110 protein-coding genes and 2 tRNA genes (1 of these 112 running past the window's edge) are annotated in these 113,705 nt (G+C 54.6%); 43 read left to right on the top strand and 69 right to left on the bottom strand.

Features of this window, described 5'->3' with window-relative positions:
- From L350_RS10050 to pmbA, 7 genes are all read right to left on the bottom strand, one after another.
- On the bottom strand, positions 1 to 199 hold the 5' end (the start) of the coding sequence (locus tag L350_RS10050; protein WP_003856081.1) for a DUF4310 family protein. Its footprint begins 443 nt before the window's first position; the window shows 199 of its 642 coding nt (coding positions 1-199); its start codon is at positions 197 to 199; the stop codon falls past the left edge of the window.
- Between the two features lie 13 nt (positions 200 to 212).
- A complete protein-coding gene (locus L350_RS10055) occupies positions 213 to 989 on the bottom strand; it encodes a DUF4311 domain-containing protein (RefSeq protein WP_006810337.1) in 777 nt (258 codons plus the stop codon).
- Positions 990 to 1,011: 22 nt separating this feature from the next.
- Positions 1,012 to 1,311 (bottom strand): DUF4312 family protein, encoded by a 300-nt coding sequence (locus L350_RS10060; protein ID WP_006810338.1) that lies wholly within the window; start codon positions 1,309 to 1,311, stop codon positions 1,012 to 1,014.
- Between the two features lie 2 nt (positions 1,312 to 1,313).
- Entirely contained in the window at positions 1,314 to 1,676 is a 363-nt protein-coding gene (locus tag L350_RS10065) for an SFCGS family glycine-rich protein (protein WP_006810339.1), read from the bottom strand.
- 10 nt (positions 1,677 to 1,686) lie between these two features.
- Positions 1,687 to 2,025: a PRD domain-containing protein gene (locus L350_RS10070; protein WP_026080657.1), complete on the bottom strand. Its 339-nt coding sequence runs from the start codon at positions 2,023 to 2,025 to the stop codon at positions 1,687 to 1,689.
- A gap of 310 nt (positions 2,026 to 2,335) precedes the next feature.
- A complete protein-coding gene (gene cybC / locus L350_RS10075; protein WP_022646861.1) occupies positions 2,336 to 2,722 on the bottom strand; it encodes a cytochrome b562 in 387 nt (128 codons plus the stop codon).
- 42 nt (positions 2,723 to 2,764) lie between these two features.
- Entirely contained in the window at positions 2,765 to 4,117 is a 1,353-nt protein-coding gene (gene pmbA, locus L350_RS10080) for a metalloprotease PmbA (RefSeq protein WP_023299182.1), read from the bottom strand.
- Positions 4,118 to 4,212: 95 nt separating this feature from the next.
- On the opposite strand from pmbA, the gene yjgA reads away from it, so the two are divergent.
- A complete protein-coding gene (gene yjgA / locus L350_RS10085; protein ID WP_003856072.1) occupies positions 4,213 to 4,764 on the top strand; it encodes a ribosome biogenesis factor YjgA in 552 nt (183 codons plus the stop codon).
- A 105-nt stretch (positions 4,765 to 4,869) separates the two neighbouring features.
- Here the strand turns inward: yjgA and mpl are convergent, their stop codons facing one another.
- On the bottom strand, positions 4,870 to 6,243 hold the full coding sequence (gene mpl, locus L350_RS10090; RefSeq protein WP_022646859.1) for a UDP-N-acetylmuramate:L-alanyl-gamma-D-glutamyl-meso-diaminopimelate ligase: 1,374 nt from the start codon (positions 6,241 to 6,243) through the stop codon (positions 4,870 to 4,872).
- Between the two features lie 179 nt (positions 6,244 to 6,422).
- On the opposite strand from mpl, the gene fbp reads away from it, so the two are divergent.
- On the top strand, positions 6,423 to 7,421 hold the full coding sequence (fbp, locus tag L350_RS10095) for a class 1 fructose-bisphosphatase (RefSeq protein WP_022646858.1): 999 nt from the start codon (positions 6,423 to 6,425) through the stop codon (positions 7,419 to 7,421).
- Positions 7,422 to 7,460: 39 nt separating this feature from the next.
- Here the strand turns inward: fbp and L350_RS10100 are convergent, their stop codons facing one another.
- The 5 genes from L350_RS10100 to ytfQ form a co-directional block, all read right to left on the bottom strand.
- Entirely contained in the window at positions 7,461 to 9,029 is a 1,569-nt protein-coding gene (locus tag L350_RS10100) for a methyl-accepting chemotaxis protein (RefSeq protein WP_032625222.1), read from the bottom strand.
- Between the two features lie 93 nt (positions 9,030 to 9,122).
- Complete coding sequence (gene yjfF / locus L350_RS10105; RefSeq protein ID WP_022646856.1) at positions 9,123 to 10,124, bottom strand: galactofuranose ABC transporter, permease protein YjfF; 1,002 nt, start codon at positions 10,122 to 10,124, stop codon at positions 9,123 to 9,125.
- Positions 10,111 to 11,136 carry a galactofuranose ABC transporter, ATP-binding protein YtfT gene (gene ytfT, locus L350_RS10110; protein WP_161496795.1) on the bottom strand — a complete coding sequence of 342 codons (1,026 nt, stop codon included), beginning with the start codon at positions 11,134 to 11,136 and terminating at the stop codon, positions 10,111 to 10,113. The genes yjfF and ytfT overlap by 14 nt, the downstream gene beginning before the upstream one ends.
- A 10-nt stretch (positions 11,137 to 11,146) precedes the next feature.
- The gene (gene ytfR, locus L350_RS10115) at positions 11,147 to 12,649 is read right to left on the bottom strand and encodes a galactofuranose ABC transporter, ATP-binding protein YtfR (RefSeq protein WP_022646854.1); all 1,503 of its coding nucleotides are present in this window, start codon (positions 12,647 to 12,649) and stop codon (positions 11,147 to 11,149) included.
- A 131-nt stretch (positions 12,650 to 12,780) separates the two neighbouring features.
- Positions 12,781 to 13,737 (bottom strand): galactofuranose ABC transporter substrate-binding protein YtfQ, encoded by a 957-nt coding sequence (gene ytfQ / locus L350_RS10120; RefSeq protein WP_022646853.1) that lies wholly within the window; start codon positions 13,735 to 13,737, stop codon positions 12,781 to 12,783.
- Positions 13,738 to 14,046: 309 nt separating this feature from the next.
- On the opposite strand from ytfQ, the gene ppa reads away from it, so the two are divergent.
- Positions 14,047 to 14,577 carry an inorganic diphosphatase gene (gene ppa / locus L350_RS10125; protein ID WP_006810347.1) on the top strand — a complete coding sequence of 177 codons (531 nt, stop codon included), beginning with the start codon at positions 14,047 to 14,049 and terminating at the stop codon, positions 14,575 to 14,577.
- A 141-nt stretch (positions 14,578 to 14,718) separates the two neighbouring features.
- Here the strand turns inward: ppa and L350_RS10130 are convergent, their stop codons facing one another.
- From L350_RS10130 to tamA, 3 genes are read right to left on the bottom strand one after another with little or no spacing between them, the layout of a single operon-like run.
- Positions 14,719 to 15,063, bottom strand: coding sequence for a gamma-glutamylcyclotransferase family protein (locus L350_RS10130; RefSeq protein ID WP_022646852.1), 345 nt, complete (start codon positions 15,061 to 15,063; stop codon positions 14,719 to 14,721).
- A 2-nt stretch (positions 15,064 to 15,065) separates the two neighbouring features.
- On the bottom strand, positions 15,066 to 18,842 hold the full coding sequence (tamB, locus tag L350_RS10135) for an autotransporter assembly complex protein TamB (RefSeq protein WP_032625220.1): 3,777 nt from the start codon (positions 18,840 to 18,842) through the stop codon (positions 15,066 to 15,068).
- Positions 18,839 to 20,572, bottom strand: a complete 1,734-nt coding sequence (gene tamA / locus L350_RS10140; protein ID WP_032625217.1) for an autotransporter assembly complex protein TamA — start codon at positions 20,570 to 20,572, stop codon at positions 18,839 to 18,841. Before tamA ends, tamB begins: the two co-directional genes overlap by 4 nt.
- Positions 20,573 to 20,796: 224 nt before the next feature.
- Between tamA and msrA the strand changes: the two genes are divergently transcribed.
- Both msrA and L350_RS10150 read left to right on the top strand, forming a co-directional pair.
- Positions 20,797 to 21,438 carry a peptide-methionine (S)-S-oxide reductase MsrA gene (gene msrA / locus L350_RS10145; RefSeq protein ID WP_003856057.1) on the top strand — a complete coding sequence of 214 codons (642 nt, stop codon included), beginning with the start codon at positions 20,797 to 20,799 and terminating at the stop codon, positions 21,436 to 21,438.
- 250 nt (positions 21,439 to 21,688) lie between these two features.
- Positions 21,689 to 23,026 (top strand): polyamine export protein PaeA, encoded by a 1,338-nt coding sequence (locus tag L350_RS10150; RefSeq protein ID WP_022646849.1) that lies wholly within the window; start codon positions 21,689 to 21,691, stop codon positions 23,024 to 23,026.
- 76 nt (positions 23,027 to 23,102) lie between these two features.
- On the opposite strand, the gene L350_RS10155 is transcribed toward L350_RS10150, so the two are convergent.
- Entirely contained in the window at positions 23,103 to 23,309 is a 207-nt protein-coding gene (locus L350_RS10155; RefSeq protein WP_003856054.1) for a DUF1107 domain-containing protein, read from the bottom strand.
- Positions 23,310 to 23,633: 324 nt separating this feature from the next.
- On the opposite strand from L350_RS10155, the gene L350_RS10160 reads away from it, so the two are divergent.
- A complete protein-coding gene (locus tag L350_RS10160; protein ID WP_032625215.1) occupies positions 23,634 to 24,191 on the top strand; it encodes a YtfJ family protein in 558 nt (185 codons plus the stop codon).
- Here the strand turns inward: L350_RS10160 and cysQ are convergent.
- Positions 24,185 to 24,925 carry a 3'(2'),5'-bisphosphate nucleotidase CysQ gene (gene cysQ, locus L350_RS10165; RefSeq protein WP_022646848.1) on the bottom strand — a complete coding sequence of 247 codons (741 nt, stop codon included), beginning with the start codon at positions 24,923 to 24,925 and terminating at the stop codon, positions 24,185 to 24,187. The genes L350_RS10160 and cysQ overlap by 7 nt on opposite strands.
- A gap of 190 nt (positions 24,926 to 25,115) precedes the next feature.
- Between cysQ and L350_RS10170 the strand changes: the two genes are divergently transcribed.
- Positions 25,116 to 27,059: a bifunctional 2',3'-cyclic-nucleotide 2'-phosphodiesterase/3'-nucleotidase gene (locus L350_RS10170; protein WP_022646847.1), complete on the top strand. Its 1,944-nt coding sequence runs from the start codon at positions 25,116 to 25,118 to the stop codon at positions 27,057 to 27,059.
- A gap of 93 nt (positions 27,060 to 27,152) precedes the next feature.
- Here L350_RS10170 and L350_RS10175 read toward each other — a convergent pair whose 3' ends face one another.
- A complete protein-coding gene (locus tag L350_RS10175; RefSeq protein ID WP_032625213.1) occupies positions 27,153 to 27,539 on the bottom strand; it encodes a winged helix-turn-helix transcriptional regulator in 387 nt (128 codons plus the stop codon).
- Between the two features lie 84 nt (positions 27,540 to 27,623).
- On the opposite strand from L350_RS10175, the gene L350_RS10180 reads away from it, so the two are divergent.
- Together L350_RS10180 and L350_RS10185 are read left to right on the top strand one after the other, a co-directional pair.
- A complete protein-coding gene (locus L350_RS10180) occupies positions 27,624 to 28,472 on the top strand; it encodes an SDR family oxidoreductase (RefSeq protein WP_023299152.1) in 849 nt (282 codons plus the stop codon).
- 81 nt (positions 28,473 to 28,553) lie between these two features.
- On the top strand, positions 28,554 to 29,405 hold the full coding sequence (locus L350_RS10185; protein WP_023305311.1) for an AraC family transcriptional regulator: 852 nt from the start codon (positions 28,554 to 28,556) through the stop codon (positions 29,403 to 29,405).
- A gap of 21 nt (positions 29,406 to 29,426) precedes the next feature.
- On the opposite strand, the gene L350_RS23310 is transcribed toward L350_RS10185, so the two are convergent.
- From L350_RS23310 to L350_RS10190, 3 genes are all read right to left on the bottom strand, one after another.
- A complete protein-coding gene (locus tag L350_RS23310) occupies positions 29,427 to 29,786 on the bottom strand; it encodes a DUF4156 domain-containing protein (RefSeq protein WP_023305310.1) in 360 nt (119 codons plus the stop codon).
- Between the two features lie 416 nt (positions 29,787 to 30,202).
- Positions 30,203 to 30,379 carry a hypothetical protein gene (locus L350_RS24470; RefSeq protein WP_023305308.1) on the bottom strand — a complete coding sequence of 59 codons (177 nt, stop codon included), beginning with the start codon at positions 30,377 to 30,379 and terminating at the stop codon, positions 30,203 to 30,205.
- A gap of 192 nt (positions 30,380 to 30,571) precedes the next feature.
- The gene (locus L350_RS10190; RefSeq protein ID WP_001254932.1) at positions 30,572 to 31,723 is read right to left on the bottom strand and encodes an IS30-like element IS30 family transposase; all 1,152 of its coding nucleotides are present in this window, start codon (positions 31,721 to 31,723) and stop codon (positions 30,572 to 30,574) included.
- 313 nt (positions 31,724 to 32,036) lie between these two features.
- Between L350_RS10190 and L350_RS10195 the strand changes: the two genes are divergently transcribed.
- Positions 32,037 to 32,642, top strand: coding sequence for a response regulator transcription factor (locus L350_RS10195; RefSeq protein ID WP_023305307.1), 606 nt, complete (start codon positions 32,037 to 32,039; stop codon positions 32,640 to 32,642).
- A complete protein-coding gene (locus L350_RS10200; protein WP_032625210.1) occupies positions 32,639 to 36,136 on the top strand; it encodes an ATP-binding protein in 3,498 nt (1,165 codons plus the stop codon). Before L350_RS10195 ends, L350_RS10200 begins: the two co-directional genes overlap by 4 nt.
- 9 nt (positions 36,137 to 36,145) lie before the next feature.
- On the opposite strand, the gene L350_RS10205 is transcribed toward L350_RS10200, so the two are convergent.
- Complete coding sequence (locus tag L350_RS10205) at positions 36,146 to 36,754, bottom strand: hypothetical protein (protein WP_023305305.1); 609 nt, start codon at positions 36,752 to 36,754, stop codon at positions 36,146 to 36,148.
- 309 nt (positions 36,755 to 37,063) lie between these two features.
- Between L350_RS10205 and L350_RS10210 the strand changes: the two genes are divergently transcribed.
- Positions 37,064 to 38,029 (top strand): DMT family transporter, encoded by a 966-nt coding sequence (locus L350_RS10210; protein WP_032625208.1) that lies wholly within the window; start codon positions 37,064 to 37,066, stop codon positions 38,027 to 38,029.
- Between the two features lie 80 nt (positions 38,030 to 38,109).
- Here the strand turns inward: L350_RS10210 and L350_RS10215 are convergent, their stop codons facing one another.
- On the bottom strand, positions 38,110 to 39,756 hold the full coding sequence (locus L350_RS10215; protein WP_032625206.1) for a methyl-accepting chemotaxis protein: 1,647 nt from the start codon (positions 39,754 to 39,756) through the stop codon (positions 38,110 to 38,112).
- Positions 39,757 to 40,001: 245 nt separating this feature from the next.
- Here L350_RS10215 and ytfE point away from each other — a divergent pair, with 245 nt between their 5' ends.
- Positions 40,002 to 40,664 (top strand): iron-sulfur cluster repair protein YtfE, encoded by a 663-nt coding sequence (gene ytfE, locus L350_RS10220; RefSeq protein ID WP_023299148.1) that lies wholly within the window; start codon positions 40,002 to 40,004, stop codon positions 40,662 to 40,664.
- An 86-nt stretch (positions 40,665 to 40,750) separates the two neighbouring features.
- Here ytfE and cycA read toward each other — a convergent pair whose 3' ends face one another.
- Positions 40,751 to 42,160, bottom strand: a complete 1,410-nt coding sequence (gene cycA / locus L350_RS10225) for a D-serine/D-alanine/glycine transporter (protein ID WP_022646840.1) — start codon at positions 42,158 to 42,160, stop codon at positions 40,751 to 40,753.
- Positions 42,161 to 42,474: 314 nt separating this feature from the next.
- Complete coding sequence (fklB, locus tag L350_RS10230; protein WP_022646839.1) at positions 42,475 to 43,095, bottom strand: BamJ family beta-barrel-assembly machinery protein; 621 nt, start codon at positions 43,093 to 43,095, stop codon at positions 42,475 to 42,477.
- Positions 43,096 to 43,326: 231 nt separating this feature from the next.
- Between fklB and L350_RS10235 the strand changes: the two genes are divergently transcribed.
- Positions 43,327 to 43,965, top strand: a complete 639-nt coding sequence (locus tag L350_RS10235) for an OapA family protein (protein ID WP_032625204.1) — start codon at positions 43,327 to 43,329, stop codon at positions 43,963 to 43,965.
- Between the two features lie 46 nt (positions 43,966 to 44,011).
- Here L350_RS10235 and L350_RS10240 read toward each other — a convergent pair whose 3' ends face one another.
- The 5 genes from L350_RS10240 to rpsF all read right to left on the bottom strand — a co-directional run bounded on the left by L350_RS10240 (position 44,012) and on the right by rpsF (position 46,533).
- On the bottom strand, positions 44,012 to 44,941 hold the full coding sequence (locus tag L350_RS10240; RefSeq protein ID WP_032625201.1) for a DMT family transporter: 930 nt from the start codon (positions 44,939 to 44,941) through the stop codon (positions 44,012 to 44,014).
- A 152-nt stretch (positions 44,942 to 45,093) separates the two neighbouring features.
- Entirely contained in the window at positions 45,094 to 45,543 is a 450-nt protein-coding gene (gene rplI / locus L350_RS10245; protein WP_006810372.1) for a 50S ribosomal protein L9, read from the bottom strand.
- Positions 45,544 to 45,584: 41 nt separating this feature from the next.
- Positions 45,585 to 45,812: a 30S ribosomal protein S18 gene (gene rpsR / locus L350_RS10250; protein ID WP_000135199.1), complete on the bottom strand. Its 228-nt coding sequence runs from the start codon at positions 45,810 to 45,812 to the stop codon at positions 45,585 to 45,587.
- Positions 45,813 to 45,816: 4 nt separating this feature from the next.
- Positions 45,817 to 46,131: a primosomal replication protein N gene (gene priB / locus L350_RS10255; RefSeq protein ID WP_022646836.1), complete on the bottom strand. Its 315-nt coding sequence runs from the start codon at positions 46,129 to 46,131 to the stop codon at positions 45,817 to 45,819.
- Between the two features lie 6 nt (positions 46,132 to 46,137).
- Positions 46,138 to 46,533: a 30S ribosomal protein S6 gene (gene rpsF / locus L350_RS10260; protein ID WP_003856034.1), complete on the bottom strand. Its 396-nt coding sequence runs from the start codon at positions 46,531 to 46,533 to the stop codon at positions 46,138 to 46,140.
- Positions 46,534 to 46,873: 340 nt separating this feature from the next.
- Here rpsF and yjfY point away from each other — a divergent pair, with 340 nt between their 5' ends.
- On the top strand, positions 46,874 to 47,149 hold the full coding sequence (gene yjfY / locus L350_RS10265) for a DUF1471 family protein YjfY (RefSeq protein ID WP_023299144.1): 276 nt from the start codon (positions 46,874 to 46,876) through the stop codon (positions 47,147 to 47,149).
- Positions 47,150 to 47,282: 133 nt separating this feature from the next.
- Here the strand turns inward: yjfY and L350_RS10270 are convergent, their stop codons facing one another.
- From L350_RS10270 to ulaA, 6 genes are read right to left on the bottom strand one after another with little or no spacing between them, the layout of a single operon-like run.
- Positions 47,283 to 47,969 (bottom strand): L-ribulose-5-phosphate 4-epimerase, encoded by a 687-nt coding sequence (locus L350_RS10270; RefSeq protein WP_022646834.1) that lies wholly within the window; start codon positions 47,967 to 47,969, stop codon positions 47,283 to 47,285.
- A complete protein-coding gene (locus tag L350_RS10275) occupies positions 47,962 to 48,822 on the bottom strand; it encodes an L-ribulose-5-phosphate 3-epimerase (protein WP_032625199.1) in 861 nt (286 codons plus the stop codon). The genes L350_RS10270 and L350_RS10275 overlap by 8 nt, the downstream gene beginning before the upstream one ends.
- A 9-nt stretch (positions 48,823 to 48,831) precedes the next feature.
- Positions 48,832 to 49,482 (bottom strand): 3-keto-L-gulonate-6-phosphate decarboxylase UlaD, encoded by a 651-nt coding sequence (gene ulaD / locus L350_RS10280; RefSeq protein WP_022646832.1) that lies wholly within the window; start codon positions 49,480 to 49,482, stop codon positions 48,832 to 48,834.
- A gap of 12 nt (positions 49,483 to 49,494) precedes the next feature.
- Positions 49,495 to 49,962 (bottom strand): PTS ascorbate transporter subunit IIA, encoded by a 468-nt coding sequence (gene ulaC / locus L350_RS10285; protein ID WP_003856024.1) that lies wholly within the window; start codon positions 49,960 to 49,962, stop codon positions 49,495 to 49,497.
- A gap of 9 nt (positions 49,963 to 49,971) precedes the next feature.
- Entirely contained in the window at positions 49,972 to 50,277 is a 306-nt protein-coding gene (ulaB, locus tag L350_RS10290; protein WP_003856022.1) for a PTS ascorbate transporter subunit IIB, read from the bottom strand.
- Between the two features lie 12 nt (positions 50,278 to 50,289).
- Positions 50,290 to 51,690: a PTS ascorbate transporter subunit IIC gene (gene ulaA, locus L350_RS10295; protein ID WP_022646831.1), complete on the bottom strand. Its 1,401-nt coding sequence runs from the start codon at positions 51,688 to 51,690 to the stop codon at positions 50,290 to 50,292.
- 359 nt (positions 51,691 to 52,049) lie between these two features.
- On the opposite strand from ulaA, the gene ulaG reads away from it, so the two are divergent.
- Both ulaG and ulaR read left to right on the top strand, forming a co-directional pair.
- Positions 52,050 to 53,114 carry an L-ascorbate 6-phosphate lactonase gene (gene ulaG, locus L350_RS10300; protein ID WP_023299142.1) on the top strand — a complete coding sequence of 355 codons (1,065 nt, stop codon included), beginning with the start codon at positions 52,050 to 52,052 and terminating at the stop codon, positions 53,112 to 53,114.
- Between the two features lie 110 nt (positions 53,115 to 53,224).
- Positions 53,225 to 53,980, top strand: coding sequence for an HTH-type transcriptional regulator UlaR (gene ulaR, locus L350_RS10305; protein WP_003856014.1), 756 nt, complete (start codon positions 53,225 to 53,227; stop codon positions 53,978 to 53,980).
- Here ulaR and yjfP read toward each other — a convergent pair.
- Positions 53,977 to 54,699 carry an esterase gene (gene yjfP, locus L350_RS10310; RefSeq protein ID WP_022646829.1) on the bottom strand — a complete coding sequence of 241 codons (723 nt, stop codon included), beginning with the start codon at positions 54,697 to 54,699 and terminating at the stop codon, positions 53,977 to 53,979. The two genes, ulaR and yjfP, sit on opposite strands and share 4 nt — an antisense overlap.
- A gap of 137 nt (positions 54,700 to 54,836) precedes the next feature.
- Here yjfP and bsmA point away from each other — a divergent pair, with 137 nt between their 5' ends.
- From bsmA to L350_RS10325, 3 genes are all read left to right on the top strand, one after another.
- Positions 54,837 to 55,166 (top strand): biofilm peroxide resistance protein BsmA, encoded by a 330-nt coding sequence (gene bsmA, locus L350_RS10315; protein ID WP_003856011.1) that lies wholly within the window; start codon positions 54,837 to 54,839, stop codon positions 55,164 to 55,166.
- A 148-nt stretch (positions 55,167 to 55,314) separates the two neighbouring features.
- Positions 55,315 to 55,590, top strand: a complete 276-nt coding sequence (gene yjfN / locus L350_RS10320) for a DUF1471 family protease activator YjfN (protein WP_017694671.1) — start codon at positions 55,315 to 55,317, stop codon at positions 55,588 to 55,590.
- Between the two features lie 170 nt (positions 55,591 to 55,760).
- Positions 55,761 to 57,692 (top strand): methyl-accepting chemotaxis protein, encoded by a 1,932-nt coding sequence (locus tag L350_RS10325; RefSeq protein ID WP_023299139.1) that lies wholly within the window; start codon positions 55,761 to 55,763, stop codon positions 57,690 to 57,692.
- Here L350_RS10325 and L350_RS10330 read toward each other — a convergent pair.
- Positions 57,689 to 59,311: an isovaleryl-CoA dehydrogenase gene (locus tag L350_RS10330; protein WP_032625196.1), complete on the bottom strand. Its 1,623-nt coding sequence runs from the start codon at positions 59,309 to 59,311 to the stop codon at positions 57,689 to 57,691. The genes L350_RS10325 and L350_RS10330 overlap by 4 nt on opposite strands.
- 195 nt (positions 59,312 to 59,506) lie before the next feature.
- On the opposite strand from L350_RS10330, the gene L350_RS10335 reads away from it, so the two are divergent.
- Positions 59,507 to 60,781 carry an MFS transporter gene (locus L350_RS10335; RefSeq protein WP_032625194.1) on the top strand — a complete coding sequence of 425 codons (1,275 nt, stop codon included), beginning with the start codon at positions 59,507 to 59,509 and terminating at the stop codon, positions 60,779 to 60,781.
- Between the two features lie 91 nt (positions 60,782 to 60,872).
- On the opposite strand, the gene rlmB is transcribed toward L350_RS10335, so the two are convergent.
- From rlmB to nnr, 14 genes are all read right to left on the bottom strand, one after another.
- Positions 60,873 to 61,604: a 23S rRNA (guanosine(2251)-2'-O)-methyltransferase RlmB gene (rlmB, locus tag L350_RS10340; protein WP_003856001.1), complete on the bottom strand. Its 732-nt coding sequence runs from the start codon at positions 61,602 to 61,604 to the stop codon at positions 60,873 to 60,875.
- Between the two features lie 64 nt (positions 61,605 to 61,668).
- On the bottom strand, positions 61,669 to 64,110 hold the full coding sequence (gene rnr, locus L350_RS10345) for a ribonuclease R (RefSeq protein WP_032625192.1): 2,442 nt from the start codon (positions 64,108 to 64,110) through the stop codon (positions 61,669 to 61,671).
- Between the two features lie 38 nt (positions 64,111 to 64,148).
- Positions 64,149 to 64,574, bottom strand: coding sequence for a nitric oxide-sensing transcriptional repressor NsrR (nsrR, locus tag L350_RS10350; protein WP_003855998.1), 426 nt, complete (start codon positions 64,572 to 64,574; stop codon positions 64,149 to 64,151).
- A 192-nt stretch (positions 64,575 to 64,766) separates the two neighbouring features.
- Positions 64,767 to 66,065, bottom strand: a complete 1,299-nt coding sequence (locus tag L350_RS10355) for an adenylosuccinate synthase (protein WP_032621775.1) — start codon at positions 66,063 to 66,065, stop codon at positions 64,767 to 64,769.
- Positions 66,066 to 66,169: 104 nt separating this feature from the next.
- Complete coding sequence (locus L350_RS10360) at positions 66,170 to 66,367, bottom strand: DUF2065 domain-containing protein (RefSeq protein WP_003855996.1); 198 nt, start codon at positions 66,365 to 66,367, stop codon at positions 66,170 to 66,172.
- Positions 66,368 to 66,438: 71 nt separating this feature from the next.
- Positions 66,439 to 67,443, bottom strand: a complete 1,005-nt coding sequence (hflC, locus tag L350_RS10365; protein WP_022646821.1) for a protease modulator HflC — start codon at positions 67,441 to 67,443, stop codon at positions 66,439 to 66,441.
- A 2-nt stretch (positions 67,444 to 67,445) separates the two neighbouring features.
- A complete protein-coding gene (gene hflK, locus L350_RS10370) occupies positions 67,446 to 68,705 on the bottom strand; it encodes an FtsH protease activity modulator HflK (protein WP_022646820.1) in 1,260 nt (419 codons plus the stop codon).
- Positions 68,706 to 68,761: 56 nt separating this feature from the next.
- A complete protein-coding gene (gene hflX / locus L350_RS10375) occupies positions 68,762 to 70,042 on the bottom strand; it encodes a ribosome rescue GTPase HflX (protein WP_003855991.1) in 1,281 nt (426 codons plus the stop codon).
- Positions 70,043 to 70,116: 74 nt separating this feature from the next.
- The gene (gene hfq / locus L350_RS10380) at positions 70,117 to 70,428 is read right to left on the bottom strand and encodes an RNA chaperone Hfq (protein WP_006810391.1); all 312 of its coding nucleotides are present in this window, start codon (positions 70,426 to 70,428) and stop codon (positions 70,117 to 70,119) included.
- A gap of 85 nt (positions 70,429 to 70,513) precedes the next feature.
- A complete protein-coding gene (gene miaA, locus L350_RS10385) occupies positions 70,514 to 71,464 on the bottom strand; it encodes a tRNA (adenosine(37)-N6)-dimethylallyltransferase MiaA (protein WP_023299133.1) in 951 nt (316 codons plus the stop codon).
- Positions 71,457 to 73,301, bottom strand: coding sequence for a DNA mismatch repair endonuclease MutL (gene mutL, locus L350_RS10390; RefSeq protein WP_032625190.1), 1,845 nt, complete (start codon positions 73,299 to 73,301; stop codon positions 71,457 to 71,459). The genes miaA and mutL overlap by 8 nt, the downstream gene beginning before the upstream one ends.
- A 9-nt stretch (positions 73,302 to 73,310) precedes the next feature.
- Positions 73,311 to 74,651 (bottom strand): N-acetylmuramoyl-L-alanine amidase AmiB, encoded by a 1,341-nt coding sequence (amiB, locus tag L350_RS10395; RefSeq protein WP_022646817.1) that lies wholly within the window; start codon positions 74,649 to 74,651, stop codon positions 73,311 to 73,313.
- A gap of 16 nt (positions 74,652 to 74,667) precedes the next feature.
- On the bottom strand, positions 74,668 to 75,129 hold the full coding sequence (gene tsaE / locus L350_RS10400) for a tRNA (adenosine(37)-N6)-threonylcarbamoyltransferase complex ATPase subunit type 1 TsaE (RefSeq protein ID WP_003855970.1): 462 nt from the start codon (positions 75,127 to 75,129) through the stop codon (positions 74,668 to 74,670).
- On the bottom strand, positions 75,122 to 76,645 hold the full coding sequence (gene nnr / locus L350_RS10405) for a bifunctional ADP-dependent NAD(P)H-hydrate dehydratase/NAD(P)H-hydrate epimerase (RefSeq protein ID WP_032625188.1): 1,524 nt from the start codon (positions 76,643 to 76,645) through the stop codon (positions 75,122 to 75,124). The genes tsaE and nnr overlap by 8 nt, the downstream gene beginning before the upstream one ends.
- Here nnr and queG point away from each other — a divergent pair.
- Positions 76,644 to 77,783 carry a tRNA epoxyqueuosine(34) reductase QueG gene (queG, locus tag L350_RS10410; RefSeq protein WP_015572463.1) on the top strand — a complete coding sequence of 380 codons (1,140 nt, stop codon included), beginning with the start codon at positions 76,644 to 76,646 and terminating at the stop codon, positions 77,781 to 77,783. The genes nnr and queG overlap by 2 nt on opposite strands.
- A 270-nt stretch (positions 77,784 to 78,053) precedes the next feature.
- On the opposite strand, the gene L350_RS10415 is transcribed toward queG, so the two are convergent.
- Together L350_RS10415 and orn are read right to left on the bottom strand one after the other, a co-directional pair.
- Positions 78,054 to 78,129, bottom strand: a tRNA-Gly gene (locus L350_RS10415).
- Positions 78,130 to 78,325: 196 nt separating this feature from the next.
- A complete protein-coding gene (gene orn, locus L350_RS10420) occupies positions 78,326 to 78,871 on the bottom strand; it encodes an oligoribonuclease (RefSeq protein WP_003855965.1) in 546 nt (181 codons plus the stop codon).
- 107 nt (positions 78,872 to 78,978) lie between these two features.
- Between orn and rsgA the strand changes: the two genes are divergently transcribed.
- The 3 genes from rsgA (at position 78,979) to mscM (ending at position 84,440) form a co-directional block, all read left to right on the top strand.
- Positions 78,979 to 80,031: a small ribosomal subunit biogenesis GTPase RsgA gene (rsgA, locus tag L350_RS10425; RefSeq protein WP_072202591.1), complete on the top strand. Its 1,053-nt coding sequence runs from the start codon at positions 78,979 to 78,981 to the stop codon at positions 80,029 to 80,031.
- Between the two features lie 97 nt (positions 80,032 to 80,128).
- Positions 80,129 to 81,097, top strand: a complete 969-nt coding sequence (gene asd, locus L350_RS10430; RefSeq protein WP_032625186.1) for an archaetidylserine decarboxylase — start codon at positions 80,129 to 80,131, stop codon at positions 81,095 to 81,097.
- Between the two features lie 19 nt (positions 81,098 to 81,116).
- Positions 81,117 to 84,440: a miniconductance mechanosensitive channel MscM gene (mscM, locus tag L350_RS10435; protein WP_022646812.1), complete on the top strand. Its 3,324-nt coding sequence runs from the start codon at positions 81,117 to 81,119 to the stop codon at positions 84,438 to 84,440.
- A gap of 40 nt (positions 84,441 to 84,480) precedes the next feature.
- Here mscM and yjeM read toward each other — a convergent pair whose 3' ends face one another.
- Both yjeM and epmA read right to left on the bottom strand, forming a co-directional pair.
- Entirely contained in the window at positions 84,481 to 85,980 is a 1,500-nt protein-coding gene (gene yjeM, locus L350_RS10440) for a glutamate/gamma-aminobutyrate family transporter YjeM (protein WP_032625184.1), read from the bottom strand.
- A gap of 178 nt (positions 85,981 to 86,158) precedes the next feature.
- On the bottom strand, positions 86,159 to 87,136 hold the full coding sequence (gene epmA, locus L350_RS10445; RefSeq protein WP_003855960.1) for an elongation factor P--(R)-beta-lysine ligase: 978 nt from the start codon (positions 87,134 to 87,136) through the stop codon (positions 86,159 to 86,161).
- 310 nt (positions 87,137 to 87,446) lie between these two features.
- On the opposite strand from epmA, the gene frdA reads away from it, so the two are divergent.
- Genes frdA through frdD form a run of 4 tightly spaced genes read left to right on the top strand, consistent with a single transcriptional unit; the run spans position 87,447 to position 90,740 of the window.
- A complete protein-coding gene (gene frdA, locus L350_RS10450; RefSeq protein ID WP_023305293.1) occupies positions 87,447 to 89,237 on the top strand; it encodes a fumarate reductase (quinol) flavoprotein subunit in 1,791 nt (596 codons plus the stop codon).
- Complete coding sequence (locus L350_RS10455; protein WP_022646809.1) at positions 89,230 to 89,964, top strand: succinate dehydrogenase/fumarate reductase iron-sulfur subunit; 735 nt, start codon at positions 89,230 to 89,232, stop codon at positions 89,962 to 89,964. The genes frdA and L350_RS10455 overlap by 8 nt, the downstream gene beginning before the upstream one ends.
- Positions 89,965 to 89,974: 10 nt before the next feature.
- On the top strand, positions 89,975 to 90,370 hold the full coding sequence (gene frdC, locus L350_RS10460; protein WP_032625180.1) for a fumarate reductase subunit FrdC: 396 nt from the start codon (positions 89,975 to 89,977) through the stop codon (positions 90,368 to 90,370).
- A 10-nt stretch (positions 90,371 to 90,380) separates the two neighbouring features.
- The gene (gene frdD, locus L350_RS10465) at positions 90,381 to 90,740 is read left to right on the top strand and encodes a fumarate reductase subunit FrdD (RefSeq protein ID WP_000609653.1); all 360 of its coding nucleotides are present in this window, start codon (positions 90,381 to 90,383) and stop codon (positions 90,738 to 90,740) included.
- Positions 90,741 to 90,769: 29 nt separating this feature from the next.
- Here frdD and ampR read toward each other — a convergent pair whose 3' ends face one another.
- On the bottom strand, positions 90,770 to 91,645 hold the full coding sequence (ampR, locus tag L350_RS10470; protein ID WP_032625178.1) for a LysR family transcriptional regulator AmpR: 876 nt from the start codon (positions 91,643 to 91,645) through the stop codon (positions 90,770 to 90,772).
- A gap of 132 nt (positions 91,646 to 91,777) precedes the next feature.
- Here ampR and L350_RS10475 point away from each other — a divergent pair, with 132 nt between their 5' ends.
- Together L350_RS10475 and L350_RS10480 are read left to right on the top strand one after the other, a co-directional pair.
- Positions 91,778 to 92,923 (top strand): cephalosporin-hydrolyzing class C beta-lactamase ACT-66, encoded by a 1,146-nt coding sequence (locus tag L350_RS10475; RefSeq protein ID WP_032625176.1) that lies wholly within the window; start codon positions 91,778 to 91,780, stop codon positions 92,921 to 92,923.
- Between the two features lie 157 nt (positions 92,924 to 93,080).
- A complete protein-coding gene (locus tag L350_RS10480) occupies positions 93,081 to 93,611 on the top strand; it encodes a lipocalin family protein (RefSeq protein ID WP_032625173.1) in 531 nt (176 codons plus the stop codon).
- Here the strand turns inward: L350_RS10480 and sugE are convergent.
- Entirely contained in the window at positions 93,608 to 93,925 is a 318-nt protein-coding gene (sugE, locus tag L350_RS10485; RefSeq protein WP_015572453.1) for a quaternary ammonium compound efflux SMR transporter SugE, read from the bottom strand. The genes L350_RS10480 and sugE overlap by 4 nt on opposite strands.
- A 262-nt stretch (positions 93,926 to 94,187) precedes the next feature.
- Here sugE and L350_RS10490 point away from each other — a divergent pair, with 262 nt between their 5' ends.
- The gene (locus L350_RS10490) at positions 94,188 to 94,787 is read left to right on the top strand and encodes a helix-turn-helix transcriptional regulator (protein ID WP_032625171.1); all 600 of its coding nucleotides are present in this window, start codon (positions 94,188 to 94,190) and stop codon (positions 94,785 to 94,787) included.
- A gap of 37 nt (positions 94,788 to 94,824) precedes the next feature.
- Here L350_RS10490 and ecnB read toward each other — a convergent pair whose 3' ends face one another.
- From ecnB to efp, 3 genes are all read right to left on the bottom strand, one after another.
- Complete coding sequence (gene ecnB, locus L350_RS10495; protein ID WP_006178941.1) at positions 94,825 to 94,971, bottom strand: lipoprotein toxin entericidin B; 147 nt, start codon at positions 94,969 to 94,971, stop codon at positions 94,825 to 94,827.
- Between the two features lie 108 nt (positions 94,972 to 95,079).
- Positions 95,080 to 95,211, bottom strand: a complete 132-nt coding sequence (locus L350_RS10500) for an entericidin A/B family lipoprotein (RefSeq protein ID WP_006810410.1) — start codon at positions 95,209 to 95,211, stop codon at positions 95,080 to 95,082.
- A 57-nt stretch (positions 95,212 to 95,268) separates the two neighbouring features.
- The gene (efp, locus tag L350_RS10505) at positions 95,269 to 95,835 is read right to left on the bottom strand and encodes an elongation factor P (RefSeq protein ID WP_003855940.1); all 567 of its coding nucleotides are present in this window, start codon (positions 95,833 to 95,835) and stop codon (positions 95,269 to 95,271) included.
- 40 nt (positions 95,836 to 95,875) lie between these two features.
- Here efp and epmB point away from each other — a divergent pair, with 40 nt between their 5' ends.
- Complete coding sequence (epmB, locus tag L350_RS10510) at positions 95,876 to 96,904, top strand: EF-P beta-lysylation protein EpmB (RefSeq protein ID WP_032625168.1); 1,029 nt, start codon at positions 95,876 to 95,878, stop codon at positions 96,902 to 96,904.
- Positions 96,905 to 96,968: 64 nt separating this feature from the next.
- Here the strand turns inward: epmB and L350_RS10515 are convergent, their stop codons facing one another.
- Positions 96,969 to 97,322 (bottom strand): DUF4156 domain-containing protein, encoded by a 354-nt coding sequence (locus L350_RS10515; protein ID WP_022646802.1) that lies wholly within the window; start codon positions 97,320 to 97,322, stop codon positions 96,969 to 96,971.
- A 233-nt stretch (positions 97,323 to 97,555) separates the two neighbouring features.
- Here L350_RS10515 and L350_RS10520 point away from each other — a divergent pair, with 233 nt between their 5' ends.
- Together L350_RS10520 and L350_RS10525 are read left to right on the top strand one after the other, a co-directional pair.
- Entirely contained in the window at positions 97,556 to 98,203 is a 648-nt protein-coding gene (locus tag L350_RS10520) for a nucleoside recognition domain-containing protein (RefSeq protein ID WP_032625166.1), read from the top strand.
- Positions 98,200 to 98,661 (top strand): YjiG family protein, encoded by a 462-nt coding sequence (locus L350_RS10525; RefSeq protein WP_022646800.1) that lies wholly within the window; start codon positions 98,200 to 98,202, stop codon positions 98,659 to 98,661. Before L350_RS10520 ends, L350_RS10525 begins: the two co-directional genes overlap by 4 nt.
- A 141-nt stretch (positions 98,662 to 98,802) precedes the next feature.
- On the opposite strand, the gene groL is transcribed toward L350_RS10525, so the two are convergent.
- Positions 98,803 to 100,449 (bottom strand): chaperonin GroEL, encoded by a 1,647-nt coding sequence (gene groL, locus L350_RS10530; RefSeq protein ID WP_006810416.1) that lies wholly within the window; start codon positions 100,447 to 100,449, stop codon positions 98,803 to 98,805.
- A 39-nt stretch (positions 100,450 to 100,488) separates the two neighbouring features.
- Positions 100,489 to 100,782: a co-chaperone GroES gene (locus L350_RS10535; RefSeq protein WP_003855929.1), complete on the bottom strand. Its 294-nt coding sequence runs from the start codon at positions 100,780 to 100,782 to the stop codon at positions 100,489 to 100,491.
- A 178-nt stretch (positions 100,783 to 100,960) separates the two neighbouring features.
- Here L350_RS10535 and yjeH point away from each other — a divergent pair, with 178 nt between their 5' ends.
- Complete coding sequence (yjeH, locus tag L350_RS10540) at positions 100,961 to 102,208, top strand: L-methionine/branched-chain amino acid transporter (protein ID WP_032625164.1); 1,248 nt, start codon at positions 100,961 to 100,963, stop codon at positions 102,206 to 102,208.
- Positions 102,209 to 102,231: 23 nt separating this feature from the next.
- Here the strand turns inward: yjeH and L350_RS10545 are convergent, their stop codons facing one another.
- Entirely contained in the window at positions 102,232 to 102,696 is a 465-nt protein-coding gene (locus L350_RS10545; protein WP_003855925.1) for an FxsA family protein, read from the bottom strand.
- Between the two features lie 335 nt (positions 102,697 to 103,031).
- Between L350_RS10545 and aspA the strand changes: the two genes are divergently transcribed.
- The 5 genes from aspA (at position 103,032) to L350_RS10570 (ending at position 108,627) form a co-directional block, all read left to right on the top strand.
- Complete coding sequence (gene aspA / locus L350_RS10550) at positions 103,032 to 104,468, top strand: aspartate ammonia-lyase (protein ID WP_003855923.1); 1,437 nt, start codon at positions 103,032 to 103,034, stop codon at positions 104,466 to 104,468.
- A 116-nt stretch (positions 104,469 to 104,584) separates the two neighbouring features.
- Positions 104,585 to 105,886: an anaerobic C4-dicarboxylate transporter gene (locus tag L350_RS10555; protein ID WP_008502949.1), complete on the top strand. Its 1,302-nt coding sequence runs from the start codon at positions 104,585 to 104,587 to the stop codon at positions 105,884 to 105,886.
- A 113-nt stretch (positions 105,887 to 105,999) separates the two neighbouring features.
- Positions 106,000 to 106,323 (top strand): divalent cation tolerance protein CutA, encoded by a 324-nt coding sequence (gene cutA, locus L350_RS10560; RefSeq protein ID WP_003855908.1) that lies wholly within the window; start codon positions 106,000 to 106,002, stop codon positions 106,321 to 106,323.
- A complete protein-coding gene (locus L350_RS10565; protein WP_032625161.1) occupies positions 106,299 to 108,002 on the top strand; it encodes a protein-disulfide reductase DsbD in 1,704 nt (567 codons plus the stop codon). The genes cutA and L350_RS10565 overlap by 25 nt, the downstream gene beginning before the upstream one ends.
- Before the next feature lie 49 nt (positions 108,003 to 108,051).
- The gene (locus L350_RS10570) at positions 108,052 to 108,627 is read left to right on the top strand and encodes a transcriptional regulator (protein ID WP_017383972.1); all 576 of its coding nucleotides are present in this window, start codon (positions 108,052 to 108,054) and stop codon (positions 108,625 to 108,627) included.
- Here the strand turns inward: L350_RS10570 and L350_RS10575 are convergent.
- Together L350_RS10575 and L350_RS10580 are read right to left on the bottom strand one after the other, a co-directional pair.
- Positions 108,624 to 109,214 (bottom strand): LysE family translocator, encoded by a 591-nt coding sequence (locus tag L350_RS10575; protein ID WP_032625159.1) that lies wholly within the window; start codon positions 109,212 to 109,214, stop codon positions 108,624 to 108,626. The genes L350_RS10570 and L350_RS10575 overlap by 4 nt on opposite strands.
- 35 nt (positions 109,215 to 109,249) lie before the next feature.
- Positions 109,250 to 110,095, bottom strand: coding sequence for an AraC family transcriptional regulator (locus tag L350_RS10580; protein WP_032625157.1), 846 nt, complete (start codon positions 110,093 to 110,095; stop codon positions 109,250 to 109,252).
- A 169-nt stretch (positions 110,096 to 110,264) separates the two neighbouring features.
- Here L350_RS10580 and L350_RS10585 point away from each other — a divergent pair.
- Positions 110,265 to 110,340: transfer RNA gene (locus L350_RS10585), tRNA-Phe, on the top strand.
- A 657-nt stretch (positions 110,341 to 110,997) separates the two neighbouring features.
- On the top strand, positions 110,998 to 111,978 hold the full coding sequence (locus tag L350_RS10590) for an IS5-like element IS5 family transposase (protein WP_001575870.1): 981 nt from the start codon (positions 110,998 to 111,000) through the stop codon (positions 111,976 to 111,978).
- Positions 111,979 to 112,283: 305 nt separating this feature from the next.
- Here the strand turns inward: L350_RS10590 and L350_RS23295 are convergent.
- The coding region (locus tag L350_RS23295) for an ArnT family glycosyltransferase (protein ID WP_071994433.1) at positions 112,284 to 113,705 on the bottom strand (1,422 nt) is incomplete at its 5' end.

Below are 113,705 nucleotides of genomic sequence, written 5' to 3'. Positions count from 1 at the left end.
TTGCGCCGAACGCCGCCACCGCGCCGTAAACGCCGGTATCGATTCCCGCTTTCAGCATCGCCACGAAGGCCACTTCGTTAAACGCGCCGATGCCGTAGAGGTAGTACATGTGCGTCCCGGCGAAGACGCCGGAGGAGAGCAGGCCAACGAAGATCGGGAACGACCAGTCGGCATACCAAAAACCTTTATTCTGTTCCATTTAGAGGCTCCTGTTATTTACCGCTGAGCGAGTTGTGGATCATGTCGAGCCAGTTCGGCACGGTCAGATGGAAGGATTCGATCATCTTCATGTCGAAGCCGCGGAAGAAGCCGCTCAGCACGAACAGCAGGACGATCGCCGCCATCATCACTTTGGTGACGTGGTTCCAGCCGCTCTCTTCCACGCCTTTACCGATCAGGATCCCCAGCACCAGACCCGGCACGGCGTTACCCATGATCAGCTGCGCTGCGCCGCCAAAGATGGTGGCCCAGAAGCCCGATTTTTTACCCGCGTCGATGGCTGCCAGCCAGAAGATCACCGGCATCACGGTGTTGACCAGCAGGTTCGCGGCAGGCACCAGCACCTTCACGGCAGTGACCTGAAGCGCAGCCGGAACGGAGGAGGCAGTCAGGTTAAGGAAGGTCACGACAATCATGCCGATAATGCCGCAGGCAATCGCCATTTTGCGCGGGTCATGCAGCGTTTCACCGACGTTACGGTTTTTGATCATCAGTGCAGCAGCACCCCAGTTCGGGATGATACGGTGGTCAACGTCCTGTGTGAAGGCACCTGCGGCCACGGAAGAGGCCCAGGCGTTAAAGAAGAAACCTAACCCAAAGGAGAAGTGGGACGCCGGATCCCCTTCACAGGAGTTCAGTTCCCCCAATGTACGAAACGCGCCCATACCCTGAGTGGTAGGCGCATGAAACATGCGTGCAGCCCCGGCTCCAACACCGACGCCAACCAGGCCGCCAATGATGAGCGATTTTATTAATATAATTAAGAACATCAGTCTGCCCTTTTATGAATAATCAGCGTTGCGTGACGAAATCCACCTGGTCTAGATTGATGGCTGTCACGTTGACGGTCACATCCAGCTCCACGCTGTAGGTGCGTCTTTCCCGGCGCAGAAAGAAGAACAGAAACGCTTCTTTACGCACCGCTTCTTGCGCCTGAACGACCTGCACATCCTGTGGCTCAATACGCAGTAAGATATGCGGTGAGGCTTTCATCACCGCGGCCTGAACGTGGTTGAGCGCGTCGGCAAAGGCGCGCGCTTTGGCATCGCCCTTCCCCTTCACTCTCACCGTGGTTGTGAACTGTTCTTTCATGCTTATGCGCCGTATTTCTTCTGCCACGCCTGTACCAGACGCTCGCCCAGCTCTTCTTTATCCATAAAGCCAAAGCCCAGCACGTTGCAGCCTTCGTTGATAGCGGTCACCCCCTCATCCACGGAGCGCATGCCGTATTTGGCCTTGTAGCCGTATTTGGTCTGGGCGGTGATGGCACCCGCGCCGCCGCTGCCGCAGAACGAGATCCCGAAGGTGGCGTTTTCTGCTTTCATCACGTCACCGAGCTTCATATCCGCTGCCATGCCCGGTACGACAACCGCGCGTCCGCCGGCTTTTTCCACACCCGCAGCCACTTTCTGACCTTTACCCAGGCGATCGCCAATCACGACTGTAATCTGTTCCATGTGTTGCTCCTTAAAGGTTGTCTTTCGCGACTTCGAAGTGAACGGAGAGCAGCCAGGCTTCTTCATCAGGAAGATTGCCAAACTGCGCTACCACTTCACGGGCAAGTTGCATTGAATCTGGTGAAATTTCGTCGAACAGCTCTGCTTCAACCTCCGGCAGCGGCTCGCCGGTCACAGACCGGTGCGCCATTGCGCGAACGTGGGAGGTCAGCATCTGCTCCTGTACCGCGTTGGGGATGATGTTGTGCCGGGCCAGCAGGGCGTAGACCTGCTGAAGCATGGTGTTCGCGAGCTGTTCTGTTTGCACCGCCTGTTCCCCAACGTCGTTCATTACCGCTCCGTTAATCACTCGTCTTACCCCGTTAATGGCTCTGGAATAAAACTAACGTCGAGGGGGCGTTGTTTGTAGCGAGTTGTTTTCCACTTCGAAGTGGAAAGGCGAGCCGCGGCAGTGATCTGTGCCACATAAATGCGGTGAATCTGGATTAATCGCTGGATTTACGTGATGAATATCACGCTATTACGCGGCACTAAACAGGTAAGCGGAGTGGAAAAGATTACGAGCAGGCTCGTAGAAATGTGACGTGGATAAGGTTTTCTTATGGGGATGGAGAAGAGTGTGAGCGGGGATGCTTAACGCGCCCCGCTCATCCAGACTATCAACGATACTTTTTGTGATACGCGTTGCGGGTCGCCGCAAACTGGTCGGCTGCCGCCTGGGCTTCCTTCACTTTGCCTTCGTTCGCCAGCTTCAGCGCGCCGTCGATCTGGCCGACCAGCACGTCAAAACCGTGGCGGTAGTCTTTCATCTCGGCGCTGTCCGCCGCTTTGCTTTCCAGCTTCGGCGGCGTCGCTTTTTGCGCATCCAGCGCCGCTTCACGCATTTTGGTCAGTGCGTCTTTCATCTCCGCCGCATCGTCGGTTTTCTGCACCACCTTCAGGTTTTGACTGAGGATGTCCATGTTGTCTTCAAGATCGGCAGCAAACGCAGATGAGCCAAGAACCAGCGTTGAAGCCGCGACGATCGCTAACAGGTGTTTACGCATTGCTCACTTCCTTTTTTATTATAAATCACGCTTTTACGGGGATTATTGCCCGGCGATTTTCATCTCCGGCAGTAATACAGAACCACACTGAATATTGCTGCGTGTTTCAATATCGTTACCGACCGTAACAATATTGCGCCACATGTCCTTGAGGTTGCCGGCGATGGTGATTTCGCTCACCGGATACTGAATTTCACCGTTTTCCACCCAGAAGCCCGCTGCGCCGCGAGAGTAGTCGCCGGTGATACCGCTCACGCCCTGCCCCATCAGCTCGGTGACCACCAGACCGGTGCCCATCTCTTTCAGCATCTGTTCAAAATTCAGGCCCTGCCCGGCAATGCGCCAGTTATGAATGCCGCCCGCGTGCCCGGTGCTTTTCAGCCCCAGCTTACGCGCGGAGTAGTTGGTCAGCAGCCACTGGGTCAGAATGCCGTCTTTAACGATATCCCGGCGCTCCGTGCGCACGCCTTCGCTGTCGAACGGCGTGGAGGCCAGCCCTTTCAGCAGGTGCGGGTGCTCTTCGATGGTCAGCCATTCCGGCAGGATCTGCTTGCCCAGCGAGTCGAGCAGGAAGGTCGATTTACGGTACACCGAACCACCCGCAATCGCCCCCACCAGATGACCAAACAGACCGGTTGCCACTTCGTTGGCAAAAATGACCGGGGCTTTCATGGTGGAGAGTTTACGCGGCGAGAGGCGTGACAGCGTGCGTTCGGCGCACTCTTTTCCCACCCACTCCGGAGACTGCAAATCCCCCAGCGCGCGGCCAATGGTATACGCGTAATCACGCTCCATATCGCCGTTCTCTTCGGCGATCACGCAGCTGGAAAGCGAGTGGCGGGTTGAGCAGTACCCCTGCAACATGCCATGGGAGTTACCAAACACTTTGATGCCGTAGTGGCTGTTAAAGCTGCCGCCTTCGGTATTGGTGATGCGTTTGTCAGCCTGCAAAGACGCCTGCTCGGCGCGCGAGGCCAGCTCAATGGCTTCATCCGGGGTCACTTCCGCCGGATGGAACAGATCGAGATCCGGCGCGTCAAACGCCAGCAGCTCTTTATCAGCCACGCCAGCGTAAGGATCCGGGGAGGTGTACCGCGCGATATCCAGCGCCGCCTGCACTGTACGGGCGATGGCATCCGGGCTGAGATCGGTAGACGACGCGCTGCCTTTGCGATTCTGGTGATACACCGTGATCCCCAGCGCGCCATCGCTGTTAAATTCTACATTCTCCACTTCGCCATAGCGGGTGCTCACGCTAATGCCGGTGGTTTTGCTGACCGCCACTTCGGCGCCATCTGATTTACCTGAAGCGAGCATCAGCGCGGTGGAGACGGCTTCTTCCAGGATCTTACGCTGCGCTTCAACTTGTGAGGTTACTTTCATCGCAAATGCCATACTGTAAGAGAGAGTTAAGTGAAGTCTAACAGAGAACCGTTTTTCAGTGCGCGTCTTAACTGGTAACATTAGCCTCTTTTTTTAAGGAGCCTGACATGACTAAGCAGCCCGAAGACTGGCTCGACGACGTTCCCGGTGATGACATCGAAGACGAAGATGATGAGATCATCTGGGTCAGTAAAAGTGAAATTAAACGTGACGCCGAAGAGTTAAAACAGCTTGGCGCAGAAATGGTAGAACTGGGTAAGAACGCGCTGGATAAGATCCCGCTCGACCAGGATCTGCGTGATGCCATTGAACTGGCACAGAAAATCAAGAAAGAAGGGCGTCGCCGCCAGCTTCAGCTTATCGGGAAACTGCTGCGTCAGCGCGATGTTGAGCCGATCCGTCAGGCGCTGGATAAACTTAAGAACCGCCACAACCAGCAGGTTGCGCTGTTCCATAAGCTGGAGCAGATCCGCGACCGTCTGATCGAGCAAGGTGATGACGCGGTACCTGAAGTGCTGAACCTGTGGCCGAATGCCGACCGCCAGCAGCTGCGTTCTTTGATCCGTAACGCGAAGAAAGAGAAAGAAGGGAATAAGCCGCCGAAGTCTGCGCGTCTGATTTTCCAGTATCTGCGCGAGCTGTCTGAGAACGAAGAGTAATCTGTGCGGGTTTGCGCCGGATGGCGGCGTAAACGCCTTATCCGGCCTACAAGGTCGTGCGAAAAAATGTAGGCCCGGTAAGCGCTAGCGCCACCGGGCCTTTTTTTACTCTGCGGCCGCGGCTTTCTTCGCCAGACCGTCCAGCAGCTTCTGATGGATCCCACCAAACCCGCCGTTGCTCATCACCAGAATGTGATCGCCAGGCTGTGCGGCTTTCACCACCATATCCGCTAAGACATCCACGTCCGCACTCCAGTGCGCTGGCTGAATGCAGGCGTCGGCCACTTCGGCCACCTGCCACGGAATATGCTGCGGTTGCAGGAGGAAGACCTCGTCGGCACGCCCTAAGGACGGCGCGAGATCGTCTTTGCATATCCCCATTTTCATGGTGTTCGAACGCGGTTCCAGCACGGCCAGAATACGCGCGGTGCCGCCAACTTTGCCACGCAATGCGGCAAGCGTCGCCAGAATGGCGGTTGGGTGGTGCGCGAAATCGTCGTACACCGTCACGCCATTCGCTTCACCACGCAGCTCCAGACGGCGGCGGGCGTTAATGAATGAACCCAGCGCATTGGCGGCATCCGCAGGCAGTACGCCCACGTGACGCGCCGCGGCGATCGCCATCAGGCCGTTGTGCATATTGTGCTCACCCACCAGGCCCCACTTCACTTCGCCCACTTTTTCGCCGTCGAGCAGCACTTCCCATTCGGAAGCATCCGCGTTGAGCTTTTTCGCCTGCCAGTGCCCCTGCTCGCCAACCAGCTCCTGCTCGCTCCAGCACCCCATCGCCATAGTCTGCTTCAGGTTGATGTCGTTCTCCGGCAGGATAATGCGGCCCTGACCCGGAACAATGCGCACCAGATGGTGGAACTGTTTCTGAATCGCTTTCAGGTCGTCAAAGATATCCGCGTGATCGAACTCAAGGTTGTTGAGGATCAGCGTGCGTGGGCAGTAATGCACGAACTTGGAGCGCTTGTCGAAGAACGCGCAGTCGTATTCATCCGCTTCAATCACAAAGAACGGGCTGTCGCCCAGACGCGCGGAGACGTCGAAATTCCCCGGCACGCCGCCGATCACGAACCCCGGCTTGTAGCCGCAGGCTTCGAGGATCCAGGTCGCCATACCGGCGGTGGTGGTTTTGCCGTGCGTCCCGGCAACGGCGACAACCCAGCGGTCGCGCAGGACAAAGTCATGCAGCCACTGCGGGCCAGACATGTACGGGATATTGCGTTCCAGCACCGCTTCAACGCATGGATTCCCACGGGTCATGGCGTTACCAACGATCACCAGATCCGGCTGCGGCTCGAGCTGGCTGGCGTCATATCCCTGAATCAGAGAAATCCCCTGCTTCTCCAGCAGCGTGCTCATCGGCGGATACACATTGGCGTCCGAACCTGTCACTTCATGGCCCAGCGAGCGCGCCAGCATTGCCAGTCCGCCCATGAAAGTGCCACAAATCCCCAATATATGAATGCGCATACGTCACTATCCTTCTTCAATGTGGCGCACATTTTACTCACATGTCAGCGGCTGTGAAACGCATTTCAGGTAAATCCGTATTTTGCTGGCGCGATTCACCTCTGCGCTAATATTTGAATGTTTGTTAAGATTGTTGGACATCAACCGCTTTACTCAACATAAGATGCAGGGAAAGTGTTATGAAAACGTTAGGTGAATTTATTGTCGAAAAGCAGCACGAGTTCTCTCATGCTACGGGTGAGCTCACTGCTTTGCTGTCGGCAATAAAGCTGGGCGCTAAGATCATCCACCGCGATATCAACAAGGCCGGTCTGGTCGATATCCTGGGTGCCAGCGGTGCCGAGAACGTTCAGGGTGAGGTTCAGCAGAAACTCGACCTGTTCGCCAATGAAAAACTGAAAGCAGCACTGCGCGCGCGCGACATCGTTGCGGGTATCGCCTCTGAAGAAGAAGATGAGATCGTCGTATTCGAAGGGTGTGAACACGCAAAATACGTTGTTCTGATGGATCCGCTGGACGGCTCCTCCAACATCGACGTTAACGTTTCTGTCGGTACCATTTTCTCCATCTACCGTCGCGTCACCCCGGTTGGCACACCGGTGACGGAAGAAGACTTCCTGCAGCCGGGCAGCAAGCAGGTTGCTGCCGGTTACGTGGTGTATGGCTCATCCACCATGCTGGTGTACACCACCGGCTGCGGCGTGCACGCCTTTACCTACGATCCGTCGCTGGGCGTTTTCTGTCTGAGCCAGGAGCGCATGCGCTTCCCGGAGAAGGGCAATACCTACTCCATCAACGAAGGCAACTACATCCGATTCCCGAATGGCGTGAAGAAATACATCAAATTCTGCCAGGAAGAGGATAAAGCCACCCAGCGCCCGTACACCTCGCGCTATATCGGCTCGCTGGTGGCGGATTTCCACCGTAACCTGCTGAAGGGTGGTATTTACCTCTACCCAAGCACCGCCAGCCACCCGGACGGAAAACTGCGTCTGCTGTACGAGTGCAACCCGATGGCATTCCTGGCCGAACAGGCAGGCGGCAAAGCGAGTGACGGTAAAGAGCGTATTCTGGATATCGTGCCGGAAAGCCTGCACCAGCGCCGTTCGTTCTTTGTCGGCAACGACCACATGGTGGAAGACGTTGAACGCATGATCCGCGAATTCCCGGACGCGTAACGCGTAAATAGGGGAGCCCGACAGGCTCCCCTATTTTTATCATGCCGTTTGCGCCGTCAGTTTGAAGGATGCCATCGCCTCCATCAGCTCGCGCGATTGTTCCTCCAGGGAACGCGTTGCCGCAGAGGATTGCTGAACCAGCGCCGCGTTTTGTTGCGCCGTTTCATCCATCTGATTGACGGCAATGTTAACCTGCTCAATACCGCGGCTCTGCTCCTGAGACGCCGTCGCAATTTCTCGCATCAGTTTGGTCATACGCAGCACTTCGGTAGCGATCTCGTCCATCGTCTCACCGGCCTGTTGCGCCAGCTCGCTGCCCTCGTTCACGTGGGTTTGCGAATCGCTGATCAGCGAGCGGATCTCTTTCGCCGCATCAGCACTGCGGCTGGCGAGATTACGCACCTCACCCGCCACGACCGCAAAACCCCGTCCCTGCTCGCCCGCGCGCGCCGCTTCCACGGAGGCGTTCAGCGCCAGAATATTAGTCTGGAAGGCAATGCCGTCGATGACGCTCAGGATATCGGCGATGCGCGTCGAGCTGCCGGCGATGTCGCGCATCTTCTCAATGACGTAGCAGACCATTTCGCTGCCATGATCGGCGGTATCGGAGACCGACTGCGCCAGCTGGTGCGCCTGCCCGGCGTTATCGGCGTTAAGTTTCACCGTGGCGGTGATCTCTTCCATGCTGGCGGCCGTCTGCTCCAGCGAGGTGGCGGTGGATTCCGTGCGCTGGGCCAGGTTCAGGTTCCCTGCCGTCAGCTCGCGGCTGCCGGTATCAATCTGCGAGCTGGCGTCACGCACCCGCAGAACGGAATTCATCAGCGACTGGCGCATCTCTTCGATGACCGCGTTGAGGCGATTAAATTCCTGGCTCGCCGGCGCGTTCAGGGTGTGGGTTAAATCCCCGGCCGCTACGTGCTCCAGCTGGGCAATTGAGGCTGAAAGCGGCTTGAGCAGCATATGGCGCAGCACCAGCCAGGCCAGCACGATAATGCCTGCCGTCAGCAGCGCCGCGACGATAATCAGGATCAGCACACGGGTTTTACTCGCCTGCACGGCGCTCACCTCCGCTTTGCCGCGCGCCTCGCTCCACGTCTGGAACGTCTGCATATCGTTATCAAACTGCTTCGCCACCGGGACCAGCTTGCTTTCTAGCAGATCGTAATAGCCGTCCGCACTTTGCTCGTTCAGGGCTTTCAGCATCGGGCTGATACCCTGCTGGTTGTACACCGCCAGGCTCGCGGCGACGTTATCCAGCAGCTTTTGCCCCTGCTCATCCGCCACGCCGCCGCCGATCACGCCCTTGAGCGTTTTCTGTGCCAGCGCCACTTCCTGGTTAATGGTTTTGACCGCCCTGGCCGCATCGTCCAGCAGGCCGACCTCCATCATGCGGACGGCCTGTCCCGCTTCATTACGTGCGCGCAGGATCAGCGTATAGCCGGCATTCAGCTGCACCATCTGTTCACCCTGAAGATGATTGATGCGCTGGAGAGAAGCAGAACTTTGCGTAAGGGCATAAATGCCAATGCCGCTGACAATCAGCAGCAGAAGGGTCATAACGGCCAGTAAAGAGAGCAAGCCGGTACGAATCGATAGCGTTTTAAGCATGATGTTATTTCCGGTAGCGAGATATTTCTGGGCATAAAAAAAGAGTATCGACCGCTACCGGAAAATGTTTAGAGTTTAAGCAATTTCAGCATGTTATCGCCCTGTTAAAGATGTATTCACACGGGTAACAGGCGAGCTCTGGCGGTTCTCCCACAGCACCGTCAGGCCGCGCTGGAGCGCGATAAAAATAAACAGCAGAATACCGATGGCGATTTTGGTCCACCAGGAGCTGAGCGTGCCGTCGAAGTTGATATAGGTCTGAATCAGCCCCTGGATCGCCACGCCAAACAGCGTACCGAGCACCGTCCCTACCCCGCCGCTGAGCAGCGTACCGCCAATCACCACCGAGGCAATGGCGTCAAGCTCAACGCCCACCCCCGCCAGGGCATAGCCTGCCTGGGTGTATACCGAAAACACAATCCCCGCGAGCGTGGCAAGGCCGGTCGAAAGCATATAGATGCGGATGGTGGTGCTGCGCGTGGAAATCCCCATCAGGTTCGCGGACGTGGCGCTGCCGCCAATGGCATAAACCTGGTTACCAAACCGGGTACGGTGAGCGAGGAAGATCCCGATCACCACCACGCCCAGCATCAGCAGCCCCATTGCGCTCAGGCGCCCTCCGCCGGGAATTTTCCACGCAAGGCTGGAGAGCGTGTCGTAGATCGGGTGGTTAATCGGAATTGACTCCTCCGACACCAGATAGCTCACGCCGCGCAGGAAGAACATCCCGGCGAGGGTGATGATAAACGCCGGGATTTTCAGCGCGTCGATCAAAAGCCCCATAAAGGCGCCGAACGCGCAGCCCATGACCAGCACCAGCGGAAACGCCAGCAGCGGCGAAATGCCCCAAAAGCCAATCGCCTTGGCAAGGAACACGCCGGTAAAGGCGATCACCGACCCAACGGAGAGATCGATCCCGCCGGAGAGGATCACAAACGTCATGCCGACGGCGATAATGCCTAAAAAGGCGTTGTCGGTCAGGATGTTGCAAATCACCCGCGTGGAGGCGAAGCCCGGGAACTGGGTCAGGCAGTAAAGGTATCCCAGCACGAACACACCCAGCGTGATCATTAACGGCAAATTACGTTTTATCATGACCGCGGAACCCCTTAATGAGAGTGATAAAGCGCGGCGACTGCACGATAAGTACGATAAGCACCACGACCGCTTTGACGACCTGATTAAGCTCCGGCTGGAACCCGGAGAGCAAAATACCGGTATTCATACCCTGAATAATTAACGCCCCCACCACCGAGAGCAGCAGATTAAAACGTCCGCCCATCAGCGACCCACCGCCGATAACCACCGCGAGGATCGCATCAAGCTCCAGCCAGAGTCCGGCGTTGTTGGCATCCGCCCCGCGAATGTCGGCCGCCACAATCACCCCGGCAATCGCAGCACAGACGCCGCTCAGCACGTAGGTCAGCATCACCATCAGCCGTGTATTTACCCCGGCGTTTTTCGCGGCCCGAATGTTAATCCCCACCGCTTCGATGAACATCCCGAGCGCCGTTTTGCGGGTGAAAAGCCAGAACACTACCAGCGTCACCAGCGCGACGATAACCGGCGTCGGGAAGAACAGAAAATTACCGCTGCCGATCCACGCAAGATTCGGGGAGGTAAAGGTGACGATTTGACCGGAGGTGATAAGCTGCGCCACACCGCGCCCGGCCACCATCAAAATCAACGTCGCGACAAACGGCTGGATCTTGAGCACCGCGACCAGAATGCCGTTCCACAGCCCGGCTAATACACCGGAGCCCAGCGCGGCCAGCAGAACCACCGGCAGGCTGTGCCCGGCAACGGTCATCGAGGCGGCGGTGGCGCCCGCAATTGCCATTACCGCACCGACGGAGAGGTCAATCCCGCCGGTGGCAATCACCAGCGTCATGCCAATCGCCAGCAGCGCCACGGGCGCGGCACGGTTTAAGATGTCGATCGGGCTACCAAACAGGCGGCCATCCTGCACGACGATCTGGAAGAAATGCGGAGCTACCAGGCTATCCACCAGCAGCACCAGCAGCAGCGCCACGATTTGCGGCGTGCCGGTCGGCCAGCTGAAGCGGCGCTTCGCTTCGCCAGTTTGCGAAAGAGAACGGGACATCACATATGACTCCTTACGCCGCGATGGCATTCATGATCGCCGGAACCGACAGTTTATCCAGCGGGATCTCTGCCACCTGCCTGCGATCGCGCATGATGATGACGCGATCGGCATAGCCAACCAGCTCCTCCAGCTCAGACGAGATCACCAGCAGCGCCAGACCGTCGGCGCACAGCGTTTCGATAAGCCGGATGATTTCGGCATGCGCGCCCACGTCGATACCGCGCGTGGGCTCGTCGAGGATCAGGAACTGCGGTTTGGTCAGCAGCCAGCGCGAGAGCAACACCTTCTGCTGATTACCGCCCGAAAGGAACTCGATGGGCTGTTCCGCGCTCGGGGTACGGATACCGAGCTGGCGGATGAAGCGCTCGGCAATCGCGTTCTGCTCGCGCTTAGGGATCGGACGCAGCCAGCCGCGCTGGGCCTGTAGCGCCAGAATGATGTTTTCCCGCACCGAGGCGGCGGCAATAATCCCGTCCGTTTTTCTGTCCTCCGGGCAGAAGCCCACGCCGAGGCACGACGCCTGATGCGGTGAACGTAGCGTTTGCGGTTTGCCTTTGATCAGCGCCGTTCCGCTGTCGGCAGGTTTGATCCCGAAGATCACTTCGGCGGTTTCGGTGCGCCCGGAGCCTAACAGCCCTGCCAGACCCACAATTTCACCGGGGCGTACCTCGAGGTTAAACGGCGCGATGGTCCCTTTTTTGCCGTAATCGTGAAACGCGGCGATCGGTTTTTCGCTCAGCAGCGTGCGGCCCGCGCGCTGGAGTGCGTTGGTCTCCAGCTCGCGGCCCAGCATCATTTTGACCAGCTCAATCTGCGGCAGCTCGCGGGTTTCCCGGCAGCCGACAAAGCCGCCGTTGCGCAGCACCGTAATACGGTCGCTCACCTCGTAAACCTGATCGAGGAAGTGCGTAACAAAGATAAGGCTCACGCCCTGATCGCGCAGCTGGCGCATCAGGGTAAAAAGCATCTCCACTTCCTGGGTATCGAGGCTGGCGGTGGGTTCATCGAGGATCAGCACTTTCGCCGAGAGATCGATAGCGCGACAGATCGCCACGATCTGCTGCATCGCCACGGAAAAACGGTTCAGCGGTTCGCGCACGTCGAGAGAGAAGCCATACGATTCCATCAGCTTCGCGGCGCGCGCTTCCATCTCTTTACGGCGCAGCAGGCCAAAACGTCTGGGCTCGCGGCCAATAAACAGGTTATCCGCTACCGACATGTTTGGCAGCAGGTTCACTTCCTGGTAGACCGTGCCGATCCCCAGTTGCTGCGCATGCGCGGTGTTTTTGGGCGAAATAGCATTACCTTCCAGCCAGATAGCGCCGCGATCGGCGTGATAGACCCCGGTCAGGGTTTTAATCAGCGTCGACTTCCCCGCCCCGTTTTCGCCGAGCAACGCCATGATCTCCCCACGCCGCAGGCTGAAATCAACGTTATCCAGCGCCTTAACGCCAGGGAAAAATTTACTCAGGCCCTCTGTGCGGAGGATTTCCTGGTGTTGTTCGGTGGTCATGGTTTCCCCTCACCCTGACCCTCTCCCCGGAGGGGAGAGGGGATTATTCGTGCCAGTCTTTAATTTTCTGCCCAAACTGCCCTTTTCCCTCTCCCCTCCGGGGAGAGGGCTAGGGTGAGGGTGGGCTGAGCTTAGTAGCCCATATTTTTCTTCTTCTCTAACTCTTCTTTCGCCGTGTCCGGCAGGTAGAGCGTGGATTTGGTGATGGTCAACTTCTCAGGCTGGGTGCCGTCTTTTTTGAATTTCTCCAGCGCATCGAATGCCGGGCCCGCCATGTTCGGCGTCAGCTCCACGCTGGCGTTCGCTTCGCCGTCAATCATCGCTTTGTAGATGTCCGGTACGCCGTCGATCGAGCCGGTGAGAATATCTTTGCCCGGCTTCAGGCCCGCTTCTTTGATGGCCTGGATGGCGCCGATCACCATGTCGTCGTTGTGGGCGTAAACCATGCAGATATTTTTGCCGTTATTTTCTGCCTTGATGAAGCTTTCCATGACCTCTTTACCTTTGCTGCGGGTGAAGTCGCCGGACTGAGAACGGATGATCTTGATGTTTGGTGCTTTGGCGATGGCCTCCGCGAAACCTTTCTTACGGTCGATAGCCACGCTCGCCCCGACGGTGCCCTGCAACTCAACCACGTTACACGGCTTGCCATCCACCTGCTTCACCAGCCAGTCACCAATCAGTTTGCCTTCCAGCACGTTATCGGCGGTGACGGTGGTCATATAGAGAGATTTGTCTTTTACGTCGATGGAACGGTCGAGCAGGAACACAGGAATTTCAGCCTCTTTAGCTTCCTTCAGCACCGGCTCCCAGCCCGTGGCAACAACCGGGGCAATAAAGATGGCATCCACGCCCTGAGCGATAAAAGAGCGCACCGCTTTAATCTGATTCTCTTGCTTTTGCTGACCATCGGCGATTTTCAGGGTAATACCGCGCTTTTCGGCCTCACTTTTCGCCACGTTCGTTTCAGCGGCGCGCCAGCCGGATTCAGATCCGACCTGCGAAAATCCAACGGTTAACGGTGCGGCCATCGCCATAGACGACATGGCTGCCGAAACTGCTGTAACAAGAAGTAAGCGCTTCCACATATGAACGTCCTCGTAGGGTAGGTTATTGTTGGTTAAAAGATGTTCTGCGGATGAACTATAGCCAATGGAATATGTTACGAATTGCGTTACATCACACTTCAGAAAAGTGAATAAAACGTTAATCACAAGTTTGTAATCGCTTTCATTTCCACATTTAAAATGCGGCTGAGTTTATGGATTATCCTGTCATGGAAACGGTCTGAAAAGTGAAAGCGCGAGGGAGATAAGACGAAAACAGGCGAAGACTTTCAGCGCCAGTTGGCTATAATACCTGCCACTTGTTTACCATCCATTTTAAAGGACACCGACATGAGCTTACTCAACGTCCCTGCGGGTAAAGAACTGCCAGAAGACATCTACGTTGTGATCGAAATCCCGGCCAACGCAGATCCAATCAAATACGAAATCGACAAAGACACCGGTGCGCTGTTCGTTGACCGTTTCATGTCTACCGCCATGTTCTATCCGTGCAACTACGGCTACATCAACCACACTCTGTCTCTGGACGGTGATCCGGTTGACGTACTGGTCCCAACGCCATACCCATTGCAGCCAGGCTCCGTCATTCGCTGCCGTCCTGTTGGCGTGCTGAAAATGACTGACGAAGCGGGTGAAGATGCGAAACTGGTTGCCGTACCGCACACCAAGCTGAGCAAAGAGTACGATCACATTAAAGATGTGAACGACCTGCCAGAGCTGCTGAAAGCGCAGATCGCCCACTTCTTCGAGCACTACAAAGATCTCGAAAAAGGCAAATGGGTTAAAGTTGAAGGCTGGGATAACGCAGAAGCGGCGAAAGCAGAAATCATCGCGTCTTTCGAGCGTGCTGCTAAGAAGTAATTCTTACTGCTGATACTAAGCCCCGCGCGTCGGGGCTTTTTTGTGCCTTTCGATGCGCCCGGCGGCGCTACGCTTGCACGGGCCTACAATCAGCAAGAGGCGCAAAACGATAACGCCACCTTACGGTGGCGCTGTCGTTTTTCAGAACTGGTCTCTGTCTAACCAGTTACCGCTTTCAATCAGCGTTAACCCGTTGACCGAACGTTGGTACACATACATCCATGCACTGCCGTAAGGCGTCTGGATCAACTGGCGAGCGTATTCACCGCCCCTGGTGCGCAAGGCATCAAGTTCGGCCAGCGTAGCATTATCAATACGATAAACCTCACCCTGTACCGTTCCGTTCCCCGGAACCGCGCCTGGATAGTGGCCCAGACTGTACAACTGGTAGTTTTCGATTGTGTAATTTCCCAGCAACTGGGCGTTGGTCATCCAGTGGCTGTTGCCTTGCTTGGTTCGTAAACTGCCATAAACAAATATTCGCATTGCTAAAACTCAAACTGATAGAGCAGATCAAGTGCCTGGTCTACGCCGGACACTGCTTCCAGATATAGCTTAGGCATCAGGCGATAACGTAACGTGAGTGTAGCCAGTGAGTCAAAGATCCCCACGCCATATTTTACCTGTAGACCCGGCAGTACATAGCCGCTGACCACTACCTGCGAAGAGTCACCCACGCCCTGAGTGTCCAGCGCCAGATTGCTTACGCTAAACGTCTCGCCGATTTTACCCACAACCTGACCACTTTGTGCAACCCCCAGACCGACTAACATCGATGTCATTGCCGCACCATCGCCCTGTTGGCTATCCAGACCCTGGCCGCGCAGCAGGTAGGAGAGCGCTTCCTGCTGCGACATGGCCGGGTCAGAGAAGATCTCTGCCTTAGGTTCATCGGCGGAGCCCGTCACGCGCACGCCCGCAATCACATCATCTTCGGTGGCTTCCGGGTTACGGATCGCTTCGATATTGAGTACCGGCTGATCCGGTGGGCCGGAGAACAGCAGCTCACCTTTACGCACAATCAAATCCTGACCGTAGGCATGGAAGCGCCCTTCAGGAATATTGATTTGTCCATTGAGGCCAAGCCCCTGTTGATCCTGCGCCACCTTCAGGTCACCCGTGAGTCTCGCCTTCAGCCCAAACGCGTCCAAACGCACGTTATTCCCCACGTGCACAATAAGATTACTATTGATCGGTATGCCAGCGCTCTTCTGTTCAACAGGTTTCAGATTTTCATTGAGCATAACTTCATCACTGGAGACGCCAACCGCGCTTTCCGGCACTTCGTGAACCACGATGCGCGCCCAGGGCACGTCGACGCGGCCGTCCAGGGTGAAGAGACTCGGCGTTGCCTCAAAGACCACGTCTGGCGACACGTCCAGGCGCACCATCGGCGGTACCGTGATACGCACCCTGCTGCCCTTGGCCGCAATACGGGCGCGCCAGTTGTCGAGCTGGCTCCAGTCTGCGTCACCATTCAGGTTGATTTGTCCCTGCTGTGTCAGCACTGAGCCACTGAGGGTTGAGCTTTGGCCGTTAAAGTTCATCGTCAGCTGGCTTGGCTGCATATCGAACGGCATAAAGTTACCGTCAATGTCCACGCCGTTTAACCGCATCTGGCCAAACAGCTGCGGGCCTTGCGCATCCCCCGCCAGACGCAGGTTGGCGCTGAGCATCCCCGCCGCCTTTTCTCCCCGCGAGAAAATCGGATTCACCATCGCCAGGTTGAAGTTGCGAATATTGATGTTGCCGCCGAGATTGCGCCGCCCTTGCGGATCGGTAATTTGCACCTGTCCGTCAAGCTGACCGTTGTTGGTCAGACGAATAAGCCATCCCAGTTCCGCACGATTGTTACGCAGGTCAGCGTTCACATTCAGGGTGTCGAACGCCACCGGCAGCGGCGCGTCATTGACCTCCTGCGTCACCTTCACGTTACGCCCGGAGAGGGTAACGCTGCCCTGCGGCAGTCCCTCTTTGGTGGTGTCCCACGCGACGTCCGCTTTACCGCTGAAGACCCCGCTGGCCTGGGTGGTTTCCGGCATAAACGGTTTCAGCATCGCCAGGTCAAAACGGTTGAGGTTGATCTGCGCGCGTCCTTCCGCGCCCGCATCAATGGTCTGCGGCACGCACAGCTCAGCATTCGGGTTGGTCCAGCAGTGTGGCCCAATGCTGATCTTTTGCTCCGCATTGCGGTAGTCCAGCGCGATGGATCGGGACAGCACCAGCGGGCCGACCGGCGTGCTGAAGCGGGTGTTATCCAGCACGCCCTTCCAGCGCGTTGCCTGGCGGTCAAAACTGCCCGTCAGGTGCAGCTGCCCGGAGACCGGCTCGCCCTGCACGCGCAGCTGGAGATCGTGCTGCTTTTCGTTACCTTTTGCCGCCAGCGTGACCAGACTGATGTTCACGTCCGGCTGGGAGATACGCTCCACGCGCAGGTCCAGGTTTCCGCCGATCTGATCGGTGGATTTCACGTCCCCTTCGACGCGCACGCGGGCAATGGAAAGTTCCTGCCAGCGCAGGTTATTGGCGGTGATGTCCGCCAGCAGCTGCGGCGCCTCCACTGTACCGCGAACCTTCACTAACCCCTTCGCCGTCCCGCCAAGACCCGGCAGGGCGTTATCGAGATTTGGCGCGTCGATGGTGGCATCCAGATCGAGATCTTTCACCCCCAGCTCGCCTTTGATATCTGCCGTGTTGCGGCCCAGCGCCACGTGCAGGCCCGGGATCACCCACTGGAGATAGCTGTTGCCCTTAAGCGAGCCCTCTACGTTGACTTTGTTCTGCTTCACATTACCGGTGAGCTTGAGTTCCGGCACGTCCATCTGCCAGGTGCCGCCGTACAGGCTACCGCGGGTTTTGATCAGACCATTCAGTTTTGACGGCCAGTCCGGGACTTCTTTAGCGGTGTTGATCCCGGTCAGCTTCAGCTCGCCGCGCCAGCTGATCGCCTGCTGCCAGTCGAGCAGCGCGATCAGCTCGGTTTTCCCTTCCAGCGCCGCCACGGTCAGCTTGTCGAGGTTAACCTGCAACTCGTTACCCTTCGCATCCAGAGTAATATCGGCGGGCGGTACTCCCTGCCCCTTCACTGCCGTACGGAACGACAGCGTGTAGTCGGTCATTTTGCCACTCAGCTTCAGCTTTAGATCGTCGGCCTGGAACTGCTTTTCACCGGTGAACGGCCAGTAAAGCTGCTTGCTGACAATCTCAAGGTTGAGCGGTAGACCGGCCTCTGCCAGCTGGGTTTGCCCGCGCAGTACCATATCCACAGGGCCGGAGAGGTTCACGCCGAACTCCAGCTTCTCGCGCAGCGCGCCGCCGACTTTCACCTTCACCTTCTCGCCTTTCAGCGGATCGATGTTCAGGGCGCTGTTAAGGGTAATATCTACCGGCCAGTTATCGCGCAGCAACGCATTGCCTGAGGCGTTTACCGACCCCTGGTTGGTATCGATATCCAGCGCGTCGAGCTTCATGTTGCCGTCGATACTGCTGACTTTAAGCAGCATGTTGAAGACCGTCAGATCGGTATCGCCGGTCAGACGCAACTGCTCGCCTTTAAACTCTTCGATATTGAGGTTCAGCGGCAGATGCACGTCGGTCATCTCCGGCAGAACCGGTTTCGAGAAGAGATCTTTCAGCGTTTCACCCAGCGGTTTTTCTTCCGGCTGCGGGTTCTGGATCTTCGGCTCGACGATCTCTTCCTGCGCCACGTCGGCCACCTTCGGCAGCGCAATCAGCAGCCCTTGTAGGGAGGTTGGGGTCAGGGTGAGGTTTTTCTCCTGCCAGCGCAGACCGGAGGTGAAATCCATCACGGATACCGTCGTGTCGTCGATTTTGATATTGACGTTATCCAGCGCGACCCGGTAGAGCGCAATCGGGTACGGCGTGGAGAGATTCAGCGGGCCGCTGTCCTCTTCCTCGACAGGCTCAGACTTCGGCATTTTTTTGGAGTCTATCGCCACATTCACATCTTTTAGCGACAGATCGTTTACGCACAGCTGGCTATCCCGCAGGCAGCCGAGCTTGACCGCCAGATGAAACTCGCCCGCGTTCACCGCCACGCCGGGCTGTTCATAACGAATATTCTTCAGGCGCAGATCGCGCCAGCCGCCCGTCACCTGGCCGATTTCCAGCCCTGGCACCCAGCGGTTCGCGGCGTTAAACAGCAGATGCAGGCCCGTGGTGGTACCCACCAGAAATGCCACCGTACCGAGCAGTAATACGATAAAAATCAGCACCCCGAGGCTTATCTTCTTCCATAAACTCATAATTCAGGCCCCAGACCGATGTAAAACTGTAAACCGTGTTCTTCTTTGTCGCCCACCGGAACGGCGAAATCGAGCTTGATCGGCCCGACCGGTGACTGCCAGCGCACGCCCACACCCGCGCCGGTTTTGAAATCGCTGCGGCGGATGTCGTTCACCGCCTCGCCGCTGTCGACAAACATGGCGCCCCACCATTTGCCGCTGACGTTGTACTGATACTCCAGCGAGCCGGTCGCCAGTTTAGAGGCCCCGGTCAATTGGCCTTTCTCGTTTTCAGGTGAGATCGATTTGTACTTATATCCGCGAATGCTGCGGTCGCCCCCGGCGAAGAAACGCAGATCTGGCGGAACGCGTTCGAAGTCACCGGTTTCGATCCAGCCCAGGTTGCCGCGAACCACAAAGCGGTGCTTGTCGTAGAGGGTACGGATCCAGACGTTTTGCGCCTGCACGACGGAGAAATCCACGTCTGAGCCCCAGGCGGAGTTGGAATAATCGATGGAGTAGCGCTGTGAATCGCCCCAGGTCGGCATCAGGCCACCGCGCGAGCGGGTACGGCTGATCATCACGCCCGGATAAAGCAGCATGGTGGTGTTGGTGACGTTTGCCTGAGTAAAGTGGTCAAGGCTCCAGCGCAGGTTAATGGCGCGCTGCCAGCCGCTGGAGAGATCCCAGAAGCGTGATACCGCAAGCGTCGTCGAATCCTGTTCGGTATCGTTCAAATCGGTACGCTTAAAGCCGCCCTGCACGAGGTAGTATTGCTCAAGCGGATTTTTCAGCAGCGGCATTTTATAGCTGAAGTCCAGCTGCTGTTCAGGCGCAGACAGGCTGAGGCTGGTGGTCAGGCTGTGACCGTAGGAGTTCATCCACGGTTTTTTCCACGAGGCTTTCACGCGCGGGCCGACGTCCGTGGAGTAGCCGACACCGGTCTCAATGGTGTTCTCGGTGCGCGGTGAGACCACGCCATGCAGCGGTAACACTTTCGTTTTACGGGATTTATCAAATTGCGGTGCCACCACCACGGAGTTAAACCAGCCGGTGGCAGATAAACGACGGTTCAGCTCGCCCAGGTCGCTAGACTGGTAGTAGTCGCCCTTTTTAAACGGCACCAGGTTTTGCAGATACTCATCACGGATTTGCGATCCTTCAAAGGTTACATCGCCAAACCGATAGCGCTCGCCGCTGTCGTAATCGATATCCCAGAATGCCTGACGTCGTTCAAGCGCAACGCCCAGCTGGCTTTTGTTGAACTGGCTGTCAAAGTAGCCTTTGCGCAGCGAAACGCTGGTTAAGGATTTTTTAAAGCGATCGTAATCCCCGTGATTAAGCACGGTACCCACTTTCGGCCGGGTGCTAAGCAGATCCAGGTAGTCACGATCCGTGCGCGCACCGCCGCGCAGCACCACGTTCGTGCCGCCAATCAGGACGGGTTCTCCCGGCGAGACGCGGGCAATCAACACCTGACGTCCTTTAGCCGGCGGCGGGCGTAAATCGAAATCAATGGTGGGTTCGTAGTACCCCAACGCCTTTAAGCCTTCGCGAATGGCGTCATCCACGCGCGCGCGAAAACGCCGATCCGGCGTGACTTCATCGCTCTGGATGGTGGAAAGCTGCGCACGCACGTTTTTTTCCAGCGCCCCGGATAACCCCTCAACCTGCAAACGGACATTCGCCGCGCTGGCAATCCCGCTTGTCAGCATTAAACTGACTAAACATAACTGGCGGATCTTTGTCACGTTTTCTCCTGAATATCCCTGTTTCCACCCTGGAAGCAAATGCAGTGCCGCTCCGCGGCAAAATACGGCCTGAAAGCCAAAAACCCAAATTACGGGTTGAAAAAGGGCCTAACACCCAAATATTTCTTATGATTAAATCTAGACTCATTCATCGCATTTATTGTGTTCAATTAAACGCTTCGTGACAACCTTAACCGAAACAACGCTACCCCGGAGGCCCCACCGTGAGTTTATTTGATAAAAAGCATCTGGTATCACAAGCCGATGCGTTACCGGGACGCAACACCCCTATGCCAGTGGCGACATTACACGCCGTAAACAACCATTCAATGACAAACGTTCCTGATGGAATGGAGATCGCCCTGTTTGCCATGGGCTGCTTCTGGGGCGTAGAACGCCTGTTCTGGCAACTGCCGGGCGTTTACAGCACCGCTGCGGGCTACACCGGAGGATATACGCCTAACCCAACCTACCGCGAAGTCTGTTCCGGTGAGACCGGTCATGCTGAAGCGGTGCGTGTGGTGTATGACCCGAGCGTCATCAGCTATGAACAGCTGCTCCAGGTGTTCTGGGAAAACCATGACCCGGCGCAGGGCATGCGTCAGGGTAACGATCACGGCACCCAATACCGCTCGGCCATCTATCCGCTCACCCCTGAGCAGGAGGCTGCGGCCCACGCCAGCCTGACGCGTTTCCAGGAAGCGATGCAGGCAGCCGGTGATAAACGTCAGGTCACGACGGAAATCGCTACTGCGAAACCGTTCTACTATGCCGAAGACGACCACCAGCAGTACCTGCATAAAAATCCGTACGGCTACTGCGGCATCGGCGGCATCGGCGTCTGTCTGCCTCCACAGCAGGACTGATTACTGCATCAGCGCCACGCGAGCCGCGTGGCGCGCCTGTAAGCAAAAGTGTCAGTTCATTACTTAACCACTCACTGCCTTTTCATCCGGCCACTTTTTGCCGAAAACGTGACCTCTGGCAGATTTACACGCCTTTACGCTATACTACCGCTGAAATAATCGGCTCAACGCTACGAGCTGAGTTCAATGTGTCTTCACACGAATGGTATCAACTCCCCTTCTGAGGATCTGGCGAGAAGCCGGATAAACTATGTTAAACAGTATTTTAGTAATACTTTGTCTTATTGCCGTCAGTGCATTTTTCTCGATATCGGAGATCTCGCTGGCTGCCTCCCGTAAAATCAAACTGAAGCTGCTTGCCGACGAGGGCAACATCAACGCATCACGCATTCTGAAAATGCAGGAAAACCCAGGCATGTTCTTTACCGTGGTGCAGATTGGCCTGAACGCGGTCGCCATTCTTGGCGGTATCGTGGGCGATGCAGCATTTTCTCCGGCGTTTTATAGCCTCTTTGTAAAGTACATGTCCGCAGAGCTGGCCGAGCAGTTGAGCTTCATCCTCTCCTTCTCGCTGGTCACCGGTTTGTTCATTCTATTCGCGGACCTGACCCCGAAACGCATCGGTATGATTGCGCCAGAAGCTGTGGCTTTGCGTATCATCAACCCGATGCGCTTCTGCCTGTATGTCTTCCGTCCGCTGGTGTGGTTCTTCAACGGCCTGGCGAACGTCATTTTCCGCATCTTCAAGCTGCCGATGGTGCGTAAAGACGACATCACCTCCGACGATATTTATGCGGTGGTGGAAGCCGGGGCGCTGGCAGGCGTGCTGCGCAAGCAGGAGCACGAGCTGATCGAGAACGTTTTCGAACTGGAATCCCGTACCGTGCCGTCCTCCATGACCGGCCGTGAGAACATCATCTGGTTCGATCTGCATGAAGACGAGCAGAGCCTGAAGACCAAAGTGGCGCAGCATCCGCACTCCAAGTTCCTGGTCTGTAACGAAGATATCGACCATATCATCGGCTATGTGGACTCCAAAGACCTGCTGAACCGCGTGCTGGCAAACCAGAGCCTGGCGCTGAACAGCGGCGTGCAGATCCGCAACACCCTGATTGTGCCGGACACCCTGACGCTCTCCGAAGCGCTGGAAAGTTTCAAAACCGCCGGTGAAGACTTCGCGGTGATCATGAACGAATATGCGCTGGTGGTGGGCATTATCACCCTCAACGACGTCATGACGACGCTGATGGGCGACCTGGTCGGCCAGGGGCTGGAAGAGCAAATTGTGCAGCGTGATGAGAACTCATGGCTGATCGATGGAGGTACGCCGATTGAAGACGTCATGCGCGTGCTCGACATCGACGAGTTCCCGCAGTCCGGAAACTACGAGACCATCGGCGGCTTTATGATGTTTATGCTGCGTAAGATCCCGAAACGTACCGACTCGGTGAAATTCTCTGGCTTCAAGTTTGAAGTGGTGGATATTGATAACTACCGCATCGACCAGCTGCTGGTAACGCGCATTGATAGTAAACCGACCGTGCTGGTACCGAAGCTGCCAGACGCGGAAGATAAGGTGTCGGCGTAACCCTTTGTATGTCCCACAAACATCAACGGCTCCCATCGGGAGCCGTCTTTTTAACTACTACTGCATAGCACGTTGGTTAAGCCATCTCAGTTTGCAGACGCATAACCTGACGGTTGACTTCGGACATCACAGACAAGTGCTGTTTGTCCTTCACTTTCGGGATAAGGATTTTGCCCTTATCGAACTCAAAAGCGCCAACATCCTTGATATACAACCGTCCACGGAACAGGATCTTCACGTACTTCGCCACCTGAAGCGGGTTGTAGCGTTGGAAAATTTTCATTCTTGTATCTCCTGCGAATCATACGCCCTTGCGGTGCCACAATCGGCCCGACTGTCCTGAGCGCAAATTTTGATGCCCAATGACTATAGACCAGAACCTCGAACTTACCCAGTGTGCATAAGTTTATTTACCGTTTGATTACAATTATTCAGAATAATCTTTGCAAAGCGTGATACAGAGCAGTATATGCCGTCGTTTTTGCGTGGATATGTGCGTTCGCCCGCAAACTGGCATCGGGATTGCGGGAAAAGCCCATTGATCGCACTTATGATTAAAAGCGCATGACCAAGTGGTCGGATCACCTGCTCACAATAAGGAAACACCATGACCCTACGTAACCTCCTGGCAGCAGCTTGCCTGTTGCTGCCGCTGATGGCTTCCGCACACAACATTGAAAAAGGACAACGTGTCCCGCCGGTCGGCATTGCTGACCGGGGAGAATTGATTCTCGACAATGATAAGTTTAGCTATAAAGCCTGGAATAGCGCGCAGCTTGCGGGCAAAGTGAGAGTTGTACAGCATATTGCCGGACGTACATCCGCTAAAGAGAAAAACGCCACCCTCGTGGAAGCGATCAAGGCCGCAAAACTCCCGCACGATCGCTATCAGACCACCACCATCGTGAATACCGACGACGCGATTCCCGGCTCCGGGATGTTTGTGCGCTCAAGCCTTGAGAGCAATAAGAAGCTCTATCCTTGGTCGCAGTTTATTGTCGACAGCAACGGCGTGACGCGTAAGGTGTGGCAGCTGGAAGAAGAGAGTTCAGCGATTGTTGTGCTGGACAAAAACGGTCGCGTACAGTGGGTTAAAGACGGCGCGCTGACGCAGGATGAGGTGCAGCAGGTAGTAGCCCTGCTGCATAAGCTACTAGCTCAGTAAAGTGACACCCTGAAGCCAGGATTGAGGAATGACTCGCGCGGGGTGTAGTCCAGTGGCTTACCCTGCCAGTCATGCACATGCGCGCCTGCGGCCGCAGCCACCGCATGCCCTGCCGCCGTATCCCAGACGTTCGTCGGCCCGAAACGGGGGTACAACTGCGCCTGCCCTTCCGCCACCAGACAGAACTTCAGCGACGAGCCGATCGACGTCGTCTGGTGTTCCCCCAGCTGTTGCAGGTACTCCTCCAGCTCGCTGTCGCTGTGCGAGCGGCTGATCACCACCAGCGGAGGACGGGCATCTCGCACCTGGATCTGCTTACGCACGCCGCACTCTTCCTTCCAGGCTTTACCTTCCGCCGCGCTGTACATCACCTTCATCACCGGGGCATAAACCACGCCAAGCACCGCCTTTCCTTTTTCAATCAGGGCGATATTCACGGTAAATTCACCGTTACGCTTGATGAACTCTTTCGTGCCGTCCAGCGGGTCCACCAGCCAGTAACGCTGCCAGTGCTGACGTTCGTCCCAGCCCTGGGGCGCTTCTTCAGAAAGGACCGGAATATCCGGCGTCAGGGTCTGCAAACCTTTCAGGATCACCGTATGCGCCGCGATATCCGCCGCCGTCACCGGGGAGTCGTCCGCTTTGCTGACAACATCCATCGGTTTCGCACCGTCGTACACCTGCATAATGGCATCACCCGCATCCCGTGCGAGCTGACAAATTTGATCTAACATTCTCCACCTCTTCGTTAACGCAGTGGGCATAACTTATTGTTTTAGTTATATCGTAATGTGAACAATTCCGCTATCTGTGAAGCAATTCTGGTTTCAGCGTTCTTTTTTCTGGCAGCATTCACACTTCTGTAAGCAACAAATACTACATACATACTCTTTTGTGGCTTGGATCGAAAAAAGGACTCCTCAGATGATTAAGTTTAGCGCAACGCTCCTGGCAACGCTGATTGCGGCAAGCGTTCAGGCAGCGACGGTGGATCTCCGCATTCTGGAAACCACCGATCTGCACGGCAACATGATGGACTTCGATTACTACAAAGATACGCCTGTCGAAAAATTCGGACTGGTACGTACGGCAAGTTTGATCAACGCCGCCCGCGGTGAAGTGAAAAACAGCGTGCTGGTCGATAACGGGGACTTAATTCAGGGCAGCCCGCTCAGCGACTACATGGCGGCGAAGGGGCTGAAGAAAGGCGAGATCCATCCTGTTTATAAGGCAATGAATACGCTGGACTATGCCGTCGGCAACCTGGGCAACCACGAATTTAACTACGGCCTGAAATACCTGCACGATGCGCTGGCAGGAGCAAAATTCCCGTACGTTAATGCCAATATCATCGACGTTAAGACGAAAAAGCCGCTCTTTACCCCTTACCTGATTAAAGAGACCGAGGTTGTCGACCAGGATGGTAAAAAACAGACGCTGAAAATCGGCTATATCGGCTTTGTGCCGCCGCAGATCATGACGTGGGATAAAGCCAACCTCGACGGGAAAGTAACCGTCAACGACATTACCGAAACGGCGCGCAAATACGTGCCGGAGATGCGGGCGAAAGGCGCAGATGTGGTGGTCGTTGTGGCCCACTCTGGCCTCTCGGCCGACCCGTATCAGGCGATGGCTGAGAACTCCGTGTATTACCTCAGCCAGGTACCGGGCGTGGATGCGATCCTGTTTGGTCACGCCCACGCCGTCTTCCCGGGCAAAGATTTCGCCAGTATCAAAGGCGCGGACATCGAAAAAGGGACGCTCAACGGTGTGCCATCGGTGATGCCGGGCATGTGGGGCGACCACCTTGGCGTGGTAGATCTGGTGCTGAATAACGACAGCGGGAGCTGGAAAGTCACGCAGTCGAAAGCGGAAGCGCGTCCGATTTATGATGCCGCTGCAAAAAAATCCCTGGCCGAAGAAGATAAAAAGCTGGTCGACGTCCTGAAGCATGACCACGACGCAACGCGTGAATTTGTCAGCAAGCCGATCGGTAAATCGGCTGATAACATGTACAGCTTCCTCGCGCTGGTACAGGATGACCCGACCGTGCAGGTAGTCAACATGGCGCAGAAAGCCTATGCCGAGCACTATATTCAGGGCGATCCGGATCTGGCCAATCTGCCGGTTCTGTCTGCCGCGGCGCCATTCAAAGTGGGCGGGCGTAAGAACGATCCGGCCAGCTACGTTGAGGTGGAAAAAGGCCAGCTGACCTTCCGTAATGCCGCCGATCTCTACCTCTATCCCAACACCCTCGTGGTGGTGAAAGCCACCGGGAAAGAGGTGAAGGAGTGGCTGGAATGCTCTGCCGGACAGTTCAACCAGATCGATCCGCACAGCAGCAAACCGCAGTCGCTGATAAACTGGGACGGTTTCCGCACCTACAACTTCGACGTGATCGACGGCGTGGAATATCAGATTGATGTAACCCAGCCCGCGAAATATGACGGCGAATGTCAGGCCATTAATCCGCAGGCAGAACGCATCAAACACCTGACCTTCAACGGCAAAGCGATTGATCCGAATGCCTCTTTCCTGGTGGTGACCAACAACTACCGCGCCTATGGCGGTAAGTTTGCCGGTACGGGTGACAGCCACATCGCCTTTGCCTCGCCGGATGAGAACCGTTCGGTGCTGGCGGCGTGGATTAGCGCGGAGTCGAAAAAAGCGGGTGAAATTCATCCGGCGGTGGATAACAACTGGCGTCTGGCGCCGATCCACAGCGACACGACGCTGGATATTCGCTTTGAGACATCACCGTCCGATAAAGCAGCCGCGTTTATCAAGGATAAGGCGCAGTATCCGATGAAACAGGTCGCGACGGATGATATTGGGTTCGCGATTTATCAGGTGGATTTGAGCAGGTAGCGATGATTGTGCCGGGTGGCGCTTGCGCTTACCCGGCCTACGGGATCGAGGATTGCGGGTAGGCCGGGTAAGGCGAAGCCGCCACCCGGCATTTCATGCCGCACGATCGTCCCGATTCGCCATCACCTTCGGCGTATTCACCTCAATCCAGTCAGCCAGCGCGGCCACCTTCTCGCTCACCTCCAGCCCCATCGGCGTCAGGCTATATTCCACGTGCGGCGGCACAACCGGATAAGAAACGCGATCGACAAACCCGTCCTGCTCCAGCGCCTGAAGCGACTGGGCCAGCATCTTCTCGCTCACACCGCCCATCTTGCGGCGCAGATCGCTAAAACGATGCGTCCCCTGACGTAACGCCACCAGGATCAGCACGCCCCAGCGGCTGGTAACATGTTTGAGCACTTCCCGTGACGGGCACTGTTCTGCAAAGAGATTGCCATCGCGCATTTGCTCGCTGAGCGTCGGTATCGGTGTTTTCATACTTACCTTTTTGTGCGTACTTACTAAAAGTTAGTTATGGTGATAGTGTGCCACAACACCAGACAAACACGAAGGAGATTCATCATGATCGCGATTACCGGCGCAACCGGCCAGCTTGGCCAACACGTTATTGAAGAACTGCTGAAAACCGTTCCGGCCAGCCAGATCGTGGCTATTGTGCGTAACCCGGCAAAAGCCGACGCCTTAAGCCAGCGGGGAATTGTGGTACGTCAGGCGGACTATACCGACCAGGCCGCGTTCACCACCGCCCTGAACGGCGTGGATAAGCTGCTGCTTATCTCCTCCAGCGAAGTGGGCCAGCGCGCCGTACAGCACCAGAACGTGATAAACGCCGCCAAAGCCGCCGGGGTGAAATTCATCGCCTATACCAGCCTGCTGCATGCGGACAGATCCCCGCTGGGTCTGCACGTTGAGCACGTCGAAACCGAAAATGCACTGGCGGCTTCAGGCGTGCCTTACGCCCTGCTGCGCAACGGCTGGTACACCGAAAACTACCTGGCAAGCGCGCCGCCAGCGCTGGAACACGGCGTATTTATAGGTGCCGCAGGCGAAGGCAAAATTGCCTCTGCGACCCGTGCGGATTACGCGGCGGCTGCGGCAAAAGTGATTTCTGAAGAGGGTCACGCCGGCAAGGTGTATGAACTGGCAGGTGACAATGCCTGGACGCTGAGCGAACTGGCTGCGGAGCTGAGCAAGCAGAGCGGTAAGCCGGTAACGTATCAGAACCTCAGCGAAGCCGATTATGCCGCTGCACTGAAAGGCGTTGGTCTGCCTGCCGGGCTGGCGGAGATGCTGGCGGATTCCGATACCGGTGCGTCCAAAGGCGGCCTGTTTGACGACAGCCGTACCCTGAGCAAACTGATTGGCCGTCCGACCACGCCGCTGGCGGAGAGCATCAAAGCCATTCTGTAATTGTTAAGAATTGGTTATTTTTTGTGGCATCCCTTCGGGTCATCTCGGATAATGAAGCGATGACCCACAAGGAGGCTCACCGTGCAAGGCGTACCGGAACAGTTTACTGATGAGAGAGACAGCGCGCGCTTTCGCCATCTGGCGCAGTTGCCAGGTCTGGAGCTATATCACGCGCATATTGCTGACTACGCCTTTGAGCCTCACACGCATGAAGCCTTCGGTATCGGCACCATCGAAACCGGCGCCGAACGCTTCCGTTACCGCGGAACCCAACACTTAGCCGCTGAAAAATCGGTCGTGACCATGAACCCGGACGAGATCCACACCGGCGAATCCGCCACCGAAGGCGGCTGGCGCTACCGGATGGTCTATATCGAACCCGACCTGCTGGAAGAAGTCACCGGCCTTCGCCACTGGTGGTTTAGCGACGTGACCCGCCACGACCCGCTGCGCTCGCAGCAAATTGGCCAGCTGATTTACGGCCTTTGGCATACGAACGATGCGCTGGCACAAAAAGGGTTGCTGCTGGATCTGATTGAGACGTTCCAGCCGCTGGCCCGTCACGCGCCGGTAGCCCGGGAGGGCGCGCACCGCTTCGAGCGCGTTCGCGACTATCTGCACGACAACTATATGCGCGCGCTCACCCTGGACGAACTGGCGAGCGTCGTGTCGCTCAGCCCGTACCATTTCCAGCGCCAGTTTAAGGCCCATTTTCACGTCACCCCACACCAGATGCTGATGGCCATCCGGCTGTGGCGCGCCAAAGCATTCCTCACCCACGGCATGCCTGCCGCCGAGGTGGCCGCCGCAACGGGGCTGACCGATCAGTCTCACCTGACCCGCGCCTTTACCCGCCGCTACGGCATTACGCCCGTGCGCTACCAGAAGCAGGTTTCGCCGCGCTTAACGGCTCAGGGCTTTATTGCACGTTAAATACTGTGCTTAGATTATTTATCAGTTATTGCAGCGATACACTGTACCGCTTAGCGTGACGTTAGTTTGTTGGCTGGAACCTGAGCCGAAGTAGGCGCTCCCGGTCTGCCCTGCTCGCTGCGTAAGAATAACGACAACGTTACCCCCCATACTGTAAGCCTGGTTTTTTAAATCATTACGTGCGCCAGTCTCAAGATTAGAGTTTGACGTCCATCCACCCGTGAAGAAGTTTCCCTGGCTGCCCGTCACTTCCCCCAGGAATGTACAATTGCCGGTTGGTTCAGTATTAGTAATACGTACCCGTTCAGCGCCCTGGTTCAAGTTATTTGCTGAGCATGCGGTTAACGCCATACTGAATAATACTATCGCTCTTTTTTTCATGTCTTTATTTTATCCCTTTGAAATAAAATGAGTTATCAGGCATTTTTGTTATACACGCGCGATCACTCAAATAGCGTATCAATAATAGAGTAATGTTACATTCAACTCAAGAATTATAATTCCTCATCTAAAGCCGGTCACAAATAAAACCGGTTTTTGCCGGGCTAAATCCTGAGCACGATAATGGTCTTCGCTTTCATTGATTTCTTCATTACTCCTGTTTCCAAAGATCGCGCTTGGGTTTACAAACATTAGTGCAAACACCGCCATTAAGCAGACTAAAAATAGTTTTATCACAATTATTACATTAACGTTCGATCGTAAGACAAACATAATCGCCAGCTCGCTGTGGCTATTAATATGGTGCAGATAAAAAATGAAAAACCATCAAAAACGCTTACCACGCCTGAAATAATCTAGTAGCCTGCTGCCTTATTGGCAGCCTTAATTCTTTTGGATCGCGAGTCTTTCTCATATTTATCTTTCTCCTCTAACACACTTCCAACCGCATCAATCCATGAATTAGCCGTACAGCCGGTAAAAAGCGTTATTGAAAGCAGCAGTAGCGCATTTTTTAAAAAATGTAATTTCATTTGTTTTCCTGTCAACATCGAACTGACTGTATTTTATTTTACCAGCCGAATGGATAACATCAGCGTTGGCGACAATGTACGTAGGAAAAGTCCCACAATCCTGCGTGGAGAGTTGCGTGTTACGGAAATCAGTCAGTGACGATAAAAAGAGGAAAAACCTTACACGTGAAAGCGAAAAGGGACACTGTAGATTCAATCTGTCAATGCAACACCCCTTTCAATTATCTCTTTCGGTGTTTTGAACTTCAGTGTCTTTCTCGGTCTGTTGTTTAGCTGAGCAGCAACCAGATCTAGTTCATGTTGAGTATATTGGGCAAGACATGTCTTTTTAGGAAAGTACTGCCGAATTAGCCCATTTGTGTTCTCATTTGTTCCCCGCTGCCAAGGACTCTGAGGATCGCAGAAGTAAACTTTAACGCCGGTGCTGACAGTAAATTCTAGATGTCTGGCCAGTTCCATTCCTCTGTCCCATGTCAGTGATTTTCTGAGTTCTGACGGTAAACTCAGGAATTTGTCGGTAAGAGCCTGATTTACTGAGACAGAATCTTTGCCCCTGAGTCTAAGGATGATCGTATAACGTGATTTTCGGTCTACAAGTGTGGCTATATGAGAGTTTTTTGTACCTGAGACTAAATCGCCCTCCCAATGCCCCAGAGAGCGTCTGTTATCGATATTTCGGGAACGTTCGTGAATTGGTGTTCCGTTCACTATGTTAATCGTACCTCTTTCGCCTTTGCGGGTATGACGCCTGCCATGGCGAAGGCTATGCGACCGTCGCAGATGCTGTATATTCAGGTGGTGTAGCGCTTCACGGCTACGAAAGTACAGCGTTTTATAAATTGTCTCAGGTGATATTCGCAGCGTTTTTTGACGTGGTTTTGTTCGCCTTAACCATCCTGATATTTGCTCTGGAGACCATTTCATCTCCAGCTTTTCCAGAACAAGCTTTCGCAATGGTAAATTTTGATCCAGTAAGCACGGTTTTGGCCTTTTCGCCATTCTGTTGGCTCGGTTATTAGCATCAACAGCTTTGTAATAGCGTCTGCCCCGATTACGCTGAACTTCACGTGAGATCGTCGAAGGACTGCGATTCAGCGCAGTAGCTATCGCACGAATGCTCATTTTGGCTGACAAACCAGCTCGTATCTCCTCGCGCTCAGACAGTGTCAGGTGAGCTACAGCCCGCTTACGCTCATGGGGTTTTATGCCGCCAGTATCCCTTAACATAGTGAAGATCGTTCCGGGTTTTGAACCCAGGATATTCGCTATTTCACTGAAGCCTGTTCCGTTCTTCCATAGTTCAAAAACAGAGGCTTTTTCCTCTGCTGTAAATGTTCGTCTCATTCAAAAAACCTCCGCAACCCCATGTTTTCACATAACTGTTGCGTTGACCAATTGAATCTACAACCTCGTTCTGTAGTAAAAATGGCTATACTGAGCGTTAAGTAGCAAGTAAACAGAACGATTTAACAACCTATTATTCAACACGTTATATACATTTTACGCATTCAGGTTGTTTTGGTGAAGCCTGATTTGAAATGAACTGACTGCACGGGTTCAACCTACAGCCAGTTTGTCGCCGCACCAGTGGAATGAACCAGGCTAATGCGTTAACATCAGAATAATGCATCGCTTGCCGATTATATTAAGGGTTAGTATGAAAACCGCACTTGTTGTAGACGATCATCCTTCAGTCCGCATGGCATTGAAAATGACATTAGAAAAGATAGGCTTCACTCATGTGGATGAATGTGATAACGGTGCGCAGGCTATAAACCAGATAAAAAAAGGGAAATACAATATCGTCATACTGGATATTGGTATTCCTAACATGGATGGGATGTCGGTTATCGCGGCGGTGCGAAAAGCAGAGATTAATACAAAAATCCTAGTGTTCACCTCACAGTCAGCGGAACTCTATGCCAGCAGATGCATGATGTCCGGCGTGTCTGGATTTTTGACAAAGAATGAGGGTATGGAAGATGTTTCAGCGGCGATCAAAGCCATCAATTCTGGTTTTACATTTTTTCCAAATATAAGCTATGCCAACAATTTTACATCAAGAAAATCATCCTCACTGACAAACCGCGAGCTAGAGGTACTGCGTAAAATCATTGCTGGAATGAAAAATATTGAAATAGCAGACAGCATGTGCCTGAGCAGCAAAACAATCAGTACCTATAAAACCCGGATAATGACAAAAATGGGCGTTACGACACTGGTTGATTTGATCGAGATTGCTAAAAGAGAAAAGATTGAATGAAGCGATGGGTTCACTTTAAGCTGCTGCTTATTTTATTGCCATTGTACGCCTGTGCGGAACCACTGAGCGACAAATCTCTGTCTCTGGAACTTTACCCCGATACAACCATCCAGCGTTTTTATAAGCAATCTCTGAAGGTGGGTGTTTACAGACCCGATTATCCGCCTTTCGATATCGTTATTAATGGCGAATACCTTGATGGGATCAATGCCGACATACTGCGGACAATCCGTAATAATTCGGATATCCATTTCTCTGTCACCCTTTTCGATAACGCTGTCGCTGCTTTTGACGCGCTGGCAGAAGGGTCTATTGATGCGATCACGACCACTGGTCCGGTAACTGAAACGAAAAAATCCAGGTATTCTTATCTCCCGGTTATTCCAACGAATAAAATAGTTGAAATCGCACCCGCGGAAAATAAACTCGATACAAAAGATTACGAGACGATTGCCATCGTTGATCGGTTTATTTCTGATGAGTTTATAAAAGAGCGCTATCCTGAAGCAAAAATAAACCGCTACGATTCCGTACTGAATGCGCTTGCCTCTGTCGCCCTCCATAAAAACGATATCTATGTGGGTGATGCAATAAGTGCTGGTTATTTTTATAACAATAGCGTTTTCAACACCCTTCACGTCAGTCGCCAGCTTAATACCATTGACCAGGCAGAAGGAAAAGTATACTTCGCAATACGTAACTCTGATATAAAAACCAGACAAATCATAGAATCCGGGCTACAAAAGATATCCCAGTCAGATCTGTCAGAATTCATAAGGGGCTGGGATAAATCCAGTGATTTTATCACGCCGGGTTCACCACAATATCTCACCGAAAAGGAAGCCCGGTGGTTACAAGGTAAAAAGCAGTTTTATGTTCAGCTGCCAACAACCGCGCAACCTTTTTCAGAGTATGCTAACGGTACGTTTACTGGCATCATCCCTGATGTATTTAGTCTCATTGGCAAAATGCTTAACGTCACGTTTGCATTTTTGCCAGAAAACCCGTCATCAAAGAACATTAACCCTGATGAGATCGTTGGCTTTGCCAGCTCCGTATACAACACCGATACGCGATATCGGTTTACCCGAAGCTTCATTCAGTTTCCTCTTGTTTTCGTTACTCGTCACGGTGAGAGCCTAAAAAAAGTGCCTACACGCGCTCGCCGGATCGCGACTTTTATGGATGTTAATCATCTCGAGGGTTATGATCTCACTTCGCATACCGTTGTGCCTGTATCTTCGACGGCAGCTGCCTATGATTTATTAGGCAGTAACAAAGTCGATGCCGTACTTGATAATTTTGTCTCCGCTAATTATTACACACACACGCATCAATATTCCCTGGCCATAGACGATATAGTTGATGGAAATTTTGCCAAACTTTCCCTGGGCATTTCCGCGCACAATGAAATTTTGTATGAAATAATCAATAAATCATTAAAGAACCTCGCCGGATCTGAACTCGACGATATCACCACGAAATGGACCGCCGCGCCCTCAAAAACAAGTTTCATCGAAGCAAACAAAACCGCCATTCTCTACACGGTAATAGTCCTTCTCCTGCTGGGCATGATTTCCACCGGCTGGGCGCTTGTCCTTCGAAAGCACGTTCGACATGCACAGCGGACCCAGAGAAAACTGGACGATCAGCTGGCTTTGACAAACGCGCTTATCAACGGCACGCCGAATCCCCTGTATGTTCGTAATAAAGATGCAGAGCTCATATCGTTTAATGAGGCCTATACGGAAGCTTTAAAAGATTTCCATATCGAACAGGAATACGCTTTTAGTCAGGCTGAGTATGAAAATACAACGGCCTCACATCTTTCGTCTCTTGAAACATACCGCCAGGATTTCTTCAGCGTGTTACGGGATAAGGTATCAATATCGAAAGACCGGGCAATTACATTCAGCGATGGGCGCCCTGATGCCGTGATATATCACTGGATGGTGCCATTCCTGGATGCCGAAGGCCGCGTAAATGGCGTTATTGGCGGCTGGATTGACATCACGTCGAGAATCGAAATGGAAGAGAGCCTAAGAGCAGCCAGGAAGGAATCTGAAAGGGCGAATGTAGCAAAATCCACTTTTCTTGCCACCATGAGCCATGAAATTAGAACGCCTCTGAATGCCATTATCGGTATGCTGGAGCTTGGAACAAAAAAACTCCACGATGGAATCATAGACAGTACCGCATTCGACGTCGCCTATTCTTCGTCAAACGTACTACAGGAACTTATTGGTAATATCCTTGATATTTCCATGATTGAATCTGAAAAACTGGTTATTCATTATACAGAAATGGAGCTCAGAAAAACCATTGAACAGATTATCTCCTTATTCAGGCCTGGCGCGTTCAACAACGGTATCGAGCTTGTACTCCTATATCCAGCAAAGCTCGACGACATCATTGTGACAACAGATGAGCTTCGGTTCAGACAGGTTGTCAGCAATATCATCAGTAATGCCATCAAATTCACGAATGAAGGCGAAGTGCGTGTCGCAGTAGAATGCGTTAATTCTCAAGTCACAGACGTCGCCCTGCTGCAAATTGCCATAACGGATACGGGCTGCGGTATATCGCCTGAAGGGCAACAGACATTATTCCGACCTTTTTCCCAGGCTGATATTAACGGCTATTCTCATCAGTCAGGCTCCGGGCTTGGACTCCTCATCTCTCGCCGGCTTTGTGAAGCTTTGGGTGGAGGCATACAACTTCATAGTCAACCGGGCGTGGGAACCAGAGTCGACATTACGTTAAAAGTGGGCGTAAGCCAACAGAAGAGCAAGCGTGCTGCGGCAGAGGTTATAGATATCCAGCGTCAAAACAGCTCAGCCACCGTTCTTGTCGTTGATGATTTTTACCCAAATCTCATGCTGTTAAATAAGCAGCTGTCATACCTTGGCTACGTCGTGATCGAATGTAGCGATCCTCGTGACGCATATGCTCAGTGGAGAAGCACCGGTGCCGAGATTATTATCACTGACTGTAATATGCCGTATATCTCAGGAATTGAGCTGACAAAATTAATCCGTAAGGAAAACAGCGATACTGTAATTATCGGCCTGACGGCTGATGCCCGCGATGAACAAAGAGGAGCCTGTCTTCAGGCCGGGATGACGGAATGCCTCTTTAAACCCGTTTCGCTCAAAACCCTATCCCTCGCATTAAGCAAATTTGCCAGCGCTATCCAGCCCGCCACAAACGCATGCGCAAAAGCGGAAGATCGGGTCGACCAGCATGTATTTAACTCCTGCTTAGCGCATCTCGACGTCACCATCAGCGATTTGCACGACGCTATCAGCGCGGAAGATTTCTTGCAGATCGCCGAACTTGCTCACCTGATGAAAGGCGGTTTTTATCTTCTGAAGAACGATTCGCTGGCTGACTTATGTACTGAACTGGAAGAAGCCGCAGACAGGAAAACCATCAGCCTCTGCCTTCAGCTTGCGCTACGTCTTGAAGATGCGGTAAGCGATCTCTCGTCATGAACCTTGAGCCTAACCAAGCGCTAATGTTTGGCTTTGACTGAGTATCAGACGCGCTTTTAGATATAATTCCTGACGGCTGTGCGTCCCGATCCGGTCCGACAGTAAAGCGCGCTGACAATAAAGCGTTTTTACCGAGCGAAAGAGCCGTCTGGCCTCAAGAGGAAGTGGGATATCTTTTTCCAGCATTTGCATGGTTCGGTTATCACATCGAGTGAGCAGAGGCAGAACGTTGTCCGAAGCGTGCGAGGCGTAACCGGCAATCCAGCGTCTGATTATTTCAGCCACCGCATAAATGCTGGTATCTGGAGTAATGAACAGTGTTCGTTCATATCCGCTGGTCCCTGACAGCATTCGGAAGCAAGAGTCAGTACAGAAAACAATACGAGGGATCTTCCCTTCCATTGCCGCATCCTCCTTCATCCGCCATACGAACACCTGTGGCAGCGTCATTCCGACAAAGACCTGCACCTGGATCTCTGGCATGGTAATAATGTCTGGCGAAATAATATTCCTGAAAAGCACCACCAGCGCGGAACAAAATACATTATTGGCTCCGCTGATAGAAATACGGGAACGCCCTGTCAGCATCACCTGTTCGGACCATATGACTTCCTGCATCTTCTTTCCTGTAAAATAGGCCGATCGTTCTCATCGTCCCACGTCGTTGATTGCAGGATATGAAAACCGACGTTATGCCGTGGTCGTAAAAATCCGTCGACTATAGTAATGACACCGTCCTTCGAAGCCTGTAGGTCTTATAGGTATGTCTTGTAGGATTAAACTGAAACCACGGAAAAAGTATCCTGGCGGCTGACGCTTTGGCCCCATGTCTTTACGTTCCCTGAGCGCTAATGCGCAACCTCATACAATACGCGTGCATCTGTGCCTCCTACACTGGCTACAACATGTATTACTGTGGACGAAAAGATGATTAGCGGCGTGTTGTATGCCCTGCTTGCAGGGTTGATGTGGGGGCTGATTTTCGTCGGCCCGCTGATTGTGCCGGAGTACCCGGCAATATTGCAGTCGACCGGACGCTATCTGGCGCTGGGGCTTATTGCCGTGCCGCTGGCATGGCTGGGGCGTGCGCGTCTGCGCCAGCTGAGTTGCCAGGACTGGCTCACCGCGCTGTGGCTGACCATGATGGGTAATCTTATCTACTACGTCTGCCTGGCGAGCGCCATTCAGCGTACCGGTGCGCCGGTGTCGACCATGATTATCGGCACGCTGCCGGTGGTCATTCCGGTTTTCGCAAACCTGCTTTATAGCCAGCGAGACGGGAAACTGGCGTGGTCAAAGATGGTGCCTGCGCTGGTCTGCATCGCCGTGGGGCTGGTGTGCGTGAATATTGCCGAGCTACGCCACGGCCTCGAAAACTTCAGCTTGTGGCGTTACGGTTCTGGGATCTTTCTGGCGGTTATTTCGGTTGTCTGCTGGGCCTGGTATGCCCTGCGCAACGCACGCTGGCTGCGGGAAAACCCGGATAAGCATCCGATGATGTGGGCGACGGCGCAGGCTCTGGTCACGCTTCCTGTCTCGTTGCTGGGCTATGTGGGTGCATGTATCTGGCTGGGTAGCCAGCATCCGGATTTCGCCCTGCCCTTCGGACCGCGCCCGTGGGTATTCGTCGGGTTAATGGTCGCCATTGCCGTGCTCTGTTCGTGGGTTGGCGCGCTGTGCTGGAACATTGCCAGCCAGAAGCTGCCGACGGTGATACTGGGGCCGCTGATTGTCTTTGAAACGCTGGCCGGGCTGCTCTATACCTTCCTGATGCGCCAGAGCGTGCCGCCGCTGCTAACGGCCTGCGGGATCGCGCTGCTGGTCGTTGGGGTGGTGATTGCGGTGAGAGCGAAGCCGGAAAAACCGATGGTCGTTCCGGCATCGGAGGGGTGAGCTTTTCGACCAGCGGCGCTTAGCTTGCAGGGCCTACAAAACCGTAGGCCGGGTAAGCGTCAGCGCCACCCGGCACAGTATCAGAACGTTTCCCAGTTCGCTTCAGACGCCGCTACGGGCTGCGCTTTAGGTGCATAGGTCTTTACCGGCGCGGCTTTCACCGCCTGGTTACGGGTGATCTTAAACACCGCCACCGCGTCGTTCAGGCGCGCGGCCTGATCTTCCAGCGCCGCCGCCGCCGCCGCAGACTCCTCCACCAGCGAGGCGTTCTGCTGGGTAACGCGATCCATCTCCGCCACCGCCTGGCCCACCTGGTCGATACCGCGGCTCTGTTCGTCGGAGGCCGACGCAATCTCACCCATGATGTCAGTCACGCGCGTAACTGCATTGACGATCTCTGCCATCGTCGCGCCCGCTTCATTTACCAGCTGAGAGCCCGCGTTAACGCGCTCGCCGGAATCATCGATCAGGACTTTGATCTCTTTCGCCGCCTGAGCGCTGCGCTGGGCAAGGGTACGCACCTCACCCGCGACAACCGCGAAGCCACGCCCCTGCTCGCCCGCACGCGCCGCTTCTACCGCCGCGTTCAGCGCCAGAATATTGGTCTGGAAGGCAATGCCATCGATTACGTTGGTAATTTGCGCAATTTTGCTGGAACTGGTGGCGATTTCGTCCATGGTGCGCACCACGCCTTCTACCACGTTTCCGCCCTTCTTCGCGGTGGAGGAGGCGTCCAGCGCCAGACGCGACGCCTGACGCGCGTTATCGGCGTTTTGCTTCACGGTGGCGGTTAACTGTTCCATGCTGGCTGCCGTCTCTTCCAGAGAAGCGGCCTGCTGCTCTGTGCGAGACGAGAGATCGTTGCTGCCCGCCGAGATTTCACCCGCGCCGGTGTAGATGGTATCTGCGCCTTCACGCACTACGCCCACCGTGTTGGCCAGCGCAGTCTGCATCTCCTGAACGTTGCGCGCCAGGATCGCCATTTCATTTTTACCCTCAGCCTGAATCGGCTGGGTTAAATCCCCTGCCGCAATGGCGCGGATATGGCTGATCACCTCTTCCAGCGGCAGCAGCAGCACGCGGCGCATCGCAATCCAGCTGGAAATAATCACCGCGATCACCAGCAGCATCACCGCAGAGAGGATCCACAGAATGCGTTTGTAGTCGCTTTCATTGTCTTTGATGCCTTTGTCGGTGAGCGCGGCCTGCGCCTCGCGCCATTCGCGATAGACCTTTTGCATCGCGGTCTGCTTCTGTTCGGCATTTTGTTTGAACATATCTTCCAGATTGCCCTGCCCCAGCAGAACGTTCATTTGCGTCAGCGTGGCGGAGTAGATGCGGTAGTGCTCTTCCAGCCTGTCGGCCAGGTGCTCGTCCATACCCGGCGTTTCCGGCAGCGCGTAATATTTATCGTAATGTGTCTGGGCATCAGCCAGCAGGTTTTTCGCGGTATTGACCAGCTCGTTCAGCTGCCCGCCATTAATCTGCGACGCCATGCTGCTTTGCAGACGCAGCATGCCGCGGTTAAGGGTGACACGCGCCTGATTCAGGCTGATCCAGGCGTCGGTAAACTCCGCGACGTTCTGGCTGGAAAGCTGAGAAACGGTGAAGTTCTCTTTGTCGTTATTGAGCGCATTAATGTAAATGCCGGCGGAGATCAGTTGCATGATGCCGAGCACAAGCAGCACCGAAATCAAAAGAGTAATGACTTTTATACGTTTAAACATGCGTTGCCTTTTTTATATACAGGTATTGTCTGACCTGTATCTATCGGCACGCGCGGCAGGTTGTTTACTGTTTCTCCACCTTTAAAAACTTTCGAAAGCCCTTTTCTGCATTCAATCAGCAAGTTAAAAGCACGATTTTTTTGTGATCCCCTTCTCATTTTTACCCTTGCCTCTAAAGGGTTATAGTATCCACATAAAGATGCATTTAAAATGCACCTTATATTCCTGATGATGAGGTAACTGCTATGGCCTTCCGCGACCAACCCTTAGGCGAGCTGGCGCTCTCCATCCCTCGCGCTTCAGCGCTGTTCCGTAAATACGATATGGATTACTGCTGCGGCGGTAAGCAAACGCTGGCGCGCGCAGCGTCGCGTAAAGAGCTGGATGTAGAAGCTATCGAAGCGGAGCTGGCTAAGCTGGCAGAACAGCCTGTCGACAAAGACTGGCGCACCGCGCCGCTGGCTGAAATCATCGACCATATCATTGTGCGTTACCACGACCGTCACCGCGAACAGCTGCCGGAGCTGATTTTACAGGCCACCAAAGTTGAGCGCGTTCACGCCGATAAACCTTCCGTACCGCGCGGCCTGGCGAAATACCTGACCATGCTGCACGAAGAACTATCCAGCCACATGATGAAAGAGGAGCAGATCCTCTTCCCGATGATCAAACAGGGCATGGGCAGCCAGGCAATGGGGCCAATCAGCGTGATGGAAAGCGAACATGATGACGCCGGCGAACTGCTGGAAGTGATCAAACACACCACCCACAATGTCACACCGCCGCCAGAGGCGTGCACCACCTGGAAAGCGATGTACAACGGCATCAACGAGATGATCGACGATCTGATGGAACACATCAGTCTTGAGAATAACGTTCTGTTCCCGCGTGCATTATCGGGTAAATAAAAAAGCCCGGTGGCGCTAGCGCTTACCGGGCCTACAACGTCCTCGAACGTAGGCCGGGTAAGCGTCAGCGCCACCCGGCAACATGCTTAACGCATGCCTGCCATCCGTTTCTTACCGATAAACAGCCAGCCCAGCCCCAGCGCGATAAACCACAGCGGCGTGACGATCAGCGCCTGACGGGTATCTTCTTCCAGCGTCAGTAGCACCAGCACGAAGACGAAGAACGCCATGCACACCCAGCACATCAGCTTGCCCAGTGGCATCTTGTAGATCGACTTCTCATGCAGATGTGGACGCTGTTTGCGGTACACCAGGTATGAGCAGAGGATGATGGTCCAGACGAACATAAACAGGATCGCCGACACCGTGGTGATCATGGTGAACGCGCCGATTACGCTCGGGTTAACGTAGAGCATCACCACACCGCCCAGCAGACAGATGCAGGAGAAGGTCAGCCCTTTCGCCGGTACCGCACGTTTAGACAGTTTGGCGAACGCGCTCGGGGCAACGCCCTCCTGCGCCAGACCAAACAGCATACGGCTGGTGGAGAAGACGCCGCTGTTCGCGGAAGAGGCCGCAGAGGTCAGCACCACGAAGTTAATCAGGCTCGCGGCAGCAGGCAGCCCCACCAGAACGAACAGCTCGACGAACGGGCTCTTGGTTGGCACTACTGAGCTCCATGGCGTCACGGACATAATGATGATCAGCGCGAACACGTAGAACATGATGATACGCAGCGGAATGGAGTTGATCGCGCGCGGCAGGGATTTCTCCGGATCTTTAGTTTCCGCCGCCGTGGTTCCCACCAGCTCAATCCCGACAAACGCGAACACCGCAATCTGGAAACCGGCGAAGAAGCCGCTGATGCCTTTCGGGAACCAGCCGCCATCATTCCACAGATGGGCAAACGAGGCCTGAACGCCAGTTGGCGACTGGAAGTGCGTCAGCACCATTACCAGCCCGACGACAATCAGCGCGATGATGGCGACGATTTTGATCATCGCGAACCAGAACTCCATCTCACCGAACATTTTAACGGTCGCGAGGTTGAGGCTCAGCAGCAGGACAATCACCGCCAGCGAGGCCACCCAGTCCGACAGGCCGGGGAACCAGAATTGGGCGTAGGCCGTAATAGCGACAACATCCGCCATGCCGGTAACCACCCAGCAGAACCAGTAGGTCCAGCCGGTAAAATAGCCCGCCCACGGGCCGAGCAGGTCTGACGCGAAGTCGCTGAAGGATTTGTATTCGAGGTTCGAGAGCAGCAATTCACCCATTGCACGCATCACGAAAAAGAGCATAAAACCGATGATCATATAAACGAAGATGATCGACGGGCCTGCAAGACTGATGGTTTTGCCCGAGCCCATAAACAGCCCTGTGCCGATGGCGCCGCCAATGGCAATGAGCTGAATGTGACGGTTCGTGAGATTTCGCCGTAGCGACTGTTCAGACGTCGCCTCTTCTGCGGCGGCGACTTTGACCTGATCTACCATGTGATATTTTCCTGTTTATGCCTGTCTGTGTTGTTAAGGCTCTTCTGGCCTTTAAATACGCCAAAAAAATGACGCTCCCTTTGTAAGGGCTTATCGATAGTAGGTAAGAATCGGCGGGATGAATACTATGATTTGAATATTATGTTAATAATATGTTGAAAGTGAGTGTCATATCACTCATACAGCGCGAAACAGCTCACAAAAATACACGTAACAGTTTCGTTTGCAATACAAAATGTTGATTCCGTCGTAACTCCAGGTTTTATCGCTATTTTCCTCTCCCCGATCGGAGAGAGGAAAATAAGAAAAACCGATTACAGGATTTCCAGCAGCTCGACTTCAAACACCAGGGTGCTGAATGGCGGAATGGACGCGCCAGCGCCACGCTCGCCGTATGCCAGGTTGTGCGGGATAGTCAGTTCCCATTTTGAACCTACTGGCATCAGGGTCAGGGCTTCGATCCAGCCTGCAATCACGCCGTTGACCGGGAATTCAGCCGGTTCGCCACGCGCGACGGAGCTGTCGAACACGGTGCCGTCGATCAGCTTACCGGTGTAGTGTACGCGAACGTGGTCGGTACGCGCCGGGATTGCGCCATCACCCTGATTGATTACGCGGAACTGCAAGCCGGATTCGGTGCTGTTCACGCCTTCACGCTCACGGTTCTCTTCCAGATATTTCACGCCTTCTGCCGCCATCTCTTCGAAACGCGCGCGACGTACAGTGTCAGCACGTTCGTGGATTTCACGCAGCGCACGGTGCACAACGTCAACCGGCACAGCGGGCTGCTTGCCTTCCAGCGCGTCAGCGATACCCGCCACCAGCGCTTCCGGTAACAGACCTTCCAGGCCGGATTCGCTCAGCTGCTGTCCTACCTGCAAGCCGATGCCGTAGCTTGCCTGCGCTTCGATAGTGTCAAAAGTCGGGGTGGTCATGGGTTTTCCTTCCATCACATTTAAAGTAGCGGGCAGCATATCAGCCATGCCCTTATGGGTAAAACTTTGTCTTAAGTAAAGGTGACAAACTGCGACGAAACGGAAACAATAGTAGCCGTCAGGATTTTCCCTAATATATGTCACGAAAGCTGGCTTTGTTACGCCCATCAGGCAGTTAGCAAACTACACTTCTCATGACAGGATAAAAAGACGCGGAGCAGGAGGAGAGCCATGCCCGGGCGATTTGAACTGAAACCTACCCTGGCGAAAATCTGGCATGCGCCGGATAACTTTCGCATCATGGACCCGCTGCCGCCTTTGCACCGCAGAGGCATTATCATCGGCGCGTTGCTGATGGTCATCGGTTTCCTGCTTCCTTCCGGCAGTGACAACGTTGATACCGGGCCGGTAAGCCGCAATGCTGAGCTGGATATCCAGTCGCAAAGCCAGCCGCAGCCTGATTCACAGCCGATGCAGACGCAACTGGTCACACCGTCTAACGATCCGGGCCAGGTTGCGCCGGTTGAACCTGAACCTGTTCAGGAAGATCAGGAGCAGGCCGCCGCCCCTTCAGAGCCACAGGCGCAACAGCCCACCGGCATTGAGCAGCAGTGGCGTTCGTATCGCGTAGAGCCAGGTAAAACCCTTGCTCAGCTGTTCCGCGACCACAATCTGCCGGCAACGGATGTGTATGCCATGGCGCAAGTCGAGGGGGCTGGCAAGCCGCTCAGCAACTTGCAAAATGGTCAGATGGTGCAGATCCGCCAGAATGCCAGTGGGGTGGTGACCGGGTTAACGATCGATACCGGAAACGGGCAGCAGGTACTGTTTACCCGCCAGCCGGACGGCAGTTTTATCAGAGCACGTTAATAGCCCAGGCCGGGTAAGGCGAAGCCGCCCCCCGGCACTTTTGTTCTCAGGCACGACGTTTATTCACCCACCAGATCCCCGAGCAGACCAGCACCAGCGCAATCGCGTATTTGATGTCCAGAATGTCTTCGCCGAGGAATATGGCGGAGAGCACTGTTCCTGCTACAGGTATGACAAAGTTGAACGGGGCAATCATACTCACGCGGTTCACTTTCAGCAGCGCGCTCCACAGGGCGAACGCCACGGATGAGAGCAGCGTCAGATACCCCAGCACGGCGACGGCCTTCATGCTGTGCACCTCCAGCGCCCCGCCCGTGGCATAGCCTCCCGCAACCAGTGCCGCCCCGCCTATCGCCAGCTGCCATCCCGTCATCACCGTCGGGTCAACGGTCTGGGAAATGCGTTTCCCGTAAAGCGTGGCCGCAGAGAGAATAAAGGCCGCCAGCACCACAAATCCGTCACCTTGCCAGACAAACTGGAAATCACTTAACCCGCCGTGGAAGTTCACCAGCATCACGCCGGTAAAGCCCAGAACACAGCCCAGCGTTTTGTTATAGCTGAGTTTGTCGTTGTGGTAGATAAAGTGCGCCAGCAGCACGCTGAAGAAGGTCCCGGTGGCATTCATGATCGAACCGTTCACCCCGGTGGTGTAAGCAAGGCCGATATAAAAGAAGGTGTACTGGATGGTGGTCTGGGTCAGCCCGAGGATCGTGAGCTGACCAAACTGCGTGGGTGTGAGCCTGGCAATCGGTTTACGTTGGGCCAAGGCAAAGAGCAGCAGCAACGCACCGGCAAACAGAAAACGGTATCCAGCAAAGACGACTTTGGACGGAATATCATCGGTCGCGATCTGGAAGAGTTCGTAGCCGCTTTTAATGGCCGGGTATGAGCTTCCCCAAAGCAGACAGCAGAGCGTGGCGCAGGCATAGGCCACATTTCGACGGGCAAAGACGGGCGTGGGCAGAGCGGTATCCATGACAAATCTCATAAATAAAATTGCGTTTCAATTTATTATCAGAGAATGCATCAGGAATAGCGACTTTACAATCGCAAAACATGACGTAGGGTCACGCTAAAAAGCAAAACGCCGGCACAAGGCCGGCGCTTCGACGTGAGCAGAGTAAAAAATTACTCAGCTACTACGTTAACAACCAGTTTAGCGAACACTTCGCTGTGAACCTGGAAGTCAACTTCGTGCTCACCAGTGGTACGCAGAACGCCGTTCGGCATACGAACTTCGCTCTTAGCCACTTTAACGCCTGCCGCAGTAACTGCATCAGCGATATCGCGGGTACCGATGGAACCGAACAGTTTACCTTCGTCGCCAGCTTTAGACGCGATGGTAACGGTGCCCAGTGCGTTGATTGCTTCAGCGCGAGCGTTAGCAGCCGCCAGAACGTCAGCCAGTTTGGCTTCCAGTTCAGCACGACGTGCTTCGAAAAACTCTACGTTTTTCTTAGTAGCTGGAACAGCTTTACCCTGTGGTACCAGGAAGTTACGAGCGTAACCCGCTTTAACGTTTACCTGATCACCCAGGCTGCCCAGGTTTGCTACTTTATCAAGCAGAATAACTTGCATTACCTTATCCTCTTAAAGTCGTATTAATGGACCGTGCCCGATTACTGATGACGATCAGTGTACGGCAGCAGAGACAGGTAGCGAGCGCGTTTGATAGCGCGAGCCAGCTGACGCTGATATTTTGCACGAGTACCGGTGATACGGCTTGGGACAATCTTACCGCTTTCGGTGATGTAGTTTTTCAGCGTTGCGATATCTTTATAGTCGATCTCTTGAACGCCTTCCGCGGTGAAACGGCAGAACTTGCGACGACGGAAATAACGTGCCATTTGGCTAGTCTCCAGTATCTATCAAATCAATCTGCTCGGCATGCAGAACCATTTTGCTCAGGCCGTTCTTTGCCTTGTGGCAAGAGATGAACCCCTGAACGATTACTGCACTACCGACCGTTAAACTGTGAGTAATGGCCTGGTTTTCGTGTCCGCTAATGATAACGGGCATTTGGCACCACGCCTGCCGGTGAAACCCGGCTTCCTCTTGCACAGAACGATGCTCAAGCACGAACTGGCAATGCGGAATTCCTGATGGGCTGACCTTTCGAAGGGGGGTCCTGCACACGGTGCCGGACAACACCAGACGGTTGGTCATCAGAAATTACTCTTCAGAATCCCCAGCATCAGAATCATCTGCGGTTTCGTTTGCGAAATCATCGCGACGCTCACGGCGCTCGTCTTTCGCTTTAACCATCGGAGATGCTTCGGTCACTGCGTGTTTGGTACGCATAACCATGCTGCGGATAACGGCATCGTTGAAGCGGAAGGTAGTTTCCAGCTCATCAATCACTTCCTGCGGCGCTTCAACGTTCATCAGAACGTAGTGAGCTTTGTGCAGTTTGTTGATTGGGTAAGCCAGCTGACGGCGGCCCCAGTCTTCCAGACGGTGGATCGTGCCTTCTGCACCAGTGATGGCAGCAGAGTAACGCTCGATCATACCCGGAACCTGTTCGCTCTGGTCAGGATGGACCATAAAAACGATTTCGTAATGACGCATCGAATTGCTCCTTACGGATTATTCAGCCTCCTGTCTGGGTCAGCCGAGGCCCGGGGAGGCAAGGAACGTGTTAAAGGTCGGCTGAAAAATTGACGCGTCATAATACTTGCGCGCCCCGCTAAACACAAGGTGATTGCACAAATAATTCGCACAAAGGGTAAAGCTGTTCTAAGTGGGTGATTTAAAATCTCACTTATCAGAAACGCTGTTTTTTTGAACAACACCATCAGAAATGGTCACCCATCGCAACCCGAGTAGCGATTACACTTTAATCAGAAGCCTTAAGCAGAGAAGGAGAGCATTACCCCATATCACAGCACGCAGTCGTGGAGCGCATATCATGAAAAGAATCGCATTCGCCATTTTGGCTGCGCTTTTGCTCAGTGCAAACGCGATGGCAGCCATCAAGATAGACAGCCGACAGGCCAGAAACATGGATGATGTGCAGAGCTTAGGCGTTATTTACATCAATCATAACTTCGCCACTGAAAGTGAAGCAGATCAGGCGCTTAATGAAGAAACCGATGCGCAGGGCGCAAAATACTATCACGTCATACTGACACGTGAGCCCGGCAGCAACGGCAATATGCGCGCCAGTGCAGATATTTACCAGTAACGCTTTATCGCCAGCACCAGGAAAGCCAACGAAAATCATAGCTATATATGATTGCCCCCTGCCGGGGGCTTTTTTTATGAATGGCTCCGGAATACCACCGGTTACAACTGTTTCGGTATTCCAGAGCACTTATTCACTTCTGCCCGTAATAAGCATTCGGGCCGTGCTTACGCATGAAATGCTTGTTCATCAGATAATCATCAATGCCCTGAAGCTGTGGGTTAATGCCGCGCGCAATCCACGCCATTCGAGCCACCTCTTCCATCACCACCGCGTTATGCACGGCGTCATGCGCATCTTTACCCCAGGAGAATGGACCATGCTGGTACACCACAATACCCGGCGTATGCAGTGGTTCCGTCTCACCCAGCGTTTCGATAATGACCCTGCCGGTGTTAAGTTCGTACTCGCCTTCGACCTCAGCCTGCGTTAACGCCCGCGTGCAGGGAATATCGCCGAAGAAGTAGTCCGCGTGCGTCGTACCCAAAGCAGGGATCGCCAGCCCGGCCTGTGCCCAGGCGGTGGCGTGCGTGGAATGGGTATGCACAACACCACCCAGGGACGGGTAACGCTGGTACAGCGCCAGATGGGTTGCCGTATCTGAAGAAGGACGCCATTTGCCTTCAACAACGTGTCCTTCCAGGTCAACCACCACCATATCGTCCACTTTCATGGCGTCATAGGCCACGCCGCTCGGCTTAATCACCACCAGCCCCCGATCGCGATCGATGGCGCTTACGTTGCCCCAGGTAAACGTCACCAGTCCATAGCGCGGGAGATCCATATTGGCCTCAAAGACCTGCTGTTTCAGCTTAAGCATGTTCCGCCTCCAGTAAGCCTGCCCGCGCCATGCGCTCGCGCACCCAGTCCCGGGCTTTCGCCACTTCTGCCGCCGGGTCGTCCGCGGTTTCGCTCCACATCTCAATCAGGTAAGGTCCGCAATAACCTGTCTGTTTGAGCGTCTGGAAGCACCGTTCGAAATCCACCACCCCGGTGCCGAACGGTACGTTTTTAAACACGCCGGGACGGGTATCTTTTACGTGCACCGCCACGATATGCCCGATGCCCGCCTGAAGCTCCATCTGTACGTCGTTATCCCATGCCGACAGGTTGCCGATATCCGGATAAAGCTGGAACCACGGATTGTTCAGATAGTGCGCGTAGCCCAGCGCCTTGCTGATGGAGTTCATCAATGGATAATCCATGATCTCCATCGCCAGCGTCACCTGCGCACGGCTTGCCATCTCAACGCTCTCTTTCAGGCCGTCACGGAAACGACGGCGCGTCTCATCGTTGGCTTCCTGATAGTAAACATCGTAACCCGCCAGTTGGATCACGCGGATGCCAACATCCTGTGCAAAGCGAATGGCTTTACGCATGATCTCCAGCCCTTCGGCGCGTACGGCATCATCTTCGCTGCCAAGCGGAAAACGACGGTGAGCGCTCAGGCATATGGACGGCACGCGCACGCCGGTTTCGGCAATGGCGCTCACCAGCGCCAGACGCTGGTCGCGGCGCCAGTCCAGGCGAGAAAGACGCTCGTCCGTCTCATCCACCGACATTTCGACAAAATCGAAACCCAGCTGCTTCGCCAGCTGTAACCGCTCCAGCCAGCACTCCCCCGCAGGGAGTGCCTTTTCATAGATGCCAAGCGGGACCTGTTTTGACAACATACCCGCTCCTTAACCCCAAAGCTGAGCGATTGAGCGTTTAAACTGACGCGCAGCTTCCACCGGAGATTCCGCATCGCGAATGCTACGACCGGCAATAAAGACGTGGATTGGAATACCCTTGAACAGCGGCAGATCTTCCAGCGCCAGACCACCGGTCACGGTCACTTTGAAGCCCATATCGGCCAGGCGTTTGATCGCGTTGATATCAGCTTCGCCCCACGCCACACCTGCGGCCTGCGCATCACGGCTGCGGTGATAAACCACCTGCTGGATACCCGCTTCGCGCCACTCCTGTGCCTGCTCCCAGGTCCAGAAGCCGGTCAGTTCAATCTGCACGTCGCCGTTGAACTCTTTCGCCACGTCCAGCGCGCCTTTCGCAGTGTTGATATCTGCACAGCAGATCACGGTGACCCAGTCGGCGTTGGCTTCAAAGCACATGCGAGAGAGAATTTTGCCCGCATCGGCAATTTTGGCATCCGCCAGCACGATTTTATGCGGATAGAGCGCCTTCAGGTCACGAACCGCACGAACGCCTTCGCCCACGCACAGAATGGTGCCGACTTCGATGATGTCCACCTCTTCCGCAATCAGACGGGTGGTTTCGTAAGCGTGAGACAGCGTCTGGTTATCCAGCGCGACCTGCAACATTGGTAATGACATTTTCAATTCCTCTTAAACGGCCGCCGCAGTGGCGTTATCAATTAAATCCAGCACGTCCTGCGCGGTACGGCAGGCACGTAAACGGTCAAAATTAGCTTCGTCATCAAACAGGTTAACGATCTGCATGATGCCCACCTCCTGGTGGGTGTTGGCATCGACAGCTGCCATGGTGATCAGAATGTCGACCGGGTCGTTATCTTCGTGGTTGAACACCAGCGGGGTTTTCAGCGTCACCAGCGCAAAACCGGTTTTCTTGACACCCTCTTCCGGGCGGCCATGCGGCATTGCCAGTCCTGGGGCAATCACAAAATAGGGGCCGTGCTGCGCCACGCCATCCAGGATGGCCTGGTAATAACGCGGCTCGACAACGTCCGCCTTAACCAGCAGGTCCACGCTCAGCTTCACCGCTTCCTGCCAGGTACTGGCTTCGGCCTGTAAAAGGATGGAGTTATTCTCAGCCAGCGAATCACGTAGTTTCATGTGGCATCCTTACTTCACGTCTTGTGGGAAGTGCTCTTTGATCACTTCCAGCAGTTTTGGCCCAAAATCCGCAGGCGACAGCATGTTGCGCACGCCTACCACGTATTTGTTGCCCGACACGCTAATCTCGCCGGCAATGTGCGTTGAAGCGATGATGATGTCCGCGCCGTTCAGTTCACTTTTGTATTCACCCACTGCGCAGCTGTTCACCGTGTGGTCAATGTTTGACTGGGTTAAAAACTGGTCCACTTTCATTTTCATGATCATGGAGCTTCCTTGCCCATTGCCACACACAGCCAGGATACGTACGGTCATAATCGAAACTCCTTAGTGAGCAGAAACTTCTGCTGTTTGTTTTTCCGCATCTTCTTCAGCTCGCAGCGAACGGCCAGCGAAGAACATATAAGTCAGTGCAATCAGGATGATGACGGCCATAAAGACCAGCCCGACGGACGCAAAGCCCTGCATCATCGGCGGCGCCAAAATTGACCAGTCCGCCATGCCCATCCAGGCGCTCATGCCGGTGAGCTTGACCGCCCACACGCACCCGAAGATTTCAACCATGCCCATCACCAGGCAGATCTTGAGCGCGGCGCGCCATCCGCCGAAGTGGTTAGCAAACACGCCGATAGTGGCGTTGGAGAAGAACATCGGGATAAAGCCAGGAATAATCAGGATTGAGGAGCCACAGCCCACCAGGATGCCGACCGCAATCAGCTGGCCGATGGTGCCCCACATAAAGCCCCAGACGACGGCGTTTGGCGCAAAGCTATAGATAGCCGCACAGTCAATCGCCAGCACCGCGCCAGGGATCAGGCGCTGAGAGATACCGTTGAACGCTTCCGACAGCTCGGCGACGAACATACGCACGCCCTGAGTGATGATGAAAATGGCCACGGCAAAGGAGAAACCGGTTTGCAGGATATAGACCGTCCAGTGGGTTTTACCCGCCATCGCCTGCACCACGTCAATGCCAAAGGAGAGCAGGATGGCACCGAAGAAAAGGGTCATCACAATCGCCGTGGAGACGATGTTGTCGTGGAAGATATTCAACCAGCCAGGCAATTTGAGGTCTTCAACACTCTCCTCTTTTTTACCCAGGTACGGTGCAACTTTGTACGCAATCCAGGAGGCGAACTGCTGCTGGTGACCGATGGAGAAGCCGCAGCCGTCAGTAACGTCCTGCGTTGGCTTATACATCATGTTGGAGGTGATGCCCCAGTAAAGCGAGACCAGCACTGCCGTGCAGATGACCGTGGTCCACATTGGGTAGCCGAAGATATAGAGAGAAACGGCAATCAGCCCCGCCTGCTGGAACATGATGTGCCCGGTGAGCATGATGGTGCGAATACCGGTGATGCGGCGCAGGAGCACGTAAATGATGTTCAGCGCCAGCGCGAGCAGTACCGCATACCCAACCCAGCTGTACGCATCCCCCATGCGATCGATGGTGGCCATCATGGACGCGTAAGTGTCAGAGATGGCGCCGTTAATGCCATATACCTCAGACATTTTGGCAACGACCGGCTTAAACGTGCTGGTCAGAATGCCAGACCCCGCCTGCAACAGCATAAAACCAATGATGGTTTTGATGGTGCCTTTGATAATCACGCTGACGCTTTTGCGCAGCAGGATGTACCCCAGGCACGTCACGATACCCAGCAACAGCGGGGCGTTGGTCATTACCTGATTAAAGAAAACGGTAAAGACGTTGTAGAGGATCTCCATAACTCTCTCCAGAAAATGAGAACACGAGGGGCAATCCCTGTGTGGTTGGTGTCATCACTCTATTAATCACAAATAATCACCACAAGATTGCATTTGATTATTTGTGACGGATCACGCAATTTATTTCCATGGAGTTAGTAATGATTTTCACTACCGATCCAGAAAGATAAATAAATTCTCAATTTTCAATATATTAATTATATGTAGCGGTTATCTTAACAACGCCGAGGTGTATTTTCTGTGATGTGGCGAGGGGAATTTTCCGCAAATCAGCCATTGCAAATCGATTCAAACAGTGCCAGCATTAATCACAACAAGTCACAGTATGATTACTTTTGATTAAAACCAGGAGTCAAACGATGAGTAAAGTGAAAACCATCACCCGTGAATCATGGATTTTGAGTACCTTTCCGGAGTGGGGTAGCTGGCTGAACGAAGAGATCGAGCAGGAACAGGTTGCTCCTGGCACATTTGCGATGTGGTGGCTGGGATGCACCGGGATCTGGCTGAAATCAGAAGGCGGCGCCAACATTTGTGTCGATTTCTGGTGCGGCACCGGCAAACAGAGCCACGGCAATCCACTGATGAAAAAAGGCCACCAGATGCAGCGTATGGCCGGCGTTGAAAAGCTCCAGCCGAACCTGCGCACCACGCCTTTTGTGCTTGATCCTTTCGCCATTCGCCAGATCGACGCCGTTCTCTCTACCCACGATCACAACGATCATATCGACGTGAACGTGGCGGCAGCGGTAATGCAAAACTGCGCGGACGACGTACCCTTTATCGGGCCGCAGACCTGCGTGGATTTGTGGATTGGCTGGGGCGTGCCAAAAGAGCGCTGCATTGTGATGAAGCCGGGCGACGTGGTGAAAATCAAAGACGTTGAAATTCACGCGCTGGATGCCTTTGATCGCACCGCGCTGATCACCCTGCCTGCCGACCAGAAAGCCGCAGGCGTACTGCCAGACGGGATGGACGAGCGCGCAGTGAACTACCTGTTCAAAACGCCTGGCGGTTCCCTGTATCACAGCGGTGACTCTCACTACTCCAACTACTACGCGAAGCACGGTAACGAGCACCAGATTGACGTGGCGCTTGGCTCTTACGGGGAAAACCCGCGAGGGATTACCGACAAAATGACCAGCGCGGACATGCTGCGCATGGCCGAAGCGCTGAACACCAAAGTGGTGATCCCCTTCCACCACGATATCTGGTCAAACTTCCAGGCCGATCCGCAAGAGATCCGCGTCCTGTGGGAGATGAAAAAAGACCGACTCAAGTATGGTTTCAAGCCGTTCATCTGGCAGGTTGGCGGCAAGTTCACCTGGCCGCTGGATAAAGACAATCTCGAGTACCACTACCCGCGTGGTTTTGATGATTGCTTCACCATTGAGCCAGACCTGCCGTTCAAGTCCTTCCTCTGATTGTGCAGCCCAATCGCCAGACACAGTGTCTGGCGATGTCATATTTAATTTAGTAATTTCATGCTATTTCAAATATCATCTTTTCAAATCAATTCTTTTCGGAATAGCTCATGACGGAAGCGCAACGGCATCAAATTTTACTGGAACTCCTGGCGCAAACAGGGTTTATCACCGTCGAGAAAGTGATCGAACGTTTAGGGATCTCCCCTGCTACCGCGCGGCGGGACATTAACAAGCTGGATGAAAGCGGCAAGCTGAAAAAAGTCCGCAACGGCGCAGAGGCCATCAGCCAGCAGCGTCCACGCTGGACGCCGATGAATATTCACCAGGCGCAGAATCACGATGAAAAGGTGCGGATTGCCAGAGCGGCATCACAGCTGGTGAATCCCGGGGAAAGCGTGGTGATTAACTGCGGCTCGACAGCGTTTTTACTGGGCCGAGAGATGTGCGGCAAGCCGGTGCAAATCATTACCAACTATCTGCCGCTGGCCAACTATCTCATTGACCAGGAACATGAAAGCGTGGTGATCATGGGGGGCCAGTATAACAAGAGCCAGTCCATAACCCTGAGCCCGCAGGACAGTGAAAACAGCCTCTACGCCGGGCACTGGATGTTTACCAGCGGCAAAGGCCTGACGGCGGATGGCCTGTATAAAACCGATATGCTCACCGCAATGGCAGAGCAGAACATGCTCAACGTGGTGGGTAAACTGGTGGTGCTGGTCGACAGCAGCAAGGTCGGTGAACGCGCCGGCATGCTTTTCAGCCGCGCCGAGCAAATCAGCATGGTGATCACCGGCAAAAACGCCAACCCCGAGATCCTCAGCAAGCTCGAGGATCAGGGTGTCACGGTGCTGCGCGTTTAAAGGTGCTGACGGAAAAACTCCACGGTGGCTTCCAGCGCAGCCGGAGTAATACGGTGCCGGACACCGGCACCCCACAGGCAGGTCAGATTGCTGTCCAGCCCTTCACGCTGTAGCGCCTGTTGCAGACGGAACGTTTCACCGGGCGGTACGACATCGTCGGCATCCCCATGCCACAGCAGCAGGGGACGCTCGGCCAGCTGCGAAAGCGCATGGCTGACGTCCCATTCAGACAACAGGGCTTCAATCTCCTGAGGTGCCTGCGGCGGGAACAGCGTCTTTGCCAGTGACATAAAGTAGCCCGATCCCATCAGGCAAGCCACGGACGTCACCTCCGGATGCCTGGCCATGATCCCCAGCGCCGTCATTCCGCCCATTGATGCGCCTGCGACCGCCAGCCGTTTCCCCTCCACCAGCCCGGCCTGTAAAAGCGCGTCACGCAGCCCGGCGAACTCGGTCAGATTGCCGTGCAGCGTTTGCCAGAACAGCCCCAGCCGCGCCTGTTCATCGCCCGTAAAGCGTGCCCCATGATTCGGCGCATCAGGCATGACCACCCGGAAACCGGCCTGCGCCAGCGCGACGGCAAAATAGCTGTAGACCAGCTTTGAGGAGAGAAAGCCATGATAGAAAACTACCGTCGGCAGCGGCTGTTCACCTTTACCAGCCGGAAAAGCATGGATGATTTCATGCTCACTAAGCAGGCGAGTTTCAATTTCAATCATTGTCGATCCTGTGCTGATGAATGATTCATAATGTTGAGAGCTGGATTACGGTTTCACGATATTTTCATTCGAAATCTACGTCCCAGATAACACTTCGGGAACATTCCCCCAAAACTAAATTCGCAGACCACTACACTATGGCTATCAGGAAAAGAGACAGGTTTATGCGCAGGCTTACCGCTTTATTGCTGGTCTCACTGCTCAGCGGATGTTCCGTATTGCAGGGTACGCCAGAACCGGCACCGCCGGTTACCGATCATCCTCAGGAAATTCGTCGTAATCAGACGGAAGGATTACAACGCCTGGGAACCGTATCCGCGATGGTTCGCGGTTCACCGGATGATGCAGAAGACGCAATTGAAGCACAGGCCGTTGCCGCAAAAGCAGATTATTACGTCATCACGATGATTGATGAAACCATTATTACGGGACAGTGGTATGCACAAGGCATTTTGTACCGTAAGTGAGCATCATCATTTGAACGACCTTTACACTGCTTTGCGTCCGTAGACATTTTCCTGTCCACAATAAACTCCATGCCAGCAACAATGGAAATGAGTTTATTCGCGAAGGATTGCCCGGCGGATACCGGAGACACGTGAAAAGGAGCTGACGATGAAACGAACCCTTGCTTTAACGACGCTATTGCTTTCAGCGGGCCTGCTGAGCACCACGGCGCAGTCGGCTGAATTTGCCAGCGCGGATTGCGTCACGGGCCTGAATGAGATTGGTCAGATCTCCGTCAATAATATCACGGGGAGTCCGCAAGACGTTGAACGTGTCGTCGCCCTGAAGGCCGATGAACAGGGCGCATCCTGGTATCGCATCGTCCAGATGCAGGAAGATAACCATGTTAATCACTGGCGCGTGCAGGCTATTCTTTATGCATAATCCCCTCCGATAAAAGCCACTTAATTTTAGTGGCTTTTCACTTTTGCAAATTTTTTATCTCTCCCGAAACTCAATAAAAACAAACACGTAACATTCAGTTACATTAAACAGATAAACGTTCTCTCCGCTCTGCCGTTGAACAGCCATCACTTTTCAATAATGAGCAATATATGATCACCTTTTTCCGCCGGGCAGGACTGGGCACGAAGCTATCGCTGCTAACAGGTGTAAGTGTCGCTACGCTTTTTTTGCTGTTCACTTTCCTGTTGAGCCACAACGCCAGCCAGCAGCTTGAAGATCTTGCGGTTGAAGACCTGCATAACCAGTCCACCGGCATGGTGGATATGGTAGAGATGTTCAACACCAGCCTGAGCGAAGAGGTTGAAAGCTATACCCGTCTGTTCACCACCTTTTTGCCACAGCCATTAAACAGCGACAGCAGCCAGAGCCGGACCATAAATGGGCTTACCGTTCCTTTGCTGAAAGGCGGCGAAACGGAGTTGCATGAAAACAATACGCTTTCTGATGACTTCCTGAGCCGAACGGGAGCCATCTCGACGCTGTTTGTCCGCAGCGGTAACGATTTTGTCCGCGTGGCGACGTCGCTGCGCAAAGAGAATGGCGACCGCGCCATCGGAACCGTTCTTGATACCACCAGCCCGGCATTTGCCGCCGTCACTAAAGGGGAGGTCTATCGTGGCCTCGCGCTGCTGTTCGGCAAGCGCTATATCACGCAGTACCAGCCTGTTAAGAATGCGGAAGGCCAGGTTATCGGGATTATCTTTGTCGGCGTGGACATCACCCATTCGTGGAACGTCATGCGCGAGAAAATCCTTAACCGTCGTCTGGGCGAGAGCGGTCACTTCTTTGTACTGGATCGCAGTAGCGGCAAAACGCGCGGACAGTATCTGTTCCATGCCAGCGAAGAGGGCAAACTGCCTAACTGGGACACGGCGACACAGCAGCAGCTTCTGAGTGATAAAGCCGGCACGCTGGAACGCGTGAGCGCGGATGGCCGTACGCTCAAAGTTGCCTACACGCCGCTGCCGGGCTGGAACTGGACCATCGTGGGTGAAGTGGATAAAGCCGTACTGCTTTCAAGCGTCACCACACTGCGCGATCGCTTCCTGATGGCGGGCGTGGTGCTATCCGCTCTCTTCGCGGGCCTGTTCGTTATCCTCATTCGCCGGATGCTAACCCGCCCACTGCGCGAGGTGATCGCGCTTGCCCGGCAGTATGCCGCAGGCGATCTGCGCGCCAGCCTGCCGGTTACCCGCCAGGATGAAGTCGGCCAGCTGATTGACGCCATCAACGGGATCGGGGAAGGCCTGCAAAAAATTGTGTTGCAGGTCCGCGAGGCCGCAAGCGAGATCCATCTGGGGACTAACGCGCTGGCTTCAGACACCGGCGAGATCTCTGAACAGATCAACAAGCAGGCCAGCAGCGTTGAGGAGACCTCCGCCAGCATGGAGCAATTAGCCGCCACCGTGCAGCAAAATGCCGCCAACATGGAGCAAACGCAGCAGCTGGTGGGTGAAACCTCGCGCGCGGTGCATCAGGGTGGAGAGACGGTGACCCACGCAGTCTCCACCATGGATGATATTCGCGATGCATCGAAACGCATTGAAGACATCACCCGCGTGATTGAGTCCATCGCTTTCCAGACCAATATCCTGGCGCTCAATGCGGCGGTTGAAGCGGCGCGGGCGGGCGAGCACGGGAAAGGTTTCGCAGTGGTGGCACAAGAGGTACGCGCCCTGGCCGCACGCAGCGCCAACGCGGTAAAAGAGATTGAACAGCTGATTGGGGATACGCTGAACAAGGTGAGCGAAGGCCATGCGCTGTCTGAGCAGACGCGTCTGGCGATGGATGCCATCATTGTTCATATCGATAACATCAGCCAGCTTGTCACTGAGATCAACCACGCCTCCCGCGAGCAGTCGGCGGGAATTGGCCAGGTGAATCTGGCAATGACGCACATCGGTGAGGCATCGCACATCAATGCCGATCGCATCTCACGCAGCGAGCAGACAGCACAGACGCTGCGCGAGAAGGGTTCACATCTCACCCGGCTGGTGAGCCTGTTCCAGCTGAAGGCTTAACCGACCCGGCCCGTGGCGCGCAGCAGCAGGTCGTTTTGCACCTGCTCGCTCATCAGCGTGCCGCCCCGGGTATCCAGCATCATGCGGCACCACGCCTGCGCCACGGGCGGCGATGCGTGCCGCAGTATTTGACTTCCGGCCCCGAGTAAAAAGAGCTGCTGCGCGATCTCCCTGCCCTGCGCTTCCTGCGGTTTCCGCAGCTTCTGCTGTAGCTGACGCCAGCTGCGATCGAAGTGCCTGTCCTGACCTTTGACCTGCGCGAAATCATCGGCGAGCAGGTCGAGAATGCCCGGCTGCTTCGCCAGCACGCGCAGTACATCCAGGCACATAATATTGCCAGAGCCTTCCCAGATGCTGTTGACGGGCATTTCACGGTACAACCGCGGAAGCTCACTCTCTTCGCAATAGCCTGCACCGCCCAGCACCTCCATTGCCTCTGCCACAAACGGTATACCCGCTTTGCAGACGCTGTATTTTGCCGCCGGAGTGAAAAGCCGCGCCCATGCGGCTTCCTGCGGGTCGTTGCGGTTGTCCCACGCCCGTGCGAGTCGGAACAGCAGTGCCGTGTGTCCCTCCAGCACCAGCGCCATACGGCTTAGCACGTCGCGCATTAACGGCTGGTCGATCAGATTTTTGCCGAAGGTCTGCCGCTGATGGGCATGATAAAGCGCCACCGAGAGCGCACGGCGCATCAGTCCGTGGCTGCCCAGCGCGCAGTCAAAGCGCGTCAGCCCGCCCATCTTCAGAATTTGCCGGACGCCTTCCCCCTCTTCGCCCAGCAGCCAGCCGGAAGCATCAAGAAATTCAGCCTCACTGCTGGCATTTGAGCGGTTGCCGAGCTTGTCCTTCAGACGCTCAAGGCGCACGGCATTACGTTGCCCGTCGGGTAAGAAACGCGGGACAAAAAAGCAGGACAACCCGCCCTTCGCCTGCGCCAGCACCAGATGCGCATCGCTCTGCGGCACGGAGAAAAACCATTTGTGCCCCACCAGTCGGTAACTGCCATCGCTGCATTTCTCTGCTTTGGTAGTATTACTGAGTACGTCCGAACCGCCCTGCTTTTCCGTCATCCCCATGCCGATCAGCAGGCCGCGCTTTTGCGCCCCCGGCGCGAGATGGGGGTCGTAGCGATCGCTCATTAGCGGCGTTAACCACTCATGAAACGGTTTGGGCAGCGACTGTTGCAACAGCGGCGTGGCCGCAAAGGTCATGGTCACCGGGCAAAGCGTTCCCGCCTCCACCTGAGCATGAAGTACGAAACGCGCGGCCCTGGCGACGAACGATCCTTTCCGCACCTCCTCCTCCCACGCCAGGTTGTGCACCCGGTTGGCGCAAAGCCCCTGCATCAGAAGATGCCATGCCGGATGAAAGCGGACGTCATCCAGCCTCGCTCCCGTGGCGTCATAACGCAGCAGCTCCGGCGGATTAACGTTCGCCAGTCTGCCCAGCTCCAGCGACTCTGCCGTACCCAACTGCTGGCCGATGCTGGCAAGAAGATCCACATCCCACTCAGCCCCTTCGCGCGCTACCGCATCGCGCAGGGCGCAATCAGAGAGAAAAAGGTTGCTGTTCGATAGCGGTGCAGGTTGATTAAAAACGGTATGTGTCTGCCAGTGCATGCTGTCTCCCTCCTTTCATTGGCAATAAAGATAAGTATGGACAGAGAGCATGCACGCTGCATGGGAGGGGGGTCACACGATGACGATCGTGTTGATATCATTCGTGAAATAGCTCACAGAACATAAGAATAAACTATTTCATTACTTCACTAATGCTGAATAATTTATTCTTACCCCGTTTTTGTGAGGATCGTTATGCAACAGGATGCGCACAAGCGTGCATTAATTGCAGGCTCCATCGGTAATTTCATCGAGTGGTATGAATTTGCGGTCTATGGTTTTCTGGCAACGGTGATTGCCAGAAACTTCTTCCAGCTTGAGGGGGAAGCGGAGCTCACCAGCCTGATCCTCACCTGGGCCTCATTCGCCATCGCTTTCTTCTTCCGCCCGCTGGGTGCGGTGGTCTTTGGCCGCATTGGCGACAGGATTGGCCGTAAACCGACGCTGATTATTGTGCTGGTATTGATGACGCTCGCCACCGCTGCCATCGGTATTGTGCCGGTCTACGCCAGTATCGGGATTGCCGCGCCGCTGATCGTTACACTCCTGCGTATTCTGCAAGGACTGTTCGCGGGCGGTGAGTATGGCGGCGCGGTCTCGTTGATGACGGAGTTCGCCCCGCGCGGCAAGCGCGGTCTTTACGGGGCATGGCAGTCCTTCACCGTGGCGCTCGGGCTGTTAGCAGGCGCAGGCATTGTCGCGTTGCTCTCTGCCCTTCTCTCCCCTGAAGCCTTGCACGACTGGGGCTGGCGCATTCCGTTCTTCCTGGCGTTGCCGATGGGTGCGGTCGCGCTATGGCTGCGGGTAAGCATGGAAGAGACACCGAGCTTTGTGCAGCAACGGGAAAAACCGGTTGTTACTCAGGCCAGCACCGCCGCCACGTTCAAAACCATTCTGATGGGCATTGGTCGCGTGATGGTCTGGTCTGCGGCGGGTTATACCTATCTGGTGATTATGCCGACCTATCTGCAATCTGCGCTGCACACCGGTTTTAACCAGGCGCTGCTGATTGCGGTGATTTCTAACATTGGGTTTGCGTTCACGATCATTCCGTCGAGCATGCTGAGCGACAGGATCGGGCGGCGGACGGTGATGATTATCGCCACCGTGCTCCTGCTGATCCTCGCCCTGCCGCTGCTGAAAATTTTGCAGGCGGAGTCCAGCACGCTGGCTGTCAAAGCGATTGTGGTGCTGATTGCTGGAGGTCTGGTTGGGATGCTGGCAGGGCCGGGGCCGGCTATGCTGTCTGAGATGTTCCCGACGCGCGTGCGTTATACCGGGCTGGGGCTGGCCTATTCTCTGTCGAATGCGATCTTCTCGGGCTGTGCGGGGCTGATCATTACCGGGCTGATTAAAGAGACGGGCAATCTGGATATTCCGGCCTACTACGTGATGGCAACGGCGGTGGTGAGTATTTTCGCGCTGATGACGTTGAGGAAGGATGACCATTTACGGTCGTTAGAGGAGTGAGATTGTTGCCCGGTGGCGCTGCGCTTACCGGGCCTACGGTACCATGCTTTTGTAGGCCGGGTAAGGCGAAGCCGCCACCCGGCACAACAGGCTACCCGCGCTGACGCACCGCTTCAAACAGGCAGATACCCGTCGCAACAGAAACGTTCAGGGACGATACGCTGCCCGCCATCGGGATGCTGATCAGCTCATCGCAGTGCTCGCGGGTCAGGCGACGCATGCCTTCACCTTCTGCCCCCATCACCAGCGCCATACGGCCGGTCATTTTGCTCTGATACAGGGTGTGATCCGCTTCACCGGCTGTGCCGACGATCCAGATATTCTCTTCCTGCAACAGACGCATGGTGCGCGCCAGGTTAGTCACGCGGATCAGCGGAACGTTTTCCGCTGCGCCACAGGCCACTTTTTTAGCGGTAGCGTTAAGCTGCGCGGAACGATCTCTTGGCACAATCACCGCATGCACGCCTGCTGCATCGGCGCTACGCAGGCACGCGCCCAGGTTGTGCGGGTCGGTTACGCCATCGAGGATCAGGAAGAACGGGTTATCCAGCTCAGCGATCAGATCCGGCAGATCGTTCTCCTGATACTGACGGCCCGGCTTCACGCGCGCGATAATGCCCTGGTGTACAGCACCTTCGCTTTTCTCATCCAGATACTGGCGGTTCGCCAGCTGGATCACGACGCCCTGCGCTTCCAGCGCGTGGATCAGCGGCATCAGACGTTTGTCTTCACGCCCTTTCAGAATAAAAACTTCCTGAAAACGCTCCGGCGCGCGCTCCAGCAGGGCCTGCACCGCGTGGATGCCGTAAATCATTTCACTCATTGATGGTTCTCGTAATAAATATTTTCCCTCTCCCCGTTGGGGAGAGGGTCAGGGTGAGGGGAAATTACTCCGCCTGCTGTTTCTTCGCCGCGCGCTTCGCTTTGGTTGCGGCCGCTATTTTTTGGGTCTTGGTCGACGGTTTTTTCGCTTTACGAGCGTCTTTTTTCGCCGCCTTGGGCTTCTGCTGCTTCTCGCCACGGAAGGCGCTGTCTGGCTCAAAGTTTACTCTTTTACCTGCCTGACGTCGCTTGCCGCCCGCTTTACCGTTGCCGCCTTTTTTCGCTTTCTCACGCTCGGTTTTCCCGACGTTACGCGGAGCCCGTTCGCTGGAGATGAGGCTGAAGTCGATTTTACGGTCGTCCATATTCACGGCTTCAACCTTCACTTCCACCCGATCGCCCAGACGGTAGGTCTGACCGCCGGATTCACCGATCAGACGTTGTCCGACCTGGTCGAAGCGGTAGTAATCGTTATCAAGGCTGGAAACGTGCACCAGACCGTCGATAAACAGCTCATCCAGACGTACGAAGAAGCCAAAGCCGGTGACGCTGGCAATCACGCCTTTAAAGACGTTACCCACCTGATCCAGCATAAAGTCACACTTCAGCCAGTCCGCCACGTCGCGCGTCGCTTCATCCGCACGACGCTCGGTCATGGAACAATGCTGGCCCAGTTGCAGCATCTCGTCCATGGAGTAGTGATACCCTCCGGTTTCGGTCGTGTTGCCTTTATGACCCTGCTCGTGCGCCAGCAGATACTTGATCGCACGGTGCAGGGACAGATCCGGATAACGGCGAATCGGCGAGGTAAAGTGCGCATACGACTGTAACGCCAGACCAAAGTGGCCCCGGTTTTCCGGATCGTAAATCGCCTGCTTCATGGAACGCAGCAGCATGGTTTGCAGCATTTCCGCGTCAGGACGATCGCTGATGGATTCCAGCAGCTCGGCATAATCGCGTGGCTCAGGCTTATTGCCGCCAGGCAGCTCCAGGCCGAGTTCAGCCAGCACGGAGCGGAATGAGGTCACAGCTTCCGTGGTTGGCTTATCGTGAATACGGAACAGCGCAGGCTCTTTGGCTTTCTCAACGAAACGTGCCGCCGAGATGTTCGCCAGGATCATACACTCTTCAATCAGCTTGTGCGCATCGTTACGCTGAGTCTGCTCGATTCGCTCGATACGACGCTCAGCGTTAAAGATGAATTTCGCCTCTTCACTCTCAAACGAAATCCCACCGCGCTCTTCGCGCGCCTGATCCAGCGTTTTGTAGAGGTTGTGCAGCTCTTCGATGTGTTTGACCAGCGGCGCGTACTGTTCGCGAAGATCCTGATCGCCCTGCAACATATGCCAGACCTTGGTATAGGTCAGGCGCGCATGAGAACTCATCACCGCTTCGTAGAACTTATAGCCCGTCAGACGTCCCTTGCTGGAGATGGTCATTTCGCAGACCATACACAGGCGGTCCACCTGCGGGTTGAGGGAACACAGGCCGTTCGAGAGCACTTCTGGCAGCATCGGTACAACCTGCGACGGGAAGTAGACCGACGTACCGCGGCTGCGCGCTTCGTTATCCAGCGGCGTGTGTGGACGTACGTAATAACTCACATCCGCGATAGCCACCCACAGACGCCAGCCGCCACCGCGTTTTTTCTCACAGTACACGGCATCATCGAAGTCACGGGCGTCTTCACCATCAATGGTGACCAGCGGCAGATCGCGCAGATCCACGCGGCCTGCTTTGGACTCTTCCGGCACTTCTTCACGCAGGTTTTCGATCTGGTCTTCAACCGCTTTCGGCCAGACGTAAGGAATTTCATGGGTGCGCAGCGCCATATCAACGGCCATGCCGGTGCCCATGTTATCGCCCAGCACTTCGACGATTTTACCTACCGCTTTGGTACGGCGGGTCGGGCGCTGGGTAAGTTCAACCACTACCACAAAGCCCATGCGTGCGCCCATCACCTCTTCAGGCGGGATGAGAATGTCGAAGCTCAGACGGCTATCGTCCGGCACCACAAAGCCTACGCCCGCATCGGTAAAGTAACGGCCTACAATCTGGCTGGTTTTCGGCACCAGCACGCGGACCACGCGCGCTTCGCGGCGGCCTTTACGATCTGCACCCAGCGGCTGCGCCAGGATCTGGTCGCCGTGAATACACATCTTCATCTGTTCGGATGAGAGGTACAGGTCGTCTTTACGGCCTTCCACGCGCAGGAAGCCGAAGCCATCGCGATGACCAATAACGGTGCCTTTCAGCAGATCGAGGCGTTCTGGCAGCGCGTAGCACTGGCGACGAGTAAAGACCAGCTGGCCGTCGCGCTCCATGGCGCGCAGGCGGCGGCGAAGGGCTTCAATTTGCTCTTCACCCTCAATGTTTAATTCAACGGCAAGTTCTTCACGATTGGCGGGTTTTTCGCGTTTTGTTAAGTGTTCAATGATGAACTCGCGGCTGGGGATAGGATTCGCGTATTTTTCGGCTTCGCGTTCCTGGAAAGGATCTTGTGACATGTCGGTTCCTCCGTTGTCAGCTCCGGTGGAAATTTTCTTCATTCCACCAGCAATAATTTATAAAGCGGTTGATTCTCTTCAACCAAATCGGCCAGCGTGTAGTTATCCAGTTCCTTGAGAAAACTTTGCACGGCCTTTGAAAGCGCCTGTTTCAGGCGGCAAGCGGGCGTAATGTGGCAAAACGCACTGCTACAGTTCACCAGAGATAGCGGCTCCAGTTCACGTACCACATCGCCGATACGGATACTCTGTGCCGGTTTACCGAGACGGATCCCTCCATTCTTCCCGCGGACGGCAGCAACGTATCCGGCACGACTAAGTTGATTGATTATTTTGACCATATGATTACGGGACACACCGTACACCTCTGTGACTTCAGAGATGCTGGTCATCTTCCCATCGGGTAACGACGCCATGTAAATCAGCGCGCGTAAGCCGTAATCGGTGAAACTTGTTAACTGCACATCAACCTCAGGAAAAAGGGAAAATGCGGTCAAACCGCAGAGATATTCATTAATGATGATAAACCAGCCAGATAGTTAGCGGCTAATTTATTTGACAGACGGGGCGAAAAAGCGGAGATCCAGGAGCGGTCGCCGGATGGCGCTGCGCTTATCCGGCCTACGGGTTTCCCCGCAGGCCAGCAGTCACGAAGATTATGCGTCGAACGGGTCGCGCAGGATCATCGTTTCAGTACGATCCGGGCCGGTAGAAATAATATCGATCGGCACTTCGGTCAGTTCTTCAATACGCTTAATGTAGTCCAGCGCAGCTTTTGGCAGGCCACTACGTTCTTTCACACCGAAGGTGGTCTCAGACCAGCCCGGCATGGTTTCGTAGATTGGCTCAATGCCTTCCCAGTCGTCAGCGGCCAGCGGAGTGGTAGTCACTTCGCGACCATCTGGCAGACGGTAGCCCACGCAGATTTTCACTTCTTTCAGGCCGTCCAGTACGTCCAGCTTGGTCAGGCAGAAGCCAGACAGGGAGTTGATCTGCACAGCACGACGCACGGCAACGGCGTCCAGCCAGCCGGTACGACGACGACGACCGGTGGTTGCGCCAAACTCGTTACCCTGCTTGCAGAGGAACTCGCCGGTTTCATCAAACAGCTCGGTCGGGAATGGACCTGCACCCACGCGAGTGGAGTACGCTTTGATGATGCCCAGAACGTAATCCACATAACGTGGGCCCAGGCCGGAGCCGGTTGCCACGCCACCCGCGGTGGTGTTAGAGGACGTTACATACGGATAGGTACCGTGGTCGATGTCCAGCAGGGTACCCTGCGCACCTTCAAACATGACGAAATCGCCACGCTTGCGCGCCTGGTCCAGCAGATCGGACACATCAACAACCATGCCGGTCAGAATGTCAGCAATCGCCATGACGTCATCCAGCACTTTCTGGTAGTCAACGGCTTCGGCTTTATAGAAATTCACCAGCTGGAAGTTGTGATATTCCATCACTTCTTTCAGTTTTTCAGCGAAGGTCGCTTTGTCGAAGAGGTCGCCCACGCGCAGACCGCGACGAGCCACTTTATCTTCGTATGCCGGGCCGATGCCACGACCGGTAGTGCCGATCGCTTTCGCGCCACGCGCTTTTTCACGCGCCACGTCCAGCGCCACATGATAGTCCAGGATCAGCGGGCAGGCTTCGGAGAGCAGCAGACGCTCACGAACAGGGATACCACGGTCTTCCAGACCTTTCATCTCTTTCATCAGCGCAGCTGGAGACAGCACAACGCCGTTACCGATGATGCTGGTGACGTTTTCGCGAAGAATGCCTGATGGAATAAGATGGAGGACGGTTTTTTCACCGTTGATTACGAGAGTATGGCCTGCGTTGTGACCGCCCTGGTAGCGTACAACATATTTAGCCCGTTCAGTCAGAAGATCGACAATCTTCCCTTTACCTTCGTCACCCCATTGGGTGCCCAGTACGACGACGTTGTTACCCATTTTTTTCAAAATCACCGTTTGCTTAAAAATGGATTCTACCATCGCTTTTTCAGATATACAGCACTTTTTGACCCTAAAATATGCCGATTGCGGTTAGTTTTTGATCAGCCAATCGTTTTCCTCAACATGTAGTAGATAACGATACCGGCAACCACAAGACCACCGCCAAAACGACGCAAAATATTGTCCGGAAGTTGGCTCATTGTCGCGATCATCCGTCGCCATGCGCGTGGATAGAGCATCGGGCCGAGGCCTTCCAGCACCAAAACCAAAGCCAGTGCGAGCCAGATCGTTGAATTCATTTTTCATCCTTATAAAAGAAAACCACCGCTCCGTGAAGAGCGGTGGTTTGAATACTCAAACGAGCCTGAGTTTATCGCGTTGCGTTAGTCGGCGTCTTCATATAACGGAAGAAATCGCTGTCCGGGCTGAGTACCATCACATCCTGGTTGCTCTGGAAGCTATTCTCGTAAGCACGCAGGCTACGGATAAAGGCGTAGAAGTCGGGATCCTGGCTGAAGGCATCGGCAAACAGCTTCGCGGCTTCGGCATCGCCTTCACCACGCAGGATACGGCCCTGACGCTCAGATTCCGCCAGCGTCTTGGTCACTTCGTAGTCCGCTGCGGCACGCAGTTTCTCGGCCTCTTCCTGACCCTGTGAACGGTGACGACGGGCTACCGCTTCACGCTCGGCGCGCATACGGTTGTAGATCGCCTCGGACACCTCCGCTGGCAGGTTGATCTGCTTGATACGCACGTCAACCACTTCGATACCCAGTGCAGCCATACTGTTCGGGTTGATCACCGGTACTTTACCGTTGGTTTCAGCCTGAACGCGTTCAGCCGCTTTGGCAATCGCGTCATCCGCTGCCGGTGTTTCCACTTCGTCTTCGGTACCCGCTGTACCTGAGTTCAATGCATCACGCACTTCCAGGGTCAGACGACCACGGGAGTCGGTCACGATGTCTTTTACATCCAGACGACCAATTTCAGAACGCAGACGGTCAGAGAACTTACGTTTCAGCAGCACTTCTGCCTGAGAAACGTCACCACCGCCGGTTGCCAGGAAGTAGCGGCTGAAGTCGCTGATACGCCATTTGATGTAGGAATCAACGATCAGGTCTTTCTTCTCTTTAGTCACGAAACGGTCGGCCTGGTTATCCATGGTCTGGATACGTGCGTCGAGCGTTTTGACTGACTGAATGAAAGGCACCTTGAAGTGCAGACCCGGCTCGTAGATCACCGGACGCTTGTCGCCGTCACGCACGACGCTGCTAAACTGGAACTTGATCCCACGTTCGCCCTCTTTCACCACAAAGATGGAGGTGTAGAGCACGACCAGTGCGATGATGATGATCGCAATAACTGACTTACGCATCCTTATTCCCCCTGACGCTGGTAGTCGTTACGCTGCGCGTTAGCACGGCGTTGGTCCATAATGTCACCATCGTTCGAAGAAGGCGTTGTGTTCGCGCTGGAGCTACCAGACGAGGCTGGCGGCAGACGCAGCAGGTTGTTGGCTCCGCTGTTGTCTTTTGCTGCCGGTGCAGAACCGCCTTTAAGCATCTGATCCAGCGGCAGGACCATCAGGTTTCCGCCTTTGTTGTCGTTAACCAGCACTTTACGCGTATGGCTCAGCACTTTTTCCATGGTCTCGATATAGAGACGCTCACGGGTAATTTCCGGCGCGGCTTTATATTCCGGCAGGATCTTCGCGAAGCGAGCCACTTCACCCTGTGCTTCCAGGATGGTCTGGGTCTTATACGCGCGCGCTTCTTCCAGAATACGCTGCGCCTGACCGTTTGCACGCGGCTGAACTTCGTTGGTGTACGCTTCCGCTTCACGGATGTACTGCTGTTCGTTTTCACGCGCGGCAATCGCATCGTCAAACGCCGCTTTCACCTCTTCCGGCGGACGTGCAGCCTGGAAGTTGACGTCCAGCAGGGTGATACCCATGTTGTACGGACGGATGGTCTCTTCCAGCTCGCGCTGGGTATCGCTACGAATAACGGTACGACCTTCGGTCAGGATACGGTCCATGGTGTATTTACCGATCACGCCACGCAGGGCGCTGTCGGTCGCCTGACGCAGGCTGTCATCCGCGCTGGTCACGCTAAACAGATAACGCTCAGGATCGGTCACGCGGTACTGGACGTTCATCTCAACGCGCACCACGTTTTCGTCAGAGGTCAACATCACGCCAGACGCCGCCAGTTCACGGACGGACTCCACGTTCACTGCGGTCACGTTATCAATGAAGGTCGGTTTCCAGTTCAGGCCCGGCTCAACCAGATGGCTGAACTTACCGAAACGGGTTACCACGCCGCGCTCTGCTTCTTTAATGGTGTAGAACCCGCTGGCTGCCCAGATGATGACTACCGCCGCGGCCACAATGCTTACTACGCGGCCACCCATAGGCGGGCGCGGACTCTGAGTGGAGTTGCCACCCGAGCCAGAACCTTTTCCTCCGCCAAGGCCACCAAGCTTTTTGCTCAGTTTGCGGAAGATATCATCCAGATCCGGCGGCCCCTGCTCGCGACCACCTTTGTTGCCATTTCCCCCAGAGTTGCCGCCTTGATTATTGCTGCTTCCCCACGGGTCGCGGTCTTGTCCGTTATTACCGGGCTGATTCCACGCCATGTATATGCTCCATATTTGTTATGCAAGGGCGAATTTTTCAGGCTTCCCCTTTCTGATCAGACGATATAGTCCGCCAGCGCAGGTTCTTGTTTACAGAGGCGACGCCAGTCAACGATCGGCATACGCACCTGCATCCCCACGCTGCCGTCATCCTCCATCCACTCTTTTTCTATCGCCTGAAGCTGATAAAACCGGCTACGCAGCCTGCCTTCCTGTGGTGGCAGTCGCAGCGTGTGCTGAGCTACCTCACCGGAAAGACGTTCTGTCAAAGCCTGGAAAAGCAGTGGCACACCAATCCCGGCCTGAGCAGATAGCCAGACCCGAATTGGTTTGTTCTCTTCATCTCGGTCGATACGCGGTTCGAAATCGTCCAGCATATCGATCTTGTTCATCACCAACAGGGTGGGAATTTCGTGGGCGTCAATCTCTTCGAGCACCACATTCACCGCGTCGATGTTCTCCTGCACGCGTACGTCAGCCGCATCAATCACGTGCAGCAGCAGGGTCGCCTGACGCGTCTCCTGCAACGTCGCTTTAAACGCCGCCACCAGATCGTGCGGCAGATGGCGGATAAACCCTACGGTATCCGCCAGTACCGTTTCACCGACGTCTGCGACGTCAATACGGCGCAGCGTAGGGTCCAGGGTCGCAAACAGCTGGTCTGCGGCATACACCTGGGCCTCGGTTATCTGGTTAAACAGGGTGGATTTACCGGCGTTGGTATAGCCCACCAGCGACACCGTTGGGATGTCGGCTTTGGTTCGCGCCCGACGCCCCTGTTCGCGCTGTTTCTCGACACGCTCCAGACGAGAAAGGATCTGGGTTATACGGCCACGCAGCAAACGACGGTCGGTTTCGAGCTGGGTTTCACCCGGGCCACGTAAACCAATCCCGCCTTTTTGTCTTTCAAGGTGTGTCCAGCCACGCACCAGACGCGTCGCCAGATGGCGCAACTGCGCCAGCTCAACCTGCAACTTACCCTCGTGGGTACGCGCACGCTGAGCAAAAATATCTAAGATCAACCCCGTGCGATCGATAACACGACATTCGCAGAGAGCTTCCAGGTTACGTTCCTGAGCCGGAGACAGCGCATGATCAAACAGCACGACTGATGCGCCGGTTGCTTTTACGGCATCCGCAATTTCAACTGCTTTACCTTCACCAACAAAGTACTTCGGGTGCGGCGCTTTACGGCTACCGGTAATCACCTGCATTGCTTCGACACCGGCGGAAGAGACCAGAGATTCAAACTCCTGGAGGTCTTCCATATCTTTGTCTTGCGAAAAATAGATGTGTACCAGCACCGCCTGCTCACCGGCGTCATATCGGTCAAACAAGCGTAAACCTCTCTAAAAAGATCAGCGGGGAACGCAGGATCCCTGGCTCCCCGTGTGGAAAACAGCCCAAAACCTTATTCGGTTTCTTCGCTGTCCTGCGCAGGAGCAGATGAACCCTGCGCGTTGCTGCCATGATGGTAGTTACTGCCAGTGCCGCCGCCAGCGTTATTGCTGTGATGAGATACCGGACGGGACGGAACAACAGTAGAAATCGCGTGCTTATAGACCATCTGGCTGACCGTGTTTTTCAACAGGATCACGAACTGATCGAAAGACTCAATCTGACCTTGCAGCTTAATACCATTCACCAAATAAATAGAAACTGGAACACGCTCCCGACGCAATGCGTTCAGGAACGGATCTTGTAAAGATTGCCCCTTAGCCATTCTATCTTTTCCTTATATGCTTGTTTTGTACTTAGAACCTTGCGATTCTGAAAAATTGCGCACGATACGGCTTAATTGTACACATTCAGTCAGCGATATCACCAATAACCTCAATCACTTCGTTTAACGCCTGTTGTGGTTTTTCACTGTCTAACCAGTGAACCCCCTCCCAACCGCGCAACCAGGTGATCTGGCGCTTCGCTAACTGTCTCGTGGCGCAAACACCTCGATAAACCATTTCATCGTATGAAATCTCGCCTTCAAGATACGACCACATCTGGCGGTATCCCACACAACGAATGGAAGGCATGTCCGTATGCAAATCTCCACGGGCAAAAAGCGCCCGCACTTCTGCTTCAAAATCTGAAGCCAACATCTGATGAAAACGCTGCTCAATTCGTTGATGGAGCAGTTCACGGCTCGCCGGGGCGATGGCGAACTGATGCACCTGATACGGCAGAGCGTCTCCTGACGTTTGCGTCAGTTCCGTTAAAGTTTTACCCGAAATGAAAAAAACTTCCAGTGCCCGGGAAAGCCTTTGCGGATCGTTTGGGTGGATCCGCGCTGCGGCAACCGGGTCAATCTCTTCCAGTTGCCTGTGCAAAACGTCCCACCCCTGCTCTGCCGCCTGCCGCTCAATCTTCGCTCTCACTTCCGGATCGGCCGATGGCAGAGGCGATAACCCCTCCAGCAGCGCCTTAAAGTAGAGCATCGTGCCGCCAACTAACAGCGGTATGCGTCCCGCGGCGGTAATCTCGGCCATCTCGGCTAAGGCGTCGCGGCGAAAATCTGCTGCGGAGTAAGCCTGTGCCGGGTCGAGAATATCCAGTAAACGGTGCGGTGCCGCACGCAGTTCGTCTGCGTTGGGCTTCGCCGTGCCGATGTCCATTCCTCGGTAAATGAGGGCTGAATCAACGCTAATCAACTCTACTGGCAAAACTTTACGTAACTCAATGGCTAACGCCGTTTTACCGGAGGCCGTTGGCCCCATTAAAAAAATCGCCTTTGGCAGGCTCGCCTTACTTACATCAGTCATGTTTCAGGGCGGTCATCGCCGTTTTTAAATCAACAGGTTGTAACAAACCACCTGGCGGCGCTTTCACCAGCTGTGGACAGAGGCGTTCCACCTCTGCCAGAACGGTAATCGCCTGCGCCATACTCCACGGCGAATGTTCGCTGGCCAGATGGCGGGCGATCCACTGCGCGGTATCGGCGGCATCAAACGTCGTTTGCTGCGCCAGGTAGCCTATCAGTTCAGGAATCAAGTTTTGTAAATTTTGTTGGCGTAAGGGTAAAGGCACTGCGCGAATTGTCACATGCTGCGCGTCCAGTACGATTTCAATCCCCATTTCGGCAAGAAGCGCCTGGGCACGCTGCAAAACCCCTGTTTCTTCATGGTTTATTTTTAACCGAACCGGGATCAGTAACGGCTGAGCACAGGCGGCGTTTTCCCCTGGCGTCAGTTGCGCCTGTTTAAGCCAGCGTTCCGCTACCGGCAACGCCAGCAGCATCAATTTCCCCTCACGTTCAAGCAGTGCCATGTCCGGGGCGACAATCGTCAATACCCGGCCAAAACTCTGGCTATGTCCGTCAAGGGAAGACGGCGATACCTCAATATGTTCTTTCCGTTCCACGGCTGGGGTGTCCAGCAATTTACGGTATAACGCACCTTGCTGCTTTTGATACCCCGGCTGGGCATTTGGGTAGTTGGCGCCCGTCGGGCGCGGTGCGCTTCCCGCTGACGAAAAACGCGGAGCCACTGGTTCGCGCGCGACTGCGGGTTCAGCGAAATGGTTACGTCCGGCCGCCACGCGATTTTCTGGCAGCGATCGCGGTGCAGGAACGTCGTTTTCCAGCGGCAGCGTTGGCTCAGCCTGCTTCTGCAAAACGCTAACGACGCCCTGATAGATAAAATCATGCACCAGACGCGACTGGTGGAAACGCACCTCGTGCTTGGCGGGGTGCACGTTAACGTCAACCTGATGCGGGTCGATCTCCAGATAAAGCACAAAGGCGGGCTGTTGATCGGTGCCGAGCTTATCTTCACAGGCCTGGCGAATGGCGTGGTTAATCAGACGGTCGCGCATCATGCGACCGTTGACGTAGCAGTACTGAATCTCAGCAAACGCGGCGCTACTGGCGTTCGGATCGGCAACCCAGCCGCGCAGGGCCAAATCGCCATGCTGCCACTCCATGGCCAGCGCTTTTTCCAGGAACGGCGTGCCGCAGATGGCGCCCAGCCGACGCTCCTTTTGCCCGCCTTCCGCCACTGCCCGGTACTGACGCATCACCTTACCGTTATGACTGAGGTTAAGAGTGACATCAAAGCGTGCCAGCGCGATGCGGCGGATGATCTCGTCGATATGTCCGAATTCGGTCTTCTCGGTTCGCATAAACTTGCGCCGGGCGGGCGTGTTATAGAAAAGATCCAGCACTTCAAGCGTGGTGCCTACCGGGTGCGCCGCTGGTTTAACCGTGACGTCCATATCGCGCCCTTCGGCGTAGGCCTGCCAGGCTTCCTGCTGGTCGGCCGTGCGGGAGGTCAACGTTAAGCGGGAAACGGAGCTGATACTGGCCAGCGCTTCGCCGCGAAAACCCAGGCTGATAATCGCTTCCAGATCGTCAAGTGACGCAATTTTACTGGTGGCATGACGCGCCAGCGCCAGCGCCAGCTCGTCCTTTTTGATGCCACAGCCGTTATCACGAATGCGGATAAGCTTTGCGCCCCCGCGTTCAATATCGATATCAATGCGGGTCGCCCCTGCATCGAGGCTGTTTTCCACCAGCTCTTTTACCACCGATGCAGGGCGTTCCACCACCTCACCGGCGGCGATTTGGTTCGCGAGCTGCGGCGGTAGAACCTGAATCGGCATGAACTCTCCTTAATTAGTCGCGGTCATCTCACCCGGCAGCGCGGCGCTTGCCGTCTGGGCTGCCCCGCCCTGCGGCGCAGACTGAAGCGGATGCGCGTCAAAGTATTTACGCAGACCGTTATAAATCGCTTCAGCAATTTGCTGCTGATAGCTGTCGCTTCCCAGTAAACGCTCTTCACCGTGATTACTGATAAAACCCGTCTCTACCAGAATCGACGGAATATCCGGTGAACGCAGGACACCGAGGCTCGCATGTTCCGGACGACGCTTATGCAGCGATCCGACGCTTTGCAGCTGGTTGAGTACGTTAGTGGCGACATCATACCCGACGCGCTGAGAATGACCGAACTGTAAATCCAGCACCGCCTGGCTGAGATACGGATCGGCCTGGCTGTTTGCCAGCACATCGCCTGCCCCGCCTAACAGTTCAGACTGCTTCTCGTGCTCTTCAAGCCAGTTCGCCATTTCACTGTTGGCACGACGGTTCGACAGTACCCATACCGACGCGCCGGTGGCGTTACGGTTCGGCGCAGCATCCGCGTGAATCGACACCAGGAAGTTGGCGTTTTGCTTACGCGCCACATCCGAGCGTCCCATCACTGAAATAAAATAATCTCCGTCGCGGGTCATGACCCCTTTGAACATCGGATCGTCATTCAGAAGCGCACGCAGCTTACGGGCAATGGCGATAGTGACGTTTTTCTCCCGCGTGCCGCCCGGGCCAATCGCGCCAGGATCTTGCCCGCCGTGTCCGGCGTCGATGGCGATAATCACTTTGTCGCCACTGACCGGCGTTCGCCGCGCGCTGACCGCCGGACGCGTCACCGTGTTGCTGCTGGTCACGGCGGTAAGTCGGTCATTTTGTGATTTAAACGGATTACGGGCTGGCTCAGACGGCCTTGGGGTATAAACCGGCGCTTCTACGCGTTTTGCTACCACAGGTGCAGGCGGTGGCGGCGGCGGAACATCAGCATTAATGGTAAAGACCACCGTATAACTGGCGCCGTTTTGCTGCTTAACCGCCTTCGTTTTGCCCTTTTCGGTGAGATCGACCACCAGACGCAGAGACTGCGCATCCTTCGGCGTCCCCGAACGGATGCTTTTCACCAGATTGTTGCCGCTGAACTGGAGCGGCAGCCCCTGGATCACCCCGGACTGTTTAATATCGAGCGCCACGCTGCGGCTGTCGATTTGTGAGAAAGCATATTCAGGATCGCCCATAAAGCTGAAGGTAATGCGGGCCTGGCTATCGCCATTCGACACCTGAATATCCGAGAGGCTGGCCGCACCGGCCTGCGCGCACAGCAGAACCGTGGCTGCCAAAATCCAACCTTTAACGCGATTAATCATCCCGTTATCCCTACGCTCAACCGGCTAAACGCGCCAGTAAGGAACAGCCTGATGAGGAAACCGCACTGATGCGCGCCTCACGCCCTTGTGCCTGATAATCCAAGTGAATTTCGACATCCGGGTCAGGCAGCACACCCGCACCTTGTTGCGGCCACTCCACCAGGCAAATGGCGTCGTTGGCAAAGTAATCGCGAATCCCCATAAATTCCAGCTCCTCAGGATCCGCAAGACGATATAAATCAAAGTGGTACACCATGATATTTTCAAGCGTGTACGGTTCTACTAGCGTATAAGTCGGGCTTTTTACGTTCCCGTTATGGCCTAACGCCTGCAAAAAACCACGGCTGAAGGTTGTTTTACCCGCGCCTAAATCACCATACAGATAAATGACGGTCGCCCCCTGACAGGCCTGCGCCACGCGCTTGCCGAGATCTAAAGTGGCTTGTTCATCAGGTAAAGGAATCGCTCGATTAGTCATTTTCTACGTCAATCACATCCGGGTTAACAACACGCCGCAGCGTGCAAAAAAGATCGGTGGCCAGCATACCGCGCGTTCCGTAACGAGCAGCCAGCCTGTCAGCCGCCGCACCGTGGGCCACGCAGCCAGCACAGGCTGCATCATAAAGGGGAAGTTTCTGTCCGAGCAATGCGCCAATGATGCCAGAGAGCACATCACCCATGCCGCCGCTCGCCATGCCTGCATTACCGGCATCAACGATGCCCATCGCATCATCGCTGGCAATAACGGTCCCCGCCCCTTTCAAAACGACAACACCTCCGTAACGTTTTACCAGACGTTGGGCTGAAAGTAAGCGATCGCTTTCAATTTCTGCCACGCTACAGTTAAGCAGCCGTGCGGCTTCGCCGGGGTGTGGCGTCAGAATGCGATTGTGACGCGTATCCGGGTTTATTGCCAGAAGGTTAAGCGCGTCGGCATCCCAGAGCATCGGCTTACGAAAATTCTCGGCCTTTTGCAGGGCCCGTTTACCCCACTCCTGCTGACCCAGGCCCGGACCAATGACTACCACGTCCGCCCACTCAAGACCCTCTTCAATCGCCTGTGGGGCAAGCTCGTGGACCATCAGCTCCGGCCGCGCGGTAATAATCGGCGGAATGTTTTCGCTGCGGGTCAGCACGCGTACTAATCCGGCACCGCTGCGCAACGCGGCCTCTCCTGTCATGCGAATCGCACCTGCCGTGCCATGATCGCCACCGATAATCAGCAGCCGGCCATGATCACCCTTATGGGATGTGGGGCGGCGCGGAGGCAGCCACTGAGCAAGCAGGGAGGCATCAAAGCGGGTGATGTGGGTATCCTGTCCAGCCAGCCAGTTTTCCAGCCCCAGTGCGTTGTGATGTAACGTCCCCACGACATCCCGCGCTTTACCGGTAAGCAAACCCGGCTTCAGGGCGATAAAGGTCACGGTGTGCGCAGCCTCAATCGACACGCCCGGCGTCGCGCCGGTTTGCGCCATCAGGCCGGAGGGAATATCCAGCGCCACCACCGGGGCGGGGTGCGCATTAGCGTGGGTAATCAGCGCGGCGACGTCATCGCGAGGCGCGCGCATCAGCCCCGTCCCCAGCAGACCATCAACAATCACGTCGACATCCTCGGGCCAGACGATATCAGGCGCATGAATAATGCCCCCCGCATTCAGCCAGGCCTCTCTCGCCATGCCAGCCTCTTCCGGTAGCGGCTTGTCGCTCTCCAGCGCCAGCAGGGTAACGCGCAGCCCCGCCGCCACCGCAAGACGAGCCACCACATAGCCATCGCCACCGTTATTGCCGTGCCCGCACAGAATCAGGTAGTGCGAGGCATCCGGATAAGCCGTGCGCGCTACGTTAAACGCCGCCTCGCCCGCGCGCTGCATCAGTTCATAAAGGGTAACGCCCAGGCTATCTGCGGCCTCTTTTTCGGCCCGACGGAGGTCATCCGCATGCCAGATGGAATGTGGTATACTTGCGGGGTTTTTCTTCACAGTATGGTCCGTCATGTCACAGCCCCTCGATCTCAATGAATTAGCGCAAAAAATAAAACAGTGGGGTGCTGAACTGGGCTTCCAGAAGGTCGGTATTACCGATACCGACCTCTCTGCCAGCGAGCCTAAGCTACAGGCATGGCTGGATAAACAATACCACGGCGAGATGGAGTGGATGGCGCGTCACGGTATGATGCGTGCCCGCCCCCACGAGCTGTTGCCGGGTACGCTGCGCGTCATTAGCGTACGCATGAACTATCTGCCCGCTAACGCGGCCTTTGCGCGCACGCTAAAAAATCCTTCGCTGGGTTACGTCAGCCGATACGCGCTGGGACGTGATTACCATAAACTTCTGCGCAACCGTCTAAAAAAGCTCGGGGAAACCATTCAGCAGCACTGTGTTTCGCTGAATTTTAGACCCTTTGTCGATTCTGCGCCTATTCTTGAGCGCCCTATCGCCGAAAAAGCCGGGCTTGGCTGGACAGGTAAGCACTCACTTATCTTAAGCCGCGACGCGGGCTCATTCTTTTTCCTGGGTGAACTGTTGATTGATTTACCCCTGCCGGTAGACGGTCCGGTGGAAGAAGGGTGTGGCCGCTGCGTGGCCTGTATGACCATCTGCCCAACGGGCGCTATCGTTGAACCCTATACCGTTGATGCGCGCCGCTGTATCTCTTATCTCACCATCGAGCTGGAAGGTGCTATTCCAGAGGAATTTCGTCCGCTTATTGGCAACCGCATCTACGGCTGTGATGACTGCCAGCTGATTTGTCCGTGGAACCGTTATTCACAGTTGACGGACGAAGAAGACTTCAGTCCCCGCAAGGCGTTACATGCCCCGCAGCTGATCGAACTTTTCGCCTGGAGCGAAGCCTGGTTCCTGAAGGTGACGGAAGGTTCCGCCATACGTCGTATCGGCCACCTGCGCTGGCTGCGTAATGTGGCCGTTGCGCTGGGTAATGCCCCATGGGATGAAGCCAATCTTCAGGCGCTCGAAAGCCGCAGAGGTGAGCACCCACTTCTTGATGAGCACATAGAATGGGCGATTGCGCAGCAAATTGAGAAGCGAAATGCCGGCGTGGTTGAAGTGCAGTTACCGAAGAAACAGCGCCTGGTCAGGGTGATTGAAAAAGGGCTGCCACGGGATGTGTGATATATTCACAGGCTGTGAATAAAAATAAGAATTCAGGCGCAATAAGGTTTAGCAAACAGGTCAAGTGATCTCAATAACATTTTGAAATCAAATTTTCTTCATAGATTACAGTTAATTACGAAGATATTATTCACCCTGCTAACATTTTGCACAACTGGGATTTATTACAGTTTCTGTGGATAACTCTGTTTACAAGAGTATTTCAGACATAATAGAAAACGTCCCCAACGAAGCATTTCGCTGTGGATAATTTAGGAAAGAAGAAGAATTTGGAGCGGGAAACGAGACTCGAACTCGCGACCCCGACCTTGGCAAGGTCGTGCTCTACCAACTGAGCTATTCCCGCAAATCTGTACTGCTTTTGTTGCTGTCGTAACGTGTAATTCTCTGTCGTTACGGGAGGCGCATTATACGAGAAATCCGTTTAGCTGCAACCCCCCTCAAAGCGATTTTTTTGAAATTCAGTTCAAGTGCTTATTTAATCGGCAAGCTGAACAATTTAGCGACAAAAACCCGGCCACGCAAGGCGCCGGATCGCAAAATTAAAGCTTAATAAAGTTTTCGCGATAGTACGCCAGCTCCGCAACAGACTCACGGATGTCGTCCATTGCCTGGTGCGTCCCCTGCTTTGTGAAGCCGTCGAGAATTTCCGGTTTCCAGCGGCGGGCCAGCTCTTTTAAGGTGCTCACATCCAGATAGCGGTAGTGGAAGTAGGACTCCAGCTCCGGCATGTACTTAAACAGGAAGCGACGATCCTGACCAATGCTGTTGCCACAGATAGGCGATTTTCCTGCCGGCACCCACTGCTTCAGAAACTCAAGCGTCGCCAGCTCCGCTTCGCGGTCGCCCAGAGTGCTGGCCTTCACGCGTTCCACCAGCCCGCTGCCAGTATGGGTACGCACGTTCCACTCATCCATCAGCGCAAGCTGGTCATCGGACTGGTGCACGGCAATCGTTGGGCCTTCCGCCAGAATATTGAGGTTAGCATCGGTGACCAGTGTGGCGATCTCAATAATGCGATCGCGCTCGGGATCCAGGCCGGTCATCTCCAGATCGATCCAAATCAGGTTGTTTTCGTCCGCGCTCATGTTATTTTCCACCCTTCTCGCTTAACCGGCAGTAGCAGGTTAACTAGTATTAATTAGAGTGTATCATAGAGGTTTTGCCCGCTATGGGCGACCAGGAGCCAGCGCGATTGAGTAAAAATAAACTCTCCAAAGGGCAGCAGCGCCGCGTGAATGCAAATCACCAGCGCCGTCTTAAAACCACTACGGAGAAGCCCGATTACGACGACAACCTGTTTGGCGAAGCGACGGAAGGCGTGGTGATTAGCCGCTTCGGTATGCATGCCGATGTCGAGTCTGCCGACGGGGACATCCACCGTTGCAATATCCGTCGCACCATCCGTTCCCTGGTGACCGGTGACCGCGTGGTCTGGCGTCCAGGCAAAGCGGCTGCGGAAGGGGTAACGGTTAAAGGTATCGTTGAAGCCGTGCATGAACGCACGTCGGTTCTGACCCGTCCTGATTTCTACGACGGCGTAAAGCCCATTGCCGCCAATATCAACCAGATCGTGATCGTTTCAGCGATTTTACCCGAACTTTCGCTCAACATTATTGACCGTTACCTGGTGGCCTGCGAAACGCTACAGGTTGAGCCGCTCATCGTGCTGAATAAAATCGATCTGCTGGATGACGAGGCCATGGCCTTTGTGAATGAGCAGATGGATATCTATCGCAATATTGGTTATCGCGTTTTGATGGTTTCCAGCCGCACCAAAGATGGCCTGAAGCCGTTAGAAGATGCGCTGACCGACCGCATCAGTATCTTTGCAGGGCAGTCTGGCGTGGGTAAATCGAGCCTGCTTAACAACCTGCTCGGCCTTCAGCAAGAAATCCTGACCAACGATGTGTCGGACGTCTCCGGGCTGGGCCAGCACACCACCACCGCCTCACGTCTCTATCACTTCCCGCACGGCGGCGATGTGATTGACTCCCCGGGTGTGCGTGAATTTGGTCTCTGGCATCTTGAGCCGGAACAAATCTTTAACGGATTTGTCGAATTCCATGACTATATAGGCGCTTGCAAATACCGCGACTGTAAACATGACAACGATCCGGGCTGCGCCATCCGCGAAGCGGTGGAGAACGGTGAAATAGCGGAAACCCGTTTCGAAAATTACCATCGTATTCTCGAAAGCATGGACCAGGTAAAAACGCGTAAAAACTTTTCTGATTCTGATAACTGACAACTAAGCTAAGCGTCGCTAAAATCGTCCCCTTTTTTCAGGTTCCGGCAGCGTACTGCCGGATCAGGAACGACAAAACAATGGCCTGGAGGCTACCTTGTTAAACTCATTTAAACTTTCGCTTCAATACATTCTGCCTAAACTGTGGCTCACTCGCCTGGCGGGCTGGGGCGCGAGCAAACGAGCGGGCTGGCTGACCAAAATGGTCATCGACCTGTTCGTGAAATACTACAAGGTCGACATGAAAGAAGCGCAGAAACCGGATACGGCAAGCTACCGCACCTTCAACGAATTTTTTGTGCGTCCGCTGCGCGACGAAGTGCGCCCGCTGAATACCGACCCGAACGTGCTGGTGATGCCTGCTGACGGCGTGATCAGCCAGCTGGGTAAAATTGAAGACGACAAAATTTTGCAGGCGAAAGGCCATAACTACAGCCTGGAAGCGCTGCTGGCCGGTAACTACATAATGGCGGATCTGTTCCGCAACGGGACTTTCGCGACCACCTATCTCTCCCCACGCGACTACCACCGCGTTCATATGCCGTGTAACGGCATCCTGCGCGAGATGATCTACGTGCCGGGGGATCTGTTCTCTGTAAACCACCTGACGGCGCAAAACGTCCCTAACCTGTTTGCCCGTAACGAGCGCGTCATCTGCCTGTTTGATACTGAATTTGGCCCAATGGCGCAGATTCTGGTAGGTGCTACCATTGTGGGCAGCATCGAAACCGTCTGGGCGGGCACCATTACGCCGCCACGCGAAGGCGTGATCAAGCGCTGGACCTGGCCTGCCGGGGAAGAAGAAGGTTCTGTGGCCCTGCTGAAAGGTCAGGAGATGGGCCGCTTCAAGCTGGGCTCAACGGTAATCAACCTGTTCGCACCGGGCAAAGTTAACCTTGTCGACGAGCTGGAAAGCCTGTCCGTGACCAAACTCGGCCAGCCTCTGGCAGTATCGACGGAGGTCTTTGCAACGCCAGACGTTGCGCCAGCCCCGTTGCCGGAAGAAGAGATCAAAGCCGAGCACGATGCCAGCCCGCTGGTTGACGGCAAAAAAGACGAAGGTTAACAACAGAAGGATCGCTGACGTGCGCCCGATTATCGTATTACTGATGGCCTGGTGCCTCAGCATGGGGGCGTACGCAGCGACGGCCCCCGACGCCAAACAGATAACCCAGGAGCTGGAGCAGGCAAAAGCGGCGAAACCCGCTCAGCCGGAGGCCGTTGAGTCGCTCCAGTCTGCACTGAACGCACTTGAGGAACGAAAGGGTTCTCTTGAGCGCGCCCAGCAATATCAGCAGGTTATCGACAACTTCCCCAAACTCTCTCAGACCCTGCGCTCGCAGTTAAACAGCCTGCGTGATGAACCACGCCAGGTACCCGCAGGGATGACGTCCGAGGCGCTGAATCAGGAGATCCTGCAAGTCAGCAGCCAGCTGCTGGAAAAAAGCCGTCTGGCACAGCAGGAGCAGGAACGGGCGCGTGAAATTGCCGACTCTCTCAGTCAGCTTCCACAGCAGCAAACCGATGCCCGCCGTCAGTTAAATGAGGTGGAACGCCGCATTGGGACGCAGACCGGCAACACCCCGCAGAATCAGGCCCAAAATCTTGGGCTACAGGCGGAATCCGCCAGACTAAAAGCGCTGGTTGATGAACTGGAGCTGGCACAGCTTTCTGCTAACAACCGCCAGGAGCTGTCGCGGATGCGTTCGGAACTGGCGCAGAAGCAGAGCGAACAGCTGGATGCGTATCTCCAGGCGCTGAGAAATCAACTCAACAGCCAGCGTCAGCGTGAAGCTGAACGTGCGCTGGAAAGCACCGAGTTGTTGGCCGAAAACAGCGCTAACCTGCCCGACAGCATCGTCGCCCAGTTTAAGGTTAACCGCGAGCTTTCTGCCGCGCTGAATCAGCAGGCGCAGCGCATGGATTTGGTGGCCTCGCAGCAGCGTCAGGCCACTAATCAAACCCTCCAGGTTCGTCAGGCTCTCAACACGCTGCGTGAACAGTCCCAGTGGCTTGGCTCATCTAACCTGTTGGGCGAAGCGTTACGCGCACAGGTGGCTCGTCTGCCAGAGATGCCAAAACCGCAGCAGCTTGATACGGAGATGGCGCAGCTGCGCGTTCAGCGTCTTCATTATGAAGACCTTCTTAATAAGCAGCCGCAAATCCGCCAGATCCGTCAGGCTGACGGACAGCCGCTCACCGGCGAGCAAAGCCGTATTCTGGAAGCGCAGCTGCGCACCCAACGCGAACTGCTCAATTCCCTGTTGCAGGGGGGCGATACGCTGATCCTCGAACTCACCAAGCTGAAAGTCTCAAACAGCCAGCTGGAGGACGCGCTGAAAGAGGTCAACGAAGCCACGCACCGTTACCTGTTCTGGACATCCGACGTGCGGCCGATGACCTTCGCCTGGCCGATTGAGATCGTGCAGGATCTGCGCCGCCTCATTTCGCTGGACACCTTCAGCCAGCTGGGTCTCGCCAGCGTGATGATGCTCACCAGTAAGGAGACCATCTTCCCGCTGCTGGGGGCACTGATTCTGGTGGGTTTCAGTATTTATTCCCGTCGCCACTTCACCCGTTTCCTTGAGCGCTCCAGCGCCCGGGTGGGGAAAGTGACACAGGATCACTTCTGGCTGACGCTGCGTACAGTGTTCTGGTCAATTCTGGTCGCGTCTCCGCTGCCGGTGCTGTGGATGACGCTCGGATACGGCCTGCGTGAAGCCTGGCCCTATCCGCTTGCCGTCGCAATTGGCGATGGCGTGACCGCCACCGTTCCGCTGCTGTGGGTGGTGATGATTTGCGCCACGTTTGCGCGGCCAAATGGTCTGTTCATCGCTCACTTTGGCTGGCCGCGTAATCGCGTGGCGCGGGCGATGCGCTATTACCTGATGAGCATCGGGCTGATTGTGCCGCTAATTATGGCGCTGATCATGTTCGATAATCTCAATGACCGGGAGTTCTCCGGCTCGCTGGGACGGCTGTGCTTTATGCTGATCTGCGGGGCATTAGCGGTAGTGACGCTCAGCCTGAAGCGCGCCGGGATCCCGCTTTATCTCGACAAGTCCGGCAGTGGCGATAACATGTTTAACCGTCTGCTGTGGAACCTGCTGCTTAGCGCGCCGCTGGCGGCGATGCTGGCGGCGGCTGTCGGTTATCTCGCCACATCGCAAGCGCTGCTCGCACGACTGGAAACGTCAGTAGCTATCTGGTTCCTGCTGCTGGTGGTCTACCATGTTATTCGCCGCGGCATGCTGATCCAGCGTCGTCGTCTGGCGTTTGACCGTGCCAAACATCGTCGCGCAGAAATACTGGCCCAGCGCGCGCGGGGTGAGGAAGAGCCGAACCACGTCAACAGCACCGAAGGGACTTCAGACGCCGATGACGTCGAACTGGATCTCGATGCGATCAGTACCCAGTCCCTGCGGCTGGTACGCTCAATTCTGATGCTGGTTGCCCTGCTGTCGGTGATCTTCCTGTGGTCGGAAATCCACTCTGCGTTTGGCTTCCTGGAGAACATCTCTTTGTGGGATGTGACGTCGACGGTGCAGGGGGTCGAAAGCCTGGAGCCAATCACCTTAGGGGCCGTGCTGATTGCGATTCTGGTACTCATTATCACCACGCAGCTGATCCGTAACTTCCCTGCCCTGCTGGAGCTGGCGCTGTTGCAGCATCTGGATTTAACCCCCGGCACAGGCTATGCGATCACCACCATTACCAAGTATTTAATCATGCTGTTTGGTGGGCTGGTTGGCTTCTCGATGATTGGTATCGAATGGTCAAAACTGCAATGGCTGGTTGCCGCCCTGACCGTAGGCCTGGGCTTTGGTTTACAGGAGATCTTTGCCAACTTCGTCTCGGGTCTGATCATTCTGTTTGAAAAGCCGATTCGAATTGGCGATACGGTGACCATCCGCGATCTGACCGGCAGCGTCACCAGGATCAACACCCGCGCCACCACCATCAGCGACTGGGACCGTAAAGAGATCATCGTCCCGAACAAAGCGTTTATCACCGAGCAGTTTATCAACTGGTCGCTGTCTGACTCCGTCACGCGTGTGGTGCTGACCGTACCCGCTCCGTCGGATGCCAACAGCGAAGAGGTGACGCAGATCCTGTATACGGCTGCTGAACGCTGTTCGCTGGTAATCGACAACCCGCCGCCGGAAGTCTTCCTGGTTGATTTGCAGCAGGGGATCCAGATTTTCGAGCTGCGTATCTACGCCGCCGAGATGGGACACCGTATGCCGCTGCGCCATGAGATCCACCAGCTGATCCTGGCTGGCTTCCGCGAGCACGGAATTGATATGCCGTTCCCACCTTTCCAGATGCGTCTGGAAACGCTGGACGGACGTAAGACGGGAAGAACGTTGACGTCTGCGGCGCGTTCGCGCCCGGCGGGAAGTTTATAATCCATTTCCCCCTCCCTTCCGGGAGGGGTTTTTTCATCCGCTATGCCACTTCTGCCACGCAGGTCATCATGCGGCGGCGGTAGTTCTCATAAATCCCCATTGCCAGCAGCGAGAAGAAGATCGGTCCGCCAACCATCCACAGCGTGCTGCTCCAGTCATTTGCCTCAACCACGGGCTGAATGACGGTAAAGATGTTGGCGAACGCGACGACCAGCACCACAACAGTGGTCGCCAGCAGCGTCGCCACGCGGGTTTTGAAGATCACAAACGGTCGCTCCAGATCTCGCTTCGCCTTAAAGAACGGGAACGCCAGCGCCAGGAATAGGTACGGAAGCGTCATCGATACGTTTGCCATCAGGGTCAGCTTGTTATAGAACGCCGACGCGGTATCGCCGCCAAAGGACACCAGCAGAATGAACACGCACACCAGCAGGCACTGCATCCACATCGCGTTGGCAGGCATACCGGCAGCATTCAGCTGCGTCATACGTGCGGGCCACAGCGCCTTTGGCGTCCCCTGAATAATCGCTTTCAGCGGCGAGTAGATCAGCGTGAAGAACGCGCCAGTATAGGCGAGGAACATCGACAAACCGGTAATCCGCGCAAACCAGATCCCCAGGGTGGCCGACGTTTCCGGCGCGAGATCCATGGCGTTGCCCAGCGTCACCCCCAGGCTTTTCATCAACACGTAGGTAATGTTGCCGAGGTTGGTGGTGTTATTGCTCAGTACCTGCTGCCAGTTGGTGCTGACGCCCCAGAGGAAAATCGCCAGCGAGTAGCCAATGGAAATGACGATGGCGGCAAAGATAATGCCTTTGGCGAAGTTCTTTTCCGGGTTTTCGGTTTTATCGACCAGCCCGCCCACGGCTTCAATTCCACCGTAAGCAAAGATGGCAAACACCACGAAGGAGAGCATGGCCAGCCCGGACTGGTAACCCGGATTAGGCGATGAAACGAAGTTGACTTCCTGTGCGAAATGCCCGCCGTTCAGGCACAGAATAGCGATACTGACCAGCAGCAGCACCAGGTTCAGGCACATCACGGAAATTCCGCCAACGGCAGTGATACGGGCAATTTTGTTGATGCCTTTCGAGGCCACCCGCGTGACAACCACCATCCAGCACACCGCCAGAATACCGACCACCTGTGTGGAACTCAGCCCCGCCAGAGACCAGACCTGCGTTTTATCCGCACCGAAGAGAAACGTTGAGAACGGCACCCAGACCTTGGCCGCCGTGCTGACCATCCAGACGACATAGGATGAAAACCACATGAACGTACCGATAAACGCATAACGCGGACCGACGCTGTTGTTCATCCACGAATAGATGCCGCCTTCTTCTTTCCTGTACGCCGACCCCATCTCCGCCATCATTAGCGCAAACGGAATAAAGAAGAACAGCGCGGAAACGATATAAAACGGCGTCGCGCTGTAGCCCATCAGATAAAACGCGGACGGGCTATTGGCAAAGCCAAAAACTGACGTAAAAATCATCAGGATGAGCCCGGTAAGGGTCATTTTTTTGAGTGAGTGAGACATATAACCATCCGAAACGGAATTAAACTGCGCGGATGGTAGCAGATGACCAGACAAATATTGTGTCTATCCGAGTCAAATTAAGAAAAAGACCCGTGCATAGAGAAGATAGTAGTTTTTAATGTGGCAGAGTTAAATGACCAAGTAGGCCGGGTAAGCGACAGCGCCACCCGGCAATCCTTTATGCGCGATCGACCGTAAAGGCAATCACATCGCCCAGTTGTTCTGCGCCCAGCGCCAGCATGACCAGGCGATCCACACCCAGCGCCACGCCGGAGCAGTCCGGCAGACCGGCTTTAAGCGCTTCCAGCAGGTTGGTGTCAATCGGCTGCTGCGGCAGACCGCGCGCGTTGCGCTTGCGGTTATCCTGCTCGAAACGCTGTTGCTGTTCGCGCGCGTCGGTCAGCTCATGGAAACCGTTCGCCAGCTCGATGCCTTTAAAGTACACCTCAAAGCGCTCCGCCACGCGGTGATCTTCGGTGCTGATCTGCGCCAGTGAAGCCTGGCTGGCCGGGAAGTGATAGACAAACGTCGGACGATCTTTGCCAATCTGCGGTTCAACACCAAAGGTGAACAGCAGTTGCAGCAGCGTGTCGCGATCCTCTTCGTTATCCGCCACGTTGCTCAGATCCAGTTTTGCCGCCACTTCACGCAGCTGTGTTTTATCAGCCGACAGCGGATCAATTTCCAGATGACGCTGGAAGGCCTGCTGATAGGAGAGCGTTTCAGCTTCCGCGCAATCCAGCACCTGTTGGAGCAGATCGTCGACTTCGTTCATCAGACGATACATGTCGTAGTGCGGGCGGTACCACTCCAGCATAGTGAATTCCGGATTATGGTGTCGGCCCATCTCTTCATTACGGAAGCTACGGCACAGCTGATAGACCGGACCACACCCGGCCGCCAGCAGACGCTTCATATGGTATTCCGGGCTGGTCATCAGATACAGATTCATGCCCTGAGAGTGGCCTGGGCCAACAAAACGGGTTTCAAACGGGACCAGATGAATATCCGTGACCGTCGCCTGACTCATGCACGGCGTTTCCACCTCCAGGACGCCGCGATCCGCAAAGAAGCGGCGGATCTCCGCCATAATTGCTGCGCGCTTTAGCAGGTTTGGAATGGATGCGCTCGGCTGCCAGGTGGCCGTTTCGCTCATGAGTTATTTCTCCGTTTTCAGACAAGGGCACGAAGTCTACTCGCAAGCCGGGGCAGAGACAAATTTTGCACAGTAAAAGCCCCTTTTCATTGCACAGAGAAATACTGTGACGCCATTCATTAATCACGATGATAAATCACCGCACAGAACAGCAAAAAAATCGAACACGTCAAATTTCCCTCACTTCTACGCGGTTATACTGTTTTACCCATAAAGGAGCAGTGGAATCGCTTCCGCAATCGTCCGTTCGGGCAGGTGAACGTCCTTTAGCTCATCACGTTGCGGGAAAACCAAAATCTGGAGGAATGTCGTGCAAACTTTTCAAGCCGATCTTGCCGTAATAGGCGCTGGCGGGGCTGGATTACGCGCTGCAATTGCTGCGGCACAAGCCAATCCGAACGCCAAAATCGCATTGATTTCAAAAGTCTATCCGATGCGCAGCCACACGGTAGCCGCAGAAGGAGGATCCGCCGCCGTCGCGCAGGATCATGACAGCTTCGAATACCATTTCCACGACACGGTTGCAGGGGGCGACTGGCTTTGCGAACAGGATGTCGTTGATTACTTCGTACACCATTGCCCAACGGAAATGACCCAACTGGAACAGTGGGGATGTCCTTGGAGCCGCCGTCCGGACGGGAGCGTCAACGTCCGCCGCTTCGGTGGCATGAAGATCGAACGCACCTGGTTTGCCGCCGATAAGACCGGCTTCCACATGCTGCACACCCTGTTCCAGACCTCCCTCCAGTTCCCACAAATCCAGCGCTTTGACGAACATTTCGTTCTCGACATTCTGGTCGACGACGGTCATGCGCACGGACTGGTAGCAATGAACATGATGGAAGGCACGCTCGTCCAGATCCGCGCTAAGGCGGTGGTGATGGCAACGGGCGGTGCGGGCCGCGTATACCGCTACAACACCAACGGCGGCATCGTCACCGGTGACGGTATGGGCATGGCGCTCAGCCACGGCGTCCCGCTGCGTGATATGGAGTTCGTCCAGTATCACCCAACCGGCCTGCCGGGCTCCGGTATTCTGATGACGGAAGGCTGCCGCGGCGAAGGCGGTATTCTGGTCAACAAAAACGGCTATCGCTATTTGCAGGATTACGGCATGGGTCCGGAAACCCCGCTTGGCGAGCCGAAAAACAAATACATGGAACTCGGCCCACGCGACAAAGTCTCTCAGGCTTTCTGGCACGAATGGCGCAAAGGCAACACCATCTCAACGCCGCGCGGCGACGTGGTACATCTCGACCTGCGTCATCTCGGCGAGAAGAAACTGCTGGAGCGTCTGCCGTTTATCTGCGAGCTGGCGAAAGCCTATGTGGGCGTCGACCCGGTGAAAGAGCCGATCCCGGTGCGTCCAACCGCGCACTACACCATGGGCGGTATCGAAACCGACCAGCAGTGCGAAACCCGCATCAAAGGGCTGTTTGCGGTGGGTGAGTGTTCCTCCGTCGGTCTGCACGGCGCAAACCGTCTGGGCTCGAACTCGCTGGCTGAGCTGGTGGTCTTTGGTCGCATGGCGGGCGAACGCGCGATGGAGCGTGCCGCAACGGCAGGTGAAGCTAACAGCGCGGCGCTGGATGCGCAGGTTGCAGACATCGAAAAACGCCTGAAAGGCCTGGTGAACCAGGAAGGTAACGAAAACTGGTCGAAGATCCGCGACGAAATGGGGCTGTCGATGGAAGAAGGCTGCGGGATCTACCGTACGCCAGAGCTGATGCAGAAAACCGTCGACAAGCTGGCGGAACTCCAGGAACGCTTCAAGCGCGTGCGCATCACCGACACCTCCAGCGTCTTCAATACCGACCTGCTCTATACCATTGAACTGGGCCACGGCCTGAACGTCGCAGAGTGTATGGCCCATTCCGCCCTGGCGCGTAAAGAGTCCCGCGGCGCACACCAGCGCCTGGATGAGGGCTGCACCGAACGTGACGACGTCAATTTCCTTAAACATACTCTCGCCTGGCGCGATGCGGATGGTACCACCCGGCTGGACTACAGCGACGTGAAAATCACTACGCTGCCACCGGCGAAACGCGTGTACGGTGCAGAAGCAGAAGCCGCCGATAAGAAGGAGAAGGCGAATGGCTGAGATGCAAAAACTGAAAGTTGAAGTGGTGCGCTACAACCCGGAAGTGGACGCCGCGCCGCACAGCGCTTTCTATGAAGTCCCTTACGACGAGCAAACCTCCCTGCTGGATGCGCTCGGCTATATCAAAGATAACCTGGCCCCGGACCTGAGCTACCGCTGGTCCTGCCGCATGGCAATCTGCGGCTCCTGCGGCATGATGGTCAACAAAGTGCCGAAGCTGGCGTGTAAAACTTTCCTGCGTGATTACACTAAGGGCATCAAGGTTGAAGCGCTGGGCAACTTCCCGATTGAGCGCGATCTGGTGGTCGACATGACCCACTTTATCGAAAGCCTCGAAGCGATTAAGCCGTACATCATCGGCAACCCGCGCACGCCGGATCAGGGGCCAAACACCCAAACGCCCGCGCAGATGGCGAAATACCATCAGTTTTCCGGCTGCATCAACTGCGGCCTGTGCTACGCCGCCTGTCCACAGTTTGGCCTGAACCCTGAGTTTATCGGCCCGGCCGCCATTACCCTGGCGCACCGCTATAACGAGGACAGCCGCGACCACGGCAAAAAAGAACGTATGGCACAGCTTAACGGCCAGAACGGGGTCTGGACCTGCACGTTTGTCGGTTACTGCTCCGAAGTCTGTCCGAAGCATGTCGACCCGGCCGCCGCTATTCAGCAGGGAAAAGTGGAAAGTTCGAAAGACTTTCTTATCGCTACCCTGAAACCACGCTAAGGAGTGCATGATGACGACTAAACGCAAAGCCTACGTGCGACCAATGCCGTCCACCTGGTGGAAAAAACTGCCGTTTTATCGCTTCTATATGCTGCGTGAAGGCACGGCTGTTCCCGCGGTCTGGTTCAGCCTCGAACTGATGTACGGGGTGTATGCCCTCAAGCACGGCCCGGAAGCCTGGTCCAGTTTTGTGGGTTTCCTGCAAAACCCAATCATCGTAGTTCTGAATCTGATTGTGCTCGCAGCCGCGCTACTGCATACCAAAACCTGGTTTGAACTGGCGCCAAAAGCAGCGAACATCATTGTAAAAGGCGAAAAAATGGGGCCAGAGCCGGTTATTAAAGGGCTCTGGGCAGTGACGGCAGTTGTCTCTGTGGTCATTCTGTTTGTCGCACTGTTCTGGTAAGGAGACTACTGTGATCAATCCAAATCCAAAACGTTCAGATGAGCCGGTCTTCTGGGGGCTGTTTGGCGCAGGCGGCATGTGGAGCGCCATTATTGCCCCGGTAATTATCCTGCTGGTCGGTATTATGCTGCCGCTGGGGCTGTTTCCGGGCGATGCGCTGAGCTATGAGCGCGTACTGGCCTTTGCGAGCAGCTTTATTGGCCGGGTGTTCATCTTCCTGATGATCGTCCTGCCGCTGTGGTGTGGTCTGCACCGTATCCACCATGCGATGCACGATCTGAAAATCCATGTGCCAAGCGGTAAATGGGTCTTCTACGGCCTGGCAACCATTCTGACGGTCGTCACGTTGATTGCCGTGGTTACCATCTGACTGAACAGGCCCGCCATCCGGCGGGCTTTTTACTTTTTCATCTTCTCCACCAGCCACCGGGAAAATTCGCGCATGGCAGGCGTTTCTGTCCGGGATTGCAATCGGGTAAGCCAGTAACTGCCGAGCTCAATCTGCGTTGCAAAGGGCTGCACAATGCGCTCGCTGGCTAACAGATGGGTAAACATATCGACAGGTGCAATGGCAATACCTACCCCTGCCTGAGCGGCCTCCAGCATGGTCACGGACGAATCAAATACCATCACACGGTGCGTTGGCGAAGGGGGGTGCTCGCCGGCCGCCTGCATCCACGCGGTCCACTCGTCGCGTCGGTAGGAGCGCAGCAGCGTAAACCTGAGGATGTCGGCCGGACAGTGCAGACTGGTGGCGATATCGGGCGTACATAGCGGCGCGAGCGGCGCATGACAAAGAAATTCAGCCTCGGTGCCATGCCACGCCCCGCCACCGTAGCGGATCGTATAGTCAAGCCCTTCGGCAGCCGGATCAACGCGGTTGTTATGGGTGGAAAGCTGAAGATCGATGTGCGGATAGCCACGGCGAAAATCGTCCAGCTGTGAGAATAAAACCCCGATGGCAAACGTACCCACCACGCCGATTTTCAGCTTCTCCTGCGCACGATGGTTAGCGAAGCGATCCAGCATTCCGGCTATACGATCGAACGAATCATTCAGTACCGGCAGTAAGTTCTCTCCCTCGGTAGTCAACATCAGCCCGCGCGACACGCGAACGAACAGCTGACAGTTCAGGTGCTGCTCCAGCGCTTTCACATGCTGGCTAATGGCTGAATGGGTCACGTTCAGCTCAATGGCCGCATGCGTAAAGCTGAGATGTCTCGCGGCGGCTTCAAAGGCTCGAAGCGAATTGAGGGGGAGATAGCTTCGCGTCATGGTCTCTTCCGTTAGAAAAATTAACAGCTAATGCTAAATTTAACCGTTTGTCAGGCACAGTCAAATCCAACAGACTACGCCTGTCTGACGGGCCCGGACATCCCCTTGACTCGCTATTACGGAAGATTACTGATGATGAAAAAATCTCTTTGCTGCGCCCTGCTGCTCGGCATCTCTTGCTCTGCTCTCGCCGCGCCAGTGTCAGAAAAACAGCTGGCGGAGGTGGTCGCGAATACGATTACCCCGCTGATGAAAGCCCAGTCGATTCCAGGCATGGCGGTGGCCGTTATTTATCAGGGTAAACCGCACTATTACACGTTTGGCAAAGCCGATATCGCGGCCAGCAAACCCGTTACGCCTCAGACTCTGTTCGAGCTGGGTTCTATAAGTAAAACCTTCACCGGGGTTTTAGGAGGGGATGCCATTGCTCGCGGTGAAATTTCGCTGGACGATCCGGTGACCAGATACTGGCCACAGCTAACGGGCAAGCAGTGGCAGGGGATTCGTATGCTGGATCTCGCAACCTACACCGCTGGCGGCCTGCCGCTACAGGTACCGGATGAGGTCACGGATAATGCCGCCCTGCTGCACTTTTATCAAAACTGGCAGCCGCAGTGGAAGCCTGGCACAACGCGTCTTTACGCCAACGCCAGTATCGGTCTTTTTGGCGCGCTGGCGGTCAAACCTTCCGGCATGGGCTATGAGCAGGCCATGACGACGCGGGTCCTTAAGCCGCTCAAGCTGGACCATACCTGGATTAACGTTCCGAAAGCGGAAGAGGCGCATTACGCCTGGGGCTATCGTGACGGTAAAGCGGTGCGCGTTTCGCCGGGAATGCTGGATGCACAAGCCTATGGCGTGAAAACCAACGTGCAGGATATGGCGAACTGGGTCATGGCAAACATGGCGCCGGAGAAGGTTGCTGATGCCTCACTTAAGCAGGGCATCGCGCTGGCGCAGTCGCGCTACTGGCGTATCGGGTCAATGTATCAGGGTCTGGGCTGGGAGATGCTCAACTGGCCCGTGGAGGCCAACACGGTGATCGAGGGCAGCGACAGTAAGGTGGCGCTGGCACCGCTTCCCGTGGCAGAAGTGAATCCACCGGCTCCCCCGGTCAAAGCGTCCTGGGTCCATAAAACGGGCTCTACTGGCGGGTTTGGCAGTTACGTGGCCTTTATTCCTGAAAAGCAGTTCGGTATTGTGATGCTCGCGAATAAAAGCTATCCGAACCCGGCACGCGTTGAGGCGGCATACCATATCCTCGACGCGCTACAGTAAAACATTGCGGGTGGCGCTGCGCTTACCCGGCCTACACAACGCATGAACTTTGTAGGCCGGGTAAGGCGAAGCCGCCACCCGGCAAAACACCCTGCACAATCTCCCGCATTTTCCCTGCTGTCATCTACACTTAACAAAAAACAGTAAGGAAACTCCTATGCGCATTCTGCCTGTTATTGCCGCAGTAACAGCCGCGTTTTTAGTGGTTGCTTGCAGTTCCCCTACTCCTCCGCCTGGCGTCACGGTAGTCAGTAATTTCGACGCACAGCGCTTCCTCGGCACCTGGTATGAAATCGCCCGACTGGACCATCAGTTCGAACGGGGCTTAGAAAAAGTCACGGTCAGCTACAGCGCGATGGATGACGGCGGGATCCGGGTCATTAACCGCGGCTATAACCCGGATCGCCAGATGTGGCAGCAGTCAGTTGGTCAGGCCTATTTCACCGGCGCATCTAACCGCGCGGCCATGAAAGCCTCTTTCATCGGCCCATACTACGGCGGGTATAACGTCATTGCGCTGGACAGAGAGTACCGCCACGCGCTGGTCTGTGGGCCGGATCGCAACTATCTGTGGCTCCTCTCACGCACGCCAACGATCTCGGCGGAAATGAAACAGCAGATGCTGGACATAGCGACCCGGCAAGGGTTTGATGTGACGAAGTTAATCTGGGTAAAACAGCCGCATTAGTGCGTACTGAGTTTTAACCCGATGATACCCGCGACAATCAACGCGAGGCTGGCGATGCGCGCCAGACTCGCAGACTCCCCCAGCAGCAGAATGCCGGTAATGGCAGCCCCTACCGCGCCAATTCCCGTCCAGACAGCGTAAGCTGTGCCGACGGGTAAGGTTCGCATCGCCCATGACAGCATGACGATACTGACAATCATTGCGGCGATAGTGATGACGCTGGGCGTCAGGCGGGTAAAACCGTGGGTGTATTTCAGACCAATTGCCCATACCACTTCGAGCAAACCAGCAATAACAAGAACGATCCAGGACATTTCAGGCTCCTTAACTTAAAGACAAGTTGGGGCCGTCCCCGATGAGTGAAGCGCTTACGGGTCGTCCCGCAAGGCAGAAGTTGCGCCTTATATTTTGGTTAGCGTGGAATTTTTTTTCAAACTTTTTCTGCTGAACACCTTAAAGCAAGAAATAGCCTCAGTAAGGCACGTAGTTCAGGCATTTATGACTCATCCGACTTCTCTATGATGATAGGCTTTCTTATGGCAGGAAGCCAAACCACTAGCCGACTGCGAAAATTTTATGTTCAAAATTCTTTTGATTGACCGTTGTCACTTCACCCGCGCGGGATTTGAAGCCTGGGTCAATCATTCAGACCTGTTTTCGGGTCATTTCGTCATAACCGGGGTAAATAATCTTTTCCTCGCCAGAGAGCATATCCTGCAATGGAAACCTGCGCTGGTCATCGCTGATTTATCTGGCTTCCGGCAGGATTTACACCATTTTCAGCAGCTTTCCTCCCTGCTAATTGCCAGCGAAACACTGCCTTTTATTATGCTGCAATCAGGGCAGGAGCAGGAGATGACTGATTATCTGGCGCAGTTCCCGATATGGTCTTCGCTCTCCAAAAATACCGATCTGGAAGCACTGGCGGCGGTGATAAACGATGCGCTAACGTCATGCGCGAGTGCGGAGCTACCGAAAATGGCGGCACCGTTGCTGACGCGTCAGGAAGAAAGAGTTCTGACCTTGTGGATGGATGGTGCGAGCAACCAGAAAATTGCCAGCAATCTTCGCATTAACGGAAAAACGGTATACACGTACAAACGCAATATCCGCATGAAGCTGCATATGGATACGCGCTACTCGCCGTTTTTATCGCTACAGGAAGTGGAGAATTGACGGTACGGTGTAATAACTTGCCGTACCGTCGCTTACATTAGTTCTGAGCTTTAGTTGCTGCGCCAGAAATCGCGCTACCACCGTCGGAGATATCTTCCCCTACGCCACGGGTGGTGTTACATGCAGTCAGTACCGAAGAAAGCACCAGAACAGAAAAGATCGCTGCAATTGTTTTCTTAACCATAATATCTTCCTTTTATAGCCAAAGTTATTTTGTGTATAGCAACTTAAGAATAGACAAAATCTTGCCGTTTGACGGAAAAGGAAGAATTTTTAGGAAAATTAGACGGAATTAGCTGGCCGCATGGGAAATGATATGGCCGAGATCCTGGATATCTTCACCCACGCCACGCGCGGTGTTGCAGCCGGAGAGAATTGCGCTGGAGAGCGCTAACAGAAGCAGAATTTTAACGGTACGTTTCATCTTCCCTGCCTGCAAAATCAGGCGCAGCGGGCGCTGCGCCTTTAATCATGACGTAAATTACTTCACGCGGGATACGTATTCGCCGGAGCGGGTATCCACTTTGATCACTTCACCGATCTGTACGAACAGTGGCACTTTCACCACAGCGCCGGTAGACAGGGTGGCAGGCTTGCCGCCAGTACCTGCGGTATCACCTTTCAGACCTGGATCGGTTTCAACGATTTCCAGCTCAACGAAGTTCGGCGGCGTAACCGCGATAGGCTGACCGTTCCACAGGGTCACGATGCACTCAGCCTGATCCAGCAGCCACTTGGCGTTGTCGCCAATCGCTTTCGCGTCCGCAGACAGCTGCTCGAAGGTTTCGTTGTTCATGAAGTGCCAGAACTCACCGTCGTTGTACAGGTAAGTCAGGTTCATATCGACAACATCAGCGCCTTCAGCGGAGTCAGTAGATTTGAAGGTTTTCTCAACACGGGTACCGGTCAGCAGGCGGCGCAGCTTAACGCGCGCAAATGCCTGGCCTTTACCTGGTTTAACGAATTCGCTGGCTTCAACCGCGTACGGTTCGCCGTCCATCATGATTTTAAGACCAGCACGAAAATCGTTGCTATAGTACGTTGCCATAAGGCCCTCTAAATTTGTTAACTGGTAGCTAAGCCACAAAATGGCGCATATTGTAACCCTAAACACCCCGTCCAGAGAAGATTGGTTATCGCAACTTGCCGATGTAATCACCAGTCCTGATGAATTGCTGCGTCTTTTAGACCTCGAACAGCACGAAGCGTTGCGTGCAGGCCGTGAGGCGAAGCGCCTTTTCGCCCTGCGCGTTCCCCGCGCGTTTGTTGCCCGAATGGAAAAGGGTAACCCTGATGATCCATTATTAAAACAAACGCTGACCTCTCAGGATGAATTTATTACCGCCCCCGGATACAGCACCGATCCGCTGGAAGAGCAGAACAGTGTTGTACCGGGTTTACTGCATAAATACCGCAATCGTGCCCTGCTGCTGGTTAAGGGCGGGTGCGCGGTAAATTGCCGCTATTGCTTCCGTCGCCACTTCCCGTACGCCGAAAATCAGGGTAATAAGCGCAACTGGCAGGTGGCGCTGGACTACATCGCAGCGCATCCGGAACTGGATGAAATCATCTTTTCCGGCGGCGACCCGCTGATGGCAAAAGATCATGAGCTGGACTGGCTGCTGACTCAACTTGAGACCATCCCGCACATTAAGCGTCTGCGCATTCACAGCCGTTTACCGATCGTCATCCCGGCGCGTATCACCGACGCCCTGGTCACGCGCCTGGAGCAGTCCCGTTTACAGGTGCTGCTGGTAAACCATATCAACCATGCAAATGAAATTGACGCGGACTTTCGTGCGGCGATGACGCGTATGCGAATGGCAGGCGTGACGCTGCTCAACCAGAGCGTATTACTGCGCGGCGTGAACGACAGCGCCCACGTGTTGGCCGATCTCAGCAATGCCTTATTTGATGCGGGCGTAATGCCCTATTACCTGCATGTTCTGGATCGCGTCCAGGGCGCGGCGCACTTCATGGTGACGGATGAAGAGGCACGGAAGATTATGCGCGAGCTGTTAACGCTGGTTTCAGGTTATATGGTGCCGAAGCTGGCACGTGAGATTGGCGGAGTGCCGAGTAAGACGCCGCTGGATTTGCAGCTGCGGCAGCAGTAAAAAAGGAGGTGGCGCTACGCTTACCTGCCTACAGGTAAAGCGGCAGCGCCATCAAAATGTTATATCAGTTCGGGCACTTATAGACCTGGCCGTTCATCTGGCTGGCGGTTGGCACAAAGCTGGACAGCATACCCTGCGTCGGGCTGCTCACCCCGTAAATCACGTTGCCGCCCATTGCTGCAGCCTGATTACGCAGGGCATTGGCCGCACCGCGCATAGAGCCGCCCTCCTCGCCGTGCTGCCCTGACATCCAGTTGCTTTGCTCGCCAGAGGCGGTGCCTAACAGCTGGCATTCGCTGCCCGGCTTATCTTCCACAAAGCGAACGCTCTGGCCCGCTGCCGTCAGCTCATTGCTGGTGCTACAACCCGCCAGCAGCAATGCTGCACCTACAATCCCTGCACAGACTTTTATGCGCATGTTATTCCTCGTTTTCAATAAGCTGGACAGTAGTTGTCCGCGTGTAAACCTTATACTAAAAAGATGACCAAAAGAAAAATGCTGAGCATTTCTGCGAGCCAGATTCCGCTGGCACTCCTCCGACATCTTAAATGAATTCTGATAATAACCTTTGGGATATCGTGTTTTAGCCCCCGATCGTTTTTAGTGATGCGACGTACAACTTTTGTACGGGACTAAAAAAAGGGGGTTTCATGAGTGCATCATCCTCAGGAGAGGAAAAAGTAACCTGGGTGGGCTATCTGGCGTTCGTGCTCACCATCGTATTTTTCTCAGGTTTTTTCGCCAAAAGTACTGAATGGTGGCGCATGCTGGATTTTACCGTCCTGAACGGCAGCTTTGGACCGGTGAACGGCGCCCTAACGTTTCGCGGCGAGGGTGGCACAGGAGCGAAAGACGGTTTTTTGTTTGCCCTTGAACTGGCGCCCTCGGTCATTTTATCGCTCGGGATCATTGCCGTTACCGAGGGGCTGGGCGGGCTGCGCGCCGCACAACAGCTCATGACGCCCATTCTGCGCCCGCTGCTCGGCGTGCCGGGCATCTGCTCTCTGGCGCTTATCGCCAACCTGCAAAATACCGATGCAGCCGCAGGGATGACCAAAGAGTTGACCGACGAAGGGGCGATTACTGACCATGAACGCGCCATTTTCGCCACCTTCCAGACCAGCGGTAGCGCCATTATTACCAACTATTTTTCTTCCGGTGCCGCACTTTTTACCTTTATTACCGTCCCGGTGATCGCGCCGCTGGCGGTCATTCTGGTATTTAAATTTGTTGGCGCCAACTTCCTGCGGCTGTGGATCGCCCACATGGAAGTTCGTCGCGTTCAGGAGGAAAAATGATCGCCCAGACGCGTAAAAATATCATGGACTTGTTTATCGATGGCGCCCGCCGCGGCTTTACCATCGCCACCACCAGCCTGCTGCCGAACGTGGTCATGGCGTTTGTCATCATTCAGGCGCTTAAGGTGACCGGCCTGCTGGATATTGTCGGCAGGGTATGCGAGCCCATCATGGCCCTGTGGGGGCTTCCGGGTGCGGCGGCAACGGTACTTCTGGCCTCGGTGATGAGTATGGGCGGCGGCGTGGGGGTTTGCGCCAGCCTGGTCGTCGCCGGCACGCTCAGCGGCCATGATGCCACCATCCTGCTGCCCGCCATCTACCTGATGGGCAATCCGGTGCAAAACACGGGCCGCTGCCTCGGCACCGCAGGCGTGAACCCGAAATATTACCCGCACATCATCGCTGTCTGCGTCATCAACGCCCTGCTCTCGATGTGGGTGATGCAGCTACTCTTCTGAGGAGATAAAAATGGATTTTTCAGTGCTGGAACCGCATCTCTTCCGCCATGCACATCTTGTTTGAGTAACGGCTCGACGGGCAATAAAAAACCCCGGGCATCGCTGCCCGGGGTTCATTCTGAGAGGTTCAGAACAACATGATTACATCATGCCGCCCATGCCACCCATGCCGCCCATACCACCAGCAGCACCTAAGTCAGGCGCGTCGCCTTTAGGCATGTCGGTTACCATGCATTCGGTCGTGATCATCAGGCCAGCTACAGATGCCGCGTACTGCAGAGCAGAACGGGTAACTTTAGTTGGGTCCAGGATACCGAAGTCGATCATGTTGCCGTATTCTTCAGTTGCTGCGTTGTAACCGTAGTTACCTTCGCCCGCTTTCACGTTGTTCGCAACTACTGATGGCTCTTCACCGGCGTTGGACACGATCTGACGCAGAGGGGCTTCCATTGCGCGAAGCGCAACTTTGATACCTACGTTCTGGTCTTCGTTCTGAGCGGTCAGGCCAGCCAGTTTAGCGGCTACACGCACCAGCGCGACACCACCACCAGCAACTACGCCTTCTTCTACCGCAGCACGGGTCGCATGCAGGGCATCGTCAACGCGTGCTTTCTTCTCTTTCATTTCAACTTCGGTCGCAGCACCAACTTTGATTACCGCAACGCCGCCTGCCAGTTTCGCTACGCGCTCCTGCAGTTTTTCACGGTCGTAATCGGAAGTTGCTTCTTCGATCTGCTTACGGATCTGACCAACACGGCCCTGAATAGCGGCTTCTTCCCCCACACCGTCGATGATGGTGGTAGTGTCTTTGTTGATCACAACGCGTTTCGCCTGGCCCAGGTCTTCCAGGGTCGCTTTTTCCAGCTCCATACCAATCTCTTCAGAGATCACGGTACCGCCGGTCAGGGTAGCGATATCCTGCAGCATCGCCTTACGACGATCGCCGAAGCCAGGTGCTTTAACCGCTGCCACTTTCACGATGCCACGCATGGTGTTAACCACCAGAGTCGCCAGCGCTTCGCCTTCAACGTCTTCAGCAATGATTACCAGCGGCTTGCCTGCTTTCGCAACGGCTTCCAGCACTGGCAGCATTTCGCGGATGTTGGAGATTTTCTTGTCAGCCAGCAGGATGAACGGGCTTTCCAGCTCAACAGCGCCAGTTTCTGGCTTGTTGATGAAGTATGGGGACAGGTAACCGCGGTCGAACTGCATACCTTCAACCACATCCAGTTCGTCTTCCAGACCAGTACCGTCTTCAACGGTGATCACGCCTTCTTTACCGACTTTATCCATCGCTTCAGCGATCAGTTTACCTACGGTTTCGTCGGAGTTAGCGGAGATAGTACCAACCTGAGCAATGGCTTTAGAGTCAGAGCACGGTACGGACAGCGCTTTCAGCTCTTCAACAGCAGAGGCGACAGCTTTGTCGATACCACGTTTCAGATCCATTGGGTTCATGCCCGCAGCAACGGCTTTCAGGCCTTCGGTGATGATCGCCTGCGCCAGTACGGTCGCGGTGGTGGTACCGTCACCAGCAGCGTCGTTCGCTTTAGAGGCAACTTCTTTCACCATCTGTGCGCCCATGTTTTCGAACTTGTCTTCCAGCTCGATTTCACGTGCAACAGAAACACCATCTTTAGTGATGGTTGGCGCGCCGAAGGATTTGTCCAGCACGACGTTACGGCCTTTCGGGCCCAGAGTGACTTTCACTGCGTCTGCCAGTACGTTTACGCCGCGGAGCATTTTTACACGAGCGTCGTTACCGAATTTTACGTCTTTAGCTGCCATGTTCTTATTTCCTCAAATTCGTACAGTTTCGTGCGTTAATTACGCTTCAACAATTGCCAGAATGTCGCTCTCGGACATGATCAACACTTCTTCATTGTCGATCTTCTCGGATTTCACGCCGTAGCCATCGTTGAAAATGACGATGTCACCAACTTTAACGTCCAGTGGCTGCACAGTTCCGTTTTCCAGGATGCGGCCCTTACCGACAGCGATGATTTCGCCACGCGTTGATTTTGCTGCTGCTGAACCGGTCAGAACGATGCCGCCAGCAGACTTGGTTTCAACTTCTTTACGTTTGACGATCACACGATCATGTAACGGACGAATACTCATTGATAGCTCTCCTTTGAGAAAGTCATTATCAGTTATGGATGACGCCGGTCCGCATGCGGTTTTCCGGCTAGTGCCCTGAGAGATGGGGATAGCTTTTTACCCCTTCAAGGGGTAATCGAAAAAAAATTTGCGAAAGTGTTACCATCCACTCTCTTTTGATGGTGGCGGGACGAGGTAAATGAGTGGACTCAGGCAGGAGTTGGGGCTGGCGCAGGGCATTGGCTTACTCTCAACGTCTTTGTTAGGCACGGGCGTTTTTGCGGTTCCCGCGCTGGCGGCGTTGGTTGCCGGCAATAACAGTCTTTGGGCATGGCCGGTGCTGATCGTGCTGGTGTTTCCGGTGGCGATTGTCTTTGCCATACTCGGGCGGCACTTCCCGAGCGCAGGCGGCGTAGCGCATTTTGTCGGCATGGCGTTTGGGCCGCGAATGGAACGCGTCACCGGCTGGCTATTTTTGTCGGTGATACCCGTTGGCCTTCCGGCAGCCCTGCATATCGCAACCGGCTTCGGACAGGCGCTGTTTGGCTGGCACGATGAACAGCTGCTGCTGGCTGAACTCGGTACGCTGGCGATTATCTGGTGGGTTGGCTCACGCGGGGCCAGTTCCAGCGCCAACCTGCAAACGCTGGTCGCCGTGTTAATCGTCGCGCTGATCGTCGCCATCTGGTTTGCGGGTGACATTACGGTGGCGGATATTCCTTTCCCCGCGATTAATGACATCGACCACACACAGCTTTTCGCTGCACTATCCGTCATGTTCTGGTGTTTCGTCGGTCTGGAGGCGTTCGCTCATCTGGCATCCGAGTTTAAACAGCCCGAGCGTGATTTTCCCCGCGCCCTGATGATTGGCCTGCTGCTGGCGGGCACCGTGTACTGGGCCTGTACCGTACTGGTGCTGCACTTCAACGCGTTCGGTGAAGAGAAAGCCGCCGCCGCGTCGCTGCCGGGCATCGTGGTGCAGCTGTTTGGCGTTAAAGCCCTGTGGGTAGCCTGCATGATTGGCTATCTCGCCTGCTTTGCCAGCCTCAACATCTATATTCAGAGCTTCGCCCGGCTGGTGTGGTCTCAGGCACTTTATAAACCGGATAGCCCCCTCTCACGCCTGTCAAAGCGTCAGCTTCCGGTGAATGCGCTGAATACCGTACTGGGCTGCTGCGTGGTGAGTTCCCTGGCCATTTATCTCCTCGACATCAACCTTGACGCGCTGATTATCTACGCCAACGGTATTTTCATCATGATCTATCTGTTGTGCATGCTGGCGGGCTGTCGGCTACTGAAAGGACGCTTTAAGGCGCTGGCGGCTATCGGGTGTGTCCTGTGCCTGCTGCTGCTGGCGATGGTGGGATGGAAGAGTGTGTACGCCATCGTCATGCTGGCGGGGCTGTGGGTGTTTTTACCGAAGCGGCAAAATCCGCAGGCCCGGTGAGCGAGCGCCACCGGGCAAGAAACTTACCGATCGTCTTTATGATCTAACCGGTCGCGCTGCTCATCCTTACGCTGATATTCCCCTTCAAAGGTATCCCCCGGGCCGGTGCTGAAACCACCGCCTGGCATACGGCTGAAACGCAGATGCGGCAGCAGCTTCATGGTCAGATGCTTCTGCACCGGCGGCAACAGCAACAGCAGGCCGAGGAAGTCTGTAAAGAAGCCCGGCAGGATCAGCAGCAGGCCAGCAATAATCAGCGACACGCTTTTGATCATCTCGGCGGCCGGGCTTTCGCCTGCGGCCATCTTCTGCTGCATTAACAGGAAATTTTTGAAACCCTGATTGCGCACCAGCGACATGCCGATGACGGAGGTGAAGATCACCAGAATCAGCGTCAGCAGGACGCCCAGCACATGGGCAACCTGGATGAAAATCGAAATCTCAATGTAAACATAAAGAAAGAAAGCAATAAATGGTATCCAGCGCACTGGCATCTCCTGTGTGGCAGGTGCCTTCTGGCCCCTGACTGAATGTGTTCGCGAAGCGTGTAGATAAGAAATGGTGACGGTTAGCCAAAATTCAATCGGTTTGCACGGATATTTTTTCTGGAAATATTAAAGCGGTGACATATTTCACAGATTAATAATTATCATGAAATCGGGTCGATAATAAGTGATCCAGCTTACGGCAATTCGCTATCATCAGCATATGATCTCGAACATCTGGCCGATTGAGGGAATAATCGTCGGTCATAAAATATTCAAAACCACATATCTACTGTGTGTTTAGTACAATCCATCGGCAGCTTGAAAAGAAGGTTCACATGTTAAACAACATTCGTATCGAAGAAGATTTGTTGGGTACCAGGGAAGTTCCAGCGGATGCCTACTATGGTGTTCACACTCTGAGAGCGATTGAAAACTTCTACATCAGCAACAGCAAAATCAGCGACATCCCTGAATTTGTGCGTGGCATGGTGATGGTAAAAAAAGCCGCGGCTCTGGCAAACAAAGAGCTGCAAACCATTCCTAAAAGCGCTGCAAATGCGATTATCGCCGCGTGCGATGAAGTGCTGAACAACGGCAAATGCATGGATCAGTTCCCGGTTGACGTCTATCAGGGCGGCGCAGGCACCTCCGTCAACATGAACACCAACGAAGTGCTGGCAAACATCGGCCTGGAGCTGATGGGTCATCAGAAAGGTGAATACCAGTACCTGAACCCGAACGACCACGTTAACAAATGTCAGTCCACCAACGACGCCTACCCAACCGGCTTCCGCATCGCGGTGTATGCCTCTGTCGTCAAACTGGTCGACGCGATTAATCAGCTGGGTGATGGCTTCCAGCGTAAAGCCGTTGAGTTCCAGGACATCCTGAAAATGGGTCGTACCCAGCTGCAGGACGCAGTGCCAATGACCCTCGGCCAGGAGTTCCACGCGTTTAACGTGCTGTTGAACGAAGAGACCAAAAACCTGCTGCGCACGTCCGAACTGCTGCTGGAAGTGAACCTGGGCGCTACCGCCATCGGTACACGCCTGAACACCCCGGATGGCTATCAGCAGCTGGCGGTACAGAAGCTGGCTGAAGTGTCCAACCTGCCGGTTGTGCCTGCAGAAGACCTGATTGAAGCCACCTCAGACTGCGGCGCCTACGTGATGGTGCACAGCGCATTGAAACGTCTGGCGGTGAAACTGTCCAAAATCTGTAACGACCTGCGCCTGCTCTCCTCCGGTCCGCGCGCTGGCCTGAATGAAATCAACCTGCCAGAGTTGCAGGCGGGTTCATCCATCATGCCAGCTAAAGTGAACCCGGTAGTGCCAGAAGTGGTGAACCAGGTTTGCTTCAAGGTTATCGGTAACGATACGACCGTCACCATGGCCTCCGAAGCCGGTCAGCTCCAGCTGAACGTAATGGAGCCGGTGATTGGCCAGGCGATGTTTGAATCTATCCACATTCTGACCAACGCCTGCTACAACCTGCTGGAAAAATGCATTAACGGCATCACCGCGAATAAAGAAGTGTGTGAAGGCTACGTCTATAACTCCATCGGCATCGTCACCTACCTCAACCCGTTCATCGGCCACCACAACGGCGATATCGTCGGGAAGATTTGTGCCGAAACCGGTAAGAGCGTGCGTGAGGTGGTTCTCGAGCGAGGATTGTTGACCGAAGCCGAACTGGACGATATCTTCTCCGCCCAGAACCTGATGCACCCGGCATATAAAGCGAAACGATATACCGATGAAAGCGAACAGTAACCGTTCAGGCTAAGCTTCCGAAAGGCACGTCACTTGTGACGTGCCTTTTTTCTTTATGGCCGTTACCAAAACACAACAATTCAATATCAACTTGTTAATAAGCAAGGCAGGTCTTTATGTTTGGAGCAGAACTCGTCATCGTCCTGTTGGCGATTTATTTGGGCGCACGACTCGGGGGTATCGGCATCGGCTTTGCCGGCGGTCTCGGCGTGCTCGTACTTACCCTGATCTTTCAGATTAAACCCGGCGCAATCCCTTTTGACGTTATCGAAATCATCATGGCGGTTATCGCTGCCATTGCGGCCATGCAGGTCGCTGGCGGTATGGACTACCTGGTGAGCCTGGCGGAGCGTATGCTGCGTCGTCATCCAAAATACATCACCTTCCTTGCCCCACTGGTGACCTGGTTTATGACCATTCTCGCCGGTACTGGCCATACCGCTTTCTCCACGCTGCCGGTCATCACCGAAGTGGCGAAAGAGCAGGGTATTCGCCCGTCTCGCCCTCTTTCTATTGCCGTAGTCGCCTCCCAGATTGCGATCACCGCCTCGCCCATTTCCGCGGCGGTGGTCTTTTTCGCGGGTATTCTCGAGCCGATGGGCGTAAGTTATCTGACGCTGCTGGCGATCTGTATTCCGGTCACGCTGATTGCGGTAATGATCACTGCCGTGCTGTGTAACTTCCTCGGCGCCGAGCTGAAAGACGATCCGGTTTACCAGGAGCGTCTGGCAAAAGGTGAAGTGAGCCTGCGCGGTAGCCAGGTCTTTGAGCTGAAGCCGCATGCAAAACGCTCCGTGCTGCTGTTCCTGATTGGTATCGTCGCCGTGATGTTCTACGCGACCGCCATCAGCGATACGGTAGGTCTGATCCAGAACCCGGTTCTGCCGCGTAACGAAGCGATTGTGGTATTCATGCTGACCATCGCGACGCTGATCAGTATCACCTGTAAAATCGACACCAGCGAAGTGCTGAACGCCAGCACCTTCAAATCCGGTATGAGCGCCTGCGTGTGCGTGCTGGGTGTGGCGTGGCTCGGTGACACCTTCGTGAAAGCGCACATCAGCGATATCCAGACAGTTGCAGGCGACCTGCTGCACAACTATCCGTGGCTACTGGCGGTGGTGCTGTTCTTTGCCGCAACGCTGCTGTACTCCCAGGCTGCGACCACCAAAGCGCTAATGCCTGCGGCACTGATGCTGGGCGTGACGCCGCTGACGGCGATTGCCTCTTTCGCGGCGGTTTCCGCCCTGTTCGTGCTGCCAACCTACCCAACCCTGCTGGCTGCGGTTGAGATGGATGACACCGGCTCGACCCGTATCGGTAAATACGTGTTTAACCACGCGTTCCTCATCCCGGGCGTGGTGGCGATTACGCTCTGCGTGGTCCTCGGCTTTATCATCGGCGGCATTGTGCTGTAAACGGTTAGCCGTTGTAAAAATAGTTAAAAACGGGCCGCGCTGCGGCCCGTTTCATTAATGACCAATCACATGGCGTGATATAGTGAAGACTTTCGTGATGAGGAGGTCGACTCGTGAACACGCCTGATGCTGTTGTTGTACTGTGTACCGCCCCTGATGAAGCTTCTGCCCAGGATCTCGCCGCCAAAGTGCTGGCCGAAAAACTGGCTGCCTGCGTCACGCTACTTCCCGGCGCCACCTCCCTTTATTACTGGGAAGGCAAGCTGGAGCAAGAGTACGAAGTCCAGATGTTGCTCAAAACCAATTTGACCAACCAGCAGGCGCTCCTCGACTGCCTCAAGTCTCATCATCCTTACCAAACCCCGGAGCTGCTGGTGCTGCCAGTGGTCCACGGCGATAACGATTATCTCTCATGGCTCAACGCTTCTTTACGCTGATCCTGCTGCTGTGCAGCACGTCAGTTTTTGCCGGGTTGTTTGACGCGCCCGGCCGTTCGAACTTTATTCCTGCCGACCAGGCATTCGTTTTCGACTTTCAGCAAAACCAGCACGATCTCAGTCTCACCTGGCAGGTGAAAGAGGGTTATTACCTCTATCGCAAGCAGGTCAGCATCACGCCGGCAAAGGCCGACGTCGGCGCATTGCAGATGCCCGCTGGCGAATGGCACGAGGACGAGTTCTACGGTAAAAGTGAAATTTATCGCCAGCGCTTAAGCGTGCCCGTCACGGTGAATCAGGCGGATAAAGGCGCTACCCTGACGGTGAAGTATCAGGGTTGCGCCGATGCGGGCTTCTGCTATCCCCCTGAAACAAAGGTCGTTCCGCTTAGCGAAGTGAAAGCGGCGGCCTCCCCTCACCCCTCAGGGGAAATGGCCAGTGTGAGGGGTGAAGGCGAAGCCGCTTCAGACCTTCCGTTCTCAGCGCTTTGGGCGTTATTGATTGGTATCGGCATCGCCTTTACGCCCTGCGTACTGCCTATGTACCCGCTTATCTCTGGCATCGTGCTGGGTGGTAAGCAACGCCTTTCCACCGCCCGCGCGCTGTTGCTGGCCTTTATCTATGTGCAGGGCATGGCGTTAACCTATACGGCGCTCGGCCTCGTGGTCGCCGCTGCCGGGTTGCAGTTCCAGGCCGCCCTTCAGCACCCCTATGTGCTTATCGGACTGTCAGCAGTGTTTATTCTGCTGGCGCTGTCGATGTTTGGCCTGTTCACTCTGCAACTGCCCTCTTCCCTGCAAACCCGTCTGACGTTAATGAGCAACCGTCAGCAGGGGGGCTCTGCGGGCGGCGTGTTCGCCATGGGTGCCATCGCCGGGCTGATTTGCTCCCCTTGCACCACCGCGCCGCTGAGCGCCATCCTGTTATACATTGCCCAGAGCGGCAACCTTTGGCTCGGCGGCGGCACACTGTACCTTTACGCGCTCGGCATGGGTCTGCCGCTGATCCTTGTGACGGTATTTGGCAATCGTCTGCTGCCGAAGAGCGGCCCGTGGATGGAGACAGTGAAAACCGCGTTTGGTTTTGTCATTCTGGCGCTACCGGTATTCCTGCTGGAACGCATCATCGGTGATGTGTGGGGTACGCGTCTGTGGGCTATGCTCGGCGTGGCCTTCTTCAGCTGGGCATTTATCGTGAGTCTGGGTGCGAAGAAACCGTGGATGCGCCTGCTACAGATCCTTCTGCTGGCGGCCGCGCTGGTGAGCGTCCGTCCGCTACAGGACTGGGAGTTTGGCACCCCGACAGGTCAAACGCAGGCTCATCTGAATTTTATACAGATTAAGAACGTGGACGATCTCAACCGCGCCCTGGCGCAGGCGAAAGGAAAACCGGTCATGCTCGATCTCTATGCCGACTGGTGCGTGGCCTGCAAAGAGTTTGAAAAATACACCTTCAGCGATCCGCAGGTACAACATGCGCTGAGCGATACCGTTCTGCTCCAGGCGAACGTTACCGCCAACAGCGCGCAGGATAAGGCTCTGCTGAAGCAACTTAACGTGCTCGGGCTGCCTACCATCCTGTTCTTCAATGAACAGGGGGTAGAACAGCTGACGCAGCGTGTAACCGGGTTTATGGACGCGACGGCATTCAACGCGCATTTGCGCAATCGCCAACCGTAAACAACACTTTAGACGGGACAAACCGTTGGGAATAGCGGAGGAGATAACCGTGCAACGCGAAGACGTACTGGGACAAGCCCTGCAATTACTTGAGATTCAAGGGATCGCCAGCACCACGCTTGAGATGGTAGCCGACCGTATCGATTACCCTCTGGATGAACTTAAGCGCTTCTGGCCGGATAAAGAGGCGCTGCTGTATGATGCCCTGCGCTATCTCAGCCAGCAGGTGGATATCTGGCGCAGGCAACTGATGCTGAATGAAGAGCTGACCACCGAGCAAAAGCTGCTGGCACGCTATACCGCACTGACGGAGTGTGTCACCAACAACCGTTACCCAGGCTGTCTGTTTATCGCCGCCTGCACCTACTATCCGGATCCCGGACATCCCATCCATCAACTGGCAGATCAGCAAAAACGAGCCGCGCACGAGTTCACACACGAGCTGCTGACCACACTTGAAGTGGATGATCCGGCAATGGTCGCGAAGCAGATGGAGCTGGTGCTGGAAGGTTGCCTGAGCCGCATGCTGGTGAACCGTAGCCAGGCGGATGTGGATACGGCGCACCGTCTGGCGGAAGATATTTTGCGGTTTGCGCAGTGTCGTATGGGTGGTGCACTGACCTAAGCCAGCATTCCCGTCCAGGCGGAAATAAACAAACACAGCGCCATTGCACGTTGAAATCGCACCATCGCCACGGTGGTGCGGAAAATCCGGTTCACCGCCTTCCCCAGCCACGCCCAGCACAACAAACAGACCACTGAGATCGCCAGAAACCATAGCGCCATCAGCGAAATATCCCGTAATGCATGGTCGCTTGCCGGAGCAAACAGGCTGACGACGGCCAGCGCCATCATCCAGGTTTTTGGGTTTACAACCTGTAATAACGCCGCTGCCCGCGCGGTAAATCGGACATGACGCCTGGAGGAGAGATTCGCGGCCGGGGCGCTAAACAGCTGCCAGCTCATCCAGGAAAGCCACAGCACACCCGCCCAGCTCATCACCTGACGTATCAGCGGATACTGGCGTAACACATCTCCTGCCCCAGCGCCTGAAACCAGAACAATAGCGCTGGCGGCAATACACCCACCCAGGATCGCAGGAATCGTATTTTTTACGCCAAAGTGCTGACTGTTAGCCAGTACCAAAATATTGGTTGGCCCCGGCGTAATCGAGGCGACAAATGCAAACAGCAGGAAGGGTATTAAATTCACAGGTGGCTCCTTTTAGTAGAGCCATGAATGTGCCGTTATTTTCTGGAAACGTCTGGAAGGTTTGTGCACAACCGACGGTAGTATGCCGGAGAAATACGGTACGCCCGCTGGAACCAGCGACCAAGATGGCTTTGATCGGCAAAACCTACTGCCGTCGCCACATCAACAGGCAGTTCCCCATACGCCAGCATCTGTCGGGCCTTTGCCAGGCGCAGCTGGATAAGCCAGGCGTGCGGCGCAAGGTGAAATTCGCGCTTAAAGCAGCGGGTGAGCGTAAAGCGATCCGTCCCCGTCTCCCGCGCAAGGTCTGACAGCCCCACGTTCTCGCCGATATGCGCATAGAGATAGTCGCGGGCACGCTGCGCCACAGCGGAGCTTTGTAACTGCGACGGGAGTTTCTTCCGCCAGTGGCAGTGGGCTGTAATCTTAGTGAGCAGGTTATCCATTGTGCTCTGTTGTACGATCTTCATCTCATCGTTATGCAGCGAGGCAAATGTATCACCGATAGCGCGCACCAGCTGAGGCTCTCGCGTCAGCGTTTGGGCAAAGTGGAGGGTGTAACTCCCGGGAGTAGAGTCATACAGCCCTTGAAGCGTACGGGTGAGCCAGTGTTCATCCAGATAAAAGGTCAGATAAGTAAAGCCACCCTCTACCGGTGCATCACCGTCATGAATTTCACCAGGCTCAAGTAAAAAAGCATCGCCCGGCTGGCTACGGTGGCGTTCACGGCGACAGTGGAACTGCTGCGTACCGGAAAGGGTTATTCCGACCAGATAGCTATCATGCCAGTGGGGATCAAAGGCGTGTCCTTCGAAATGCGCCTTAATTGTCTCAATACCTGTTTCTGCATGCTGACGCAGCTCAAGCCAGTCGTTTGCCATACTGCCCTCCTCTTACCGTCAGCATTGCCACCTCTTGCCTGAACTGTCTGGAAGATTTGTGCACTTTCAGCGCACAAACGGACAGATTGCCGCAAACTTAAGCAGTTGAACAGCTTTTCCCGAAATAATGTTGACGATCGCGCGCGATTGCGGTTTAATGCGCTCCGTTGCCCGGATAGCTCAGTCGGTAGAGCAGGGGATTGAAAATCCCCGTGTCCTTGGTTCGATTCCGAGTCCGGGCACCAATATTCATAAGGCCTCGCTGAAAAGCGGGGCTTTTTCCTTTCTTAGCTACGGTAGATTTCTGGTCGTTGCAACACGTTATTTTCTTGCTGGATTTTTCACCATTTTTGCAGATGTTCGTTACATTTAGACACCTCAACATCCTCTGATATACCTTTTTCTAACCACACAGCTACGGTCTTTCTACGGTCCTCTACGGTTCCTTTCTCTCAAATCATTCATAGTGAAGTAGAAAACACGGGGGAAACGGGGGAATTATCATTTCGCCTTAATCCGCTGGTCTTAACGTGATTTTGTCGCGGGGAATAAGATGGGAAAATCCCCAATAGCAAGCGGGGATACCTGGCGGCAACCCTCTCCACATGGGGATCTTCACCAGTCCGTCCACCTGGAACAAGCTCTTCTTGCCCTTTCACTTCTTACCGTTACTAGAATCCCCCGTCCTCCACGCCATCATAAAATGGTTTATCCGTAGTAATTAAACATATTGGACTACTAAACCTAAGTGTCGGACCTGAACTGTGAGTTCAACAAGCAAATTCAACGCTGCCCTTAATCAACGGAGGGCAGGTCAAAACCTCTAACTATTAGGGAAGGTGCGAACAAGTTCCTGATATGAGATCATCATATTCATCCGGAGCGCATCCCAGAGGGACATCATGAGTCATCAACTCACCTTCGCCGATAGTGAATTCAGCACTAAGCGCCGTCAGACCCGAAAAGAGATTTTCCTCTCCCGCATGGAGCAGATTCTGCCATGGCAGAATATGACCGCTGTCATCAAGCCGTTTTATCCCAAGGCGGGCAATGGCCGACGGCCCTATCCGCTGGAGACCATGCTGCGTATTCACTGCATGCAGCATTGGTACAACCTGAGCGACGGTGCCATGGAAGATGCCCTGTACGAAATCGCCTCCATGCGTCTGTTTGCCCGGTTATCCCTGGATAGCGCCTTGCCGGACCGCACCACCATCATGAATTTCCGCCACCTGCTGGAGCAGCATCAACTGGCCCGCCAATTGTTCAAGACCATCAATCGCTGGCTGGCCGAAGCAGGCGTCATGATGACTCAAGGCACCTTGGTCGATGCCACCATCATTGAGGCACCCAGCTCGACCAAGAACAAAGAGCAGCAACGCGATCCGGAGATGCATCAGACCAAGAAAGGCAATCAGTGGCACTTTGGCATGAAGGCCCACATTGGTGTCGATGCCAAGAGTGGCCTGACCCACAGCCTAGTCACCACCGCGGCCAACGAGCATGACCTCAATCAGCTGGGTAATCTGCTGCATGGAGAGGAGCAATTTGTCTCAGCCGATGCCGGCTACCAAGGGGCGCCACAGCGCGAGGAGCTGGCCGAGGTGGATGTGGACTGGCTGATCGCCGAGCGCCCCGGCAAGGTAAGAACCTTGAAACAGCATCCACGCAAGAACAAAACGGCCATCAACATCGAATACATGAAAGCCAGCATCCGGGCCAAGGTGGAGCACCCATTTCGCATCATCAAGCGACAGTTCGGCTTCGTGAAAGCCAGATACAAGGGGTTGCTGAAAAACGATAACCAACTGGCGATGTTATTCACGCTGGCCAACCTGTTTCGGGCGGACCAAATGATACGTCAGTGGGAGAGATCTCACTAAAAACTGGGGATAACGCCTTAAATGGCGAAGAAACGGTCTAAATAGGCTGATTCAAGGCATTTACGGGAGAAAAAATCGGCTCAAACATGAAGAAATGAAATGACTGAGTCAGCCGAGAAGAATTTCCCCGCTTATTCGCACCTTCCTTAACTCAATGTTAAAAACGCAACATCGGTTTCTTATTTTTTATCTAAATGGAATGGAGTGTTTAATTTATAATAAATTATATATTTATTACTGTGTGATTTTCGATGTTATTTGGTTGATATTCCGCTCACATGTTAACATGGAGCGGAATATTATGATTAATCTTTGCAAGTGTGAATATTAAATTCATTCCCACGCGAAATTAACATGCATTTATCTTTGGGGCCGTCAAAAGTATCATTGCTTCGCTTGAGTAAATAATAACCACTATCATGCCCTGATATTTTTATCTGTTCTTGGCTAAATCCACCATAAACCATTAATGCAGCTCTTTCAGATTGTGATATATTTTGGGGGGTGTAAATCGCCCCTTTTCCATCTTTATTAATCATAGATAGTTGATAATACATATCAGGTAGACGGTAAGTAGATATTTCTCTATATATAGAGTTTAATTGGATGATTGAACCTGGAAGAATGACAAGCACCACAAGAACCCATGAATGTTTGGATTTTCCGATAAGTATAGCTGTTGCATAACACATTAACAAAGTATGTGGATAGCCATACCATGGAAGCCTCGTTTGTGCCAGAGTGAAGAATGCAAATAAGGTTAAGATCGAAATAAGAATAATATTTACATCATAACTGAATGTGCTTTTTACTCCATTAGATAAAATTGAAATTGCAAGTGATGATACAAATGCGATCAGCAATAAAAAGTGATTTTCATAAAGGATATCAAGATAATACCATTTGGAGGTTATGTGACCTTCTATTTGAACAGAAGAACGATGAAGTAAATCATAATCAATCATCTTTATGATAAAATCGAATTTATCATATTGATATCTTGCAATAAGCCAAAGAATAACTGGAATTGACACACAAATGATTGGAAAGATAAAAGATTTAAAGTTCAGATTTCTATCTTTAACCTGATAAAAGTATGCTGTAATAAAAGCAAAACCAATTGACAAAGCATGCCAGCTTTTAGTTAAAAATGCTAAAGATACTAAAAATGCGGCAAATGCTATATTTCTAGTTTTGCAATTAAAAGATAAAATAACTACTGATAATACAATGAATAGCAAATAAATCGCATCAGGATCAGCAGAGCGAAATGAGTGGAATGTTATTAGCTTAGAGCAAGATATAAACAACAGCATGAAACACAAGGATGCTATAAAATTATATCTTTTATTTAAAGAATATGCGCAAATGGCAAACAATAACATTCCTGATAAAATAGATGGAATTCTCATTGTAATAAGTGAAATGCCAAAAATTTTTGACGTAATTACTAGAGACCAAAAACTGACAGGAGGCTTGAGATTCCACATATCTACTGCAGCACCCCACTTGTTAACTATATAATTACCGCTTTGTAACATTTGCAAGGCGCTAACTATGTGTCTACTTTCATCCCAATCAGTAAATCTAGAGTTGTTAATATTATATGTTAATAATGATAAAAGAACCATGCCAAGCACAGCAAAGAAAAAAGGGAAAGGTCTGAATTTAGATGTCATTTTTTTAACCTTACTGATGTGTTGATTTTTCGATGAAAAACTTAGGTC

The organism is Enterobacter sp. MGH 4 (genome assembly GCF_000534735.1).
In the GTDB taxonomy this organism is placed as follows: Bacteria; Pseudomonadota; Gammaproteobacteria; order Enterobacterales; family Enterobacteriaceae; genus Enterobacter; species Enterobacter intestinihominis.
This window is presented reverse-complemented; position numbering and strand designations above follow the sequence as displayed.

Excerpts from the sequence above, each read along its gene's own strand:
- L350_RS10055 (WP_006810337.1), bottom strand. The coding sequence starts at position 989 with ATGTTCTTAATTATATTAATAAAATCGCTCATCATTGGCGGCCTGGTT.
- L350_RS10060 (WP_006810338.1), bottom strand. The coding sequence starts at position 1,311 with ATGAAAGAACAGTTCACAACCACGGTGAGAGTGAAGGGGAAGGGCGAT.
- L350_RS10065 (WP_006810339.1), bottom strand. The coding sequence starts at position 1,676 with ATGGAACAGATTACAGTCGTGATTGGCGATCGCCTGGGTAAAGGTCAG.
- cybC (WP_022646861.1), bottom strand. The coding sequence starts at position 2,722 with ATGCGTAAACACCTGTTAGCGATCGTCGCGGCTTCAACGCTGGTTCTT.
- pmbA (WP_023299182.1), bottom strand. The coding sequence starts at position 4,117 with ATGGCATTTGCGATGAAAGTAACCTCACAAGTTGAAGCGCAGCGTAAG.
- yjgA (WP_003856072.1), top strand. The coding sequence starts at position 4,213 with ATGACTAAGCAGCCCGAAGACTGGCTCGACGACGTTCCCGGTGATGAC.
- mpl (WP_022646859.1), bottom strand. The coding sequence starts at position 6,243 with ATGCGCATTCATATATTGGGGATTTGTGGCACTTTCATGGGCGGACTG.
- fbp (WP_022646858.1), top strand. The coding sequence starts at position 6,423 with ATGAAAACGTTAGGTGAATTTATTGTCGAAAAGCAGCACGAGTTCTCT.
- L350_RS10100 (WP_032625222.1), bottom strand. The coding sequence starts at position 9,029 with ATGCTTAAAACGCTATCGATTCGTACCGGCTTGCTCTCTTTACTGGCC.
- yjfF (WP_022646856.1), bottom strand. The coding sequence starts at position 10,124 with ATGATAAAACGTAATTTGCCGTTAATGATCACGCTGGGTGTGTTCGTG.
- ytfR (WP_022646854.1), bottom strand. The coding sequence starts at position 12,649 with ATGACCACCGAACAACACCAGGAAATCCTCCGCACAGAGGGCCTGAGT.
- ytfQ (WP_022646853.1), bottom strand. The coding sequence starts at position 13,737 with ATGTGGAAGCGCTTACTTCTTGTTACAGCAGTTTCGGCAGCCATGTCG.
- ppa (WP_006810347.1), top strand. The coding sequence starts at position 14,047 with ATGAGCTTACTCAACGTCCCTGCGGGTAAAGAACTGCCAGAAGACATC.
- L350_RS10130 (WP_022646852.1), bottom strand. The coding sequence starts at position 15,063 with ATGCGAATATTTGTTTATGGCAGTTTACGAACCAAGCAAGGCAACAGC.
- tamB (WP_032625220.1), bottom strand. The coding sequence starts at position 18,842 with ATGAGTTTATGGAAGAAGATAAGCCTCGGGGTGCTGATTTTTATCGTA.
- L350_RS10150 (WP_022646849.1), top strand. The coding sequence starts at position 21,689 with ATGTTAAACAGTATTTTAGTAATACTTTGTCTTATTGCCGTCAGTGCA.
- L350_RS10155 (WP_003856054.1), bottom strand. The coding sequence starts at position 23,309 with ATGAAAATTTTCCAACGCTACAACCCGCTTCAGGTGGCGAAGTACGTG.
- L350_RS10160 (WP_032625215.1), top strand. The coding sequence starts at position 23,634 with ATGACCCTACGTAACCTCCTGGCAGCAGCTTGCCTGTTGCTGCCGCTG.
- cysQ (WP_022646848.1), bottom strand. The coding sequence starts at position 24,925 with ATGTTAGATCAAATTTGTCAGCTCGCACGGGATGCGGGTGATGCCATT.
- L350_RS10170 (WP_022646847.1), top strand. The coding sequence starts at position 25,116 with ATGATTAAGTTTAGCGCAACGCTCCTGGCAACGCTGATTGCGGCAAGC.
- L350_RS10175 (WP_032625213.1), bottom strand. The coding sequence starts at position 27,539 with ATGAAAACACCGATACCGACGCTCAGCGAGCAAATGCGCGATGGCAAT.
- L350_RS10180 (WP_023299152.1), top strand. The coding sequence starts at position 27,624 with ATGATCGCGATTACCGGCGCAACCGGCCAGCTTGGCCAACACGTTATT.
- L350_RS23310 (WP_023305310.1), bottom strand. The coding sequence starts at position 29,786 with ATGAAAAAAAGAGCGATAGTATTATTCAGTATGGCGTTAACCGCATGC.
- L350_RS24470 (WP_023305308.1), bottom strand. The coding sequence starts at position 30,379 with ATGAAATTACATTTTTTAAAAAATGCGCTACTGCTGCTTTCAATAACG.
- L350_RS10190 (WP_001254932.1), bottom strand. The coding sequence starts at position 31,723 with ATGAGACGAACATTTACAGCAGAGGAAAAAGCCTCTGTTTTTGAACTA.
- L350_RS10195 (WP_023305307.1), top strand. The coding sequence starts at position 32,037 with ATGAAAACCGCACTTGTTGTAGACGATCATCCTTCAGTCCGCATGGCA.
- L350_RS10200 (WP_032625210.1), top strand. The coding sequence starts at position 32,639 with ATGAAGCGATGGGTTCACTTTAAGCTGCTGCTTATTTTATTGCCATTG.
- L350_RS10205 (WP_023305305.1), bottom strand. The coding sequence starts at position 36,754 with ATGCAGGAAGTCATATGGTCCGAACAGGTGATGCTGACAGGGCGTTCC.
- L350_RS10210 (WP_032625208.1), top strand. The coding sequence starts at position 37,064 with ATGATTAGCGGCGTGTTGTATGCCCTGCTTGCAGGGTTGATGTGGGGG.
- L350_RS10215 (WP_032625206.1), bottom strand. The coding sequence starts at position 39,756 with ATGTTTAAACGTATAAAAGTCATTACTCTTTTGATTTCGGTGCTGCTT.
- ytfE (WP_023299148.1), top strand. The coding sequence starts at position 40,002 with ATGGCCTTCCGCGACCAACCCTTAGGCGAGCTGGCGCTCTCCATCCCT.
- cycA (WP_022646840.1), bottom strand. The coding sequence starts at position 42,160 with ATGGTAGATCAGGTCAAAGTCGCCGCCGCAGAAGAGGCGACGTCTGAA.
- fklB (WP_022646839.1), bottom strand. The coding sequence starts at position 43,095 with ATGACCACCCCGACTTTTGACACTATCGAAGCGCAGGCAAGCTACGGC.
- L350_RS10235 (WP_032625204.1), top strand. The coding sequence starts at position 43,327 with ATGCCCGGGCGATTTGAACTGAAACCTACCCTGGCGAAAATCTGGCAT.
- L350_RS10240 (WP_032625201.1), bottom strand. The coding sequence starts at position 44,941 with ATGGATACCGCTCTGCCCACGCCCGTCTTTGCCCGTCGAAATGTGGCC.
- rplI (WP_006810372.1), bottom strand. The coding sequence starts at position 45,543 with ATGCAAGTTATTCTGCTTGATAAAGTAGCAAACCTGGGCAGCCTGGGT.
- rpsR (WP_000135199.1), bottom strand. The coding sequence starts at position 45,812 with ATGGCACGTTATTTCCGTCGTCGCAAGTTCTGCCGTTTCACCGCGGAA.
- priB (WP_022646836.1), bottom strand. The coding sequence starts at position 46,131 with ATGACCAACCGTCTGGTGTTGTCCGGCACCGTGTGCAGGACCCCCCTT.
- rpsF (WP_003856034.1), bottom strand. The coding sequence starts at position 46,533 with ATGCGTCATTACGAAATCGTTTTTATGGTCCATCCTGACCAGAGCGAA.
- yjfY (WP_023299144.1), top strand. The coding sequence starts at position 46,874 with ATGAAAAGAATCGCATTCGCCATTTTGGCTGCGCTTTTGCTCAGTGCA.
- L350_RS10270 (WP_022646834.1), bottom strand. The coding sequence starts at position 47,969 with ATGCTTAAGCTGAAACAGCAGGTCTTTGAGGCCAATATGGATCTCCCG.
- L350_RS10275 (WP_032625199.1), bottom strand. The coding sequence starts at position 48,822 with ATGTTGTCAAAACAGGTCCCGCTTGGCATCTATGAAAAGGCACTCCCT.
- ulaD (WP_022646832.1), bottom strand. The coding sequence starts at position 49,482 with ATGTCATTACCAATGTTGCAGGTCGCGCTGGATAACCAGACGCTGTCT.
- ulaC (WP_003856024.1), bottom strand. The coding sequence starts at position 49,962 with ATGAAACTACGTGATTCGCTGGCTGAGAATAACTCCATCCTTTTACAG.
- ulaB (WP_003856022.1), bottom strand. The coding sequence starts at position 50,277 with ATGACCGTACGTATCCTGGCTGTGTGTGGCAATGGGCAAGGAAGCTCC.
- ulaA (WP_022646831.1), bottom strand. The coding sequence starts at position 51,690 with ATGGAGATCCTCTACAACGTCTTTACCGTTTTCTTTAATCAGGTAATG.
- ulaG (WP_023299142.1), top strand. The coding sequence starts at position 52,050 with ATGAGTAAAGTGAAAACCATCACCCGTGAATCATGGATTTTGAGTACC.
- ulaR (WP_003856014.1), top strand. The coding sequence starts at position 53,225 with ATGACGGAAGCGCAACGGCATCAAATTTTACTGGAACTCCTGGCGCAA.
- yjfP (WP_022646829.1), bottom strand. The coding sequence starts at position 54,699 with ATGATTGAAATTGAAACTCGCCTGCTTAGTGAGCATGAAATCATCCAT.
- bsmA (WP_003856011.1), top strand. The coding sequence starts at position 54,837 with ATGGCTATCAGGAAAAGAGACAGGTTTATGCGCAGGCTTACCGCTTTA.
- yjfN (WP_017694671.1), top strand. The coding sequence starts at position 55,315 with ATGAAACGAACCCTTGCTTTAACGACGCTATTGCTTTCAGCGGGCCTG.
- L350_RS10325 (WP_023299139.1), top strand. The coding sequence starts at position 55,761 with ATGATCACCTTTTTCCGCCGGGCAGGACTGGGCACGAAGCTATCGCTG.
- L350_RS10330 (WP_032625196.1), bottom strand. The coding sequence starts at position 59,311 with ATGCACTGGCAGACACATACCGTTTTTAATCAACCTGCACCGCTATCG.
- L350_RS10335 (WP_032625194.1), top strand. The coding sequence starts at position 59,507 with ATGCAACAGGATGCGCACAAGCGTGCATTAATTGCAGGCTCCATCGGT.
- rlmB (WP_003856001.1), bottom strand. The coding sequence starts at position 61,604 with ATGAGTGAAATGATTTACGGCATCCACGCGGTGCAGGCCCTGCTGGAG.
- rnr (WP_032625192.1), bottom strand. The coding sequence starts at position 64,110 with ATGTCACAAGATCCTTTCCAGGAACGCGAAGCCGAAAAATACGCGAAT.
- L350_RS10355 (WP_032621775.1), bottom strand. The coding sequence starts at position 66,065 with ATGGGTAACAACGTCGTCGTACTGGGCACCCAATGGGGTGACGAAGGT.
- L350_RS10360 (WP_003855996.1), bottom strand. The coding sequence starts at position 66,367 with ATGAATTCAACGATCTGGCTCGCACTGGCTTTGGTTTTGGTGCTGGAA.
- hflC (WP_022646821.1), bottom strand. The coding sequence starts at position 67,443 with ATGCGTAAGTCAGTTATTGCGATCATCATCATCGCACTGGTCGTGCTC.
- hflK (WP_022646820.1), bottom strand. The coding sequence starts at position 68,705 with ATGGCGTGGAATCAGCCCGGTAATAACGGACAAGACCGCGACCCGTGG.
- hfq (WP_006810391.1), bottom strand. The coding sequence starts at position 70,428 with ATGGCTAAGGGGCAATCTTTACAAGATCCGTTCCTGAACGCATTGCGT.
- miaA (WP_023299133.1), bottom strand. The coding sequence starts at position 71,464 with ATGACTGATGTAAGTAAGGCGAGCCTGCCAAAGGCGATTTTTTTAATG.
- mutL (WP_032625190.1), bottom strand. The coding sequence starts at position 73,301 with ATGCCGATTCAGGTTCTACCGCCGCAGCTCGCGAACCAAATCGCCGCC.
- amiB (WP_022646817.1), bottom strand. The coding sequence starts at position 74,651 with ATGATTAATCGCGTTAAAGGTTGGATTTTGGCAGCCACGGTTCTGCTG.
- tsaE (WP_003855970.1), bottom strand. The coding sequence starts at position 75,129 with ATGACTAATCGAGCGATTCCTTTACCTGATGAACAAGCCACTTTAGAT.
- queG (WP_015572463.1), top strand. The coding sequence starts at position 76,644 with ATGTCACAGCCCCTCGATCTCAATGAATTAGCGCAAAAAATAAAACAG.
- nnr (WP_032625188.1), bottom strand. The coding sequence starts at position 76,645 with ATGACGGACCATACTGTGAAGAAAAACCCCGCAAGTATACCACATTCC.
- orn (WP_003855965.1), bottom strand. The coding sequence starts at position 78,871 with ATGAGCGCGGACGAAAACAACCTGATTTGGATCGATCTGGAGATGACC.
- yjeM (WP_032625184.1), bottom strand. The coding sequence starts at position 85,980 with ATGTCTCACTCACTCAAAAAAATGACCCTTACCGGGCTCATCCTGATG.
- epmA (WP_003855960.1), bottom strand. The coding sequence starts at position 87,136 with ATGAGCGAAACGGCCACCTGGCAGCCGAGCGCATCCATTCCAAACCTG.
- L350_RS10455 (WP_022646809.1), top strand. The coding sequence starts at position 89,230 with ATGGCTGAGATGCAAAAACTGAAAGTTGAAGTGGTGCGCTACAACCCG.
- frdC (WP_032625180.1), top strand. The coding sequence starts at position 89,975 with ATGACGACTAAACGCAAAGCCTACGTGCGACCAATGCCGTCCACCTGG.
- ampR (WP_032625178.1), bottom strand. The coding sequence starts at position 91,645 with ATGACGCGAAGCTATCTCCCCCTCAATTCGCTTCGAGCCTTTGAAGCC.
- L350_RS10475 (WP_032625176.1), top strand. The coding sequence starts at position 91,778 with ATGATGAAAAAATCTCTTTGCTGCGCCCTGCTGCTCGGCATCTCTTGC.
- L350_RS10480 (WP_032625173.1), top strand. The coding sequence starts at position 93,081 with ATGCGCATTCTGCCTGTTATTGCCGCAGTAACAGCCGCGTTTTTAGTG.
- sugE (WP_015572453.1), bottom strand. The coding sequence starts at position 93,925 with ATGTCCTGGATCGTTCTTGTTATTGCTGGTTTGCTCGAAGTGGTATGG.
- L350_RS10490 (WP_032625171.1), top strand. The coding sequence starts at position 94,188 with ATGTTCAAAATTCTTTTGATTGACCGTTGTCACTTCACCCGCGCGGGA.
- ecnB (WP_006178941.1), bottom strand. The coding sequence starts at position 94,971 with ATGGTTAAGAAAACAATTGCAGCGATCTTTTCTGTTCTGGTGCTTTCT.
- L350_RS10500 (WP_006810410.1), bottom strand. The coding sequence starts at position 95,211 with ATGAAACGTACCGTTAAAATTCTGCTTCTGTTAGCGCTCTCCAGCGCA.
- efp (WP_003855940.1), bottom strand. The coding sequence starts at position 95,835 with ATGGCAACGTACTATAGCAACGATTTTCGTGCTGGTCTTAAAATCATG.
- epmB (WP_032625168.1), top strand. The coding sequence starts at position 95,876 with ATGGCGCATATTGTAACCCTAAACACCCCGTCCAGAGAAGATTGGTTA.
- L350_RS10515 (WP_022646802.1), bottom strand. The coding sequence starts at position 97,322 with ATGCGCATAAAAGTCTGTGCAGGGATTGTAGGTGCAGCATTGCTGCTG.
- L350_RS10520 (WP_032625166.1), top strand. The coding sequence starts at position 97,556 with ATGAGTGCATCATCCTCAGGAGAGGAAAAAGTAACCTGGGTGGGCTAT.
- L350_RS10525 (WP_022646800.1), top strand. The coding sequence starts at position 98,200 with ATGATCGCCCAGACGCGTAAAAATATCATGGACTTGTTTATCGATGGC.
- groL (WP_006810416.1), bottom strand. The coding sequence starts at position 100,449 with ATGGCAGCTAAAGACGTAAAATTCGGTAACGACGCTCGTGTAAAAATG.
- L350_RS10535 (WP_003855929.1), bottom strand. The coding sequence starts at position 100,782 with ATGAGTATTCGTCCGTTACATGATCGTGTGATCGTCAAACGTAAAGAA.
- yjeH (WP_032625164.1), top strand. The coding sequence starts at position 100,961 with ATGAGTGGACTCAGGCAGGAGTTGGGGCTGGCGCAGGGCATTGGCTTA.
- aspA (WP_003855923.1), top strand. The coding sequence starts at position 103,032 with ATGTTAAACAACATTCGTATCGAAGAAGATTTGTTGGGTACCAGGGAA.
- L350_RS10555 (WP_008502949.1), top strand. The coding sequence starts at position 104,585 with ATGTTTGGAGCAGAACTCGTCATCGTCCTGTTGGCGATTTATTTGGGC.
- L350_RS10565 (WP_032625161.1), top strand. The coding sequence starts at position 106,299 with ATGGCTCAACGCTTCTTTACGCTGATCCTGCTGCTGTGCAGCACGTCA.
- L350_RS10580 (WP_032625157.1), bottom strand. The coding sequence starts at position 110,095 with ATGGCAAACGACTGGCTTGAGCTGCGTCAGCATGCAGAAACAGGTATT.
- L350_RS10590 (WP_001575870.1), top strand. The coding sequence starts at position 110,998 with ATGAGTCATCAACTCACCTTCGCCGATAGTGAATTCAGCACTAAGCGC.